Source organism: Pseudomonas sp. FEN (assembly GCF_904067045.1).
In the GTDB taxonomy this organism is placed as follows: domain Bacteria; phylum Pseudomonadota; class Gammaproteobacteria; order Pseudomonadales; family Pseudomonadaceae; genus Aquipseudomonas.
Genome location: NZ_CAJFDC010000012.1, coordinates 197,501 through 309,859, shown reverse-complemented (window position 1 = coordinate 309,859; position 112,359 = coordinate 197,501). Strand labels below are relative to the sequence as shown.

Annotated in this window: 106 protein-coding genes, 4 tRNA genes, 1 pseudogene and 1 riboswitch (2 of these 112 only partly in view); of the genes and pseudogenes, 70 read left to right on the top strand and 41 right to left on the bottom strand. The window is 61.2% G+C overall.

The genetic code is table 11. The annotated features are described in order from the left end of the window. A protein-coding gene (locus PFEN_RS13590) for a sensor histidine kinase (RefSeq protein WP_191487332.1) crosses the window boundary here: on the top strand, positions 1-729 show its final stretch. It extends 732 nt beyond the left edge of the window; only the last 729 of its 1,461 coding nucleotides appear in the window; the start codon falls outside the window, past its left edge; the stop codon is at positions 727-729. Here the strand turns inward: PFEN_RS13590 and PFEN_RS13585 are convergent. Beyond that, complete coding sequence (locus PFEN_RS13585; protein WP_191487331.1) at positions 698-1,342, bottom strand: AP2 domain-containing protein; 645 nt, start codon at positions 1,340-1,342, stop codon at positions 698-700. The two genes, PFEN_RS13590 and PFEN_RS13585, sit on opposite strands and share 32 nt — an antisense overlap. A 372-nt stretch (positions 1,343-1,714) precedes the next feature. Between PFEN_RS13585 and PFEN_RS13580 the strand changes: the two genes are divergently transcribed. The 7 genes from PFEN_RS13580 to PFEN_RS13550 all read left to right on the top strand — a co-directional run bounded on the left by PFEN_RS13580 (position 1,715) and on the right by PFEN_RS13550 (position 10,117). Continuing rightward, positions 1,715-2,986 (top strand): AGE family epimerase/isomerase, encoded by a 1,272-nt coding sequence (locus PFEN_RS13580; RefSeq protein ID WP_191487330.1) that lies wholly within the window; start codon positions 1,715-1,717, stop codon positions 2,984-2,986. 116 nt (positions 2,987-3,102) lie between these two features. Continuing rightward, positions 3,103-4,389: an ABC transporter substrate-binding protein gene (locus PFEN_RS13575; protein WP_191487329.1), complete on the top strand. Its 1,287-nt coding sequence runs from the start codon at positions 3,103-3,105 to the stop codon at positions 4,387-4,389. A 205-nt stretch (positions 4,390-4,594) separates the two neighbouring features. Continuing rightward, entirely contained in the window at positions 4,595-5,503 is a 909-nt protein-coding gene (locus PFEN_RS13570) for a carbohydrate ABC transporter permease (RefSeq protein ID WP_191487328.1), read from the top strand. Continuing rightward, positions 5,496-6,341, top strand: a complete 846-nt coding sequence (locus PFEN_RS13565; RefSeq protein ID WP_191487327.1) for a carbohydrate ABC transporter permease — start codon at positions 5,496-5,498, stop codon at positions 6,339-6,341. Before PFEN_RS13570 ends, PFEN_RS13565 begins: the two co-directional genes overlap by 8 nt. Positions 6,342-6,343: 2 nt before the next feature. Beyond that, positions 6,344-7,504, top strand: coding sequence for an ABC transporter ATP-binding protein (locus tag PFEN_RS13560; protein ID WP_191487326.1), 1,161 nt, complete (start codon positions 6,344-6,346; stop codon positions 7,502-7,504). Positions 7,505-7,650: 146 nt separating this feature from the next. Continuing rightward, positions 7,651-9,000 carry a carbohydrate porin gene (locus PFEN_RS13555; protein WP_191487325.1) on the top strand — a complete coding sequence of 450 codons (1,350 nt, stop codon included), beginning with the start codon at positions 7,651-7,653 and terminating at the stop codon, positions 8,998-9,000. A gap of 262 nt (positions 9,001-9,262) precedes the next feature. Continuing rightward, entirely contained in the window at positions 9,263-10,117 is an 855-nt protein-coding gene (locus PFEN_RS13550) for a D-hexose-6-phosphate mutarotase (protein WP_191487324.1), read from the top strand. 213 nt (positions 10,118-10,330) lie between these two features. Here PFEN_RS13550 and PFEN_RS13545 read toward each other — a convergent pair whose 3' ends face one another. Beyond that, positions 10,331-11,191, bottom strand: a complete 861-nt coding sequence (locus tag PFEN_RS13545) for a MurR/RpiR family transcriptional regulator (RefSeq protein ID WP_191487487.1) — start codon at positions 11,189-11,191, stop codon at positions 10,331-10,333. A 226-nt stretch (positions 11,192-11,417) separates the two neighbouring features. Between PFEN_RS13545 and zwf the strand changes: the two genes are divergently transcribed. From zwf to PFEN_RS13530, 3 genes are read left to right on the top strand one after another with little or no spacing between them, the layout of a single operon-like run. Continuing rightward, on the top strand, positions 11,418-12,887 hold the full coding sequence (gene zwf, locus PFEN_RS13540; RefSeq protein ID WP_191487323.1) for a glucose-6-phosphate dehydrogenase: 1,470 nt from the start codon (positions 11,418-11,420) through the stop codon (positions 12,885-12,887). Beyond that, positions 12,874-13,587, top strand: a complete 714-nt coding sequence (gene pgl, locus PFEN_RS13535; protein ID WP_191487322.1) for a 6-phosphogluconolactonase — start codon at positions 12,874-12,876, stop codon at positions 13,585-13,587. Before zwf ends, pgl begins: the two co-directional genes overlap by 14 nt. A gap of 17 nt (positions 13,588-13,604) precedes the next feature. Next, positions 13,605-14,270, top strand: coding sequence for a bifunctional 4-hydroxy-2-oxoglutarate aldolase/2-dehydro-3-deoxy-phosphogluconate aldolase (locus tag PFEN_RS13530; RefSeq protein WP_191487321.1), 666 nt, complete (start codon positions 13,605-13,607; stop codon positions 14,268-14,270). Between the two features lie 140 nt (positions 14,271-14,410). Here PFEN_RS13530 and PFEN_RS13525 read toward each other — a convergent pair whose 3' ends face one another. Then, positions 14,411-15,595 carry an aminotransferase class V-fold PLP-dependent enzyme gene (locus tag PFEN_RS13525; protein ID WP_191487320.1) on the bottom strand — a complete coding sequence of 395 codons (1,185 nt, stop codon included), beginning with the start codon at positions 15,593-15,595 and terminating at the stop codon, positions 14,411-14,413. 24 nt (positions 15,596-15,619) lie between these two features. Then, positions 15,620-15,856 carry a DUF3820 family protein gene (locus PFEN_RS13520; RefSeq protein WP_191487319.1) on the bottom strand — a complete coding sequence of 79 codons (237 nt, stop codon included), beginning with the start codon at positions 15,854-15,856 and terminating at the stop codon, positions 15,620-15,622. A gap of 208 nt (positions 15,857-16,064) precedes the next feature. Here PFEN_RS13520 and PFEN_RS13515 point away from each other — a divergent pair, with 208 nt between their 5' ends. Next, positions 16,065-16,532: a PA2169 family four-helix-bundle protein gene (locus PFEN_RS13515; protein WP_191487318.1), complete on the top strand. Its 468-nt coding sequence runs from the start codon at positions 16,065-16,067 to the stop codon at positions 16,530-16,532. A 93-nt stretch (positions 16,533-16,625) separates the two neighbouring features. Here the strand turns inward: PFEN_RS13515 and PFEN_RS13510 are convergent, their stop codons facing one another. Continuing rightward, a complete protein-coding gene (locus PFEN_RS13510; protein WP_191487317.1) occupies positions 16,626-17,096 on the bottom strand; it encodes a MaoC family dehydratase in 471 nt (156 codons plus the stop codon). A 72-nt stretch (positions 17,097-17,168) separates the two neighbouring features. Then, positions 17,169-18,113: an alpha/beta hydrolase gene (locus PFEN_RS13505; RefSeq protein WP_191487316.1), complete on the bottom strand. Its 945-nt coding sequence runs from the start codon at positions 18,111-18,113 to the stop codon at positions 17,169-17,171. A 243-nt stretch (positions 18,114-18,356) separates the two neighbouring features. Here PFEN_RS13505 and fadD2 point away from each other — a divergent pair, with 243 nt between their 5' ends. Both fadD2 and fadD1 read left to right on the top strand, forming a co-directional pair. Further along, complete coding sequence (gene fadD2, locus PFEN_RS13500; protein ID WP_191487315.1) at positions 18,357-20,045, top strand: long-chain-fatty-acid--CoA ligase FadD2; 1,689 nt, start codon at positions 18,357-18,359, stop codon at positions 20,043-20,045. A 416-nt stretch (positions 20,046-20,461) separates the two neighbouring features. After that, positions 20,462-22,159 carry a long-chain-fatty-acid--CoA ligase FadD1 gene (gene fadD1, locus PFEN_RS13495; RefSeq protein WP_191487314.1) on the top strand — a complete coding sequence of 566 codons (1,698 nt, stop codon included), beginning with the start codon at positions 20,462-20,464 and terminating at the stop codon, positions 22,157-22,159. A 258-nt stretch (positions 22,160-22,417) separates the two neighbouring features. Here the strand turns inward: fadD1 and PFEN_RS13490 are convergent, their stop codons facing one another. Then, on the bottom strand, positions 22,418-22,798 hold the full coding sequence (locus PFEN_RS13490) for a hypothetical protein (RefSeq protein WP_191487313.1): 381 nt from the start codon (positions 22,796-22,798) through the stop codon (positions 22,418-22,420). Between the two features lie 210 nt (positions 22,799-23,008). Here PFEN_RS13490 and PFEN_RS13485 point away from each other — a divergent pair, with 210 nt between their 5' ends. The 3 genes from PFEN_RS13485 to def all read left to right on the top strand — a co-directional run bounded on the left by PFEN_RS13485 (position 23,009) and on the right by def (position 24,874). Continuing rightward, positions 23,009-23,200 (top strand): CsbD family protein, encoded by a 192-nt coding sequence (locus tag PFEN_RS13485; protein WP_191487312.1) that lies wholly within the window; start codon positions 23,009-23,011, stop codon positions 23,198-23,200. A gap of 187 nt (positions 23,201-23,387) precedes the next feature. Continuing rightward, positions 23,388-24,332: a YihY/virulence factor BrkB family protein gene (locus PFEN_RS13480; RefSeq protein WP_191487311.1), complete on the top strand. Its 945-nt coding sequence runs from the start codon at positions 23,388-23,390 to the stop codon at positions 24,330-24,332. Between the two features lie 2 nt (positions 24,333-24,334). Further along, positions 24,335-24,874: a peptide deformylase gene (gene def, locus PFEN_RS13475; protein WP_191487310.1), complete on the top strand. Its 540-nt coding sequence runs from the start codon at positions 24,335-24,337 to the stop codon at positions 24,872-24,874. A 22-nt stretch (positions 24,875-24,896) separates the two neighbouring features. On the opposite strand, the gene PFEN_RS13470 is transcribed toward def, so the two are convergent. From PFEN_RS13470 to gstA, 3 genes are all read right to left on the bottom strand, one after another. Beyond that, the gene (locus PFEN_RS13470; protein ID WP_191487309.1) at positions 24,897-25,733 is read right to left on the bottom strand and encodes a class I SAM-dependent methyltransferase; all 837 of its coding nucleotides are present in this window, start codon (positions 25,731-25,733) and stop codon (positions 24,897-24,899) included. Positions 25,734-25,792: 59 nt separating this feature from the next. Continuing rightward, entirely contained in the window at positions 25,793-26,230 is a 438-nt protein-coding gene (locus PFEN_RS13465) for a GNAT family N-acetyltransferase (RefSeq protein WP_191487308.1), read from the bottom strand. A 339-nt stretch (positions 26,231-26,569) separates the two neighbouring features. Then, positions 26,570-27,175 (bottom strand): glutathione transferase GstA, encoded by a 606-nt coding sequence (gene gstA / locus PFEN_RS13460; RefSeq protein ID WP_191487307.1) that lies wholly within the window; start codon positions 27,173-27,175, stop codon positions 26,570-26,572. A gap of 128 nt (positions 27,176-27,303) precedes the next feature. Between gstA and PFEN_RS13455 the strand changes: the two genes are divergently transcribed. Next, positions 27,304-28,170 carry a LysR family transcriptional regulator gene (locus PFEN_RS13455; RefSeq protein ID WP_191487306.1) on the top strand — a complete coding sequence of 289 codons (867 nt, stop codon included), beginning with the start codon at positions 27,304-27,306 and terminating at the stop codon, positions 28,168-28,170. A gap of 252 nt (positions 28,171-28,422) precedes the next feature. Here the strand turns inward: PFEN_RS13455 and PFEN_RS13450 are convergent, their stop codons facing one another. Both PFEN_RS13450 and PFEN_RS13445 read right to left on the bottom strand, forming a co-directional pair. Beyond that, positions 28,423-28,974 (bottom strand): hypothetical protein, encoded by a 552-nt coding sequence (locus PFEN_RS13450; RefSeq protein WP_191487305.1) that lies wholly within the window; start codon positions 28,972-28,974, stop codon positions 28,423-28,425. A gap of 169 nt (positions 28,975-29,143) precedes the next feature. Continuing rightward, positions 29,144-29,878 (bottom strand): NAD-dependent epimerase/dehydratase family protein, encoded by a 735-nt coding sequence (locus PFEN_RS13445; protein ID WP_191487304.1) that lies wholly within the window; start codon positions 29,876-29,878, stop codon positions 29,144-29,146. A gap of 168 nt (positions 29,879-30,046) precedes the next feature. Here PFEN_RS13445 and PFEN_RS13440 point away from each other — a divergent pair, with 168 nt between their 5' ends. Continuing rightward, positions 30,047-30,691: a DUF998 domain-containing protein gene (locus PFEN_RS13440; RefSeq protein WP_191487303.1), complete on the top strand. Its 645-nt coding sequence runs from the start codon at positions 30,047-30,049 to the stop codon at positions 30,689-30,691. Between the two features lie 38 nt (positions 30,692-30,729). Here PFEN_RS13440 and PFEN_RS13435 read toward each other — a convergent pair whose 3' ends face one another. After that, entirely contained in the window at positions 30,730-31,761 is a 1,032-nt protein-coding gene (locus tag PFEN_RS13435; protein ID WP_191487302.1) for a LacI family DNA-binding transcriptional regulator, read from the bottom strand. A gap of 226 nt (positions 31,762-31,987) precedes the next feature. On the opposite strand from PFEN_RS13435, the gene PFEN_RS13430 reads away from it, so the two are divergent. Beyond that, positions 31,988-32,521, top strand: a complete 534-nt coding sequence (locus PFEN_RS13430) for a gluconokinase (protein WP_191487301.1) — start codon at positions 31,988-31,990, stop codon at positions 32,519-32,521. An 84-nt stretch (positions 32,522-32,605) separates the two neighbouring features. After that, positions 32,606-33,958, top strand: coding sequence for a GntP family permease (locus PFEN_RS13425; RefSeq protein WP_191487300.1), 1,353 nt, complete (start codon positions 32,606-32,608; stop codon positions 33,956-33,958). Between the two features lie 69 nt (positions 33,959-34,027). On the opposite strand, the gene alaC is transcribed toward PFEN_RS13425, so the two are convergent. After that, positions 34,028-35,248 (bottom strand): alanine transaminase, encoded by a 1,221-nt coding sequence (gene alaC / locus PFEN_RS13420; RefSeq protein WP_191487299.1) that lies wholly within the window; start codon positions 35,246-35,248, stop codon positions 34,028-34,030. Between the two features lie 215 nt (positions 35,249-35,463). On the opposite strand from alaC, the gene PFEN_RS13415 reads away from it, so the two are divergent. The 8 genes from PFEN_RS13415 to PFEN_RS13380 all read left to right on the top strand — a co-directional run bounded on the left by PFEN_RS13415 (position 35,464) and on the right by PFEN_RS13380 (position 45,549). Further along, entirely contained in the window at positions 35,464-35,961 is a 498-nt protein-coding gene (locus tag PFEN_RS13415; protein WP_191487298.1) for a GyrI-like domain-containing protein, read from the top strand. A gap of 176 nt (positions 35,962-36,137) precedes the next feature. Further along, entirely contained in the window at positions 36,138-36,236 is a 99-nt protein-coding gene (gene kdpF / locus PFEN_RS13410) for a K(+)-transporting ATPase subunit F (protein ID WP_100944121.1), read from the top strand. A gap of 167 nt (positions 36,237-36,403) precedes the next feature. Beyond that, positions 36,404-38,110, top strand: coding sequence for a potassium-transporting ATPase subunit KdpA (gene kdpA / locus PFEN_RS13405; protein WP_191487297.1), 1,707 nt, complete (start codon positions 36,404-36,406; stop codon positions 38,108-38,110). Between the two features lie 10 nt (positions 38,111-38,120). After that, a complete protein-coding gene (kdpC, locus tag PFEN_RS13400; protein ID WP_191487296.1) occupies positions 38,121-38,810 on the top strand; it encodes a potassium-transporting ATPase subunit KdpC in 690 nt (229 codons plus the stop codon). Between the two features lie 20 nt (positions 38,811-38,830). Next, on the top strand, positions 38,831-40,897 hold the full coding sequence (gene kdpB, locus PFEN_RS13395; RefSeq protein WP_191487486.1) for a potassium-transporting ATPase subunit KdpB: 2,067 nt from the start codon (positions 38,831-38,833) through the stop codon (positions 40,895-40,897). 84 nt (positions 40,898-40,981) lie between these two features. After that, the gene (locus PFEN_RS13390; RefSeq protein ID WP_191487295.1) at positions 40,982-43,675 is read left to right on the top strand and encodes a sensor histidine kinase; all 2,694 of its coding nucleotides are present in this window, start codon (positions 40,982-40,984) and stop codon (positions 43,673-43,675) included. Then, the gene (locus PFEN_RS13385) at positions 43,672-44,364 is read left to right on the top strand and encodes a response regulator (RefSeq protein WP_191487294.1); all 693 of its coding nucleotides are present in this window, start codon (positions 43,672-43,674) and stop codon (positions 44,362-44,364) included. Before PFEN_RS13390 ends, PFEN_RS13385 begins: the two co-directional genes overlap by 4 nt. Before the next feature lie 456 nt (positions 44,365-44,820). After that, positions 44,821-45,549 carry an SAM-dependent methyltransferase gene (locus PFEN_RS13380; protein WP_191487293.1) on the top strand — a complete coding sequence of 243 codons (729 nt, stop codon included), beginning with the start codon at positions 44,821-44,823 and terminating at the stop codon, positions 45,547-45,549. Between the two features lie 6 nt (positions 45,550-45,555). Here PFEN_RS13380 and PFEN_RS13375 read toward each other — a convergent pair whose 3' ends face one another. The 3 genes from PFEN_RS13375 to PFEN_RS13365 all read right to left on the bottom strand — a co-directional run bounded on the left by PFEN_RS13375 (position 45,556) and on the right by PFEN_RS13365 (position 47,938). Next, a complete protein-coding gene (locus PFEN_RS13375; RefSeq protein WP_191487292.1) occupies positions 45,556-46,776 on the bottom strand; it encodes a hemolysin in 1,221 nt (406 codons plus the stop codon). Positions 46,777-46,964: 188 nt separating this feature from the next. Next, positions 46,965-47,438: a GNAT family N-acetyltransferase gene (locus tag PFEN_RS13370; RefSeq protein ID WP_191487291.1), complete on the bottom strand. Its 474-nt coding sequence runs from the start codon at positions 47,436-47,438 to the stop codon at positions 46,965-46,967. A 14-nt stretch (positions 47,439-47,452) separates the two neighbouring features. Then, on the bottom strand, positions 47,453-47,938 hold the full coding sequence (locus tag PFEN_RS13365; protein WP_191487290.1) for a GNAT family N-acetyltransferase: 486 nt from the start codon (positions 47,936-47,938) through the stop codon (positions 47,453-47,455). Between the two features lie 200 nt (positions 47,939-48,138). On the opposite strand from PFEN_RS13365, the gene PFEN_RS13360 reads away from it, so the two are divergent. From PFEN_RS13360 to PFEN_RS13350, 3 genes are read left to right on the top strand one after another with little or no spacing between them, the layout of a single operon-like run. Beyond that, complete coding sequence (locus tag PFEN_RS13360; RefSeq protein WP_191487289.1) at positions 48,139-48,483, top strand: YciI family protein; 345 nt, start codon at positions 48,139-48,141, stop codon at positions 48,481-48,483. A gap of 50 nt (positions 48,484-48,533) precedes the next feature. Next, positions 48,534-49,025 (top strand): SRPBCC family protein, encoded by a 492-nt coding sequence (locus PFEN_RS13355; RefSeq protein ID WP_191487288.1) that lies wholly within the window; start codon positions 48,534-48,536, stop codon positions 49,023-49,025. Then, positions 49,022-50,293 (top strand): RNA polymerase sigma factor, encoded by a 1,272-nt coding sequence (locus PFEN_RS13350; protein ID WP_191487287.1) that lies wholly within the window; start codon positions 49,022-49,024, stop codon positions 50,291-50,293. Before PFEN_RS13355 ends, PFEN_RS13350 begins: the two co-directional genes overlap by 4 nt. A 46-nt stretch (positions 50,294-50,339) precedes the next feature. On the opposite strand, the gene PFEN_RS13345 is transcribed toward PFEN_RS13350, so the two are convergent. Then, positions 50,340-51,194, bottom strand: coding sequence for a LysR family transcriptional regulator (locus PFEN_RS13345; RefSeq protein WP_191487286.1), 855 nt, complete (start codon positions 51,192-51,194; stop codon positions 50,340-50,342). Between the two features lie 91 nt (positions 51,195-51,285). Between PFEN_RS13345 and PFEN_RS13340 the strand changes: the two genes are divergently transcribed. Beyond that, positions 51,286-51,717: a multidrug/biocide efflux PACE transporter gene (locus tag PFEN_RS13340; RefSeq protein ID WP_191487285.1), complete on the top strand. Its 432-nt coding sequence runs from the start codon at positions 51,286-51,288 to the stop codon at positions 51,715-51,717. 77 nt (positions 51,718-51,794) lie between these two features. Here PFEN_RS13340 and PFEN_RS13335 read toward each other — a convergent pair whose 3' ends face one another. Further along, positions 51,795-52,703 carry a LysR family transcriptional regulator gene (locus tag PFEN_RS13335; protein ID WP_191487284.1) on the bottom strand — a complete coding sequence of 303 codons (909 nt, stop codon included), beginning with the start codon at positions 52,701-52,703 and terminating at the stop codon, positions 51,795-51,797. A gap of 111 nt (positions 52,704-52,814) precedes the next feature. Here PFEN_RS13335 and PFEN_RS13330 point away from each other — a divergent pair, with 111 nt between their 5' ends. After that, complete coding sequence (locus PFEN_RS13330) at positions 52,815-53,681, top strand: NmrA family NAD(P)-binding protein (RefSeq protein WP_191487283.1); 867 nt, start codon at positions 52,815-52,817, stop codon at positions 53,679-53,681. 123 nt (positions 53,682-53,804) lie between these two features. Here the strand turns inward: PFEN_RS13330 and PFEN_RS13325 are convergent, their stop codons facing one another. Continuing rightward, the gene (locus PFEN_RS13325) at positions 53,805-54,563 is read right to left on the bottom strand and encodes an SDR family NAD(P)-dependent oxidoreductase (protein ID WP_191487282.1); all 759 of its coding nucleotides are present in this window, start codon (positions 54,561-54,563) and stop codon (positions 53,805-53,807) included. 120 nt (positions 54,564-54,683) lie between these two features. On the opposite strand from PFEN_RS13325, the gene PFEN_RS13320 reads away from it, so the two are divergent. Next, positions 54,684-55,589, top strand: a complete 906-nt coding sequence (locus tag PFEN_RS13320) for a LysR family transcriptional regulator (protein ID WP_191487281.1) — start codon at positions 54,684-54,686, stop codon at positions 55,587-55,589. A 46-nt stretch (positions 55,590-55,635) separates the two neighbouring features. Here the strand turns inward: PFEN_RS13320 and PFEN_RS13315 are convergent, their stop codons facing one another. Together PFEN_RS13315 and PFEN_RS13310 are read right to left on the bottom strand one after the other, a co-directional pair. Beyond that, positions 55,636-57,255, bottom strand: a complete 1,620-nt coding sequence (locus tag PFEN_RS13315) for an inorganic phosphate transporter (RefSeq protein ID WP_191487280.1) — start codon at positions 57,253-57,255, stop codon at positions 55,636-55,638. Positions 57,256-57,326: 71 nt separating this feature from the next. After that, positions 57,327-58,349 (bottom strand): transporter, encoded by a 1,023-nt coding sequence (locus PFEN_RS13310; protein WP_191487279.1) that lies wholly within the window; start codon positions 58,347-58,349, stop codon positions 57,327-57,329. 233 nt (positions 58,350-58,582) lie between these two features. Here PFEN_RS13310 and PFEN_RS31480 point away from each other — a divergent pair. The 3 genes and pseudogenes from PFEN_RS31480 to PFEN_RS13300 form a co-directional block, all read left to right on the top strand. Next, positions 58,583-59,362, top strand: a pseudogene (locus PFEN_RS31480) (hypothetical protein); the annotation flags it as partial. A gap of 162 nt (positions 59,363-59,524) precedes the next feature. Then, the gene (locus PFEN_RS31475) at positions 59,525-60,292 is read left to right on the top strand and encodes a methyl-accepting chemotaxis protein (RefSeq protein WP_412071441.1); all 768 of its coding nucleotides are present in this window, start codon (positions 59,525-59,527) and stop codon (positions 60,290-60,292) included. A 122-nt stretch (positions 60,293-60,414) separates the two neighbouring features. After that, a complete protein-coding gene (locus PFEN_RS13300) occupies positions 60,415-60,870 on the top strand; it encodes a hypothetical protein (RefSeq protein WP_191487277.1) in 456 nt (151 codons plus the stop codon). 1 nt (position 60,871) lies between these two features. Here PFEN_RS13300 and PFEN_RS13295 read toward each other — a convergent pair whose 3' ends face one another. Further along, entirely contained in the window at positions 60,872-61,675 is an 804-nt protein-coding gene (locus PFEN_RS13295; protein ID WP_191487276.1) for a putative hydro-lyase, read from the bottom strand. 333 nt (positions 61,676-62,008) lie between these two features. On the opposite strand from PFEN_RS13295, the gene PFEN_RS13290 reads away from it, so the two are divergent. Both PFEN_RS13290 and PFEN_RS13285 read left to right on the top strand, forming a co-directional pair. Then, positions 62,009-63,292: an MFS transporter gene (locus PFEN_RS13290; protein WP_191487275.1), complete on the top strand. Its 1,284-nt coding sequence runs from the start codon at positions 62,009-62,011 to the stop codon at positions 63,290-63,292. 120 nt (positions 63,293-63,412) lie between these two features. Beyond that, the gene (locus tag PFEN_RS13285) at positions 63,413-64,657 is read left to right on the top strand and encodes an OprD family porin (RefSeq protein WP_191487274.1); all 1,245 of its coding nucleotides are present in this window, start codon (positions 63,413-63,415) and stop codon (positions 64,655-64,657) included. A gap of 125 nt (positions 64,658-64,782) precedes the next feature. Here PFEN_RS13285 and PFEN_RS13280 read toward each other — a convergent pair whose 3' ends face one another. Further along, a complete protein-coding gene (locus tag PFEN_RS13280) occupies positions 64,783-65,901 on the bottom strand; it encodes a glycerophosphodiester phosphodiesterase (RefSeq protein ID WP_191487273.1) in 1,119 nt (372 codons plus the stop codon). A gap of 228 nt (positions 65,902-66,129) precedes the next feature. Between PFEN_RS13280 and PFEN_RS13275 the strand changes: the two genes are divergently transcribed. After that, the gene (locus PFEN_RS13275; RefSeq protein WP_191487272.1) at positions 66,130-66,459 is read left to right on the top strand and encodes a DUF2025 family protein; all 330 of its coding nucleotides are present in this window, start codon (positions 66,130-66,132) and stop codon (positions 66,457-66,459) included. Positions 66,460-66,471: 12 nt separating this feature from the next. Here PFEN_RS13275 and PFEN_RS13270 read toward each other — a convergent pair whose 3' ends face one another. Continuing rightward, a complete protein-coding gene (locus PFEN_RS13270) occupies positions 66,472-66,795 on the bottom strand; it encodes an antibiotic biosynthesis monooxygenase family protein (protein ID WP_191487271.1) in 324 nt (107 codons plus the stop codon). After that, positions 66,792-67,511, bottom strand: a complete 720-nt coding sequence (locus tag PFEN_RS13265) for a CTP synthase (RefSeq protein WP_191487270.1) — start codon at positions 67,509-67,511, stop codon at positions 66,792-66,794. Before PFEN_RS13265 ends, PFEN_RS13270 begins: the two co-directional genes overlap by 4 nt. A gap of 80 nt (positions 67,512-67,591) precedes the next feature. Here PFEN_RS13265 and PFEN_RS13260 point away from each other — a divergent pair, with 80 nt between their 5' ends. Further along, complete coding sequence (locus tag PFEN_RS13260; protein WP_191487269.1) at positions 67,592-68,497, top strand: LysR family transcriptional regulator; 906 nt, start codon at positions 67,592-67,594, stop codon at positions 68,495-68,497. A gap of 107 nt (positions 68,498-68,604) precedes the next feature. On the opposite strand, the gene PFEN_RS13255 is transcribed toward PFEN_RS13260, so the two are convergent. The 4 genes from PFEN_RS13255 to PFEN_RS13240 all read right to left on the bottom strand — a co-directional run bounded on the left by PFEN_RS13255 (position 68,605) and on the right by PFEN_RS13240 (position 72,734). Continuing rightward, on the bottom strand, positions 68,605-69,144 hold the full coding sequence (locus PFEN_RS13255) for a DUF1003 domain-containing protein (protein ID WP_191487268.1): 540 nt from the start codon (positions 69,142-69,144) through the stop codon (positions 68,605-68,607). Between the two features lie 94 nt (positions 69,145-69,238). Next, positions 69,239-70,552 (bottom strand): methyl-accepting chemotaxis protein, encoded by a 1,314-nt coding sequence (locus PFEN_RS13250; protein ID WP_191487267.1) that lies wholly within the window; start codon positions 70,550-70,552, stop codon positions 69,239-69,241. Between the two features lie 326 nt (positions 70,553-70,878). Then, positions 70,879-71,952: a diguanylate cyclase gene (locus PFEN_RS13245; protein WP_191487266.1), complete on the bottom strand. Its 1,074-nt coding sequence runs from the start codon at positions 71,950-71,952 to the stop codon at positions 70,879-70,881. A gap of 167 nt (positions 71,953-72,119) precedes the next feature. Then, on the bottom strand, positions 72,120-72,734 hold the full coding sequence (locus tag PFEN_RS13240) for a TetR/AcrR family transcriptional regulator (protein ID WP_191487265.1): 615 nt from the start codon (positions 72,732-72,734) through the stop codon (positions 72,120-72,122). Between the two features lie 198 nt (positions 72,735-72,932). On the opposite strand from PFEN_RS13240, the gene PFEN_RS13235 reads away from it, so the two are divergent. Together PFEN_RS13235 and PFEN_RS13230 are read left to right on the top strand one after the other, a co-directional pair. After that, positions 72,933-73,982 carry an MBL fold metallo-hydrolase gene (locus tag PFEN_RS13235; protein ID WP_191487264.1) on the top strand — a complete coding sequence of 350 codons (1,050 nt, stop codon included), beginning with the start codon at positions 72,933-72,935 and terminating at the stop codon, positions 73,980-73,982. 82 nt (positions 73,983-74,064) lie between these two features. After that, positions 74,065-74,625, top strand: coding sequence for an AAA family ATPase (locus PFEN_RS13230; protein ID WP_191487263.1), 561 nt, complete (start codon positions 74,065-74,067; stop codon positions 74,623-74,625). Between the two features lie 4 nt (positions 74,626-74,629). Here PFEN_RS13230 and PFEN_RS13225 read toward each other — a convergent pair whose 3' ends face one another. Beyond that, positions 74,630-74,959 (bottom strand): helix-turn-helix domain-containing protein, encoded by a 330-nt coding sequence (locus PFEN_RS13225; RefSeq protein WP_191487262.1) that lies wholly within the window; start codon positions 74,957-74,959, stop codon positions 74,630-74,632. Between the two features lie 217 nt (positions 74,960-75,176). On the opposite strand from PFEN_RS13225, the gene PFEN_RS13220 reads away from it, so the two are divergent. Further along, positions 75,177-75,485, top strand: coding sequence for a chorismate mutase (locus tag PFEN_RS13220; protein ID WP_191487261.1), 309 nt, complete (start codon positions 75,177-75,179; stop codon positions 75,483-75,485). Positions 75,486-75,604: 119 nt separating this feature from the next. Here the strand turns inward: PFEN_RS13220 and PFEN_RS13215 are convergent, their stop codons facing one another. Continuing rightward, positions 75,605-76,909: an MFS transporter gene (locus PFEN_RS13215; RefSeq protein WP_191487260.1), complete on the bottom strand. Its 1,305-nt coding sequence runs from the start codon at positions 76,907-76,909 to the stop codon at positions 75,605-75,607. A gap of 569 nt (positions 76,910-77,478) precedes the next feature. Between PFEN_RS13215 and PFEN_RS13210 the strand changes: the two genes are divergently transcribed. The 3 genes from PFEN_RS13210 to PFEN_RS13200 all read left to right on the top strand — a co-directional run bounded on the left by PFEN_RS13210 (position 77,479) and on the right by PFEN_RS13200 (position 80,656). After that, on the top strand, positions 77,479-78,732 hold the full coding sequence (locus PFEN_RS13210) for an OprD family porin (protein ID WP_191487259.1): 1,254 nt from the start codon (positions 77,479-77,481) through the stop codon (positions 78,730-78,732). 161 nt (positions 78,733-78,893) lie between these two features. Then, on the top strand, positions 78,894-79,721 hold the full coding sequence (locus PFEN_RS13205) for an NAD-dependent epimerase/dehydratase family protein (RefSeq protein WP_191487258.1): 828 nt from the start codon (positions 78,894-78,896) through the stop codon (positions 79,719-79,721). A gap of 47 nt (positions 79,722-79,768) precedes the next feature. Next, entirely contained in the window at positions 79,769-80,656 is an 888-nt protein-coding gene (locus PFEN_RS13200; protein WP_191487257.1) for an SMP-30/gluconolactonase/LRE family protein, read from the top strand. A 602-nt stretch (positions 80,657-81,258) separates the two neighbouring features. Here PFEN_RS13200 and PFEN_RS13195 read toward each other — a convergent pair. Beyond that, positions 81,259-82,506 (bottom strand): ribonucleotide-diphosphate reductase subunit beta, encoded by a 1,248-nt coding sequence (locus PFEN_RS13195; RefSeq protein ID WP_191487256.1) that lies wholly within the window; start codon positions 82,504-82,506, stop codon positions 81,259-81,261. A gap of 415 nt (positions 82,507-82,921) precedes the next feature. Further along, on the bottom strand, positions 82,922-83,185 hold the full coding sequence (locus PFEN_RS13190) for a DUF2790 domain-containing protein (protein WP_191487255.1): 264 nt from the start codon (positions 83,183-83,185) through the stop codon (positions 82,922-82,924). A gap of 413 nt (positions 83,186-83,598) precedes the next feature. Here PFEN_RS13190 and acs point away from each other — a divergent pair, with 413 nt between their 5' ends. The 14 genes from acs to astE all read left to right on the top strand — a co-directional run bounded on the left by acs (position 83,599) and on the right by astE (position 99,591). After that, a complete protein-coding gene (acs, locus tag PFEN_RS13185; RefSeq protein WP_191487254.1) occupies positions 83,599-85,554 on the top strand; it encodes an acetate--CoA ligase in 1,956 nt (651 codons plus the stop codon). Between the two features lie 608 nt (positions 85,555-86,162). Next, positions 86,163-86,939 (top strand): ABC transporter substrate-binding protein, encoded by a 777-nt coding sequence (locus PFEN_RS13180; RefSeq protein ID WP_191487253.1) that lies wholly within the window; start codon positions 86,163-86,165, stop codon positions 86,937-86,939. 91 nt (positions 86,940-87,030) lie between these two features. Next, positions 87,031-87,720, top strand: coding sequence for an ABC transporter permease (locus tag PFEN_RS13175; protein WP_191487252.1), 690 nt, complete (start codon positions 87,031-87,033; stop codon positions 87,718-87,720). Beyond that, entirely contained in the window at positions 87,717-88,415 is a 699-nt protein-coding gene (locus PFEN_RS13170; RefSeq protein ID WP_191487251.1) for an ABC transporter permease, read from the top strand. Before PFEN_RS13175 ends, PFEN_RS13170 begins: the two co-directional genes overlap by 4 nt. 2 nt (positions 88,416-88,417) lie before the next feature. Next, positions 88,418-89,530: a succinylglutamate desuccinylase/aspartoacylase family protein gene (locus PFEN_RS13165; protein ID WP_191487250.1), complete on the top strand. Its 1,113-nt coding sequence runs from the start codon at positions 88,418-88,420 to the stop codon at positions 89,528-89,530. A 28-nt stretch (positions 89,531-89,558) separates the two neighbouring features. Continuing rightward, positions 89,559-90,323, top strand: a complete 765-nt coding sequence (locus PFEN_RS13160; RefSeq protein WP_191487249.1) for an ABC transporter ATP-binding protein — start codon at positions 89,559-89,561, stop codon at positions 90,321-90,323. Between the two features lie 124 nt (positions 90,324-90,447). Next, entirely contained in the window at positions 90,448-91,440 is a 993-nt protein-coding gene (gene argR, locus PFEN_RS13155; protein WP_191487248.1) for a transcriptional regulator ArgR, read from the top strand. A gap of 277 nt (positions 91,441-91,717) precedes the next feature. Next, positions 91,718-92,938, top strand: a complete 1,221-nt coding sequence (locus PFEN_RS13150; protein ID WP_191487247.1) for an aspartate aminotransferase family protein — start codon at positions 91,718-91,720, stop codon at positions 92,936-92,938. Positions 92,939-93,181: 243 nt separating this feature from the next. Continuing rightward, positions 93,182-94,201 carry an arginine/ornithine succinyltransferase subunit alpha gene (gene aruF / locus PFEN_RS13145; RefSeq protein WP_191487246.1) on the top strand — a complete coding sequence of 340 codons (1,020 nt, stop codon included), beginning with the start codon at positions 93,182-93,184 and terminating at the stop codon, positions 94,199-94,201. A 73-nt stretch (positions 94,202-94,274) separates the two neighbouring features. Beyond that, positions 94,275-95,300: an arginine N-succinyltransferase gene (gene astA, locus PFEN_RS13140; RefSeq protein ID WP_191487245.1), complete on the top strand. Its 1,026-nt coding sequence runs from the start codon at positions 94,275-94,277 to the stop codon at positions 95,298-95,300. Continuing rightward, positions 95,297-96,766: a succinylglutamate-semialdehyde dehydrogenase gene (gene astD / locus PFEN_RS13135; RefSeq protein ID WP_191487485.1), complete on the top strand. Its 1,470-nt coding sequence runs from the start codon at positions 95,297-95,299 to the stop codon at positions 96,764-96,766. The genes astA and astD overlap by 4 nt, the downstream gene beginning before the upstream one ends. A 109-nt stretch (positions 96,767-96,875) precedes the next feature. After that, entirely contained in the window at positions 96,876-98,222 is a 1,347-nt protein-coding gene (gene astB, locus PFEN_RS13130; protein ID WP_191487244.1) for an N-succinylarginine dihydrolase, read from the top strand. A gap of 56 nt (positions 98,223-98,278) precedes the next feature. Continuing rightward, positions 98,279-98,566 carry a topoisomerase II gene (locus PFEN_RS13125; protein ID WP_191487243.1) on the top strand — a complete coding sequence of 96 codons (288 nt, stop codon included), beginning with the start codon at positions 98,279-98,281 and terminating at the stop codon, positions 98,564-98,566. Positions 98,567-98,583: 17 nt separating this feature from the next. Beyond that, a complete protein-coding gene (gene astE, locus PFEN_RS13120) occupies positions 98,584-99,591 on the top strand; it encodes a succinylglutamate desuccinylase (RefSeq protein WP_191487242.1) in 1,008 nt (335 codons plus the stop codon). A 9-nt stretch (positions 99,592-99,600) separates the two neighbouring features. Here the strand turns inward: astE and PFEN_RS13115 are convergent, their stop codons facing one another. Both PFEN_RS13115 and PFEN_RS13110 read right to left on the bottom strand, forming a co-directional pair. Further along, positions 99,601-101,073, bottom strand: a complete 1,473-nt coding sequence (locus PFEN_RS13115; protein ID WP_191487241.1) for a M91 family zinc metallopeptidase — start codon at positions 101,071-101,073, stop codon at positions 99,601-99,603. Positions 101,074-101,223: 150 nt separating this feature from the next. Next, the gene (locus PFEN_RS13110; RefSeq protein WP_191487240.1) at positions 101,224-101,715 is read right to left on the bottom strand and encodes a 6,7-dimethyl-8-ribityllumazine synthase; all 492 of its coding nucleotides are present in this window, start codon (positions 101,713-101,715) and stop codon (positions 101,224-101,226) included. A gap of 124 nt (positions 101,716-101,839) precedes the next feature. Beyond that, positions 101,840-102,011, bottom strand: a riboswitch (FMN riboswitch). A 354-nt stretch (positions 102,012-102,365) separates the two neighbouring features. On the opposite strand from PFEN_RS13110, the gene alaS reads away from it, so the two are divergent. The 6 genes from alaS to PFEN_RS13080 all read left to right on the top strand — a co-directional run bounded on the left by alaS (position 102,366) and on the right by PFEN_RS13080 (position 107,190). Continuing rightward, a complete protein-coding gene (gene alaS / locus PFEN_RS13105) occupies positions 102,366-104,990 on the top strand; it encodes an alanine--tRNA ligase (protein WP_191487239.1) in 2,625 nt (874 codons plus the stop codon). 95 nt (positions 104,991-105,085) lie between these two features. Next, complete coding sequence (locus tag PFEN_RS13100) at positions 105,086-106,327, top strand: aspartate kinase (protein WP_191487238.1); 1,242 nt, start codon at positions 105,086-105,088, stop codon at positions 106,325-106,327. A gap of 187 nt (positions 106,328-106,514) precedes the next feature. Continuing rightward, the gene (gene csrA / locus PFEN_RS13095; RefSeq protein ID WP_002554426.1) at positions 106,515-106,703 is read left to right on the top strand and encodes a carbon storage regulator CsrA; all 189 of its coding nucleotides are present in this window, start codon (positions 106,515-106,517) and stop codon (positions 106,701-106,703) included. 62 nt (positions 106,704-106,765) lie between these two features. Next, positions 106,766-106,856 (top strand) — tRNA-Ser (locus PFEN_RS13090). A 108-nt stretch (positions 106,857-106,964) separates the two neighbouring features. After that, positions 106,965-107,041 (top strand) — tRNA-Arg (locus tag PFEN_RS13085). A gap of 72 nt (positions 107,042-107,113) precedes the next feature. Further along, a tRNA-Arg gene (locus PFEN_RS13080) sits at positions 107,114-107,190 on the top strand. Positions 107,191-107,255: 65 nt separating this feature from the next. Here PFEN_RS13080 and bamE read toward each other — a convergent pair. Beyond that, a complete protein-coding gene (gene bamE, locus PFEN_RS13075) occupies positions 107,256-107,735 on the bottom strand; it encodes an outer membrane protein assembly factor BamE (protein WP_191487237.1) in 480 nt (159 codons plus the stop codon). Between the two features lie 321 nt (positions 107,736-108,056). On the opposite strand from bamE, the gene mgtE reads away from it, so the two are divergent. Further along, entirely contained in the window at positions 108,057-109,499 is a 1,443-nt protein-coding gene (mgtE, locus tag PFEN_RS13070) for a magnesium transporter (RefSeq protein WP_191487236.1), read from the top strand. A gap of 68 nt (positions 109,500-109,567) precedes the next feature. Here mgtE and PFEN_RS13065 read toward each other — a convergent pair whose 3' ends face one another. The 3 genes from PFEN_RS13065 to PFEN_RS13055 form a co-directional block, all read right to left on the bottom strand. Further along, positions 109,568-109,891 carry an Arc family DNA-binding protein gene (locus PFEN_RS13065; protein WP_191487235.1) on the bottom strand — a complete coding sequence of 108 codons (324 nt, stop codon included), beginning with the start codon at positions 109,889-109,891 and terminating at the stop codon, positions 109,568-109,570. 354 nt (positions 109,892-110,245) lie between these two features. Beyond that, positions 110,246-110,437, bottom strand: coding sequence for a PA3371 family protein (locus PFEN_RS13060; protein ID WP_191487234.1), 192 nt, complete (start codon positions 110,435-110,437; stop codon positions 110,246-110,248). A 23-nt stretch (positions 110,438-110,460) separates the two neighbouring features. Then, complete coding sequence (locus PFEN_RS13055; protein ID WP_191487233.1) at positions 110,461-110,685, bottom strand: hypothetical protein; 225 nt, start codon at positions 110,683-110,685, stop codon at positions 110,461-110,463. Between the two features lie 357 nt (positions 110,686-111,042). Between PFEN_RS13055 and PFEN_RS13050 the strand changes: the two genes are divergently transcribed. After that, positions 111,043-111,119, top strand: a tRNA-Arg gene (locus tag PFEN_RS13050). Between the two features lie 445 nt (positions 111,120-111,564). Here the strand turns inward: PFEN_RS13050 and PFEN_RS13045 are convergent. Further along, positions 111,565-112,359, bottom strand: partial view of a glycoside hydrolase family 68 protein gene (locus tag PFEN_RS13045; protein ID WP_191487232.1) — the 3' portion only. 486 nt of this gene lie beyond the right edge of the window; only the last 795 of its 1,281 coding nucleotides appear in the window; its start codon lies off the right edge, out of view — the gene reads right to left on this strand; it ends in the stop codon at positions 111,565-111,567.

Genomic DNA, 112,359 nt, shown 5'->3' with positions numbered 1-112,359 from the left:
CTGGGCGATGCACAGGTGCGGCCGGTGGCCGAGGGCGGCGGCAGCGAAGTGGTGGAGGTGGGGCGGGCGTTCAACGCCATGCGTGAGCGTATCAGTCGTTACCTGACCGAGCGCAGCCAATTGTTCAGTGCCATTTCCCACGATCTGCGCACCCCCATCACCCGCCTGCGCTTGCGGGTCGAGCTGCTGGAGGACGAGAAGCTGCAGTACAAGTTCGGCCGCGATCTCGATGAACTGGAGATGCTGGTCAAGGGCGCGTTGCAATGCGTAAAGGACACTGATATCCACGAGAACATCGAGCCGGTGGACCTCAACCACGCCCTCGATTGCCTGATCGAACCTTACCTGCCACCCAACGGCAACGGTCGGGTCACGTTGGAGGGACGCGCCCTGGCGGCGTTTTCCGGCAAGCCGCTGGCGCTGCGGCGGTGCATGGGCAACCTGATCGACAATGCCCTCAAGTACGGTGACAAGGCCCATCTGCACATCGAAGACGACGACGAGGCCTTTGTGCTGCATGTCGATGACGAAGGTCCGGGGGTGCCCGAACAGCGCCTGGAGCAGGTCTTCGAACCGCATTTTCGTTTGTCCGGCCAGCAACAGGGCTACGGCCTGGGGCTGGGCATCGCGCGCAATATCGCCCACAGCCATGGCGGCGAAGTGAGTCTGCAGAACCTGCGCGATGGCGGGCTGCGGGTTACTTTGTACTTGCCGCGAAATGCCGACTGATCGACAGGAACGCCTGCTCCGGGCTGATGCTCAGTGTCGGTTCGTGTGGGGCCGGCGCGAGGGCATCGGCTGAGGCCCGAACCTCCCGCGGTCGCGCCATGGCGGCGCGGATGCGGTGCTCGCGCGCACGGCTGTTGCTTTGGCCGAAGTAGTGTTGCAAGGCTTCCATCGCCTGTTCATAGGGTTTGCCGCACAAGGCCAGTTGGCGTTCGCGTTCATGCAGCGCCAGGCGCTTGGCCTGTTCTTCACCGTGGCGGCGCACACTGAAACTGCGGCTCAGGGAGTAGCCATGAATCCGCGTGCTGGCCCGCCAGTAGCCGGTGTTGTTCGTTTCGACCCGGATCACCCCGGGATGGCCGCTGGTGTTGTGCGGCATCAGGCGCTGGCGCTCTTCGTAGCTCAGTGACGGCGGCCTTTTCAACACCAGGGCGTTGCGGTAGGACTCGGCCATGCTCCGGGCCGCCGCCTCACCGCCGTACTCGGCGACGCTGAAGACCCCGCCGAGCCGGGTGCCGCCACGCACGACCTCGACCTTCCAGGCACACAGCCCTTGTCCGTTGAATATCGGGAAAATGCAGCATTGGCGGGGGTTGCGCAGGTGGGGGGCAACCATGGATCACACCTCCTGGTGGGCGCTCGACTGGCGCGTTTGGGATGAAGAAGTGCAGCAGATTCGCCGAAGTAAAGGAGTGCTTCAATGTGGGAAAAGACGTTAGGGATCGCTCCTACATTGGAAAGGGAAACAACTTATTCAGCAATTTTCCTACCTTGCACCGCGGGGGAGCCGAAGGGCGCTTGCTTTGCTGTTTGTCACTGAGTGGTGACATTTGCGCGGGGCTTCGTGACCAGGCAGCGCGGGATGGCTGGCTAGAATCGCCCCATGACGGATATTCGTCCCCACACCGATTTGTCACAGTCGAACTCACTCCTGCAGGGTTGGGTATTTGCCTGGTCTTTTGCTTCTAACAACAAGAAAGGTACTCGGATGGACACCCTTGAACTGCCGTTCAGCAGTTGGCTCAACGCCCCGGCTCATCGTGCCTGGTTGCAGGCCGAAGGCCGGCGGCTGCTGGCGTTTGCCAGGGCCTCGCGCCTGGACGAAGGCTTTGGCAATCTCGACGAGCGCGGGCAACTGGCGGACGGGGCCATGGCGGAAACGATGAACACCGCCCGCATGACCCACAGTTTCGCCATGGCGCATATCCAGGGGATTCCCGGGTGCCTGGCGCTGGTCGAGCATGGTATCGCCGCCCTCTGGGGGCCCCTGCGCGATGGCGCCCATGGCGGCTGGTATGCGGCCCCCGATCATCGCGATGGCAACCCTGGCAAGGCGGCTTACCTGCATGCCTTTGTCGCCCTGGCCGCGAGCTCCGCGGTGGTCGCCGGCGCGGCCGATGCCCCGCGCCTGCTGACCGAAGCGATCCGCGTGCTCGAAACGCATTTCTGGAGCGAGGAGGAGGGCGCCCTGCGCGAGTCCTTTGCCCGCGATTGGCGGCAGGAAGAAGCCTATCGCGGCGCCAACAGCAACATGCACGGCACCGAGGCGTTTCTCGCCCTGGCCGATGTCACCGGCGACAGTCGCTGGCTGGATCGTGCGCTGCGCATCGTCGAACGGGTGATCCACCAGCACGCCGCCGCCAACGACTTCATGGTCATCGAGCATTTCGACCGCCAGTGGCGGCCCTTGCGCGAGTACAACCACGACAACCCGGCGGACGGCTTTCGTCCCTATGGCACAACGCCAGGCCACGGCTTCGAATGGGCGCGCCTGGTGCTGCACCTGGAGGCCGCTCGCCAGCAGGCCGGACTGTTCACCCCCGACTGGTTGCAGGACGACGCCCGCGGGCTGTTCGACAGCGCCTGCCGTCACGGCTGGCAGGTCGATGGGGCACCGGGCATCGTCTACACGTTGGACTGGGACAACCGCCCGGTGGTCCGCCAGCGCCTGCACTGGACCCATGCCGAAGCCAGCACCACGGCCGCCGCCTTGCTCCGGCGCACGGGCCAGGCGCAGTACGAAACCTGGTATCGGCGCTTCTGGGATTTTATCGCCGTGCATTTCATCGACCCGACGCTGGGCAGCTGGCATCACGAACTGGACGAGCACAATCGACCCGATGCGCGGATCTGGGGCGGCAAGCCTGACCTCTACCACGCCTTTCAAGCGGTACTGCTGCCCGGCCTGCCATTGGCGCCAAGCCTGGCGAGCGCTCTGGCCCGGCCATCTTCGGCTGAAACAGCAAAGAAAATAATGTAACCATGCGGTGACATTTGCACGTCCCTTCGTTACCTGCGAGGGGCCTTGCCTTGACTAGAATCCCATGCAGCGCAAGCACCAGACTTGCATGCATAACAACAAGAAAGGTACTACAGATGAATTCGATTTCCCGCCTCGCCGCTGTCGTTTCCCTCGCCTCGTTGTTTCCTCTCAGTGCTATGGCCGCCGACTCGAAAGGGTCCGTGGAAGTCGTTCATTGGTGGACTTCCGGTGGTGAGAAAGCCGCGGTCGATGTGCTCAAGGCCCAAGTTGAAAAAGACGGTTTCACCTGGAAGGACGGCGCCGTAGCCGGCGGCGGCGGCGCCACCGCGATGACCGTGCTCAAGAGCCGCGCGGTCGCTGGCAACCCGCCTGCCATGGCGCAGATCAAGGGGCCGGACATCCAGGAGTGGGCGTCCACCGGGCTGCTCGACACTGAGGTCCTGACGGGCGCGGCCAAGGAAGAGAAGTGGGACAGCCTGCTCGACAAGAAAGTCTCCGATACCGTGAAGTATCAAGGTAACTACGTGGCCGTGCCGGTGAACATTCACCGCGTCAACTGGTTGTGGATCAACCCGGAAGTCTTCAAGAAAGCCGGTATCGAAAAACCGCCGACCACCCTCCAGGAATTCTACGCCGCCGGCGACAAGCTCAAGGCAGCGGGTTTCATTGCACTCGCCCACGGCGGTCAGCCTTGGCAGGACAGCACCGTTTTCGAAGCGGTGGTGTTGTCGGTCATGGGTGTCGATGGCTACAAGAAAGCCCTGGTCGATCTGGATAACGCCACCCTGACCGGTCCCGAGATGGTCAAGGCGTTGACCGAACTCAAGAAAGTCGCGACCTACATGGACGTCGACGGCAAAGGCCAGGACTGGAATCTGGAAGCGGCCAAGGTCATCAACGGCAAGGCCGGCATGCAGATCATGGGTGACTGGGCCAAGAGCGAGTGGACGGCGGCCAAGAAAGTCGCGGGCAAGGACTACGAATGCGTAGCCTTCCCGGGCACTGAAAAAGCCTTCACCTACAACATCGACTCCCTGGCGGTGTTCAAGCAGAAAGACAAGGGTACCGCGGCGGGCCAGCAGGACATCGCCAAGGTCGTCCTGGGTGAGAACTTCCAGAAAGTCTTCAGCATCAACAAGGGTTCGATCCCGGTTCGTAACGACATGCTGAGCGACATGGGCAAGTACGGTTTCGATTCCTGTGCCCAGACCGCGGCCAAGGATTTCCTGGCGGATGCCAAGACCGGCGGCTTGCAGCCGAGCATGGCGCACAACATGGCGACCACGCTGGCGGTACAGGGCGCGTTCTTTGACGTAGTGACCAACTACATCAACGACCCGAAAGCCGATCCTGCCGACGCCGCCAAGAAACTCGGCGCCGCGGTCAAGTCCGCCAAGTAGTTTCAGCACCGCAGGCCCCTGTAGGCGCTGGCTTGCCGGCGATAGTGGAATGTGTAGGCGCCAGCTTGCTGGCGATAGCGGAATGTCAATCACTGGATTGCCAACTGATACACCGCCGCACCGCTATCGCCAGCAATCGAGCATCGACCGGCCACTCCTGCAAAGGGTCTGCCTGTAGTCTTTTTTCCCTGTAGTGGATTTTCCCATGAGTTCTGTTGCTGTGTTCAGCAAGGCCTCGCCGTTCGATACATTGCAGCGCTGGCTACCTAAACTGGTGCTGGCGCCGAGCATGTTCATCGTCCTGGTGGGCTTCTATGGCTACATCCTGTGGACGTTTGTTCTCTCGTTCACCAACTCGACGTTCCTGCCGACCTACAAATGGGTCGGCCTGGCGCAATACGCCCGGTTGTTCGATAACGACCGCTGGTGGGTGGCGAGCAAGAACCTGGCGCTGTTCGGTGGCTTGTTCATCGGCATCACCCTGGTGATCGGCGTGCTGCTGGCGGTGTTCCTCGACCAACGCATCCGCCGCGAAGGTTTCATCCGCACGATTTACCTGTACCCGATGGCGCTCTCGATGATCGTCACCGGTACCGCCTGGAAATGGCTGCTCAACCCGGGCATGGGGCTGGACAAGCTGCTGCGCGACTGGGGCTGGGAAGGCTTTCGCCTGGACTGGCTGATCGACCCGGATCGTGTGGTGTATTGCCTGGTGATTGCTGCGGTATGGCAGGCCTCGGGGTTCATCATGGCGATGTTCCTGGCCGGTCTGCGCGGGGTCGATCAGTCGATCATCCGTGCCGCCCAGATCGATGGCGCGAGCATGCCCAGGATCTACTGGAAAGTGGTGCTGCCCAGCCTGCGTCCGGTGTTCTTCAGTGCGGTGATGATTCTGGCGCATATCGCGATCAAGAGCTTCGACCTGGTGGCGGCAATGACCGCCGGAGGCCCGGGTTACTCGTCCGACCTGCCCGCCATGTTCATGTATTCGTTCACCTTCAGTCGCGGCCAGATGGGCATGGGCTCGGCCAGTGCGATCCTGATGCTCGGTGCGATTCTCGCGATTATCGTGCCTTACCTGTACTCCGAGCTGAGGACCAAGCGCAATGACTAGTCTCGCCTACAAGCCGTCCATCAGCCTGAGTCGCATCGCCATCTACGCGGTGCTGATCCTCGCCGTGCTGCTCTATCTGGTACCGCTGGTGGTCATGCTGTTGACCAGCTTCAAGTCGCCGGAAGATATCAGCACCGGCAACCTGCTGAGTTGGCCGACGGTGGTCACCGACATCGGCTGGATCAAGGCCTGGGCCACGGTCAACGGTTACTTCTGGAACTCGATCAAGATCACCATTCCGGCGGTACTGGTCTCCACCGCGATCGGTGCGTTGAACGGCTATGTGTTGTCGATGTGGCGCTTTCGCGGTTCGCAGTTGTTCTTCGGCCTGTTGCTGTTCGGTTGCTTCCTGCCGTTCCAGACCGTGCTGCTGCCGGCCTCGTTCACCCTCGGCAAGATGGGCCTGGCCAGTACCACCACGGGCCTGGTGTTCGTGCATATCGTCTACGGCCTGGCGTTCACCACGCTGTTCTTCCGTAACTACTACGTGAGCATTCCCGATGCGCTGGTCAAGGCGGCGCGCCTGGATGGGGCGGGGTTCTTCACCATCTTCCGGCTGATCATCCTGCCGATGTCGACCCCGATCATCATGGTCTGCCTGATCTGGCAGTTCACGCAGATCTGGAACGACTTCCTGTTCGGCGTGGTGTTCTCCAGTGGCGATTCGCAACCGATCACGGTGGCGCTGAACAACCTGGTCAACACCAGTACCGGGGTCAAGGAATACAACGTTGATATGGCAGCGGCGATGATCGCCGGGCTGCCGACCCTGCTGGTCTATGTGGTCGCAGGCAAGTATTTCGTGCGCGGGCTGACGGCCGGCGCGGTCAAGGGGTAATCATGGCAACGCTCGAACTTCGCAATGTAAACAAGACCTACGGCGCCGGCTTGCCGGACACCCTGAAGAACATTGAACTGTCGATCGCCGAGGGTGAGTTCCTGATCCTGGTAGGACCTTCGGGCTGTGGCAAGTCAACGTTGATGAACTGCATCGCCGGCCTGGAGAACATCACCGGTGGCGCGATCATGATCGGTGATCAGGACGTCAGCGGCATGAGTCCGAAGGATCGCGACATCGCCATGGTGTTCCAGTCCTATGCGCTGTACCCGACCATGAGTGTGCGCGAGAACATCGAGTTCGGTCTGAAAATTCGCAAGATGAACCAGTCGGCCATCGACGAGGAAGTCGCGCGGGTCGCCAAGCTGCTACAGATCGAGCACTTGCTCAATCGCAAGCCCGGCCAACTGTCCGGCGGCCAGCAGCAACGCGTGGCCATGGGCCGGGCCCTGGCGCGGCGGCCGAAGATCTATCTGTTCGATGAACCGCTGTCCAACCTCGACGCCAAGCTGCGGGTCGAGATGCGCACTGAAATGAAACTGATGCACCAGCGCCTGAAAACCACCACGGTCTACGTGACCCACGACCAGATCGAAGCCATGACCCTGGGCGACAAGGTGGCGGTGATGAAGGACGGCATCATCCAGCAATTTGGCACGCCGAAGCAGATCTACAACGACCCGGCGAACCTGTTCGTTGCCAGCTTCATCGGTTCGCCGCCGATGAACTTCATTCCCCTGCGCCTGCAACGCAAGGACGGCCGTCTGCTGGCTTTGCTCGACAGCGGCCAGGCCCGTTGCGAGTTGCCATTGGGCATGACCGACGCGGGTCTTGAAGACCGCGAAGTAATCCTCGGCATGCGTCCTGAGCAGATCAGCCTGATGCGGGGCGAACCCAATGGGCTGCCAAGCATCCGCGCCGAGGTGCAGGTCACCGAACCGACCGGTCCCGACACCCTGGTGTTCGTCAACCTCAACGACACCAAGGTCTGCTGCCGGTTGGCGCCGGACGTGGCGCCGCAGGTGGGCGAAACCCTGACCCTGCAATTCGATCCGGCCAAGGTGTTGCTGTTCGATGCCAAGACCGGTGAGCGCCTGGGGGTAGTGGGCAAGCCGCAGGCCCAGGTGCATGCCGACAATGTGGCGCAGTTCAAGGGCCGCTGAAGGTGGCGAGGGGGGGCGGAACGCCGTCCGCCCCGTCGAAACATTAGCGTCAGGAAAACCGTCTGCCAAAGAGATTTGATGCATTACAGACGATGTAAACCACGTTTGATAAAAACCGTTAATAACAATAAAACGAGGATGTAGGGATGAAAAAGCAGCACACCAATACTCGGCTGATCTGCCAATTGTCAGCGGTAGCGGCACTGGTCCTGGCCGGTAATGCAATGGCGGCCGATGCGTTCAGCGCTGACTCCAAATGGATGACCGGTGACTGGGGTGGAGAGCGAACCAAGCTGATCGAAGAAGGTATCGACATCAAGGCCGACTATGTCGGTGAGGTCGGTAGCAACCTGCATGGTGGCTACAACGACAACAAGACCTCACGTTACTCCGACCAGTTTGGCCTGGGCGTGGCGCTGGACCTGCAAAAGCTGTGGGGCTGGGATAACACCCAGGCCAAGATCCAGCTCACCAACCGTAACGGTCAGAACATCTCCAATGACCGTGTCGGCGACCCGCGTGCCGGCACCTTGAGCTCCTCCCAGGAAGTCTACGGTCGTGGCCACATGGTCCGTCTGACCCAGTTGTGGATCCAGCACCAGTTCCTCGACAATAAACTGGACGTCAAGGCCGGTTACTTCGGCGAGGGCGAAGATTTCAACACCTTCCCTTGCGAGTTCCAGAACCTGACGTTCTGCGGTTCCCAGGCGGGTAACTGGGCCACCGGTATCTGGTACAACTGGCCAGTCATGCAGGCGGCGATCCGCGTGAAGTACAACATCACGCCTGAGCTGTATGCGCAGATCGGTGCCTATAACCAGAACCCATCGCAACTGGAGCACGGTAACGGCTTCAAGCTCAGTGGTAGCGGCACCAAGGGTACCGTCCTGCCGGTCGAACTGGTCTGGTCGCCGAAGGTCAACGACCTGCCGGGCGAATACCGTGTCGGTTACTACAAAAGCACGGCCCCGGCCAATGACGTGCTCAAGGATGACAATGGTGGAAATGCCGCAGCGACGGGTGCGCCTTATCGTGTCCACGATAGCAAGCACGGTTACTGGTTCGTGGCACAGCAGCAACTCACCAGCCACAACGGCGACGCTTCGCGCGGTCTGAACATCGCCGCCAACGCGACCTTCCACGACAAGGCCACCAACGTCGTCGACAACTACCAGTCGGTGATGTTTGTGTACAAGGGGCCGTTCGATGCGCGTCCGAAGGATGACGTCGGGATCGGTTTCGGCCGTATCCATGTCAATCAGGACGTGAGGAAAAACGCCGAGTTGGAAAACGATGCCATTGGCGTCAACGACTACAACAACCCGCTGTACACGCCGCTGCGCGACACCGAGTACAACACCGAGATCAACTACGGCTTCCACGTCACCAACTGGCTGACCGTACGTCCCAACCTGCAATACATCACCCATCCAGGTGGTGTGGATCAAGTCGACAACGCGCTGGTGGCTGGTCTGAAAATTCAGTCGGTCTTCTAAGGCTTCGGCTGATAAGCTCTCTCTCTATGTGCGCATCTTGCGGATGGTCCACCAGACCGTCCGCTTTTTTTTGGGTGCGGGGGGCAAGGGCGAAGCGCCAGAGCAATACGCTTTCGCAGACGCTACGTAACCTGTAGGAGCAGGACTGTCGGATCGCCGCACCGCCGCGAAGGGGCCCTTGAGGCTGCCAAAAGCTTCGCGGGCAAGCACCGCTCCCACAGTCACATGGATACGGCAAAACGATTTTCAGGATTCGCGGCACATGCACGAGCAACCGCTACAACGTTTTTTCAAATCCCGGCGCGAACAGCCGACTTTCCAGTGGGAGCGCTTTCAACAGCGCGAAGTACTGGTGATCGACCATCCACTGTGCCAGGCGGTGTTCAGTCGACAGGGTGCGCAATTGCTGCATTTTCAGCCGCGGGGACAGAAGCCCTGGTTGTGGTGCGCGGCCAAGTGGCCGCAGGTCGGCGCGATTCGCGGCGGGGTACCGGTGTGCTGGCCCTGGTATGGTCGGCATCCGAGCGAAAACGCCTGGCCGTCCCATGGTTGGGCGCGGCTGATCGACTGGAAACTGCTGGAAAGCAGCAGCGATGAGAAAGGGGTCAGCTTGCACTGGCGCTTGCAGCTGTGTGACTGGCAGGTTGACCTGCATGCACGCCTGGGCGAGAGCATGGACTTGCGCCTGAGCACCGAGCATCAGGACAGCGAACCGTGCCAGTTGAGTCATGCGCTGCACGCCTATTGGCGTATTGGCGATGTCGGTGAGATAGCGCTGTCTGGGCTGGACGGGGTACAGGGCTATGACCAGTTGAATCGCCAGGCGTGCCGACAGGAAGGCGAGCTGCGGGTCGACGGAGGTTGTCAGCGGGTGTTCCAGCATGAGGGCGAGTTGCAGCTCAAGGACCACGCCTGGCAGCGCGAGCTGTGCATCGACACCGGTGACAGCGCCGACACCGTGGTCTGGCATCCGGGGCCCCGGCCGTTGCTGGGGGTGAGCTGGAGCGAAGTGATGGGCTTTGTCTGTGTCGAGGCCGCCTGTGGCGGCACCGACAGCCTGTGCCTGGCGCCCGGGGAGCGGGCGCATCTGAGTTTGCAGGCGCGGGCCAGGGTCTGAGGCCGGTGTCACGGCGAATGCGGACACTGTGGCGAGCGGGCTTGCCCGCGTTCGGCTGCGAAGCAGTCGTAAAACCTGTGATCGCGTTCTGCCTGACACAATGACGTCGCTGATTTTAGGGCCGCTTCGCAGCCCAGCGCGGGCAAGCCCGCTCGCCACAGTGTCAGCCTCAGTCTCCTCGCCGCTTAGGCTCAGTCTCCTCGCCGCATAGGCTCAGTTGAACTCGTCGCCCACCGGATAGCGGCTGGCGTTGAGGCTTTCCTTGATCTTGCGCAGGTGCGGCTGGAAGTCCACGCCTCGGCGCAGGGTCATGCCGGTGGCCAGCACGTCCAGCACCGTCAACTGGATGATCCGCGAGGTCATCGGCATGTAGATGTCGGTGTCTTCCGGCAATGGAATGTTCAGGCTCAAGGTGCTCGCCTTGGCCAGGGGCGAGCCCGCCGCCGTCAGGCCCAGCACCGAGGCGCCGTTCTCCCGGGCGATGCGCGCCACTTCCACCAGTTCCCGGGTACGCCCGGTGTAGGAAATGATCACGAACAGCTCGCCAGTGTGAGCCACCGAGGCGAGCATCCGCTGCATCAGTACATCGGCATGGGCGGTGACCGCCAGGTTGAAGCGAAAGAACTTGTGCTGGGCATCCAGGGCCACCGGCGCCGAAGCGCCCAGGCCGAAAAAGTGGATCTGCCGGGCCTGGATCAGCAGGTCGACGGCGCGGCTGATCAGGTTCGGGTCCAGGGCCTGGCAGGCGCTGTCCAGGGAGGCAATGGCGCTGCCGAAAATCTTTTGCGTATAGGCCTCGGGATTATCGTCGGCCTCCACCGCGCGGCTGACATAGGCCGCGCCGCTGGCCAGGCTCTGGGCCAACTGCAGTTTGAGTTCGGGGTAGCCACTGACACCGAACGAGCGGCAGAAGCGGTTGACCGTCGGCTCGCTGACCGAGGCCGCCTGCGCAAGGGCGGCGATGCTGAAACGGGTCGCCTGCTGCGGGTTGAGCAGGATGACTTCGGCGACTTTGCGCTCGGCCTTGTTCAGGTCTTCGAGGCGGCCCTGGATCTGCTCCAGGAGATTTCGCACGCGGTCCATTTGGTGATTCCTTGATTCGAGGCAACTTGGATTCTGCAAGGCCCGGAACAATGCCCTTGGGCAGTGCCTGGCGGTGGCCTATCCTACTGATGGCGTGTGATGACCACCACTCGGAATGATTATATTGATAAAATGTTGTGGTTATTACTACATTTTTCCTTGAGTGATGCCTCGAAAAAAGGTATTTATCGTTTAACTTGATAAAAGAACAAACATCATGCCTTCGATAACGGTTGAACCGTGCACCTTTGCCTTGTTTGGCGCTTTGGGCGACCTGGCGCTTCGCAAGCTGTTTCCTGCCTTGTATCACCTCGATGGCGCGGGCCTGTTGCATGAGGACACGCGCATCCTGGCGTTGGCGCGTGAGCCCGGCAGCAACGTCGAGCACCTGGCGACCATCGAAGAAGAATTGCGGGTCTTTGTCGAGGACCGGGAAATCGACGAAGTGGTGCTCGAGCGCTTTCTCGCGCGCCTGAGCTATCTGCACGTGGACTTCCTCAGGCCCGACGACTATGTCGCCCTGGCCGAGCAGGCCGGCACCCGTCAGTGCCTGATCGCCTACTTCGCCACGCCGGCTTCGGTTTATGGCGCGATTTGCGAGAACCTGGCCAAGGTCGGCCTGGCGGACAACACCCGGGTGGTGCTGGAAAAACCCATCGGTTCGGACCTCGAGTCGTCACGCAAGGTCAACGATGCCGTGGCGCGGTTCTTCCCGGAGAACCGCACCTATCGCATCGACCACTACCTGGGCAAGGAGACGGTACAGAACCTGATCGCCCTGCGTTTCGCCAACAGCCTGTTCGAAACCCAGTGGAACCAGAACTACATCTCCCACGTGGAAATCACCGTGGCCGAGAAGGTCGGTATCGAAGGGCGCTGGGGTTACTTCGACAAGGCCGGCCAGTTGCGCGACATGATCCAGAATCACCTGCTGCAGCTGCTCTGCCTGATCGCCATGGACCCGCCGGCGGACCTCTCGGCCGACAGCATCCGGGATGAGAAGGTCAAGGTGCTCAAGGCCCTGGCGCCGATCAGCCCGGAAGGCTTGACCACCCAGGTGGTGCGCGGCCAGTACATTGCCGGGCACAGCGAAGGCCATGCGGTGCCGGGTTACCTGGAGGAAGAAAACTCCAACACCCAGAGCGACACCGAGACCTTCGTCGCCCTGCGCGCCGATATCCGCAACTGGCGCTGGGCCGGCGTGCCGTTCTACCTGCGCACCGGCAAACGCATGCCGCAGAAGCTGTCGCAGATCGTCATCCACTTCAAGGAGCCGTCGCACTACATTTTCGCCCCCGAGCAGCGCCTGCAGATCAGCAACAAGCTGATTATCCGCCTGCAACCGGACGAAGGTATTTCGTTGCGCGTGATGACCAAGGAGCAGGGCCTGGACAAGGGCATGCAACTGCGCAGCGGGCCGCTGCAACTGAATTTCTCCGACACTTATCGCAGTGCGCGGATCCCGGACGCCTACGAGCGTCTGTTGCTGGAAGTGATGCACGGCAACCAGAACCTGTTTGTCCGCAAGGATGAGATCGAAGCCGCGTGGAAGTGGTGCGACCAGTTGATCGCCGGCTGGAAGAAGTCCGGTGATGCGCCCAAGCCGTACGCGGCGGGGTCCTGGGGACCGATGAGTTCCATTGCACTGATCACGCGGGATGGGAGGTCGTGGTATGGCGATATCTGAATTGAAACTGCCGCAAGGCGTACAGGCCCACGAGTTCCGCAGCCCGTTGCTGTTGGCCGAGGGCCAGGCACGGGCGGTTGCCGAGCAATTGCGCAATGCCATTGCCGCGCGTGGCGTGGCGACCCTGGTGGTGTCCGGTGGGCGTAGCCCGGTGGCGTTCTTCCAGAGCCTGGTGAAACAGGAGCTGGACTGGTCCCGTGTGGTCGTCAGCCTTGCCGACGAGCGTTGGGTGCCGGTGGAACACGCTGACAGTAACGCCGGCCTGCTCAAGCGCTACCTGCTCCAAGGCCCGGCGGCCAAGGCACGGTTTATCGGCTTGTACAACGCGGCGGCGAACCTGGAGGCGGCGGCGGAGCAAGCCGACCGGTTGCTCGCCGAGCTGCCGGCTATCGACGTGCTGGTGCTGGGCATGGGCGATGACGGTCACACCGCGTCGCTGTTCCCTGGCAGCCCCAACCTGGCCGCGGCCCTGCAAGTGGATGGCCACCGTCGGGTCTGGCCGATGCTGGCGCCGAGCGTGCCGCGCCAGCGCCTGAGCATGAGCCGGGCCCTGTTGGCTTCGGCGGGCTTCACCGTGCTGGCGATTTCCGGCCAGTCGAAACTCACTACCCTGAATGCCGCATTGGCCGGCGATGACCTCGCCGCCATGCCGATTCGCGCCTTCCTGCAACCTACCCTGAATATCTACTGGTGCCCATGAGTCAAGGATCCGCTGCTATGACAAAAAATGTCCCGACCGTCTCCATGGCAGACAAGGTCGTCCTGATCGATGAGCTCTGCGCCCGTGCACGGATTCTTCCGGTGATCACCATTGCCCGCGAGCAGGACGTGCTGCCGCTGGCTGACGCCCTGGCCGCCGGCGGCCTGACGGCGCTGGAGGTGACCCTGCGTTCGCAATTCGGCCTCAAGGCGATCCAGATCCTGCGCGAACAACGTCCGGAGCTGGTGACCGGTGCCGGTACCGTGCTCGATCGGCAGATGCTGGCGGCGGCGGAGGCGGCGGGCTCGCAGTTCATCGTCACCCCGGGCATCACCCGTGACCTGCTGGAAGCCAGCGTCGACAGTCCGATTCCGTTGTTGCCCGGCATCAGCAATGCCTCGGGGATCATGGAGGGTTATGCCCTGGGCTATCGTCGCTTCAAGCTGTTCCCGGCGGAAGTCAGCGGCGGCGTGGCGGCGCTCAAGGCCTTGGGCGGTCCGTTCGGCGAAGTGAAATTCTGCCCGACCGGCGGTGTCGGCCCGGCCAATATCAAGAGCTATATGGCGTTGAAGAATGTGATGTGCGTGGGTGGCAGCTGGATGCTCGATCCCGAGTGGATCAAGAATGGCGACTGGGCGCGGATCCAGGAGTGCACCGCCGAGGCGCTGGCCCTGCTGGACTGATGGCGCGTTACTGAATTCGTTGTGTGTTCTACGGCTTTACGGTGCGCTTGGTCGGCGCACCGTTTTTTTTGCCCGATGAAAAGTCTTCCGGTCCGAAGGTTGGGGTGTTTGTGCCGGCTCCTTCGCGGGCAGCGGGCCATTCAACCGCTTAATTCGCCCAGTGCCCGTACCAGCAATTTCATGTCCTGCGCCGTATTGGCCAACCCCGGGGTGACCCGGATGCAATTGCCATGGGCCGTACCGTCGCGGGTCACGGTAAACAGGTTGTACTCCGTCAGCAGCCGCTCGACCATCCGCTGCTGTTCCGGCTCATGCCGAAAGCGCAGCGAGGTGATGCCGCAATACAGCCGCGGATCGTCCGGTGTCAGCACCTCGATGCCCGGCATCCGCCGCGCTTCGCTCACCCACAGGTCGCGCAGGTAATTGAGTCGTGCGCCCTTGGCCGCCGAACCGCCCAGTGCCCGATGCTCCTCGAAGACCAGGGGCAAGGTCATCCAGGCCGGAATATTCGGTGTGCCATAAGGCGCGCGGGCGCGGATATCGCTGACGGGGTAGCGTTCCTCGCCCATGTCCGGGTCGATATCCGCCAGGCGCTTGGGATCGATATAGAGAAAGCCCAGGCTCAGGGGCGCGCCCATCCATTTCTGCAGGTTGAAACCGGCAAACGGGATGCCGAGTGCTGCAAGGTCGAAGTCGATCTGACCGAGGGCATGGGCGCCGTCCAGGATCACATCGACCCCATGTTCCCGGGCCGCGGCCGCGATGGCCTGGACCGGCATCACCAGTCCGCTGCGATGGGTGACATAGGTCAGGGCCATCAGCTTCAGTCGCGGATAACGCTCGAAAGCTTGCTGATAGGTGGCCACCAGGCTGTCGAAGCTTACCGGGCAGGGATGGCTGATCTCGATCAGCTCGACGCCGCGATTGCGCGCCAGCCAACGCATGGCGCCGAGGACGCTGGGGTATTCCTGGTCGCTGACCAGCAACTGATCGCCGGGCCGCAGGGCGTTGTAGTTGCGGATCAGCGCATGCAGGCCATCGCTGGCGCAGCGGGTCAGGGCCACGGCATCGGCCGAGGTGCCCAGCAGATCGGCCAACTGCGCGCGGATCTCCAGGCTCTCGATCATTTCGAAGCGTTGGCGCACATGCACCGAGTTGCTGCGGTTGATGAACTCGATATGGCGTTCGTATTGCGCCACGACGCTGCGGGTCATGCGGCCGAAGTAACCGTTTTCCAGGTTGATCGGGCCGGGCTCCAGGTCATAACGCGCGGCCACGGCGTGCCAGAAGTGTTCGTCGCGGGCGTGCTCTGCATTGCTTGGCATGCGTTGGTTCTCTCGACAACGAAGTCAATGGCGGGGTTTGGGCTTGCCGTGCTTGGCGCGTAGTGGGTCGAGCAGATCGGCCAGTCCGTTGTGGTCGATCTCCTGCATCAAGGCGAGCAGGCCACCGAGCTCGCCGTGGGGGAAACCCTCGCGGGCGAACCAGTTCAGGTACGGGCCGGGCAGGTCGGCGATGATCCGCCCCTTGTATTTGCCGAACGGCATCTCGCGGGTGATCAGCAGTTCGAGTTTCTCGGGATTCATGGGCGACCTTGTCTTGCGCTGTTCAAGCATCTCGGAAAATACAGGCATTCTGCATGCAGGCCAATTGACAGATCATGCAAATAACCACCATACAGATACTTGGTTTATTTTTAACTATATGAAATATAAGTAAAAAATAAACGGTCAGGGTTTGGCACGACGACTGCAGCAGTCTTCGGTGACTTTCACCACCAGAAGGAATTGAGCCATGACCAACATCAATAAAGAAGCGATATCGATTCTCAACCGTCTGATCGAAGTCAGCAAGGATGGTCAGAAAGGTTTTCAGAGCTGTGCTGATGATGTCAAGAATCCCCAGCTCAAGGCATTGTTCGTGCAACGTGCCGGCGACTGTTCGACCTCGGCGGTGGAACTGCAGGCCGAAGTGCGCAAACTGGGCGGCGATCCGGAGACTTCCACCAGCGTGGTCGGTGACTTGCACCGTCGCTGGGTGGATGTGAAGGCGCTGTTCACCGGCAAGGGTGAAGAGGCGGTACTCAACGAAGCCGAGCGCGGTGAAGACCACGCCAAGAAAGCCTACAGCGAAGCGCTGGTGAAATTGGCCAAGTACAGCAATCTGGTAGAGCTTACCGACCTGGTAAACCGCCAGTACCAGGGGGTGCTGCGCAACCACGACCAGATCAAGGCGCTGCGTAATATCGCCCGCGCCAGCTAAGTTTCGCGCGGTCACAAAAAACGCCGGTTGATCCGGCGTTTTTTCTGTTCAAGAAAATTTGCAACCAGGTCCGCTCGCGACAAGAGACCGTGATCAGCCAATGGTGATCGGCGGCGGGCTGGTCAGGGTTACCGTCTGTTGCTTGCGCGGGGCGAGGATCTCGGCCTCGCCATCGACCACCAGCTCATCGCGCTGGTTGAACACGCGGGTGGCGATGCGCACGCGGAATTTCGGCAGTTTTTCGAGGATTTCCAGGCGCACGGTCAGGGTGTCGCCGATCTTCACCGGCTTCTGGAATGTCATCTGCTGGCCCAGGTAGATGGTGCCCGGCCCAGGCAGCTCGCAGGCCACCGCCGCACTGATCAGCGCCCCGCTGAACATACCGTGGGCGATGCGCTCCTTGAACATGCTCGCCGCCGCGAACTCGGGGTCCAGGTGCACCGGGTTGTGATCGCCGGACATGGCGGCGAACAACTGGATATCCCGCTCTTCGACGGTCTTGCTGTAGCTGGCGGTCTGGCCGACTTCAAGGGTTTCGTAAGGCGTGTTGGTAACCTGGGTCATCGCAAGGGTGTCCTGTTAGGGTGTTATTTAAAATCAACTAGTTGATTTTAAAGCAAATAATTGAGCTGGCGATCATTCCGAACGCGAGGGTCGACGATGCGCCAGGGCCTGTTCCAGCCACTGGATGACATCGCGGGTGACCTCCTCGCGGTTGCTCTCGTTGAACACTTCATGCCGTGCCTGTGGGTAGACGTTCAATTGCAGGTTCTGGCTACCGGCGGCGCGCAAAGCGTTGGCCAGATCCTTGAGACGCTTGCCCTCACTGACCGGATCACATTCGCCACCGATCACCAGCAGCGGCAGGCCCGGGTCGATCTGCGTGAGGTTCTTGGCCTTGCTGATCTGCCGCAGACCGCCGAGCAGATCAATCCACAATTGATTGGTGCAACGGAAGCCGCACAGCGGGTCGTTGACGTACTTGTCCACTTCCTCCGGGTCACGGCTCAGCCAGTCGAAGGCCGTGCGGTTGGGCTTGAAGGCTTTGTTGAAGGAGCCGAACGACAGCCAGTCGATCAGCGCGCTGCGCCCCGTGGCACCCTGGCGCCAGCGTTCGAAGCGGGCAATTGCGCCGGCCGCGCGGTACAGCGCCACCGGTTGGAAATTCGAGCCGCTGAGGATCGCGCCCTGCAAGCTGGCGCTATGGTGCAGCAGGTAGGCCTGGGCGATGTAGCTGCCCATGCTGTGGCCCAGCAGGATGACGGGCACGCCGGGGTGCTGTTCGCCGATGCGCTGGTTGAGGCTGGCCAGGTCACTGACCACCGCACACCAGCCGTCCTGGTCGGCATAGTGCCCGAGCACGCCGTGTTCGGCGCTCTTGCCGTGGCCGCGCTGATCGATGGCGTATAACCCATAGCCGGCACGGCACAGGGCCTCGGCCAGGCGCGCATAGCGGCCGCTGTGCTCGGCCATGCCGTGGGACAGCATGACCAGGGCTTTTGGTGGGCCGTCCGGCAACCAGCAATTGACGTACAGGCGGCTGTGGTCGCTCACGGTCAGCCAGAAGGTGTCATGGATCATGGCGGTTCCTTTGCACGGGGACGAAACGGACATCGGGCGGGGCACGCTGTCGTTCCATTGTATAGCGCATCCTCGCGCGGGAAGCAGACCCTGCCGCGCATTGGCAGCAAGATTCATGATGTTAATGACTGTGTCCGGCATATTTGCCTGATCTCCGTTAACTGCTAACGTCCGCTAAGCACCGCTTTTTTCGCCTTGGCGCACAGGCGGCCCCGCAGAGGCTCAGGTAAGAGGACAAAAACAATGCAACCTGATTTCTGGAATGACAAACGCCCAGCCGGCGTACCCCTGGACATCGACCAGGGCGCCTACAAGTCGGTGATCGAGGTGTTCGAGCGTTCCTGCAAGAAGTTCGCCGATCGTCCGGCCTTCAGCAACATGGGGGTGACCCTGACCTACGCCGAGCTTGAGCGCTACAGCGCGGCGTTCGCCGGTTACCTGCAAAGCAACACCGACTTGCAGCCGGGGGACCGCATCGCGGTGCAATTGCCCAACGTCCTGCATTATCCGATTGCCGTGTTCGGCGCGTTGCGCGCCGGGCTGATCGTGGTCAACACCAATCCGCTGTACACCGTTCGCGAGATGCGTCACCAGTTCAAGGACTCCGGTGCCCGCGCGTTGGTGTACTTGAATCTGTTCGGCCAGCGGGTCCAGGAAGTGCTGCCCGATACGAAGATCGAGTACCTGATCGAAGCGAAGATGGGCGACCTGATGCCCGCCGCCAAGGGTTGGCTGACCAACCTGGTGGTGGACAAGCTGAAGAAACTGGTGCCCGCCTACGACCTGCCCCAGGCGACCTCGTTCAAGAGTGCCTTGCGCCTGGGCCGGGGGCATGCGATCCGCCCATTGACCGCCAGCCTCGAGGATATCGCGGTGTTGCAATACACCGGTGGCACCACCGGGCTGGCCAAGGGCGCGATGCTGACCCATGGCAACCTGGTGGCGAACATGCAGCAGGCCCGCGCCTGCCTGTCCCAGCCGGGCCCCGACGGCCAGCCGTTGCTCAAGGAAGGCCAGGAAGTAATGATCGCGCCGTTGCCGCTGTACCACATCTATGCCTTCACCGCGAACTGCATGTGCATGATGGTGACCGGCAACCACAACGTGTTGATCAGCAACCCACGGGACATTGGCGGCTTTATCAAGGAGCTGAAGAACTGGCGCTTTTCCGCGTTGCTGGGGCTCAATACCCTGTTCGTGGCGTTGATGGAGCATCCTGATTTCAAGACCCTGGATTTTTCCAACCTGAAGCTCACCAACTCCGGCGGTACCGCGTTGGTCAAGGCCACCGCCGAGCGCTGGCAGAAGCTCACCGGCTGTCGCATCACCGAAGGTTACGGGTTGACCGAGACCTCGCCGATCGCCTGCACCAATCCCTATGGCGACAAGGGCCGGCTTGGCACGGTCGGCCTTCCGGTGCCTGGTACCACCTTGAAAGTCATTGACGATAACGGTGTCGAGCAGGCGCTGGGGGAGCGCGGCGAGCTGTGCATCAAGGGGCCGCAGGTCATGAAGGGGTACTGGCAGCAGACCGAGGCCACGGAGCAGGTGCTGGACGCCGAGGGTTGGTTCAAGACTGGCGATATCGCGGTGATCGACCCGGACGGCTTCGTGCACATCGTCGATCGCAAGAAGGACATGATCATCGTCTCCGGTTTCAATGTGTATCCCAATGAAATCGAAGACGTGGTGATGGCCCATCCGAAGGTCGCCAATTGCGCGGTGATCGGTGTGCCGGACGAGCGTTCCGGCGAGGCGGTGAAGCTGTTCGTGGTGGCGCGGGACTCGGGGGTCAGCCTCGAAGAGCTGAAGGCCTACTGCAAGGAAAACTTTACCGGCTACAAGGTACCCAAGCACATCGTGCTGCGTGATTCGCTGCCGATGACGGCGGTGGGCAAGATCCTGCGGCGGGAGTTGCGCGATATCGCCTAGGCGGCAACAGGTGCGGCGTCACTGACCGAAGGCCTCTTCGCGGGCAAGCTCCGCTCCCACATTGGAATGTTGTCGTACCGTTATTTCGAGTACGACCCCCCATCTAATGTGGGAGCGGAGCTTGGTCCTGGCGGCGTTCCGACGAAGCTTTTTTGCCTTGAGACCCTTGATCTAGAGCGAAAACAAAACAAATAGAATTTTTGCTCTAAAAGTGACCGCTGGTATTTCTTGAGTCATCTTTATGACCATAAGGGCCGCGTTTGGCTCTAGGCGACCCTCGGCAAAGCTGCTACTCTCGGCGCGCTTTGTGACTTCTCGGCGTAAATTGAAGCCGGACTCACCCAATAAAAAACACAGATAAATAATAATCGCATCAAATGCGGTGCTGAATTCGCGTTGCTGAGGAGTAGGCTTCCATGATCGAAGACTTTTGGAAGGATAAGTACCCGGCTGGGATTGCTGCCGAGATCAATCCTGACGAGTACCCGAATGTTCAGACGGTATTGAAGCAGTCTTGCCAACGATTCGCCAGCAAGCCGGCCTTCAGCAACCTCGGCAAGACACTCACCTATGGTGAGCTGTATGAACTGTCGGGTGCCTTTGCCGCTTACCTGCAACAGCACACCGACCTGCAACCGGGCGATCGTATCGCCGTGCAGTTGCCGAACGTGCTGCAATACCCGGTCGCGGTCTTCGGGGCTATTCGCGCCGGGCTGATCGTGGTCAACACCAACCCGCTGTACACCGCGCGGGAAATGGAGCACCAGTTCAACGACTCTGGCGCCAAGGCCCTGGTCTGCCTGGCGAACATGGCGCACCTGGCCGAAACCGTGCTGCCCAAGACTGGGGTCAAGCACGTGATCGTCACCGAAGTCGCCGACCTGTTGCCGCCGCTCAAGCGCCTGCTGATCAACAGTGTCATCAAGTACGTGAAGAAGATGGTCCCGGCCTATCACCTGCCCAAGGCCGTCAAGTTCAACGACGTGCTGAGCAAGGGCCGTGGCCAGTCGGTCAAGGAAGCCAACCCGTCCAGCGGCGATGTCGCCGTGTTGCAATACACCGGCGGCACCACGGGCGTGGCCAAGGGCGCGATGCTGACCCACCGCAACCTGGTGGCGAACATGCTGCAGTGCAAGGCGCTGATGGGCTCGAACCTCAATGAGGGGTGCGAGATCGTCATTACCCCGCTGCCGCTTTACCATATCTATGCCTTCACCTTTCATTGCATGGCGATGATGTTGATCGGCAACCACAATATCCTGATCAGCAACCCGCGGGACTTGCCGGCGATGGTCAAGGAACTGTCGAAGTGGAAGTTCAGCGGCTTTGTCGGCCTGAACACCCTGTTCGTCGCGCTGTGCAACAACGAGGGGTTCCGCAAGCTGGACTTCTCCGCGCTCAAGGTCACCCTGTCCGGCGGCATGGCCCTGCAACTGGCTGCGGCCGAACGTTGGAAGGCGGTCACCGGCTGTGCCATCTGCGAAGGTTATGGCATGACCGAAACCAGTCCGGTGGCGACGGTGAATCCGAGCCAGAGCATCCAGATCGGCACCATCGGTATTCCGGTGCCTTCGACCCTGTGCAAGGTGGTCAACGATGCCGGGGAAGAACAGGCCCTGGGCGAGATCGGCGAGTTGTGCATCAAGGGCCCGCAGGTGATGAAGGGCTACTGGCAGCGCCAGGACGCCACCGACGAGATCCTCGACAGCGAAGGCTGGTTGAAGACCGGCGATATCGCGATCATCCAGCCGGATGGCTACATGCGGATTGTCGACCGCAAGAAGGACATGATCCTGGTGTCGGGTTTCAACGTCTACCCGAACGAACTGGAGGACGTGCTGGCGACCTTGCCGGGCGTGCTGCAATGCGCGGCCATCGGTGTGCCGGACGAGAGGTCCGGGGAAGTGATCAAGATCTTCATCGTCGCCAAGCCGGGCGTGACCCTGACCAAGGAACAGGTGATGGAACACATGCGCGCCAATGTCACCGGCTACAAGGTGCCCAAGTTCGTCGAATTCCGCGATGCGTTGCCGACCACCAACGTCGGCAAGATCCTGCGCCGCGAGCTGCGCGATGCGGAGCTGCAGAAGCTGGGCCTGAAGAAAATCGCCTGAGCCGCTGAAACGACAAAGCCCCGCCATGCGGGGCTTTGTCGTTTATAAAGGTCTGATTTTCGCAAAATCCGTGGTGAGTTCGAATGTCACTCAGTTACTGACAATCTCAAGTCTGACCGAGATTTGTGGCGAGCGGGCTTGCCCGCGCTGGGGCGCGAAGCGCCCCTGAAATCAGTGACCTCATGGTGGCGGGTAGAACGCGCTCAAAGGTTTTACGACGGCTTCGCAGTCAAACGCGGGCAAGCCCGCTCGCCACATTCAGGGCTGCTGGAACTGTGCGAAGTCCACGCCGGTGCCGGCCGGGCGCACGTCCTTGAGGAACGAGTCCTTGTCGGCGCTCAGTTCCAGGCTCAGGGTCGGTCGGCGTTTGCCGGCGTTGCGCACTACCAGGCCTTCCATTTTTTCGCGCAGGAACGCCGTCGTTACCTTCAGGTGCAGCAACTGGTCGGTGCTCGGCGTGTGCAGCAATAGATGCACCCATTCGTACTGGCCGATCGCCAGGCGAGCCACCGGGATATCGAACCACCAGATGTTCTTGTTGCGGTTCAGTTCGGTGAAATGACAGTTGTTGATGCCCAGCACCGCGCCGCCCAGTTCCTGGTTGCGGCGGGCGATGGCCTGCTTTTTATCGAGTTTCATGACTTTCCTACCGTTATCGATCTTCAGCGCCACAGCCTGAATCTGGCGCGCATTCTCAGGGGTTGGCGGGCAAACATAAAGCCCAACCTGAGTTCTTCGATAAAAAGCCGCACGTAAACGCGATCTGAAAAAAAATGAAACTCCGCGCGCAGGCCCCGGGTCCACCATATGTCGAGACATGACACCGGCATTTCTTATTGGAGAAATATCATGAGCAGCACCAGCGATAAAATCAAAGGCACGGCGAACGAAGCGGTGGGTAACGTCAAGCAAGCCGTCGGCAAGGCCACCGGCAACAACCAGTTGCGCGCCGAAGGCAAGGCCCAGGAACTCAAGGGGGAAGTACAGAAGGCGGTAGGCAAAACCAAGGATGCGATCAAGAAAGGCGTCGACCGAGCCTGACCCTGGGGGAATGGATACAGCGGCCATCCTCCGGATGGCCGTTTTCGCGTGGCGGCTACACTGGTCAAGATCGAGAAATGCTTTGAGGGTCGCCAACGGCGCTGCTTTGCGATAGAAAGACCGTTGTTGGACAACCCTTTTGAGTCGCCTTGACTCGCTACCTTTATTTGCGGCGAAAGGAGACGCTATGATTTTCCCCGAGTTGCGCGACCTGCCCCTGCACCGCGTGATGATGCGCACGATCACTGAATTCGTCGCCGACGAAATGTCGACCTATGCCTCGGCATTGGCCTACCAGATGCTGTTTTCGCTGTTTCCCTTCCTGTTGTTCCTGATCGCCCTGATCGGTTTCCTGCACCTGCCGGATTTTTTCACCTGGCTGCGCATGCAATCGGAGCTGGTGTTGCCGCCCCAGGCACTGGACCAGGTCAACCCGGTGATCGACCAGTTGCAGCAATCCAAGGGCGGCCTGCTTTCGGTGGGTATCGTCATTGCCCTGTGGACCGCCTCGGCCGGCGTGCGGCTGATGATGAGCGCGATGAACGCCGCCTACGACGTGGTCGAGGAGCGACCGATCTGGAAGCGCTTCCCGCTGTCGATCTTCTATACCGTTGGCATCGCCGTCATGCTGCTGGCCGCCGCCGCGCTGATGGTGCTCGGGCCGCAGGTGATGAGCTGGCTGGCGGGGCAGATCGGCATGGAGGAGTACGTCGTCACCCTCTGGACCTGGCTGCGTTGGCCGGTGGTGGTCCTGCTGCTGATGTTCGCCGTGGCCTTGATGTACTACGTGATGCCGGACGTGAAGCAGAAATTCCGCTTTATCACCCCGGGCTCCGTGCTGGCGGTGGTGGTCTGGATCGTCGCCTCCCTGGGTTTTGGCTATTACGTGAAAACCTTCGCCGATTACAATGCGATGTATGGCAGTATCGGCGCGATCATTGTGCTGCTGCTGTACTTCTATATCTCCGCGGCGGTGCTGTTGCTGGGGGCGGAAATGAATGCGGTGATCGATCACATGTCGTCCGAAGGCAAGCATCCTGGCGAAAAGGGCTTCCACGAGCACGACAACACCATGCCTGTTTCCGGGCTGGGGCGGGACCATTCCCTCAAACCGACTACTGATGAAGCCTGATCATGATTCGTGAAATCCTGAAAATGGGCGATGAGCGCCTGCTGCGCATTGCCCCGCCGGTACCGGCGGAACTGTTCAATAGCCAGGAGTTGTGGGACCTGATCGACGATATGTTCCAGACCATGGAGCACGTCGGTGGCGTCGGTTTGGCCGCGCCGCAGATCGGCGTCGACCTGCAACTGGTGATCTTCGGTTTCGAGCACAGCGAGCGCTACCCGGACGCCGAGGCGGTGCCGCAGACCATCCTCATCAACCCGCTGATCACGCCCCTGGGGCCGGAATTGGAAGAAGGCTGGGAAGGCTGCCTCTCGGTGCCGGGCCTGCGTGGCGCGGTGCAGCGCTATTCGCGGATCCGCTACGAAGGCTTCACGCCCAATGGCGAACCGCTGGTGCGGTTCGCCGAGGGCTTCCACGCCCGCGTGGTGCAGCATGAATGCGACCACCTGATCGGGCGCCTGTACCCGTCGCGGATCAGCGACTTCAGTAAATTCGGTTTCACCGAGGTGCTGTTCCCCGACCTGGATCCGGCGACGGACGACTGAGCGCCGAGGCGCCCCGCCGTTGTTATTCGGCCGCCACCTTGCCGGGTTTGACGAAACGCAGGGTCAGGCGGTCTGATTCACCGATGGCGACATACTTGGCTCGGTCCTGGTCACCCAGTTTCAGCGATGGCGGCAGGGTCCAGACGCCACCAGGGTAGTCTTTGGTGTCCTTGGGATTGGCGTTGATTTCGCTTTGCCCTTCCAGGGTAAACCCAGCATCGGTGGCCAGTTTCACCACATAGGCGGTGGGCAGATAGCCGCTTTGCTTGATGCTGGTCAGGTCGGCGCCGTCCTTGGCCCGGTGATCCACCACACCGAGCACGCCGCCTGGTTTCAGTACCTTGAAGAAGGCGCTGAACATCGCCGGGGCGTCATCGGCCATGACCCAGTTGTGCACATTGCGGAAGGTCAGTACCCGATCGGCCGAACCGGGCTTGCCGAACACGGGTGCCTGGGGATCGAACTCGACCACGCCGGCCTTGGCGTAGTGGCTCGGGTCCTTGGCGAATTTCTGCTTCAGGTTGTGGGCCGAGCGCTTGGCGAACTCACTGGTCGTGGGTGCTTGCACGGCGGCGATGTAGTGCCCGTGGTCCTTGAGCAGCGGTGCGAGTACCTCGCTGTACCAGCCAGCGCCGGGGGTGATCTCGATCACCGTCTGGTTGGCCTGCAAGCCGAAGAACTGCAAGGTCTGCCGGGGATGGCGGTAGCCGTCGCGGACACTGTTTTCCGGCGCCCGCCACGGTCCTGCCAGGACCTTGGCGTATTGCGCATCGGTGATGGCGCTGCTGGCGGTGGCGGCCTGGCCGGCGAGGGGGGCGAGAAGGGCGGTCAAGGATAAAGCCACGAGCGTGCGTTTCATGATCATCCTGGTAAAAACGGGTGTGGGTTCGAGGCTAGCACGGGCAAATGCACCGCCCATCACACATTTTGCGCAGTCGACCTCACCAACGGTTCTATACCCAGGGCGATCATCGGTTTGCTGCGCGAGTAGCGGGCCAGGCGCTCTGCCAGTGGCTGCGGCAGGGCCGGGTCGTTGTGGAAGCCCTGGCGTTCATAGAAGCCGCGCAGGTCGGGATGGCAGAACAGCCAGACCGGGCCATTGCAGTCGCCGAGGGCCTGTTGCAACAACTGCGCGGCAATGCCCTGGCCGCGCCGTGGCGGGGCGACGAACAGTCCGGTGAGCCAATGTCCCTGGGCAACGGGTGTCAGCGAGAGGCCACCGATGATCTCCCCTTGCCGGACCACCCACAGTTGTCCGTCGCTGGCTGCACGCATCGGCGAATTGTGCGCGCGGTAGAACTTGTTCAGCAGCGGTCGCAGTGTTTCCGGCAATCGTGCGTAGTCGGGAGAGGGCATGGAATTCATCACTGGAGGGGGCTGGCGCGGGATTATAAGAGAGCCGAAGTGGCCGGATGGGTGTATACCTGAGTCTACATCCACTTGGAGTACGTATCATGAGCAAGGGCATGGATTCAAAGAAAGCCGCCAAGAAGAAACCCGCCAAGAGCGCCGACGAAAAGCGTGCGGCCAAGAAAGCCAAGAAGGTGGATGTGTTCGGTCATTGAGGATTTTGCCGCACGCGCTGCCGCCTGCTCTTACGCGATGGCCGCTCGCCCCTCGACGCGTCGTTGGCGCGCCGCTCTGGTGAAGGAAAGGGCAGCGGTGCCTGCAAGGTGCTGCGTGAAGGTCAGGACCTCAGGCCACTCGTTCCGCCGCCAACGCGGCAATCACTGCCGGACGCTGATCGATGCGCGCCATGAAACGTTCCAGTGCTGGCCACGGCCCCAGGTCCAGGTCAAGGAAGGCGGTCCAGCGCAGCACGCTGAACAGGTAGGCGTCGGCCACGCTGAAGTATTCGCCCAGCAAGTAGTCCTGCTGTTCCAGGGTGTTGCTCAGCAGGGCGAATCGTTTGTACAACTTGTCCCGGAAAATCGCTTTCACCTCATCCGGTATTGCACGGTTGAACAACGGTCCCATCCCGCCGTGCACCTCGCCGGAGATGAAATTCAGCATTTCCTGCAGACGCGAGCGTTCCCAACTGCCATTGGCTGGCGCCAGCCCGACCTCGGGCTTGAGGTCGGCGAGAAACTGCACGATGGCCGCGCCTTCGCTGAGCACCCGGCCATCGTCCAACTGCAGCGCCGCCACATAACCCTTGGGATTGATCTTGAGAAAGTCCTCACCGTGTTCGGTGATTTTGCTCTGGTTGTCGACCCGTACCAGTTCGAAGGGCAGGCCCAGTTCACGCAGGACGATATGCGGGGACAGCGAGCAGGTGTTTGGGACGTAGTACAGCTTCATGACAATGAGACTCCCTGGGTAAGAACTGTGTTCGGCCTTGACGGCCTTGGCCAGTGGCAGTGTCGTATTCAACCCTGACCTGGGTAAAATTAATCATTCAGAAAGTATCCATAAGGTCAGCTACTCCCATGATGAATCTGCTGCATTGGCGCCTGCTGGTGGCGGTGCTGGATACCGGCACCCTGACCCGCGCCGCCGAACGGGTTGGAATGACGCAATCGGCAGCCAGCCAGGCGCTGGCGGCGATGGAGCAGACGCTAGGCGTCCAGTTGTTCACTCGCCACGCCCGCCAGTCATTACCCACCGCCATCGGCATACGGGTACTCGAACAGGCGCGAGTGATGCTCGCCGCCCTGGAAACCATCCGTGAGCAGGTCGACAGCGACAAGGGATTGGTGGGGGGCAGTATTCGCCTGGCGAGTTTCCCCATGGTCCTGAGCACCTTGCTGCCACCGTTGCTGCGTCAATTCCGCCAGCGTCATCCCGGTATCGAGGTGGTGGCGCTGGAAGTCAGCGACCATGAGGTGCAAAGCATGCTCGCCAATGACACCGTGGATGTCGGCGTGGTACTCAACCCCGATGTGAAGTGCGGTGCCCTGGAGCTGGGGCGTGATACCTGGGTGGCGGTGGTCCCCATCGGTCACCGCCTGGCCGCCAGGGGGGTCGATGGCCACGTGAGCCTGGCCGAGCTGGTCGCCGAACCCTTTGTGCTGGCGACCGGCGGTTGCACGGTCAATGCCCGCAGCATCGCCGCGGAAATCGGTCTGTCGCTTCAGGACATACGGGTCGAGGTCCGCGAGTGGAACAGCGCCTATGCCCTGGTGCGGGAAAACCTCGGCGTGACACTGGTCCCCGAACTGGCCCTGCCCGGCGAGCGCAAAGGCTTGCGGGTACTGCGCCTGGAGGTGACGATCGAGCGGCGTTTCGGCTTGCTCGCGTCAGCGGCGGGGGCTCGTTCGGCGGCGGTGCGGGCCTTGTTCGAGATGTTGCGCTGAGCCAACGCTTGTTGTCAGCTGCCGGCGGGTCGGTGATGGGCGTCAATGCTGACGCGGCAAGCCGGCCCACAATTCCCGCGTCAAACAGATAGCCGGCATACGACGGAGTACCTGTGGGAGCGGTGCTTGTCGGATCGCCGCACCGCCGCGAAGCTTTTGCCGCTGTTGAGGGCCTCTTCGCGGCGGTCCGGCGTTCCGGTAAATCCGGCTGCCACAGGGTTGCGCGGTTTGTCGGGGCCCCTACCGATCGGTTTACTTCGTGGCCAGAAAGGCCCCGGCAACCTGCTGGTCGACAGGGTTGGCCTTGTTGTCCGCGGTCTGCGCATTGAACTCTTGCTTGATGCGTTCGGCGATCTGGTCTTCGATGCCTTTCTGTTTTTCCGGCGACAGGCTTTTCAGGCTGTCCTCGGTCAGTCCCTGTTCCTTGAGCAGTTGCTCACGGATGCGCTGGGCCACCGGCTTGCTCATGTAGTCCTTGAATTCCTTCGTCGCACCGCTGTCGTTGCTCGCCACGGCGGCGGGGGCGGTGCGGGTCGTCGGTGCCGTGGCGGTCAGGGTCGCCGGGAGCGCGACCGTCGGTACCGCGGCCTGCAGATGCACGCGGGTCTTGGCAAAGGCCGCATTGACGTTGTCGGCGATCTGGTCGGCGGCGTTCTGCGTGCCGGGTGCGGTAGTGGCGGTGGCGGCCGCCTGGGCATTCTGGATAAAGCCGCTGGACAGCGCGTTGGCGGCGGCGGTAGTCGGATCCAGGTCCGCGCGATGGCTGGGCTGGATCACTGGGGTCTGACGGGCATTGACCAACATGGGATAAACACCTGAGTGTGAGTACAAGGCCAATGCGAGCAATTTGTATGCCTGTTGGTACAAGTCCAGGTTTATCAAGGCCTGGTGGATACAAACCGGGCAAAAACGCCGCGGCAAGCGGAGGGGCCTTGCCGCATTGATTGCCGCTCCCGGCAGTGCGCTTCCGGCTTCAGTGAAGCGGCAGCCCGAACTCCCGGGAGGCATCGTCCATGGGGTGATAACCCAGTACCCGGATGGTCTCGCTCAGGTCCAGGCGCTTGTAGCGGTTGTTGGAGATCCCGTAGGCCACCAGGTGCTGCACGCCTTCGACCTCGATCGCCCGTTGCAACAACTGCACGGCGTCGCGCGGGCTGAGCCAGGTGCTCAGGTCCGGCGTGCCGCGCAGGTCGTGATCGTCGGGGAACTTGAAGGCGCCGATGCGCAAGACAATGCAGGATAGCCCGCGCTGGGCCGAGTAAAACGCACAGAGCGCTTCGCCGTAGCATTTGCTCACGCCGAATAAATTGACCGGCATTACCGGCATGCCCGGGGTGATCTGCCGGTCCACCGGATAACCCTCGATGGCCTGGGCGCTGCTGGCGAACACCACGCGCTTGCATCGTGCGTTCGCGGCCGCCTCCAGCAGGTAAGTGGTGGCGAGGATATTGTTCGGCAGCAGTTCTTCGAAGGATGAATCGGCAAAAGGAATACCCGCCAGGTGCACCACCACCTCGATACCATCGACCAGGGCCGTCAACTCTTCCTTGTCGGCCATGTCCAGGCGGATGAAGCGGTGCTCGCCAATGGCAAAGTCCGGTTGATGGCGATCGGCGAGGACAAAATCGTAGCGGTGTTGCATGGCCTGGAAAAACGTCTTGCCGATGCGACCGCAGGCACCGGTCAGCAATACCTTGAGTGGGTTCATTCCGACTTCCGTATAATTTTTATGACTATCAAATGAATTGCCCGTGACACTTCAAGGTAGACCATGGCCATCAGTCTGTCTGGCTGACAAAAGGCTGGCCCGAGGTTCACGTGACGTTTTACGATAGTGGCCTGTTGCTTTTATCTACCGCTCAGAGGTCCCCGCTAGATGCAAAAGGCATTGCTTAAATTCGGCTGCGTGGCCGGGTTGTTGACGCCATTCTGGTTGCTCATCGGGGTGGCCCTGGTCGGGGCCCTGTATCCGGGCTACAGCCATCTCAACCAGGCCATGAGTGAACTGGGCGCGCTGGGCGCACCGACCCACGAATTGTCGCCGCTGATCAACAACCTGCCGCTGGGACTGTTGTTCTTTGCCTTCGGCGTGACGGTCTTCGCTTGTTTCGAAGGCCGCGGCCTGGCCCAGATCAGTGGCGTGCTGATTGCGCTGCACGGCATTGCCAGCCTGTTTACCGGTTACTTTTCCTGCGACGTGGGCTGTGGACCGCAGAACCCCTCCTTCAGTCAGACCGTGCATAACAGCGCGGGCCTGGTGATGTTCCTGACCCTGGTGATCGCCAATGCGTTGTGGGTCTACCTCGCGGGCTGGTTGCTGGGTTCGAAAGCCTTTGCCTGGTTTTCCCTGGCGTGCACGCTGGTGGCCCTGGCGGCGCTGCCGTTGATGGGGCTGGCAGTGGCGGAAGGGGAGGGCTTCGGCCTGTACCAGCGCTTGAACTACGGGGCTTCGGTGATCTGGATCGGGGTGTTTGCCGGATTGTTGCTGGCCCGGGAAAAGCGCCGGCCCCATCAGGACTGAGGTTGATCATGCCCCCGCGGGCAGGGGCCTGCCACGATTCAACTGCTGTCGCGCACCATCAGTTCAAAGCCCATGTCCTGCACCGGCTGGGCAACCGGGTTACCGGCCATCAAGTTCAGCAGCTGCTCCGCCGCCCGCCGGCCGATGGCCTCCCGGGGCGTGCGGATGCTGCTCAGGCGCGGCACCATGAAGGCCGAACCGGGCAGGTCGTTGAAGCCCACCACCGCGACCTGTTCCGGTACCTTGATGCCGCAACGCATGGCCTCCAGCAAGGCGCCCTGGGCCAGGTCGTCGTTGCCGAAGAAGATCCCGTCGACCTGCGGATGGCTGTGCATCAGTTGCAGGAACAGCTCGCCGCCCAGGCCCACCGACGAGGGGCGCGGGGTCAGCAGTTCCAGGTCCGGGTCGTAGCGTCCCGCCACCTGCAGCGCCTGACGAAAGCCTTCGCCGCGCAGCAGCGTGCGCTGGTCCAACTGCGCACCGACATAGGCCAGGTGCTTGTACCCTCGCGAGATCAGGTGCTTGGCGGCCGTGGCGCCGGCGCTCTGTTGCGAGAAGCCGACGCAGTTCACCCCGGCACCGGGGTCCAGGTCCATCATGTAGACGCAGGGCACGTTGCTCGCCTCGATCATTCGTCGCGCGCTTTCCGAACGGTCGAAGCCGGTCAGCAACAGACCCCGTGGCTGATAGGCCAGGTAGTTGCGCAGGAGGTTTTCTTCTTCGTCGCGAGAATAGTGATAGTTGCCGATCAGCACTTCGAAGCCACGGGGCCGCAGTACCGAGTGAATGGCTTCGAGGGTGTCGATGAACAGCAGGTTGGACAGCGACGGTACCAATACCACCACCGAATGGCTCTGGGCCGAGGCCAGGGCGCGGGCGGCCGGATTGACCACGTAGTTCAGTTCTTCCGCCGCCCGTTGGACCTTTTCCACCAGTTCCGTGGCCACGCTGCTGATGCCGCGCAGGGCCCGCGACGCGGTGATGGGACTGACGCCGGCCAGGCGCGCGACTTCGCTGAGGGTGGGACGTCCCGTGGTACGGGTATTCTTGTCGTTCTTGGTGGGGTTCATCGGATGGCTTGCCAAACAATATTCAAGGCACTAAGGTAGCGCTGTCTCGACGAGCCTGCAATTGTCTGAGCGTGGTCGGTCTGATCGCGCCGGATGCTGTCGTGAATGTTTAGCGCGCCACCCCATAAAAATGACAAGAACGCGTCGGCAGTTTGCGTTTTGTGCTTTGCTTTCCTGACCCTGAAAGCTCTGACAAAGACAGCGCTGTCTTCGTGCGAGGTGTTACATGAGTCAACCCATCACTGCCCTGGTCATCATGGGCGTCTCCGGTTGCGGCAAGTCCAGTGTGGGCGAGGCCCTGTGCCGGCTCAACGGCGCGACCCAGATCGAAGGCGACAGTTTTCATCCCGCCGCCAATATCGCCAAGATGAGTGCCGGCATTCCCCTGACCGATGACGACCGTGCCGGCTGGCTTGACAGCCTGTGCGACGAGTTGCGTCGGGTCCTTGCCACAGGCCAGCATCCGGTGCTGACCTGTTCGGCGCTCAAGCACAGCTACCGCGAACGCCTGCGCCGCGCCGCTCCGGGGCTGGGTTTCGTATTTCTTGAACTGAGCCGTGAAGTCGCCGCCGAGCGGGTGGCTCATCGTCCCGGGCACTTCATGCCCTCGACCCTGATCGACAGCCAGTTCGCCACCCTTGAATCGCCGGTTGGCGAGCCCCTGACCCTGGCCCTGGATGCCTCCAGCCAGAGCGTCGAACGCTTGGCGCAGGCGGCCCATCACTGGTGGCAGGCACACGGACTGGAACGCTCGGCCTGATTTCCACCCCGAAGAGATAGCGCTGTCCCAATCGGCTATCGTCAAACAACGCAGCGTATAACAACAACAAGCAGGAGACACCTTATGTTCGGACTGTCCCACGAGACCTATCTGTTGCTCGATGCAGTGGTCACGATTATCGGGCTGATCGTATTGATCACCCGCTTCAAGATTCACCCTTTTGTCGGGCTGATCATTGCCTCGGCATTTCTCGGCCTGACCTCGGGCATGCCCGCGGACAAGATCATCAAGGCGTTCCAGGATGGTTTCGGCGGCGTACTGGGCTTTGTCGGGATCATCCTGGCGCTGGGGACCATGCTCGGCAAGATGATGTCCGATTCCGGCGGTGCCGATCAGATCGCCCAGACCCTGATTCGCGCCTTTGGCAAGGAACGGGTGCAGTGGGCGATGATGTGCTCGGCGTTCCTGGTGGGCATTCCGCTGTTCTTCGAGATCGGCTTCGTGCTGCTGATTCCGCTGGTGTTCATTGTCGCGCGGCGTACCGGCGTGCCGTTGATCAAGATCGGCATTCCGCTGCTGGCCGGGCTCTCGGCGGTGCACGGCCTGGTGCCGCCGCATCCGGGGCCGCTGTTGGCCATCGGCGTGTTCAACGCCGATATCGGCAAAACCATTTTCTACGGCCTGATCGTCGCGCTGCCGACCGCCATCATCGCCGGGCCGATCTATGGCACCTTCATTGCCAAGTACATCCCGGGCAATCCGTCGCAGGAACTGGTGGATCAGTTGGCCCGTGAGCCGCAAGTGGCGGCCCTGCCGAGTTTCGGCGTGACGCTGGTCACCGTGCTGCTGCCGGTGTTCCTGATGCTGCTCAAGACCTTCGCCGACATTGCCTTGCCGGACGGGCACTTCTTCCGTATCTGGATGGACATGATCGGTCACCCGATCAGCGCCTTGCTGCTGGCCCTGTTATTGGCGCTGTACACCTTCGGCAAGCGCCAGGGCATGGATTCCAAGCGTATTCTCAAGCTGCTGGATGCCAGCCTGGCGCCGACCGCGGCGATCATCCTGATCATCGGTGCCGGCGGTGGCTTCAAGCAGATGCTGGTGACCAGCGGCGTGGGCGACGTAATCGGGCATATTGCCGTGAATGCACAGATTTCGCCGATCCTGCTGGCGTGGCTGGTGGCGGCGGTGATCCGCGTGGCCACGGGCTCGGCGACGGTGGCGACCATTACTGGAGCGGGCATCGTGATGCCGGTGGTGGACCTGATTCCGGGCGTGAATCGCGAGTTGCTGGTGTTGGCGACGGGGGCGGGCTCGTTGATCCTGTCGCACGTCAACGATGCCGGGTTCTGGCTGGTCAAGCAGTACTTCAATATGACCGTGGCCGAGACGTTCAAGACCTGGACGGCCATGGAGACCATTCTGTCGGTGGTGGGGCTGGTGTTTATCTTGTTGTTGTCGCTGGTGGTCTAAAGCACGCGGGGCCGACACCCGTGGCAGGTGTCGACCCCGATCATGTGGCAAGCCTGCTTGCCACGCAGGTTACTCCGCAGTGGCTTTCTTCAGCAGGCCATCAGCGCGGAACATCCCACGAATCCCACGTACGGCCTGGCGAATACGGTCCTGGTTTTCAATCAGGGCGAAACGCACATGGTCGTCACCGTACTCGCCAAAGCCGACCCCCGGCGAGACACAGACCTTGGCTTCGGCCAGCAGTTTCTTGGCGAACTCCAACGAGCCCATGTGCGCATAGACCTCGGGAATCTTCGCCCAGACGTACATCGATGCCTTGGGGTTTTCGACCATCCAGCCCAGCTCGTGCAAGCCCTTGACCAGCACGTTGCGCCGTTGGCGATACTGTTCGGCGATGTCCTTGACACACTGCTGGTCGCCTTCCAGCGCGGCGATGGCCGCTACCTGCAACGGGGTAAAGGTGCCGTAGTCGTGGTAGCTCTTGATCCGCGCCAGGGCGTTGACCAGTTCCGCGTTGCCGACCATGAAGCCGATACGCCAACCAGCCATGTTGTAGCTCTTGGACAGGGTGAAAAACTCCACCGCGATGTCCTTGGCTCCCGGCACTTGCATGATCGACGGGGCTTTCCAGCCGTCGTAGACGATGTCGGCGTAGGCCAGGTCGTGGATCACCAGCACGTCGTACTGCTTGGCCAGGGCGATCACCCGTTCGAAGAAATCCAGTTCCACGCATTGCGCGGTGGGGTTCGAGGGGAAACCGAGAATCATCATCTTCGGCTTGGGGATCGAGCCGCGGATGGCCCGTTCCAATTCGGCGAAGAAGTCCACGCCCGGTACCAGTGGCACCGAACGGACCTGGGCGCCGGCGATCACCGCGCCGTAGATGTGGATCGGGTAACTGGGGTTGGGCACCAGCACCGTGTCACCCTGGTCGAGGGTGGCGAGCATCAGGTGGGCCAGGCCCTCTTTCGAACCGATGGTGACAATGGCTTCGGTTTCCGGGTCGATATCGACCTGATAGCGATCCTTGTACCAACGGGAAATGGCCCGACGCAGCCGTGGGATGCCCTTGGACGTGGAATAACCGTGGGTGTCTTCGCGCTGGGCGACGGTGACCAGTTTTTCGACGATATGCGGCGGAGTGGCGCCGTCGGGGTTACCCATGCTCAAGTCGATGATGTCTTCGCCACGACGACGGGCGGCCATCTTCAGTTCGGCAGTGATATTGAATACGTAAGGGGGGAGTCGATCGATGCGCGCAAAGCGGCGCGGCGAACCTTGGTCGGCCATGTAAACCTCTGACACGTAAGCGCCCGGAACCGTCCGAGCGACGTTGGCCACTGCGGTGGCCTGCGGGGCAGACAATAAGGGTGATGCTGGCCATCTGTCCAGATGCGGCGCGGAAAATATTTCTGACGGCGGCAGTGGCCAGGTAGCTCAAACGACACGATTATTTGCTTCTATACTGCTTTCTGGAGTCGTTCCCCATATGGAGTTTTGCACCCATGGACGCAGCACCTAACCTTGGCTACACGCCTACCTTGCCGACGCCACGCTTCGAGCATGGCCATTTTCAATTGATCGCCGGCCTGGGCGCGCGTTTTACCGCCGAGACATCGAGTGCCATTCCTGATCTGTGGGACGCCTTTGTGCCGCACATCGGAAATGTCCCCGGCCAAGTGGGTGAAGTGACGTACGGTATCTGCTGCAATCCGGATGGCCGGGGCGGCTTCGAGTACATCGCCGGGGTGCAGATCAGCAAGCTGGACGACCTGCCCGAGCTGTACCGCTGGGTGGAGTTGCAGGACCAGCACTATGCGGTCTTTGAACACCAGGGCTCCCTCAAGACCCTCAAACAGACCTTCGAGGCCATCTGGAACAACTGGCTGCCGCAATCCGGCTACCAGGCGGCCGATGCGCCTGAATTCGAGCGCTACAGCGCCGATTTCAATCCAGGGAAAGGCACCGGTACGGTGGAGATCTGGTTGCCGATCAAGGTCTGATCCTTCACCTGAGTACTTTTCCCTTCGGTGGGAGGGGCGGTGTTCTATACGCCATCTTAATGTCCCTCCCACCAATCAGTGTCCGACCTTAATACCCCCATCCGTACCCTTGCCTCTGGCTTGCGGCGCTGCTGTGTGCGCTTGAGCGAGCCGGCCGACTTCGCAAGGGGACACCTGTGTTGACACTCAAACTCATCTACCTGATCAGCGGGCTGGGCGCGGCCGGCCTGTTCGTCTACCTGGGCTACGCGCTGATCCGGGCAGAAGATTTCTGATCCCTCCGCATGCCTGGATGCAGGCATTTTGTGCGGTCCGCCAGGACCGTATCGAACAAGGAAACCGAGCATGTACGACCTGATTTTCCTGGGCGCGAGCCTGGTGTTTTTTGGCGCGACAGCCTTGTTCATTGTCGCCTTGAACAAGATTTGAACGGAGCTTCCACATGTTGACCGTACTGTTGGAATATGCGCTGATCCTGGGGCTGATGACCGGGCTCGCCGTCTTGATGGGCCGTTGGCTGAGCCGGGTGTTTTCCCAGCCCGGTCATGCGCTGCCGGAACGCCTGACCTATCGCCTGCTGGGCGTCGACCCGCGGGAAACCATGGGCTGGGCCCGTTACGGCTCGGCGCTGCTGTTGTCCAACGGCGCGATGATGTTGCTCGGCTACCTGCTGCTGCGCTGGCAGGGAGCGATGCCGCTCAATCCACTGGGCCTGGCCGCCCAGACTCCGGACCTGGCGTTCAACACCGCTGCCTCGTTTATCAGCAACACCAACTGGCAGGCCTATTCGGGTGAAACCAGCCTGTCGAATTTCAGCCAGATGGCGGTGATCACTTTTCTGATGTTCGTTGGCGCCAGCACCGGCGTGGCCGCCGCCGGCGGTTTCATCCGTGGCTTGAGCCGGGCCAGTGCGACGGACATCGGTAACTACTGGGTGGACTTCACCCGCATCCTCTACCGGGTGATGTTGCCATTGTGCTTCGCCATGGCGCTGGTCTATGTCTGGCAGGGCATGCCGCAGACCTTCGAATCCCAGGCCCTGGCGACCACGCTGGAAGGCACTCGCCAGCAACTGATCGTCGGCGCGGTGGCCAGCTTCGAATCGATCAAGCACATCGGCACCAACGGTGGCGGCTTTTTCAGCATGAACGCCGCCCATCCGTTCGAGAACCCCACGCCACTGACCAATGCCCTGCATATCCTCGGCATGTTGCTGATTCCCTCGGCGCTGACCTATGCCTTCGGCAGCCAGCTGGCGCGGCGGCGCCAGGGCTGGGTGTTCTTCGGCACGTTCCTGGTGATGTTCATCGGCTTTCTCGCCGTGGTCTTCTTTGCCGAGCAGGGCGGTAACCCGCTGCTGACCCAACTGGGCGTGGACCAGTTGCTCTCGGCGACCCAGAGTGGCGGCAACATGGAAGGCAAGGAACTGCGTTTCGGGATCGCCGACACCAGCCTGTTCATCGCCACCACCACCGGCGCCACCACCGGCTCGGTGAATGCCATGCATGACTCGCTGATGCCCATGGGCGGTTTCGTGCCGATGGCGCAGATGATGCTCAATTGTGTGTTCGGCGGCGACGGCGTGGGTTTTATCAACCTGATCCAGTACGCCCTGCTGACGGTGTTCCTGGTGGGCATGATGATCGGTCGCACCCCTGAGTTCCTCGGCAAGCGTATCGAAGCCCGGGAGATGAAGCTGGTGATGTTGTCGGTGCTCGCGCATCCGCTCTGCATCCTCGGTTTCACCGCCCTGGCCGCGCTCTGGCCTTCGACCCTGGACAGCCTGAACAACTTCGGTCCGCACGGTTTCAGCGAAGTGCTCTATGCCTACACCTCCGGCACCGCCAACAACGGTTCGGCCTTCGCCGGGCTGAACGCCAACACGTCGTTCTTCAACACCACCATCGGCCTGGCGATGTTACTGGGACGCTTCTTCACCCTGCTGCCGATGCTGGCGGTCGCCGGTTCCCTGGCGTTGAAAAAGACCACCCCGGCCGGTGCCGGGACCATTCCCACCGCCACGCCGTTGTTCATGTTCCTGGTGGTGTTCGTGGTGCTGGTGGTCGGCGGCTTGACCTTCCTGCCGGCGCTCGCGCTGGGGCCGCTGGTCGAGCAACTGCAACTGCTGTCCGGCCAGACCTACAAGTGAGGATGATTGTATGACTACGCGTATTCCCCTGCCGCCGCTGGCGGTGGCTCAAGTGCTGTTCCGTGGCCTGCTACGTCCGGTCCTGGTGTCCTCGGTATTGTTCATGCTGTTGACCGGCCTGGCCTACCCGGCGCTCACCACCCTGGTGGCCAATCTGCTGTTTCCGTTCCAGGCCCAGGGCAGCCTGCTGGAACGCAACGGCCAAGTGGTCGGTTCGGCGCTGATCGGCCAGGCGTTCAACCGCCCGGAGTATTTCCAGGCCCGCCCCAGCATGACCCAGGGCGTCGATCCGAACGACGCCAGCAAGAGCCTCACCACACCCTACAACGCCGGCCTCAGCGGAGCCAGCAACCTGGGTCCGACCAGTCAGCGTCAGCTCGACGCGGTCAAGGCGCGAGCCGAGGGCTATCGCTTGTTGAACGGCCTGGACCCGCAAGCCGTGGTGCCGGTCGACGCGGTGACGGCTTCGGCGTCCGGGTTGGACCCGCATATTTCCGTGGCCAACGCACTGATCCAGACGCGGCGGGTCGCGGGCCAGCGGCAGCTGTCCGAAGACACCCTGCTGGCGCTGGTCCGTGCCTCGATCGAGGCGCGCACGTTCGGCCTGCTGGGCGAGCCGCGGGTCAATGTACTGCAACTGAACCTGGCGCTGGATGCCCTGGTGGCGCCACACCAGCCCCCTCTCGCCGTCACTGAGTAAGAGAATCGATCATGAGTGACATGAAAGCCCGTTTGCCTTTGTTCGACCGCGAGCTGTTGCTGGCGGCTGGCCTGGATGCCTTCAGGAAACTGCTGCCGCAGGCCCAGTGGAAAAATCCGGTGATGTTCGTGGTGTACCTGGGCAGCCTGCTCACCACCTTGTTGTGGCTGCAGTCCTGGGGAGGGCAGGGCGAAGCGCCAAGTGGCTTTATCTTGAGCATCTGCCTGTGGCTGTGGTTCACCGTGTTGTTCGCCAACTTCGCCGAAGCCCTGGCCGAAGGCCGCAGCCGGGCACAGGCCGCCAGCCTGCGCGGGATGAAGCGCCAGACGTTGGCCAAGGTCCTGCACAAGCCGCGATACGGCGCGCAATGGTTGCCAATGGCCGCCAGCGAGTTGCGCAAGGATGCCGTGGTGCTGATCGAGGCCGGCGACCTGGTGCCGCTCGATGGCATCGTCATCGAAGGCGTGGCGTCGGTGGATGAAAGCGCGATCACCGGTGAATCGGCGCCGGTGATCCGTGAGGCCGGTGGTGATTTCTCCTCGGTGACCGGTGGCACCCGCGTCCTCTCGGACTGGCTGGTGGTGCGTATCAGCGTCAACCCCGGTGAATCCTTTCTCGACCGGATGATTTCCATGGTCGAGTCGGCCAAGCGCCAGAAGACTCCCAACGAAGTGGCCCTGACCATTTTGCTGGTGGGGCTGACGGTATTGTTCCTGCTGGTGATCGTCACCCTCAGCCCGTATTCGATCTTCGCCGTGCTCATGAGTGGTAGCGGCAGTGTGGTCAGCGCGACGGTGCTGGTGGCCTTGCTGGTGTGCCTGATTCCCACCACCATCGGCGGCCTGCTCTCGGCCATTGGCGTGGCGGGCATGAGTCGGATGATGGCGGCCAATGTGATCGCGACCTCCGGGCGCGCAGTGGAAGCGGCGGGTGATGTCGATGTGTTGCTGTTGGACAAGACCGGCACCATCACCCTCGGCAATCGCCAGGCCAGCGCATTCCTGCCGGCCCCCGGCATGACCGAGCGTGAGTTGGCCGAGGCCGCGCAACTGGCTTCCTTGACCGACGAAACGCCGGAAGGGCGCAGCGTCGTGCTGTTGGCGCGACACAAGTTCGACTTCCCTGAAGCGGATCTGCAAAGCTTGGATGCCAGCTTCGTCCCGTTCACCGCACAGACCCGTATGAGTGGCGTCGACCTGGTCGATGGCCGGATGATCCGCAAGGGCGCCGCCGATGCGATTCGCCGGCATGTCGAGGCACTGGGCGGCGGTTTTCCCACCGCCCTGCAAGCGCGGGTGGATGAAGTCGCGCGGCGCGGCAGCACGCCGCTGGTGGTGGCCGTGGGCGGTCGCGCGCTGGGGGTGATCGAACTCAAGGACGTGGTCAAGGCCGGCATCAAGGAACGCTTCGGCGAGTTGCGGCGGATGGGCATCAAGACGGTGATGATCACTGGCGACAACCCGCTGACCGCTGCCGCCATTGCCGTGGAAGCCGGGGTCGATGATTACCTGGCCGAGGCCCGCCCCGAAGACAAGCTGCAACTGATCCGCGACTACCAGGCCCAGGGCAAACTGGTGGCAATGACCGGCGACGGTACCAACGACGCCCCGGCGCTGGCCCAGGCCGATGTCGCGGTGGCAATGAACAGCGGGACCCAGGCGGCCAAGGAAGCGGGGAACATGGTCGATCTGGACAGCAATCCGACCAAGCTGATTGAAGTGGTCGAGGTCGGCAAACAAATGCTGATGACCCGTGGCGCGCTGACCACCTTCAGCGTGGCCAACGATGTGGCGAAGTATTTTGCTATTGTGCCGGCGGCGTTCGTGGCCACATACCCACAGCTCGCGGCCTTGAACGTGATGCACCTGGGCAGCCCGAACTCGGCGATCCTCAGTGCCGTGATCTTCAATGCCCTGATCATCGTGTTTCTGATCCCGCTGGCACTCAAGGGCGTGACCTACCGGGCCATCGGCGCGGCGGCGTTGCTCAATCGCAACCTGCTGATCTATGGACTGGGCGGGGTACTGGTGCCGTTTGCCGGGATCAAGTTGATCGATATGCTGCTGGTCGGCTTGGGTGTGGTCTAGATAGACAGTGGCGCTCGAACACGCCGGCTTCCACATGGATATCCACGATCCCGGCCCGCATAAGTGCGCTTCACAAGGAATGACATGGATCTGAATGATGCCTCCCGCCACATCCGCGACGGCCGGCCCGATCCGGATGTGCTGCTGGAGCAACTGCAAGCCGACGAGAAGGCCGCCCAGCGCGGCCGTTTGCGTATCTATTTCGGCTCGAACGCCGGGGTCGGGAAAACCTGCGCGATGCTCCAGGCGGCACACCGTGAACGGGCCCTGGGCCGTGACCTGGTGGCCGGCCTGATCGAAACCCACGGTCGCGGCGACACCGCCGCCTTGCTCGAAGGCCTGGAGCAACTGCCGCGTTATTGCCTGAGCCATCGCGACAGCACGCTGCTGGAGTTCGATCTCGATGCGGCGCTGGCCCGCCACCCGGCGGTCCTGCTGGTGGACGAGCTGGCTCACAGCAATGCTCCCGGCTCACGCCACCCCAAGCGCTGGCAGGATATCGAGGAGCTGCTGCGGGCCGGGATCGAGGTCTGGACCAGCCTGAACGTCCAACACCTGGAAAGCCTCAACGACCTGGTCAGCGGCATTATCGGTACCCGCGTGCGGGAAACCGTCCCCGACCATGTGTTTGACGGGGCCCATGAGGTGGTGCTGATCGACCTCGCCCCCGACGAGCTGTTGCAGCGCCTCAGGGACGGCAAGGTCTACCAGGGGCCGCAGGCCGAGCGGGCGTCCCGACACTTCTTTCGCAAAGGCAACCTGCTGGCGCTACGCGAGCTGGCCCTGCGCCGCACGGCCGATCGGGTCGATGCACAAATGCGCGTCTATCGTCGTGAGCGTTCCATCGATACCGTATGGGCAGCCCGCGAGCGCTTGTTGGTGGGGATCGCTGGCGAGCCCTCGGATGAGCGCCTGGTGCGCGAAGCCGCGCGCCTGGCGCAGAAGCTTGAAGCTGACTGGATCGTGGTGCATGTCGAGTCGGCCTCGACCCGGGGTATGGCACTCAGGCGACGGGCGGCGGCGGTAAAGACCCTGGCCCTGGCGGCTGAGTTTGGCGCCGATACCGCGATCCTGGCGGGTATCGATGTTGCCGAGGCCCTGGTGGCCTGTGCCCGCGAACGCAATGCCAACCGTCTGTTACTCGGCCATCGGCCACGTCGGGTCTGGCAGTTCTGGCACCAGACGGTCAGCGATCGGATCAGCCGCCACTACCCGCAGATCGACCAGATCGTTATTGCCCATGGCGAACTGCCGCGTAGTCGCGCGACCCGCTCGGAAGTAGAACCGGGACTGGCGCCTGGCAGGGGCCTGGCCTACCTCTGGGCGACCCTGGCCTGTTTCGCCGCCACGGCAGTGGCGGCGCTATTGCTGCAAGTCTTCGATCCGGCCAACGTGGTCATGCTGTTCCTGCTGACGGTGGTGCTGGTGGCGCTGCGCCTGGGACGCGGTCCGGGCGTCTGGGCGGCGATGCTGGCGGTGCTGTGTTTCGATTTTTTCTTCGTCCAGCCGGTGTTGTCGTTCACCGTCAACGACACCCAGTATTTTTTCACCTTCGCCCTGATGCTGGGCATTGCCCTGATCACCGGGCAACTGACCGCGCGCCTGCGCCATGAGGCGCGCACGGCGGCGGCTCGGGAACGGCGGGCGACCTCGCTGGCGCTATTGGCCCGCGATCTGTCCGCGGCCTTGACCGTCGAACAGATCGGCGCGGTGGCCCTGCGCACCTTCAGCGGTGTATTCGAGGCCCGGGTCGGCCTGGCGCTACCCGATGCCGGCGAGCGGGTGAGCGCGATGATCGGCAGTGTCTTCCCGGTGGATGAAAGCATTGCCCAGTGGAGTTACGAACAGGGCCGTCCGGCCGGGCAGGGCAGTGACACCCTGGCTGCCGCTCCCGGGTGCTATTTTGCGCTCAAGGCGCCGATGCGTGTGCGTGGAGTGCTGGTCCTTGACCTGAGCGATTCCGAGCGCCTGAAGGACCCCGATGAGCAGTGTCTGCTGCAAGCTTGCATGAGCCAGTTGGCGATCGCGCTGGAGCGGGTGCATTTTGTCGAAGTGGCGCAAAGCACCCTGGTGCAGATGGAGGGCGAGCGGATGCGCAATACCTTGCTCGCGGCCATTTCCCATGATTTGCGTACACCCTTGACCAGCATTATCGGTGCCGCCGATGCGGCAGCACCCCACGTGCGGGATGAGTTGGTCGGCGGTTTGTTGAGCGGGATTCACGATCAGGCCCGTGCCATGCAACGTCTGATCGAGAACCTGTTGGATATGGCACGCCTGCAGGAACACGGCGTGCACCTCAATCGACAGTGGCATTCGCTGGAAGAGGTGGTCGGCAGCGCCTTGCGCCAATTGCGCGACCCCCTTGCCCGGCACTCGGTGCGGGCGCTCTTGCCGGTCGATTTGCCCCTGGTGGAGATCGATGCGCTGCTGATCGAGCGGGTGTTGGTCAATCTGTTGGACAACGCGGCGAAATACACCCCGGCGGATACGCCGATCGAGATCACGGCGCGCCAGGTCGAGCGGCAGATTGTCCTGGAGGTCGTCGACGGCGGTCCGGGCTGTCCGTCTGGTATCGCCCCCGAGCAACTTTTTGAAGCCTTCAGCCGTGGTCGACAGGAATCGGCGGTGTCCGGCATCGGTCTTGGACTGGCGCTGGTTCGGCGAATCGTCGAAGCCCATGGCGGACGGGTGGCGGCCCAACCCCGGGCGCCGAGCGGCCTTTGTTTCATCATCACTTTACCGGCGGGTCAACCGCCGTCCATGGAAACCTTATGACCAGCCCCCGTATCCTGATTGTCGAGGATGAAGCCAACATTCGCCGTTTCATCGGTATCGCCCTGCGGGATGAAGGCTTCCAGGTCTTCGAGGCCGACAGCAGCAAGCGCGCCCTGATCGATGCGGCGAGCCGCCAGCCGGATCTGGTGATCGTCGACCTGGGCCTGCCCGACGGCGACGGCAAGGACCTGATCAGTGAGCTGCGTGGCTGGATGAGCGTGCCGATCCTGGTATTGTCGGCCCGTGATCGTGAATCCGAGAAAGTCGCGGCGCTGGATGCCGGTGCCGACGATTACCTGGTCAAGCCGTTCGGCGTACCCGAGTTGCTCGCGCGAATTCGCGCGCAATTGCGTCGACAGGTGCAAAGTGGCACGGCGGCGGTGAGCAGCAAGGTGCGTTTCGGTGAGGTCGAGGTTGATCTGGCGAGCCACGAGGTGCGGCGTGGCAGCGAGGGTGTGCACCTGACTCCGATCGAGTTCCGCCTGTTGAGCGCGTTGATCCGTGGCCAGGGCCGGGTGCTGACGCACCGGCAACTGCTGCTGGATGTCTGGGGGTTGGACTATGTCGACCGCGCTCATTATCTGCGGGTACACATGGCGCATCTGCGGCAAAAACTCGAAACCGACCCGGCGCAGCCACAGTACCTGATCACGGAGCTGCAGGTGGGCTATCGCCTGGTCGGCCTGTGACGGCTTATTTGTGATCCTTTGGCGTCCTGGTTGCACGCCAGAAGTCGAGGTAGAGGGTGATCATACCGAACACGCTGATGCCCGACAGCATGAGCAGGCCGATCTGGATATGGGTCATGACAAGTCTCCGGAAAACGCCGCATCAGGCGGCGACATGCAGAGAAATAGTCGAAAATCCGGGCAAATGACATCGACTATATAAAAGCTTTACGGGGTATTCGCGCAACAATATGGGGCGGATACGAAGTGAGCTTGAGTCGTCGTCCCGGTGCCGTTCACGGCGGCTTCAAGCCGTCGTCGGCTTGGATCGGGTGTTGCGCTCGGGGCCGCAACACCTCGCCGGCAGCCGATCTTTTGTATTCCAGTAAGGAATGCATTGCATTAAAAACATGAATTTTCTTTATTTTCCAAGGGCGACTACCTTGGGGTGAAGTCCCCGTCCAAGAGAAAACGTCCATGCCCTCCGAACACCCGGATTCTGCTCGAAAGTTCGATGTTTCCCGTGCCGGCGAATACGCCGAGCAAAGCCGCATCGCCCTGGCCGGTTATGACGCCTGTCACGAGTTGGTCGCCTGCATGCTGGCGGCCAGCCTGGGCAGTGGCCGCGAGGCGAGGATTCTGGTGGTGGGCGCCGGCGGTACCGCCCAGGAAATCCTCACGGCGGCGGCGCTTGAGCCGCTTTGGCGGTTTACCGCGGTCGACCCCTCGGCACCGATGCTCGAGCTGGCCCAGGCCAGCCTCCAGGCCCACGGGTTGCTTTCACGCACACGGGTGTTCCTCGGCCCGCTGGAGGAACTGACGGACGAGCCGCCCTACGATGCCGCAACCCTGGTCGGTGTGTTGCACCACCTGCCCGGCGACCAGGCCAAGCATGACATCCTCCGGGCAATTGCCGCCCGGCTCAAACCCGGGGCTCCGCTGATTGTGGCGGGCAACCATCAGGCCTATGCCAGTCAGCCGTTGCTGTTGGCGGCCTGGGGCGAGCGCTGGCGTCAGCAGGGCGCGAGCGCGGATGCGGTGCGCGCCAAGCTCGGCAAGATTCTCCAGGGCGCTGATCCGCCGCACTCGGAGGCGGCGGTTCAGCGCTTGCTGGAAGAGGCCGGGTTCGGCACCGCGACGCGGTTCTTCTCCAGTCTGTTCTGGGGGGCCTGGGTGGCATCGAAGGACGTCACCCAGGGCGCCTGAAAGGGCTCAGTTGCCGTGACAGCGAACCACCGCCGAATGGGTGGCGTAGCGTCCGGAGATGAGGATCTTGCCGTCCGGCTGCAACTCGAGGTGGGAGAGGTAGCTGGTGGTGTTGACGATGTTGATCACACGGCTGATCCCGTTGTCGCCAAAATCAGGGTCCAGCTCGCCGTTGCTCAGGTGGCGCATCAACCAGCAGCGGCTGCCGTTGTTGATGTGACCGGCGCTGACGATTTTCCCGTCCTCCTGCACCGCGAGCGCAAAAGAAACATCCAGTTCGGGAAGCTCCCAGGGCACTCCGGCGTTGAAGCCTGGGTCTAGCTGGCCGCCGGCGGTGACGCGGGTGAGCAGGGCAATGTTTTGGGAGAGATCCGCAGAGCCGGTGACGACGATTTTCTGATCGGGCTGCACGGCGATATCAAAAAACGCGGCATTGCCGTCGCGGGCCGGCTCCAGCTCCAGATAACCGGCACCACCGAAGGTCTTGTCTGGCAGGCCGGTGGTCCCGTAGCGCATCAGCATGGCCTTGCGACCGCGTCGACCGGCGACGATCAGCTTGCCATCGGCCTGGACGTGAACCGCCTCGAAGGCGATGTTCGGTTCCGGCGCCGTGACCACGCCGCAGGTGCCGAAGCGCGGGTCGAAACTGCCGCTGCGGTCGAGGCGTACGATGACATCGCGTTGCGGCTCGCCCACGGCGCTGTTCCTGAGGGCCAGGACGATAAAGCCGTCCTCGGGTTGCAGGGCGAGCCTGCGGCCGTAGCCGATCCAGGGCGCAGTGTAAGGCAGGGCGACCTGGCCGTTATCGCCGAAGTCGGGGTCCGGGGCGCCGGTTTCGGTGAGGCGGGCGCAGAAGGCCTGTTCGCCGGAGCGGAAGTGACCGAGCACGAGGAACTTGTCGTCTTCGTCGACGACAGCCTTGATCAGTCTTCGGCTGGAACTTCCGAGCGGTTGGGCGTCGTCCCGATCATAAAAACCGTCTTCGCTGAAGTTGGCCAGGGTGATACTTTGCTGTTGGTCTTCATGCACACCGATAAACCGATGACGACCATCGGGCCATAATACCGAGGGGCCGACAAAGCCAGGACCCCGTTCTGAAAAAATAACCAGGCCATCGCGGTATTCACCAAAGTCCAGATCCGGTCTTCCGGCACTGCCGGACAGCTCGATAGCCGCGGAAGGCAAGGTTTTTGGGGCGCTGTTTGAAATTCGGCTTTGTGTATCCATGGGGATTGAGTCCTTTCAGTTAGTTCAATGGCTACCTGGATTAAATAACGGCTTATCAAGTAGCGGTACGTCGGCTTTCTGATGAAGTAGCGACGTGATCGATTTAATAACTGGAAGGCGAGTTTGCCCAGCGCTCAAGTTTTACTGTAAGTGACCAACTGATCTCATACTTATGGCCACCCGGAACTTTAAAGTGTCAGGGTCAATCGTCGTTCGCCGCGATAGGCTTCACCGGTATCGACCCAACCCTGCTTCAGGTAAAGATTCATCGCTGCCTTGTTATCGGTTCCCACCGACAGCAGTAACTGCCGGACCTGCGGCCAAGCCTGACGTGCCGCCGCGGGCAGGGCTTGCAGGCAGGCCGCGCCGAACCCCCGGCCTTGCGCCCTTTTGTCGACCTGCAGGGCATGCAGGGTGGCGCTGCCTTCGTCGGCCCAATGGGGAACGAAAGGATGGCGCTTGAGCAACAGGAAGGCCACCGGGGTGTCATTGTCGAGCAGGGCGAAACCGAGTACGCCGTCCTGGCGCTCGCGTGGCAGGAAGTGCAGGGCCGCCAGGATATCGCCGCAAAATCGCAGCTGTTCGGGATGGACTTCGAGGCCCGCGAGTTGCTCGTGTTGAAGGACGCTCAGGTCGTCGTAGCGGGCCAGTCGGGCATTCATGACAATCTCCGGTTTCAGAGTGGCAAGGTCAGCCTGCGTTCTTCACCGACCCGGCCGTGAAAGGTCTCGCCGCTGTCGACAAATCCCTGTTTCAGGTAAAGCCCACGGGCGGCGTCATTGTCCGCGTCGACCATCAGCATCAGATGGCTGGTGCCCGGCCAGGTAGCGCGGACAGCGGCCGGCACGGCCTGCATGCAGGCGCGCCCGAGGCCTTGGCCCTGGTAGCTTTTGTCCACTTGCAGGCCATGCAGCGTGCACACGCTGCCACTGGCCCAGGCCGGTGACGCCGGTGGCCGCTTGAGCAACAGGAAACCCACCGGGTGCTCATCGGCCAGCAGTACAAAACCTTTCACGTCATTGCCCTTGTGGGCATGCAGTACCGACAGCCCGTGGGTGATATCGCTGGAAAACTCCTTCTGCGCCGCGTCGACCTGGATCAAGAGCAACTGCTCGCGTTGGGCGGGAGCCAACGTGAGGTAGTCGACAAGGGAGGTTCTCACAGCGGTGTGTCCTATTTCCGACGGTAGGGAAGCAGATTCTATCGGCTTTGGCGGCCGCGATATTATTTTTCCTGCGAGTTTTTTCGCCTGTCGATTTCCCTCGACTCCAGACGACTATTCGTACCTCTGCTGATCGTCAGCGACCTTCGCCAAAGTACGAAACAGCAGCCATAGTTGTTCGACCGTCCCGGAGCCATTCCATGAAATACCTGTGCCTGATCTACAGTAATGAAGCGCTGCTGCATTCCCATCCCGACAGCCCCCGGGACTCTGAGTGCCTGGCCTACGGCGAGTCGATCCGGGCCAGTGGCCGAATGCTCGCCGCCGAGCCGCTGGAGTCGGTGAGCACCGCCACCACGGTACGCATGCGTGGCGGCAAGCTGTCCATCGTCGACGGACCGTTTGCCGAAACCAAGGAGCAATTGGCCGGGTTCTACCTGGTGGAGGCCCGTGACCTGAACGAGGCCTTGCAGATTGCCGGGCATATCCCAGCCGCGCGAGTGGGTAGCGTGGAAGTACGACCGGTGCGGGAACTGAATCTCTGAGGGCGCGAGCGCTTTCACGCGGCCACCATAAGAATAATAGGAGCCTGAACATGAACCGCCAACCGCTACCCTTTGCGGGAGCCGAACACGAGTTGTCCATCAGTCGCCTGATCGAGGCGCCGCGCAACCAGGTTTTTCGCGCCTGGACCGAGCCCCGCCTGCTGAGCCGATGGTGGGGGCCTCACGGCATGACCATGCTGGTCTGCGAAATGCAGTTGTGGGTCGGCGGCTTGTTTCGGACGCTGATGCGCACGGCGGAGGGTGTCGAGTATCCCTATCAAGGGGTGTTCCTGGAGATCGCCGCACCGGAGCGGATTGTCTTCACCGACGCCTTTACCCCCGACTGGACGCCGACGGGAAAACCTTTCATGACGGCACGCATCACCCTCGAAGAGGCCGAGGGTCATACCCTGTATACCGCTCGGGCCATGCACTGGTCGGCGGCGGAAAAGGCGGCGCACGAGCAGATGGGGTTTTATCAGGGCTGGGGTGAGAGTCTCGAACGGCTGGCCTTGCTGGTCAGCCAGGGGTTGCTGGATTGACCGTTGAGTCCGACAGCGTCAAACAGCAGGTCGAGGCGGTTTATCGTCAGGAATCGCGGCGGATCCTGGCCACCCTGATCCGTTTGCTGGGGGATTTCGACCTGGCCGAGGAGGCTTTGCACGACGCTTTTTTTATCGCCGTCGAGCGCTGGCAGCGTGATGGCGTGCCGGCCAATCCCCGGGCCTGGCTGGTCTCCACCGGGCGTTTCAAGGCCATTGATGTGTTGCGCCGCCGGGCACGTTTTGCCGCGTCCCATGGGCAGTTGATTGCCCATGCCGAAGCTTTGGAGCAAGGCGAATGGAACGACGAGGATGTCGAGGATGACCGATTGCGGTTGATCTTTACCTGCTGTCACCCGGCGTTGTCGGCGGATGCCCAGGTGCCGTTGACGTTGCGCGAAGTCTGCGACCTGACCACCGAAGAAATTGCCCGGGCCTTTCTCGCGAGCCCCTCGACCATCGCCCAGCGCATCGTGCGGGCCAAGACCAAGATTCGTGACGCGAAGATCCCTTATCAGGTGCCTTCCCTGGCGGAGTTACCCGAGCGCTTGGACACTGTGTTGCGGGTCATTTACCTGGTGTTCAACGAGGGCTACTCAGCGTCCCTCGGCGCCAGCCTGACCCGCGACGACCTGACGGCGGAAGCCATCCGCCTTGGCCGGCTGTTGCTGGAGTTGCTGCCGGACTCCGAGGTCATGGGCTTGCTGGCGTTGATGTTATTGCATGAGTCGCGACGCCAGGCGCGGGTGTCCGAAAGTGGCGAACTGGTGCTGCTCGATGTCCAGGATCGCTCACGTTGGGACCCGGCGCTGATTGCCGAAGGCTGTGGGTTGGTGGAGCGGGCACTGGGTACCGGACGTTTCGGGCCTTACGGCTTGCAGGCCGCGATCGCCGCTGTGCATGCCGAGTCGGCGACGGCCGCGGACACCGACTGGCGGCAGATCGTCGGTCTTTATGACCTGCTGCTGCGCGCCGTGCCCTCGGCGGTGATAGAGCTCAATCGGGCGGTGGCGGTGGCGATGTGTGACGGGCCGTTGGCGGGACTTGAGCTGGTGGAGGGCATCCTCGCGCGCGGCGAGTTGCTGGACTATCACCTGGCGCATTCGGCGCGGGCGGACTTCTACCGGCGATTGGGCCGAGTGGAGCAGGCGCGCGAGGCTTACCAGCGGGCTCTGGCGTTGACGCAGCAGGCGCCGGAGCGGCGTTTTATCGAGCGCCGGTTGGAGGCGTTGAAAGACCTCGAGTGTGGGCCAGGAAGATTGCGGTGAGTGTGGTAGCGCCCTCGCTGGCAAGCCAGCACCCACAAAAGCGCTGTTATTCCAGCATCCGGGCCAGCAACCAACTGCCCGCCGGCCCTGGCGGACGCAGGCGCGACCAGAGCGCATCCACCGCCACCGGCCTTGGCCAGTCACGGACCGCCAGCGCCACCAACGAAGCGTTGTCGAAGCGCTCCACCAACCAGCGCGGCAGCGCCGCCCAGCCGAACCCACGCTGGGCCATTTCCAGTAGCATCAGGTAACTCGACGCTGACCAGAAGCGGCCTTGGGCACGACTCTCGTAAGGATTGACGATGCTCGCCAGGCGCAGTTCGCGGTGCTGCTGCAGGCTGGCCTGATCGACCCTGGCCTGTTGCGCCAGGGGATGCCCGCAGTGGACGAACAGGGCAAATTCGGTGCGTTCATCCACGGTGGCGCTGCCCAGGTCCGGCGGGTAGCTGTCCTGCCGTTCGGCAAACGCCACCTGGGCTCGGCCCTGGCGGACCAACTCCACCAGGTCGTCGCACTCGGCGATCAGGCACTCCAGCTCGAGGTCCGGGTAGCGGGCTTCGAAGTCGCTCAGGGTGGCCTCGAAACGGTTGGACTGGTAGGTGTCGGATATCACCACGGTCAGCTTCGCTTCCAGGCCCCCGGCCAATTGGCGGGCACTCATTTCCAGGCGGTTGTTGGCCGCGAGGATGTCCTCGGCCTTTTGCAGCATGACATGGCCGGCCGCGGTCAGGCCGGGCTTGCGGGTGCTGCGGTCGAACAGCTCCAGGCCCAGGTCGATTTCCAGGCTCGCGACGGCCGCGCTGATGGTCGACTGGCTTTTGCCCAGCTTGCGCGCCGCAGCGGAAAAGGAACCCAGGGTCGCGGCCTGGACAAAGGCTTGGAGCATTTCATTGGAAGCCATGAACTATCGCTTTTGTCGATGGTAATCGACTTTTAGTATCTGTCCGGGTGGCGATAATGACAACCCTCAGATATCAATGGAGGCGTCCATCATGACCCCCGGCAAGTCTTTTACCGAACGTGTTTTGCAAGCCATCGGCTTCGAGGTATTCGCGGTGCTGCTGTGTACGCCGCTGTTTGCCTGGGTGATGAGCAAACCGCTGTTGGAGATGGGCGTGGTGACGGTCGCCAACTGTTTTATCGCCCTGGGTTGGAACGTTCTGTTCAACGGGATGTTCGACCGGATGCGTGAGCGCTTTGCCCTGGTGCAGAACGTCTGGACGCGCCTGCTCCATGCCTTGCTGTTCGAAGGCGGCCTGGTGGCGGTGAGCGTGCCGCTGGTGGCCTGGTGGCTGGATCTCAGCCTGTTGACGGCGCTGCTGCTGGATATTGGCGTGCTGCTGTTTTTCCTGCCCTATACCTACCTGTATCACTGGGCCTACGACGCAATACGCGAACGTCTATTGCTGCGCATCCCCCTGTAGGAGCAGCCGGTCGACGCTCGATTGCTCGCGAACCGCCGAAGGCCGCCATGCACATTGTCTCGAGACCCCCAACCGCATCAAGCAGCACTCAACCCAATAATAAAATCCAGAAACGCCCTGACCTTGGCCGGCGGCAGATGCCGGGACGGATAAAGGGCATACAACGGAAAGCGCTCATCCGGCCAATCGGGAAACAGCTCCACCAGCCGACCCGCGTCCAAGGCCGGACGTACCCCCAGGTCAAGCACCTGGGCGATGGCATGGCCGCTTTCACACAGGCTGTGCAGGGTGCCGACATCGTTGAGCACCAGCCGCGCGTTATTGCGCACATCCACCCGCCGGCCGGCACGGTGAAACTCCCAGGGGAAGGGCCGCCCGGTTTCCGGGTCGCGGAAGGACACGCAGACATGCCGTTCATCCTCCATGTCCAGCGGTGTCAGAGGTCGCCCGTGGCGTTTCAGGTAGGCCGGCGCCGCGCAGGTCAGCACCCGCACGTCCAGCAGCTTGCGCGCCACCAGGGAAGAATTGGCCGGGTGGCCGAAGCGTACGGCCAGGTCGAAACCGTCGGCCACCACGTCGCCCAGTTGGTCGCGGGTATAGAGCTCCAGGTGCAACAGCGGATGGCGGCTCATGAACTCGCCCAGGGCGGGGCCGAGGATCAGGCGGGAAAAGTACGGATCGATATTGACCCGCAACCGCCCGCGTACCTGGCTGGCGCTACCGCTGGCGGCATAGGCCGCTTCTTCGAGACCGGCCAGCAACGGGGTGACTTCCTCGTACAAGCGACGGCCTTCGTCGGTCAGCTTGACCGAACGGGTGGTGCGGTCGAACAGCCGGATGCCCAGGCGTTTCTCCAGCCGGGCGATGGCCCGGCTGACGCCGGAGGCGGTCATGTCGAGGGCTTCGGCGGCCTTGACGAAGCTGCCGCCGTCCACCACCGCGTTGAGTACGCCAAGGCCGCTGGCGAGGTTGGAGTCGAAGCTCATTACTGATTACCAGTCAGTTATTCAATGACATCCATGCTATCGGAGAATCTCGATACGCGGCGGAGAATTCCTCCATCGCGACAGAGGTCGCCGCTTCCTGGAGGAATTTGCATGTACGCAGTCATGGGTATTACCGGACAAGTGGGCGGTGCCGTCGCCCGTACGCTGCTCAGCGCCGGGCAATCGGTACGCGCCGTGGTGCGCAGCGCCGAGAAAGGTGCGCCGTGGGCCGGACAAGGCTGCCAGTTGGCCCTGGCCGATGTGGATGACGGGCAGGCACTGGCGCAGGCGTTCAGCGGTGTTGAGGGGGTGTTTATCATGATGCCGTCGAACTTCGATCCGACGCCGGGCTTTCCTGAAGCCCGCCAAGTGGTGGAAACCCTGCGCGCGGCGCTGGAACAGGCGCGGCCGGCGAAGGTGGTGTGTTTGTCGACCATCGGTGCCCAGGCGACCCAGCCGAATCTGTTGAACCAGTTGCAGTTGTTGGAACAGGGTCTGAGCACGCTGGATCTGCCGGTCACCTTCCTGCGTCCGGGCTGGTTTATGGAGAATGCCCTGTGGGATGTGGCGGCGGCGGTGGAGACGGGAGTGATCCCGAGCTTTCTGCAACCGCTGGACAAGCCGGTGCCGATGATCGCCACGGCGGATGTCGGACGCTTGGCCGCGCAGTTGCTGCAGGAATCCTGGAGTGGCAAGCGGGTGGTTGAACTGGAAGGACCGGAGCGAGTGACGCCCGAGCAGATTGCCGCCGGTTTTGCCGAGTGGCTGGGCAAGCCGGTGCGTATGGAAGTGGTGGCACGTGATACCTGGGAGGATCTGTTCACGTCCCAGGGGATGAATAACCCGCTGCCACGCATGCAGATGATCGACGGTTTCAACGAAGGCTGGATCGAGTTCGCCGGAACGCCGCGCAAGGGCGAGGTGCCGTTGCGCAGCGTGCTGAAGGATTTGTTGATCCGCAGTGGCGTGTCCGGCTGACGGGCCCCATCGCTGGCAAGCCGGCTCCCACAGGTTTTTGCGCACGACGATAGTGTTGTGGCGGAACCGGGATTTGTGGGAGCCGGCTTGCTGGCGATGGCGTCAGACCAGGCACCGCCGCATTTACAGGAACATCCCGCCCGAAGCCTCGATCCGCTGCCCGGTGATCCACTGGCCACCATCACTCAGCAACAATGCAATGGCGCCACCGATATCGTCCGGCAAGCCGGCACGGCCCAGCGCGGTGTTGGCCGCGACATAGGCATTCAGGTCTTTGTTGTCGCGCACGCTACCGCCGCCGAAATCGGTCTCGATGGCGCCCGGGGCCAGGCAGTTGACGCTGATTCCACGGGCACCCAACTCCTTGGCCTGGTAACGGGTCAAGGTCTCCATCGCACCCTTCATCGCCGCATAAGTGGCATAACCCGGCAGGCTGAAGCGTGCCAGGCCGCTGGAAATATTGACGATGCGCCCACCGTCGGCGAGCAGTGGCAAGAGTTTCTGGGTCAGGAAGAACGGCCCTTTGAAGTGCACGTTGAGCAACTGGTCGAACTGCTCTTCAGTGGTCTCGGCGAACAGCGCGTGCACGCCGACCCCGGCATTGTTCACCAGGAAATCAAACTGCTCACGACCGAAGACCCTGGCCAATACCTTGGCAACGCCCTCGCTGAAGGCCTTGAAGCTGTCGATCAGGCTGACATCCAGTTGCAGCATGGCGGCGCGACCACCGAGTTTTTCGATCTCCGCCGCCACTGCCCGGGCGTCGTCGGCGCGGCTGTTGTAGGTGCCGATGATGTCGATGCCTTGGGCGGCCAGGTGCAGCGCGGCGCTTTTGCCAAGGCCGCGACTGGCACCGGTGATCAGGGCGATTTTACGAGTCATGTCGTGTTCCTCAAGGAATGGATAACGCTGAGGAAAGTGTATTTGTCCGTCAGTGAATGGATAAACACCGATAAATCGGAAACACTGATCGTCTATTCCGAACAATGGAGGGACGCTGTCATGAACAAGCTGGACTTGCTGCGGACCTTTATCCGGGTCACCGAACTGTCGAGTTTTACCCTCGCGGGAGAAAGTCTCGGGCTGCCCAAGTCCAGCGTGTCCGGGCATGTCCAGGCGCTGGAGGAACTGTTGGGCACGCGCCTGTTGCAACGTACCACGCGCAAGGTCCAGGCGACCCAGGACGGGCTGGTGCTGTATGAACGCAGCAAGGACCTGCTGGCGCAGATGGATGAATTACAGGGCTTGTTCCGCCAGGATGCGGCCTTGCTGGCCGGGCGTATTCGTTTCGATATGCCCAGCGTCATGGCCCGTCGCGTGATCATGCCGCGCCTGCCGGAATTCATGGCGCTGCATCCGCGCATCGAACTGGAAATCAGCAGTACCGACCGCCGCGTCGACCTGGTGGGCGAGGGGTTCGACTGTGTGCTGCGGGTCGGTGCGCAGCCCGATCAGTCGGTGGTGGCGCGGCACATGTGCGAGCTGCCGATGGCCAACTGTGCCAGTCCCGCCTACCTGCGGCGTTTTGGTCGGCCGGAGTCCGTCGCCGACCTGGCCGGGCATCGGCTGATCCACTATGTCGGGATGCTGGGGGCGCGCTCCCCAGGGTTCGAGTACCTGCAAAACGGCAAGTTGCAGCAGGTGCCGATGGCCGGCAGTGTCACGGTGAACAGCACCGATTGCTACGAGTCGGCGTGCCTGGGCGGGTTCGGTTTGATCCAGGCGCCGTACCATGGCGTACGCAAGCATCTGGACAGTGGTGCGCTGGTGGCGGTATTGCCCGACGCTCTGCCGGCGCCGCTGGAGGTGTCGTTGCTGTATGCCCTGCAACGCCATCTGCCCCGGCGGGTGCGGGTGTTCATGGACTGGTTGGGGCAGGTACTGCAGGAGGAGTTGGGCGAGTCTTGAAGATGAGCGCATACCCGGGGGCATGCGCTCATCGAGGGGGCGGGAGTTAGAAAATCTGCGTGAACAACCAGTACAGGCTGCCCGACAACAGGATCGCCGCCGGCAGGGTCAGGACCCAGGCCATGACCAGGTTGCGGATGGTGCGCAGCTGCAAGCCGCCGCCATTGGCGACCATGGCCCCGGCCACGCCCGAGGACAGGACATGGGTGGTGGAGACTGGCAAACCGTACATGTCTGCCGCGGCGATGGTCAGCATGGCCACCGTTTCCGCCGAGGCGCCCTGGGCGTAGGTCAGGTGGGTCTTGCCGATTTTCTCGCCGACGGTGACCACGATGCGCTTCCAGCCGACCATGGTGCCCAGGCCCAGGGCGATGGCCACGGCAATCTTCACCCACAGCGGAATGAAGCGCGTGGCGCCGTCGATCTGTTGCTTGAACAACTGCAGCTTGCCCTGGGTATCGGCGTCGAAGTTGCCGATCTTGTCCTTGTCCATCAGGCGAATGGTTTCACTGCTCAGGTACATGTCGTTGCGCACGTTACCCATGGCTTCGGCCGGGACCTTGGCCAACGAGCCGTAACTCTTGACCTCAGTGCCGATGCTGCCGGCCAGGGCGGCCAGTGACGGGATTAACTCCGGTGTCGCCTGTTTGCTGCGCACATACTCCGAGAGCGTCGGGCGCGGGTCGGCTGGGGCCGGTTGCGGCGCACTGCGTATCAGTGCCTGTTGGGTGGCTTCGGCGACTACGGCGAACTGCAGCGCCTGGTCGGCCGGCATGGTGCGGTTCAACGCGTAGGCCATTGGCAAGGTGCCGACCAGGATCAGCATGATCAGGCCCATGCCCTTTTGCCCGTCGTTGGAGCCGTGGGCGAAGGACACACCCGTGCAGGTCAGGATCAGCAGGCCGCGAATCCACCACGGTGGCGGTGTATTGCCTTTGGGCGCCTTGTACAGCGCGCGGTTCTTGACCAGCAGGCGCAAGGCCAGCAACAGCAGCGCGGCGCAGAAGAAGCCCACCAGCGGCGACACCAACAGGGCGTAACCGATCTTGGTCGCCTGGCTCCAGTCCACGCCGCTGGTACCATCGCGCCCGTGCATCAGCGCGTTGGCCACGCCCACGCCGATGATCGAGCCGATCAGGGTGTGCGAGGACGAGGCCGGCAGGCCCAGCCACCAGGTGCCGAGGTTCCACAGGATGGCGGCGATCAACAGGGCGAAGATCATCGCGAAGCCGGCCGAGGAGCCCACCTGCAGGATCAGTTCCACCGGCAGCAGGGCAATGATGCCGAAGGCCACCGCGCCGCTGGAGAGCAGTACGCCGAGGAAGTTGAAACAGCCGGACCAGATCACCGCGAAATGCGGCGGCAGGGAATGGGTGTAGATCACCGTTGCCACGGCGTTGGCGGTGTCGTGGAAACCATTGACGAACTCGAAACCCAGGGCGATGAACAAGGCCACGCCGAGCAGCAGGAACGGCGTCCAGGTGGTCACCACGGTGCCGAAGTCGTGCATGTCGTGCATCAGGCTGTAGGCGGTGAACAGCAGCGCCATCGGCAGCACCGCGAAAAAGATCAGGGTGTTGACGAAGCGCGAGCGGGGGGTGCTATCGAACTGGGGTTTACCTGCGTCCTGGGCGGGCGAGGCAGTGGTCAGTGACGGGGTAGCCATGCCGGGAATCCTTTTTGAGAACGGATACCAGACATGATCGTTTCCAAATGTTACAGGTTGACTGCGCCAGATCAGTAATCCTGACGTTTGCGAAATGCCCAGCGTCCAGCCAGGACGGTGAAGCTCGCCACCAGCGCCACCAGAATCCAGAAGCCCTCCGGGTCGCCCGACAGCGGAATGCCACCGACGTTCATGCCGAAGAAGCCGGCAATGATATTGATCGGCAGCGCCAGTACGGTGACCACGGTCAGGGTGAACAGGGTGCGGTTGCTCTGTTCGTTGAGGCTGGCGGCGATCTCTTCCTGCAACAGCTTGATCCGCTCGCCCAGGGCTTCCAGGTCGCTGAGGATCAGCGAGAACTCTTCGGTGGATTTGCGCAGTTCCTTGACGTCTTCTTTCTGCAGCCATTGTGGCGGGCGGTTGAGCAGCCGTAACAACGAGCCCGGCTCCAGGGCCAGTAACCGTTGCAGGCGTACCAGTACCCGGCGCATGGCCCCCAGTTCGGCGCGGTTGTTGCTCAGGCGCAGGGCCAGCAACTGGTCTTCGATCTGGTCGACGCTGATGCTGGTCTTGCGCACGATCTGGGTCAGCACTTCACCCTGATCGCGCAGCAGATGCACCAGCAACTCCAGTGGTGAGCGAAAGCGTTCGCCCGCCTTGACCGAGGAACGCAGCTTGTCCACCGAGTGCAGGGGTTGCAGGCGCGCGCTGATCAACAGCTTGCTATGGACGCAGACCCAGAGCGTGGAGATGTCCGAGGAAACCATGCTGCTGAGGTTGAACACCACATCGTTGACCACCGCCAGCAAGGCGTTGTCCACGTGTTCGATACGGGTCGAGCGCGAACCTTCGTGCAAGGCCTCGAAAAACTCTTCGGGCAAGGACAGGTGCGTCTTCATCCAGCGCTCGCAGGCCGCGTGCGCCAGGTTCAGGTGCAACCAGACAAACTCATCGGGATTTTCCGGTAATTGCAGGTGTTGCAGGGCGGTGGCCGAGTCGATTTCCTCACCGCGTTCGCCGGGGCGAAAGCGAAAGCCGTAGAGCAGGCCGAACAGATCCGGGTCACGATGGCTTTGGTCAAGGCTGTGGTTCATGGAGGCTCGCTGAGATGAAACGCCTGAAATATTTTTTTACAGGTTCGCTGGTCGCATCATCGCAAGGCTTTTTGACATTTTTGTGACGGTTTGAGTGTCGCGATAGTGGGAGGCGTTGACCTTTTTTCCACTGGCGGGCAGGCATCATGGTGCCATTGACCGATGGTCGGCTCGATTCAAGCGCCGTATGGCAGCGCCGATGGTAGTGATGTCATCCGCAGCACTATTTGGCCATGTGCCCGGTTGTCACTGACAAGGATGTTTCGATTCCTTGCGTTTCCCACAGGGAACGCTCAATCCTTGTTCAGAGATTCCCCCCGATGTTGCAGAAATCCTTGAGAACCCAAATTCTCACACTCCTGAGCGGCGCCCTGATCGCGATGTTGCTGATCGCGCTGACCTGTTTTCACTTCTTGTCCAATGGCGTCCGGGATTATCGGAATTTGATTGAAGGCTCCTTGCACACCTCGCACTTGATCGATGAGGCCAACGTGCAATTCAAGGCCCAGGTGCAGGAGTGGAAAGATGTCCTGCTGCGTGGCAAGCAACCCCAGGACCTGAATCGCTACTGGTCGCAGTTCGAAGCGCGTCAGCGCGATGTGCAAGATATTCTCGGCGGCCTGGCTACTCAGTCGGGCATGGATGCGCGACTCAAGTCGCAGATCGAGCAACTGCGTGAAGAACACCGTTTGCTGGGGGGCGCCTACCTGAAAGGGCGCGATGCCTACCTGGCCGCCGGGGCCGACCCGAGCGCCGGTGATCAGGCGGTCAAGGGCATGGACCGCGCGACCAGCGAGCAGATGAGCGCACTGGTTGCCCAACTGCGCCAGCAGGGCGATGAACAGTCGACGACCATCAGTGCCCAGGCTGAACGGACCATCTGGATCGGCATCCTGGTGATGCTGGCGTCGGGGCTGTTGATCGGCCTGTTGAGCCTGTGGCTGGTCGACCGCAATCTGGTGGCACCGATCCGCCGCCTGATCGACTACGTGGCGCAATTGAGCCATGGCAAGTTCGACGACCGTGTGAGTGCCGACCGCCAGGACGAACTGGGGCGACTGGCGGTGGCTGCCAACACCCTGCGCGATTTCCTGGCGGAGACCTTCAGCCATCTCAAGCGCAGCACCTCGGACCTGGATGGCGCCAGCGGTGAGTTGAGGTCGATTGCCGGCCTGATGGCCCATGGTACCCACGAGCAGTTTGAGCGTACCGACCAGGTGGCCACCGCCATGACCGAAATGTCCGCGACCGCCCAGGAGGTTGCCCGCCATGCCGGGGATGCCGCGACTGCGGCGGATGACGCCGATCACTCGGCCCAGCAGGGTGAATTGGTGATGCGGTCCACCATCGAGACCATTACCCGCATGCGAACCGAGATCGCTACTACCGCCACGGTCATTCGACGCCTGGAAACCGACAGTGGACGAATCGGCAAGGTGTTGGAAGTGATTCGCGGGATTGCCGAACAGACCAACCTGCTGGCGCTCAACGCGGCCATTGAGGCCGCCCGTGCCGGTGAAGCCGGGCGCGGTTTTGCCGTGGTCGCCGATGAGGTGCGCAGCCTGGCCCAGCGCACTGCGGCGTCCATTGCCGAGATCAACCAGATCATCCAGTCGGTCCAGACCGGTGCGGTGGATGCGGCCCTGGCCATCGAGGGCGGACAGGCCCGCAGTGAAGAGAGCGTCGAGCAGGTGACCGAGGCCGGTGCCATGCTCGAACGCATCACCACCGCCGTGGAAGCGATTCGCGACATGAATCGCCAGATCGCCACCGCCGCCGAAGAGCAGACCTCGGTGGCCGAGGACATTTCGCGCAACCTGACCGAGATCACGGCCATCGCCAGCACCAACCTGGACAACGTCAAGCGTACCGAAGCCGCCAGTCAGAACCTGCACGGGTTGTCCGGGCAGTTGAGCGACGTGACGGCCCGCCTCGGGGCCTGAGCCGGAGCCACAGGGATGTGGTCTTGTATCGAGACGCTGACACACGTGATACAGAATCAATCTCAATTATGGTGAAAGTGCGTCGATGACAAGATTGCCTATAACTGAATCGGGAGATCCCCATGGTCAGCATTACTTCAGTCACCATTGCGCCAAGTCTTTCCACCACCAGCAGCACCAACAAGACCACCGGCACCACCAGCAGTGACACCAGCAGCACCGGTACCACGGCAACTGCCAGTGGCACCACCAAAGTGGACGGCAGCCAACTGAGCGGTGCTGGCGGTGCGTCCGGTAGCAGCGACAGCTCCAGTTCCAGCTCCGAATCCGATACGGTCAAGTCGCTGCGCAAACAACTGGCCGAGCTGCAGAAGGAGTTGCAGCAAGTGCAGCAACAACTGCAGAGGGCTCAGGCGAGCAAGGACAGCCCGGACGCCAAGGCCACCGCCGTGGCGGCCGCGCAGTCACAGGTATCGGCTATTTCCGGTTCCATCGCGACGGTCAGCGCCGCGCTGAGCAATGCCTTGCAGCAGTCGGGTAGCAGCACCTCCGGTGGTACGGTGAACACCACGGCCTGAGTCAAAGGCTGTGATTGTGCAGATCGCTCACCAACATGCAGCCCGGCGCGTGTGTGATGCACAACGGTGGGCGTGACGCTTGCACCACCGCTTGCGGGGTCACGCCGCAGGCCCAGAACACCGGCAGCTCATCCTCGGCCAGTGGCACGGCGTCACCGTAGTCCGGTGCGCCGAGATCGTGGATGCCGATCAGCCGCGGGTCGCCGATATGCACCGGTGCGCCATGCACGCTGGGCATGCGCCCGGTGATCTGGATCGCGCGGATCGCATCGGCGGCCTTCAGCGGTCGCATGCTCACCACCAGCTTGCCCTGCAGGCGTTCGGTGGGGCGGGTGTCGATATTGGTCTGGAACATCGCCACGTTGCGGCCCAATTTGACATGGCGCAGGTCGATGCCCGCATCCAGCAAGGGTTGTTCGAAAGAGAATGAGCAACCGATGGCGAAGGCCACCATATCGTCGCGCCAGAGGTGCTTGATGTTCTGCGGCTCCTCGGTCAGTTCGCCGTGGCGATAGACCCGGTAACGGGGCACGTCGTGGCGGATGTCGACGCTCTCGCCCAGGTGCTGGAAGAGCGGATCCCCGGGGCGGGTGATGTCCAGTAGCGGGCAGGCCTGGCGATTGAGGGTGCAAAAACGCAGGAATTCGTCGGCCCAGTCCCCTGGTAGGATCACGATATTGGCTTGTACCCGGCCCAGGCCCAGGCCGCTGGTGTGGCCTTGATACTGGTCGGTGGCGATGTGTCGGCGCAAGGCGCGCGGCGCCAGATGGCGCAACTGATCGAAGGACAGCGCAGGCAGATTCATCGAACTTCTCTCTGGGTGGTGGATCGGGACCTTTTTAGGGCGCCGCGACAGCCTCGTCCAACGAGAAAATCTGTTATTGCAAACAAGAAAAACTGATCTTCGATCCCGGGTCGCACTCCTGGGTTTCGCCACGTGTCCCTGAGGGGGCATCAACTTTTCTTATGCATTGACCGGCTTTTTTCCCGTTTGACGCTACACCGCAACGGCGCGAAGAATCCATTCCACGATGCAGCTCGCTGCACCGGTTCTCCACGACAACGCCTTCACAAAAAAACAACGAGGCGTGTCCGTCATCTTCCCTTGCTGCCGCAGGAACCTTCCATGGAACACACCATGACTGACCACGTGCCTTCAGGGACGCGCCGTGCCGGCCCGTTCAGTTGGTACGGCCCGCTGACAAAAAATGAGAAGCGCACGTTCTGGAGCTGCAAGATTGGCTATGGCCTGGACGGCATGGACACTCAGATGCTGAGTTTCGTGATCCCCACCCTGATCGCCACCTGGGGTATTTCCAAGGGCGAGGCCGGCTTGATCGGCACTTCGACCCTGCTGGCCTCGGCGGCGGGCGGCTGGATCGCCGGGATTCTGTCCGACCGCATCGGCCGGGTGCGTACCCTGCAACTGACGGTGCTCTGGTTCGCCTTCTTCACCTTCATGTGCGGGCTGGCGCAGAACTACGATCAATTGCTGGTGGCGCGCACGCTGATGGGCTTCGGTTTTGGGGGCGAGTGGACGGCCGGTGCGGTGTTGATCGGCGAGGTGATCCGCTCCCAGGATCGCGGCAAGGCGGTGGGCATGGTGCAGGCCGGCTGGGCGTTGGGCTGGGGGCTGACGGCGCTGCTTTACGCCGGGTTGTTCAGCTTTCTGCCGCCCGAGCAGGCTTGGCGGGCGCTGTTCATGATCGGCCTGGTGCCGGCGCTGTTCGTGCTGGTGATCCGCCGGCTGGTCAAGGAGTCCGATACCTTCGCGCAGTCTCGGGACGCACGTCTGAGCCAGGCTGAAAAGCCGTCGCCCTGGGCTTTCTTCGAGATCTTCGCGCCGCGGATGCTCAGCACCACCTTGCGTGCGTCGTTGCTGACCACTGGCGCGCTGGGCGGTTACTACGCAATCACCACCTGGTTGCCGACCTACCTGAAAACCGAGCGTGGCTTGAGCGTGCTGGGTACCGGCGGTTACCTGGCGATGGTGATCGTCGGTTCCTATGTCGGTTACGTCACCAGCGCGTGGCTGACCGATGCCATCGGCCGCAAGAAGAACTTCGTGCTCTTCGCCGTTGGCTCCATGAGCATCGTCCTGGCCTATACCCAACTGCCCATCGATAACACCTGGATGCTCTGGTTGGGGTTTCCCCTGGGGTTCTTCGCTTCGGGCATCTTCGCCGGCATGGGCGCGTTCCTGACCGAGTTGTTTCCCACCCGCATGCGCGGTTCGGGCCAGGGCTTCTGCTACAACGCCGGACGTTCCATCGCCGCGCTGTTCCCACTGTTTATCGGCGCGCTGAGTGAAACCCTGCCGATTGGCGTCGGCATCGGCGTGTTTGCCGCCGGTGCCTATGCGGTGGTGATCCTGGCGGCCCTGAGTCTGCCGGAAACCCGCGGTCGCCAGCTCGAGAACTGAGGCCGGAGGCACCCGGGCCATCGGGCCCGGGCACTACTGATCCTGATATTTCAACCACATCGGTCGCGATCCCAACGCCCCCGAGAGGGTCGGCTCGCGTCCGCAATAAAGGAGCACACCATGAAGCCGTTCGATTATTTATCCCGTTTGTCCGTGCCGGCGAGCGCGTTGGTGGGGGTGGGGCTGCTCTGGGCGCCGGGCGCCCAGGCGGATTTCCTCGCCGACAGCAAGGGGACCCTGGAGGCCCGCAACTTTTACTTCAACCGGGATTTTCGCCAGTCGGGCTCGCGGGAAAAAGCCGATGAATGGGCCCAGGGATTCTTGCTGCGCATGGAGTCCGGCTACACCGAAGGCACGCTGGGCTTTGGTCTCGATGCTTTGGGCATGGTCGGTTACAAACTCGACTCGGGCCCTGGCACGGCGGGCACCGGCCTGCTGCCGGCGGACACCCGGCACGGCGGTTCCCAGGACAGCTACGGCAAGCTGGCGGTGGCCGCCAAGGTGCGTTTTTCCAAGAGCACCCTGAAGGTGGGGAGCATGCAGGTCAAGGATCCGCTGATCATTTCCAACGACACCCGCCTGTTGCCCGGGACCTTCCAGGGCGGGCTGCTGAACGTGCAGGAAATCGAGCACTTGAAGCTGACAGGCGGCTCGTTCAACCAGATCCGCTACGTCGATTCCACCGACGATCAGAAAATGACGGCCAACCGCATCGGCGGTTCGAGCGACAAGTTCCAGTTCGCCGGCGCGGACTATCAGTGGTTGCCCAGCCTGCTGACCCAATACCGCTATGGCAAGTTGGAGAATATCTACCAGCAGAATTTTCTCGGCCTGGTGCATAACTGGGACCTGGGCCAGGGCCGGATGTTGAAGAGCGACCTGCGTTATGCCCGCAGCAGCGAAGACGGCAACTTCCGTCCGCTGGATAACCGCGCGTTGGGCGGGATGTTCACCTACAGCGTCAAGGGGCACGCCCTGGGGCTTGGTTATCAGCGCATGAGCGGCAAGGATCCATACCCTTACATCGGGCACAGTGATCCGTACCTGGTGAACTTTGTACAGATCGGTGACTTTGCCAATATCGACGAGCGTTCCTGGCAGGTGCGTTATGACTATGACTTTGCGCAGTTGGGCTTGCCGGGTTTGACCTTCATGACCCGCTACGTGTCTGGCGACAACGTGCAACGTACCGTTCCGGGCGAAGGCAAGGAGTGGGAACGCAACACCGATATCGGTTATGTGTTCCAGGACGGGACGCTCAAGGGGCTGGGCGTGAAGTGGCGCAATGCGACGGTGCGTTCGAACTTCGGCAATGACCTGGACGAGAACCGGCTGATTCTCAGCTATACCGTGGCGCTCTGGTAAGCGCAGGCGGCAGATAAATCCACCAGCCGCCGCGGAACCTGTAGGCGCCTGGCTTGCCAGCGAAAGGGGCCTTGAGGTCGCCAAAAGCTTCGCGTGCAAGCAGCGCTCCTACAGGTTTGCTGCTCTCAGTACCCGTTGGCCTCAAGAATCTGCGGTATGGTTTTCGGTGATGGGCGCTTGAAGTACTTCAGCAACTCGGCCGAGCGATTGGTGAAGATGCCATCGACCCCCGCATCCATGACTTTCTTGTAGTCCTGCGGCGTGTCGACGGTATAGACATGTACCAGCATGCCCTTGTCGTGGGTGTACTGGTTCATCCAGGGCTTGACCAGGTCCGAGTAGCTCTGGTCGCCACCGTCGCTCAGTTCCGCCGACGGACCGGTACCGATGGCGCCCTGGGCCTTGGCATAGTCGACCCACTTCTCGAATTCGGCCTTGTCCTTGGGTTCCTGCTTGGCGTAGTAGGCGGCCTTGGTCTTCTCGCCGGAGTCGGCGAAGCTGACGTTCGACCTGGGCTCGATGCTGCCTTCACCGACCCACAGCAACAGGATCTTCGGTGTGTCCGGCATTTCCTTGTGCAACAGTTCCAGGCTGCTCTTCTCGAAGGTCTGCAGGATCACCCGGCCTTTGCCCTGGCCGACTTGAGGTTGTTCCTTGGACACCACCGGGTTTTCGCTCAGCAGGCCGCGCTCCTGCAGCTTGTTCTTCAGCTCATGCTCGATACCGGGGAACTGCTTGGGTTCCTTGGTCTCGATGTACAGGCCCGGCTGATGTTTCGGATTGGCCTGGGCGATGTCGATGATCTGGTCCAGGCTGAGGATCTTCAGGCCGACGTAGGAGGGGCGTGCCCGCTCGGGGTAAGCCTTGTTGAACCAACTGCCGGCGTCCAGGGTTTGCAGCTCGGCCCAGGTGAACGCGTTGGCCGGGCTGTCCTTGCGCTCGGGGAACTTGCTGGCGACGTCGGTGGTGCGCGACAGGTTGTTGTCGTGCAGGGCGAAGATCACCCCGTCCTTGCTGCGTTGCAGATCCATTTCCAGGTAGTCGGCACCCAGGTCGCGGGCCAGCGTGTAGGAGGCGGCGGTGGATTCCGGGGCATCGAAGGAGGCGCCACGGTGGGCGATCACGGCAGGGTGGGGAATGCCGGCCAAGGCGGCGATCTCGCTGGAGGTGCTGTTGGCCTCGGCGCTGCCCAGGCCCAGCAACAGGCTCAGGACCAGGGCGCTTTTGGTGAAGTTGACGGGCATGCTCGAATTCCTTTCGCGGAGAGTGGAGGTGAGGGCTTCCTTTTAACAACTGATTGCTACAGCTGCTATCGTGAAACCGACGCAAACGTGCGCCAGATCCGGTTTTCGGTTTTTTCATCGGGTATTGTGCTTCAAGATTTGTCGCCGATTTCCCCGCCAGAGGGACAGGCCCGCCCTGCGTGTAAACCAGCCATTCATGAGCCTTGTGGCTCTTCAGCGAGGTTTACCATGCCTATCACGTCCGAGCTTATTTGCCAGGCCGCCGACCAACTCAAGGGCTTTGTCGGCTTCAATCGCAAGACCGCTCAGTACATTGTCCGCTTCAGTGAGGATTCCTTCGGCATGGATGTGGCCGATGACGCCATCTATCCGGCCTGCGAGTTCGTCTGGCGGCCAACCGTGCACGAGACCATGTGCCTCAGTCGCGAGCGGATTCAGTTGTTGCTGGAGCAGAACATCGATGACCGGATCAACATCACCGAACCGTTGCGGGTCTACCAGCGTCGTGTGGACATTCCCGAGATCGTGGCGCTGCGCAGGGTACTCAGCGCCTCTTGAGGCAAGCGGCCGTCAACGCTGGAAAGGGTAGTCCCGTTCGACCTTGCACACCCGGGTATGAAAGGCCTGGTACCAGGTTGAACGACCGCGCTCGCGGATTTCGCTGTGCTCGGCGTGTTGTTTCCAGGCTAGGATCGCCGCTTCGCTGCTCCAGTAGGACACGGTGATGCCCAGGCCATCCTCGCCCCGGGCCGACTCCACGCCGAGAAAGCCCGGTTGTTCCCGGGCCAGTTCGAGCATGCGCCGTGCCGCCTCGCCGTAGCCGTGATCTCCCTCGGTGCGCAGGGAGGTGAAGATCACGGCGTAGTAAGGTGGCGGTGGTGTCTGGGCGATCATACTGGTGGCCTCGCGCAGGCTCTCAGGAATGCACTGGCCAATGCTGGGGTATGGCCTTCCAGCGCCGCTCGCTCGGGTTGGAACAGGGTCGCGACGAAGAAGGGATGCCCCTTGAGTTCGACCGCTCGCAGATCGCCCTGAGTGTCATAACCGCTGGCCCGTAGGTCGCCGTCGAGCAAGGTGCTTTCGAACTCGGGATTGATGCCGTAGCGGCAGTGATAGCTTTCATGAGTCTCCAGGGTCCCGTAGGCCTTGGCGATCAGAGTGTTTTCGACAAGCTGGATACGGTCGTGGGCATCGACCAGCGAGCAGCTCAGCGGCGAAATCACCGCGCGCGCCGAGTCGGGCGCGGTTTCACCATGCTCGGCGTCCGTCCAACCCAGTACGTGGCGGGCATATTCCAGGACGGCGTGCTGGAAACCGGCACAGGTGCCCAGGTACGGGCGCCGTTGTTCGCGGGCATGGGTAATCGCCAGCAATGCGCCTTCCAGGCTGCGGTAGGGGCTGCCCGGCGTGCACCAGAAACCGTCGAAAAGGCTCAGGTTGGTCTGGGATGTGAGACTGTCGGTGGCCAGCCATTGGGTTTGCACGCTCAGCCCGGTAGCCTCGGCCGCTCGTTGCAGGGCCATGGAAATGGCGCGGTGAGCGGTGATCCGCGGGTCGTGATCGCCGATCAGGGCGATGTTCAGGACGGTGTGTGGCGAGCGCTGCTCCATGGATATTTTCCCCAGGCTTGTTGATTCCTGGAGCGAACTATAAGGTGGCGATGACGCATTCAATATAGGCACTTGCCCAAGTGATCAATGCATCGCTGCACTATCGACTGGAACAGACCGACTTGTCGTTGATTCTCGCGTTGGTCCGTGGGCGCTCCCTGGCGCGGGCGGCGGGATTGCTCAGGGTCGATGTCTCGACGGTGTTTCGTTCGGTGCGTCGCTTGGAAGCGGCGCTGGGCCGGCAATTGTTTGAAAAAAGTCGCGCCGGCTATCTGCCCACCAGCCTGGCGCAATCCCTGGCCGAACAAGCGGAGCGTGCCGAACAGGCGCTGGAGGCGGCATGTATCAGCATCGAGCAGGGTGGCGAGGTGATCAGCGGCACGGTGCGTCTGACCTGCACCGACTCGGTCCTGCACGCGCTGTTGCTACCCGCGTTGGCGCGGTTCATGCCGGGTTATCCAGCGCTGGCGCTGGAGCTCAGCAGCTCCAACGATTTTGCCAATCTGAGCCGGCGCGATGCCGATATCGCGTTGCGCTTGACCACCTCGCCGCCGGAACACCTGGTGGGGCGCTGCCTGGGCGCGGTGTCTTACCGGGTGTGTGCCAGTCCCGCTTATTGGTCGAGCGCCGTTCTCGAAGACCTGGAACCACTGGCCTGGATCGCCCCGGACGATTTCCTTCCGGATCATCCCAGCGTGAGCTGGCGCCGCCAGCGCTTTCCCGGGGTGTTGCCGAGTTACCGTTGCAACAGCATGCTGTCGGTGGCGGAGCTGGCGCGGGCCGGGTTGGGGATCGCCGTGCTGCCGGACTTCATGGTGGGCGAGCGGCAGGGCTTGCAGCCGCTGGCGCAGGTGCCGTCGAGCTACGACACGGCGTTGTGGTTGCTGACCCGTCCCGATTGCCGGGCATTGCGCTCGGTGGTGACCCTGTTCGATGAACTGGCGCGGGCCATTTGTCTTGGGCCGGGTGCTGGAACACCTTCTTGAAAACACGCCGCTCACCCGCAGACGCCTAGCTTGCCAGCGAAGCTTTTGGCGCCCTCAACGGTCCCTACAAATACCCGGCGCTTTTCAAATACTGTTTCGTCAATGGTTCAGGTTTTACGCACGAAATGCTCATGCATCTCCAGGGTCAGGCTCTCGATGCGTTCGGTCAGTTGCTTGGTCATTTCGGTCAGATGAGTGTTCTGTTCAAGCAGCGTCAGCAGTTGCTCGGTATTTTTTGCCGCCGCTGCCTGCCGCTCGGTATTGGCCATGGCCAGGGCTTCGCGGTGCTGGGCGTCCGCGTCGGCATGGGCTTTGTCACGGGCGGCCTGACGGGTTTGGGCCAGTAGAATCAACGGGGCGGCATAAGCTGCTTGCAGGCTGAACGCCAGGTTGAGGAGGATGAACGGGTAAACGTCGAACTGGGTTACCCCTGTGATGTTGAGGATAATCCAGACCGCGACGATGACCGTCTGTGCCCCGAGGAACATCGGCGTACCAAAAAACCGTGCAAAGGCTTCGGCCTTCAGGGCGAAAGTGTCGTTGCCGAAGGTGGTGGACAAGTGCGCGTGGGGGCGATGGAAACGTAGAGGGTCGACGGTTTTCGAGGGGGCTTCAGGGCTTTTGGTCGCGGGATCTTTTGACGTCATGGCGAACTCTGCAAGGCATGGGAATCAAGGCTCACTATAGCCCCATCCGATGCAGCCCGGTGCCGTCCCTGGCACCCTGGTAGCTGGCCGTGTGTCAGTTGCGCTCGCTGGCGAACATGCTCACCGCCTGCACCGCATGACTGGCCCCGTCGCGGATCTGCAGAATCACCGTACCGGCTTGGTCCGCCAGGTCTACCCCTTTGGCGGCCCGGTCCCGGGTACCGTTCATGCTTTCGATGGCCAACTGGGTTTCGTTCTGGATCATGCCGATCATCCCGGAAATCTCCGCGGTCGAGCCGCTCGTGCGCGCCGCCAGCAGCCGTACCTCATCGGCGACCACCGCGAAGCCGCGTCCCTGCTCACCGGCCCGGGCCGCTTCAATGGCCGCGTTGAGTGCCAGCAGGTTGGTCTGGTCGGCGATCCCGCGAATGGTGTTGACGATGGCGGTGATCTGTTCGGAGCGCTCGCCCAGCTTGGCGATCAGTGCCGAAGAGCCTTCGATGTTCGAAGCGATTTCGCGCATTTCGCTGGCCGCCTGCTGGATGACACCGGTGCCATGCTCGGCGACTTTTTTGGTCTCGACCGAAATGTGGTACGCCTCGCTGGCACTCTTGGCGTCCTGCTCGTGTTTCTCGACACGGCTGGTAACGTCCGAGGCAAACTTGACCACCTTGTACAGCTTGCCGCCAGCGTCGTACACCGGGTTGTAGCTGGCCTCGAGCCACAAGGTCTGGCCACGCTTGCCGACGCGCTCGAACTGACCGCTGAAGAACTCGCCCTGGTTCAGCCGCCGCCAGAAATCCTGGTACTCGCTGCTGTTGGACATGGCCGGCTTGCAGAACATCTTGTGGTGCTTGCCCTGGATTTCCGCCTGGGTGTAGCCCATCAGGCCGAGGAAGTTCTGGTTCGCGGCAATCACGCTGCCGTCGAGATTGAACTCGATCATCGCCATGGCCCGGTCGATGGCCTGCAGCTTGCCGTTGGCCTCGCTCTCGCGTTGCACATTGGCGGTGACGTCCAGCGCGTATTTGACCACCTTGAGGACGTTACCCTTGTCATCCTTGATCGGGTTGTAGCTGGCTTCCAGCCAGACCGACCGACCATCGGCTGCAAGGCGCTCGAACGTCCCGGATTCGAACTGGCCGGATTTCAGCCGCGCCCAGAGCTGCGGGTATTCGGCGCTGCGGGCGTAGGCGGGGGTGCAGAACATCCGGTGCGGTTGGCCCACTACCTGTTCCTGGCGGTAGCCGGTGGCCCTGAGAAAGTTATCGTTGGCGCGCAGGACCGTGCCATTGAGGTCGAATTCGATCACCAGCATGGACCGCTCAATGGCACTGAGCTGGTTGGCTTGTTCGGTCAGGGAGTGTTGCAGGGCACTGATGGTTTTCTTATCGGAGGTGAATAGCATGGCGTCGGCTCGGAGAGGGATACAGCGTGAGAGTCAGTCCATGGTCATGCGGCTTGCGGCTTGTCCAGGGGACAAGGGAAGCGACAGCCCGATGCCAGCGCTCCATGCCTGGCAATTCACTACGGCGTATACGGCCGCACACCATTTTCGATCCAGGGCACGCACTGCCGCGCCCATGAAAATCCGTGAGCTGTGCGAATGCCTGCATTCAGGTCATCGTTCAGGAAAACGCTGGCTGAATGATGGCGTTATGATATTTTAATCTTATACAAATAGCCGTGAAGCTGTACAACTTTATGCGGTGTCTTTCAGACCGATGGAACCGCTCAGGCGGAGTTGGCCAAGCTGCAACATGCATTGCCCGCGTCCGCGCTGTTGACCTTGTTGCGTCCAGTGTTCTTGGCGACATAGAGTGCCTTGTCGGCCTCGTTCAGCCAGGCGCCGGCATCGTTGAAGTCCGCGCGGCAGGTAGCCAGGCCGATACTCAGGCTGACCCGCAGCTCCGGTACCTCGTCGTTGCGGTAGTTGCCGAAGGCCTCGCGCAGCCGCTCCATGACTTCACAGGCCCGCTGCACTGACATCTCCGGCAGGATCACACAGAACTCGTCGCCGCCATAGCGTCCGGCCAGGTCATCTTCGCGCAGGTTATCGCGCAGGTTCTTGCTCAATTGGCGTAGAACGCTGTCGCCGACCAGGTGGCCATAGGTGTCGTTGATGGCCTTGAAGTGGTCGATGTCGATCAGGGCAATAACCGCTTGGCACTGGCTGTGTCGACATTTGTGGAACTTGAGGTGCAACAGGTCTTTCCAGGACCCGTGATTGAGCAGTCCGGTGAGGCTGTCGGTACGGCTCAGGGCACTGAGGGTGCGTTTGTGCTCGGTCAGCTTGATCGCCAGTTGGTAGCAGCCCATGCCGATCACCAGAGGGTAGAGGATCAACACCGGCAGAATGCTGTAGATCTGCGCCGTCGTGGTCAGCGGATTGAAGGCCGGGGTGAAAATCAGCCAGGACACCAGGATACCGATGGCCTGGGCAACCAACCCCTGGGCCATCAGTCGCGGTCCGCCGGCAGCGATATTGTGCATGGCCATCAACGACAACATGTTGACCGTGGTCAGTGGCGTGAACTGGATGGTGGCGGCCCAGAATCCACCCATCAGCGAGTCGATCAGGATATTGCGGCGTTCGGCCCGATAGGGGAAGGGCGAGCGCTTGGCGACCTGGTAGGCCAGGTGCGGCCAGGCCACGGCATTGATCGCCATCAGTACCCAGATCCACATTGGCATGGCTAACGGGTAAAGCGCGGTGATTATGCTGAAACAGCCGATACCAACGCCTACCGTGCGAGGCAGGTAGATGCGCTTGGCAAACGACTGCCCTTTGCCACGTTGGATTTGCATAGGTTCTTTGCGCCACTTTTTAATCTGAACACCTGGGCGGTGCTCTGCACGGAACGGCCGTTCATCGGATAAGGAGGATGAATATTGTCGAGCATTCCGTAAAGAATAATCAGTGTCCTTCCAAGCCATTTCAAAGGACTTGCGTCGGTTTTGGCGGCCTGCGCCGGCTATTTGACGATTTCGTAGCCGGCGAGAAACAGATCCAGCGACGATTCTATGACACGAGCCTGTGTCGGCGGGTCCAGGGGCGGCTGGCCAAGGCTGATCTGCGGCCAGAAGGCGAAGGTCTTGAGCAGGCCGTGCAGTTGTGCCGTCGCGAAAGCCGGCTCCACGGGTTTGAAGGTACCGTCGGCCTGGGCATCGCGAATCCATTGATTGAAGGCCTCTTCCTGCTCGGCCAGGCGCGCGACCATGCCTTGGGCGCGTTCGGGGGCATGGATGGTGGCGGCAATCGCGACCCGGGCGAGATCCAGGAAGCTGCTTTCACTGAGCAGTTGCAGTTTCAGGACCAGCAATTCGCGCAACTGCTCGCGTAAGCTGCGATCCGAGTGGTAGGCCATATCCATTTGTGCCGCGCTGCAGGCCCACAGGTGGTGCAGGATTTCGGCGAACAATTCTTCCTTGCTGGGGAAGTGATTGTAGACCGTGCGTTTGGACACCCCAGCCTTGGCGGCGATTTTGTCCATGCTGGTGACCTCGAAACCGTCGGCGCGAAACGCCTCGATGGCCGCCTGGATAATGGCTTCGCGCTTGCGATCGGTGAGGCGTAGGGGAGCGGTCATGGGGCGGCTTCGGCAGGAGAGGAAAAGTTACACTCGGTAGTTTACTTATCGACAGCGTTGTTGCAAGCTTGAAACTACACTGTGTAGTGTAGTTGCATCAGTCCGGTATTTCATCGATCAAGGCTTGCGTGCAGCGGCTCTCGATCATCCAGCAGAAGAACGTGGGAACCCTTGGCGGTTTCCGGGAGTCACCCTGTTATGACCACTCGTTCGCTTACCCGCGCCAAACCGTCGTCCTTGCAGGAGCAGGGGCAGTACCGTAACCATGCCCCGACCCCCCAAGGCGGGTTCGGCAAGATGCTCGGTATTTTCTGGAAAATGCTCTTTCACAAGCCCCACAATACCCGCCCGGCCGGCAGTGTTCCGGTGTTGGCGCTGACCCGCGAGCAACTGCTGGCGGCGCCGGACTTCAGCGTGTTTCGTCTCGGCCACTCGACCTTGTTGCTCAAGCTGCAGGGCCTGTTCTGGTTGACCGACCCGGTGTTCGCCGAACGTGCGTCACCGGTGCAATGGACCGGTCCCAAGCGTTTTCATCAACCGCCCATCAGCCTCGAGGCGTTGCCACCCATCGAGGGCGTGATTCTTTCCCACAACCATTACGACCATCTTGACTACAAGACAGTCCTGCAACTTGCCGCCAAGACCCGTTACTTCCTCGCCCCCATGGGCGTAGGCGATCTGCTGGTCAAGTGGGGCATTCCCGCGGACAAGGTTCGGCAGTTGGACTGGTGGGAAGAAACCCAGGTCGGCGACATTCGCTTCGCCGCCACCCCGGCGCAGCATTTTTCCGGTCGCACACTCTTCGACAACAACCAGACGCTGTGGGCGTCCTGGGTGATGATGGTCGGCGAGCAGCGGATTTTCTTCAGTGGCGACAGTGGCTACTTCGAGGGATTCAAGCAGATCGGTGAACATTACGGCCCCTTCGATCTGACCCTGATGGAAACCGGTGCCTATAACGTCGATTGGCCGCATGTGCACATGCAACCGGAGCAGAGCCTGCAGGCTCACGTGGATCTCAAGGGCCGTTGGTTGCTGCCGATTCACAATGGCACGTTCGACCTGTCCTTCCATGCCTGGCATGAACCCTTCGACCGTATCCTGACGCTGGCCTGGGAAAGCAATGTGTCTATCGCCACGCCGCGGATGGGCGAAGCTTTCAACCTGCTGCAACCGCATCGCGGGTATGCCTGGTGGCTGGAAGTGGAGCAGTTGGAAGAGGTACAAACGCCGATTACGGTACGTTAGCCTGCTTCACGGCTTACAGACCCGGGCTGGGGACAGGTTTATCATGGCGTTCGAGACAGCACACTGAGCGTCAGGAACGACCATGGCCCATCGAATTCATCTCTTCGGCGCGTCGGGCTCCGGTACCACGACCTTGGGTGTTGCGCTGGCCGAGCGTTTGGCTATTGCCCATTTCGATTCGGACAATTTTTATTGGCAACCCAGCGACAAGCCTTTCAGTTGCAAGCGCCCCCGTGACCAGCGGGTGCAGTTGCTGCGTGAGCAACTGGCCCACCAGGACAGTTGGGTGCTTTCCGGTTCGCTTTGTGGCTGGGGCGATCCCCTGATTCCGGCGTTCACCCTGGCGATTTTCATGCGCCTCGATCCCGAGCTGCGTTTACAGCGTTTGCGCCTTCGTGAATTCCAGCGCTACGGCGCGCAGATTCATGATGGGGGAGAACGCTTTGTCGCGACCCGCACCTTTCTGGAGTGGGCTGCCGGCTATGACACCGGCGACCATGGCACCCGCAGCCTCAAGCGACATGAAACCTGGATCAGGACCCTGCCATGTCCGGTGTTGCGGTTGGACTCCACCGAGCATGGGGTGGGGGCGCTGGTCGAGCAGGTGGTGCGAGCACTGGAGCAGCCGACAGCGGCGCGGTGAGCGGTTACTCGATCAGTTCGTAGTCCTTGCGCTCGATCGGATCGGGTGTGGTTCCGCGGATATTCATGCCGCGCCCGGGGGCAAAACCGGGAAAGAACACCAGACCTTCGGCCTCGAAGCGAAAGGCCAGGGCCAGCCGGGTGACATCCCGCAGTGGCGCCCCGGCTTCGAAGCGCTGGATGGCGCCGACCGAGACGCCGGACTCCCGGCTCAACTGCTCATGGCTCCAGCCCAACATGGCGCGAGCCTGCACACAGTGCAGGGGCGTGAATTGATGCAAAACGATGCGTTCAACGGTGGTCCTCATCACATGACTGGCGGCTTGGCTGGACATGGCGCTCTCCGGGCTTGATCGGGTGACTTGAATATACTGTGTTTTTGTACAGTTGTTTTGAGGTCTGATCAAACGATTTTTCAGCATTCCGATTATCGGTATCGGGTCGTTGCGCGCGCGGAGATCGGATCAACCCAGTAGGCGCAGCCTGGGCAAGGCTTGCAAAGGGGGAGAGGAATCAGCCAGAGTCATCGGTTTCAAAAGGAGATAGAACGATATGGCCGTCCGTTGTACATCACTCGAAGAAGTCCGTGAAAACATCGATCGCCTGGATCGGCAGATCGTAACGCTGCTGGCGGAGCGGGGGGCCTATGTCACTGAGGCGGCGCGCTTCAAGAAAGACACCGATGCGGTCAGGGCGCCGCAGCGCGTGGAGCAGGTGATTGCCAAGGTGCGGGGATTATCCGCGGAGCATGCCGCCAATCCTGATGTGGTCGAGCAGGTCTACCGGGCCATGATCGCGGCGTTTATCGCGCAGGAGCTGCAAGAGCATGGCAAGGCCCGCCACTCATCATCGCTAGCCTAGCCAGCCCCTCATGGCGGAGGGGCTGTTACCGATAAAGCCGTCGCCGGTCAGGATCGACGGCAATCGACCTGGCCAGTCCATACAGCCCGTTCCGACTCAATTGAAAATACAACGACCTCTCAGGCTACCGGCATGGATGGACGGTGATTCGCCTCATGTGGCTGCGGCTCGGGTTCCTGCGCAATCGCACGAGCGACATTCCAGACCACGATGGCGGCCACGATGTCCAGAACCGCCAGTACAACGAACAGCGGGCTGTAGCCGATTTTTGTCACCAGAACGCCGAACACCAAGGTGAAGGCTGCGGCCCCCAGGTAACCGAACATACCGCCCATGCCCGTGGCCGTGGCCACTTCGTTTTTGCCGAACGAGTCAGACGTGATGGCATACAGCGCACCCGACAGGGTCTGGTGGGCGAAACCACCGACACACAACAGGGCAATTGCCATGTAAGGGCTGTCTACCAAGCCAATACAGGCCGGGCCGATCATGCAGGAGCAGCCGAACAACATCACCAGCTTGCGTGAGGTGAACAGCGACACGTTGCAGTAGCGATGAAACAACGGACTCAGGTAACCGCCCAGAACACAGCCGATATCCGCCGCCAGGAAGGGTAGCCAGGCGAACATGGCGATTTCCTTGATGTTCATGTGCCGTTCGGTCATCAAGTACAACGGGATCCAGGCGTTGAAGGTCTGCCAGGCGGGTTCCGAGAGAATTCGGGCCGAGGCAATCGCGTAGAAATTGCGACTGGTGATGATCTTCTTCCAATTGCCTTTCTGTGGAGCGGCATCTTTGAAGTGAGCCTCCTGACCGGCCAGAATGTAATCACGCTCGGTGTCGTTCATATGAAGCTGATCACGCGGGTGTTTGTACAACAGAAGCCAGAGCCCGCTCCAGACAATACCCAGCCCGCCGACGATCAGAAACGCCAATTGCCAACCGCTTTGCAAAATCGCCCAAACCACCAGCGGCGGTGCGAGCAGCGCGCCCACGGACGAACCGATATTGAACCAACCAATGGCGACCGAGCGCTCTTTGGCCGGAAACCATTCGGTCGTGGCCTTGACGCCGGCGGGTAGCCCCGCGGCCTCGGTCAGCCCGAGCAGCCCACGCATGAATGCCAGGCTTTGCCAGCCGGTGGCCAGCGCCGCCGCCGCACAGGCCGCCGACCAGGCGATGGCGAAAATGGCAAAACCCATTTTGGTGCCGATGGCATCGATGATGTATCCAGCCACTGGTTGCATGAATGCATAGCAGAGTTGCCATGCCACCACGATCTGCGAGTACTGCTCGGTCGAAATACTCAATTCGCTCATCAGCGTTGGCGCAGCGACCGACAAGGTGTTGCGGGCTAGATAGTTGACGATCAGGCCGGCCGTCACCAGCCCGACCATCCACCAACGGATGCCTTTGATTTTCATCGTTTCACCTTAATTATTTTTAGATTGGAGGTGTACGTTCTCCACGCCTTGAGGGCAGGAGGTGTCCTTTATTTTTTAGAAGCGCTGGCTTGTTATACGTCATCGTACAACAAATCGTTTTATAGCCAGTTCGATTGCGCGCTGTCAATCGGAAAAAACACCGCTACCCACCGTAAACACTGCCTGAACGCTCTCAATCCGCCGCGCATCAGGCTTGATGTGCAATTGCCATTTTTTGATTTTCAGGTTGTTGACAATGAAGCAAGGATATTTTAATAATCAAATGCGTTGTACGACAACGTATATCTAGAACAACAATAAAAACAGGAGATTCTGATGACGCTTCCCTCCGCTACATCCCGTCCTCTCACAGGCGTCCAGAAGGACGGTCCGCCCGCTATCGCGCGCGCACCGTCGCACGCGATTTCGTGAACCTCTTCGCACGCTGATCAGACACGACTCAACTCCCGTTCAAGTCGCTGTCGGTGGCTATACATCGTTTTCCGCTCAACAGAAGGCCATCCATGGCCCCGGCGGAGTGCGTTTGCTTAACAAGGAGCACAACAATAATGACAATCCGCCCTACTCGACTCACCACTTCGCTTGCGGCGACAGGCTTGATCTTCGCCTTCCCGCAGATGTGTAGCGCCGCCGGTTTTCTCGACGATGCCCAAGCCAACCTGAATCTGCGCAACGCCTACTTCAACCGTAATTTCACCGACCCGGCCCATGCGCAAAGCACCGCCGCGGAGTGGACGCAGAGCTTCATCCTGGATGCGCGCTCAGGCTTCACTCCCGGAACAGTCGGTTTTGGGATGGACGTTCTGGGCTTGTATTCGGTCAAGCTGGACGGGGGGCGAGGCACTGGCGGGACACAGTTGTTGCCCTTGGACCACGACGGTGAGCCGGCCAGCAACTTCGGTCGACTGGGCGTGGCCGGGAAGGCGAAGTTTTCCAACACTGAACTGAAGGTCGGCGAATGGATGCCGGTGCTGCCGATCCTGCGTTCGGACGATGGTCGCTCGCTGCCGCAAACCTTTCGTGGTGGCCAGATCACCTCGAAGGAAATCGACGGCCTGACGCTTTACGGTGGCCAGTTCCAGCAGAACAGCCCGCGCAACGATTCGAGCATGACCGACATGTTCATGAACGGTAAGCCAGGCGCTACCTCCGACCGTTTCAACTTCCAGGGCGGCGAATACACCTTCAACGACAAGCGCACCCTGATCGGGTTATGGAATGCCCAACTCAAGGACATCTACAGCCAGCAGTACGTCAACCTGGTGCACAGCCAACCGCTGGGCGACTGGACCCTGGGCGCCAACCTCGGTTTCTTCTACGGCAAGGACGACGGCAGCGCCAAGGCTGGCGAACTGGAGAACAAGACCTGGTCCGGGCTGTTCTCGGCCAAGTACGGCGGCAACACCTTCTATGTCGGTTTGCAGAAGCTCACCGGTAACAGCGCCTGGATGCGGGTCAACGGCACCAGCGGTGGCACCCTGGCCAACGACAGCTACAACTCCAGCTATGACAATCCGCAGGAACATTCCTGGCAGCTACGTCATGACTACAACTTCGCCGCCCTCGGGGTACCGGGGCTGACCCTGATGAACCGCTATATCAGCGGCGACAATGTACACATCGGGGCCCTCACCGACGGCAAGGAACGGGGGCGCGAGTCCGAGTTGGCGTACACCGTACAGAGTGGAACATTCAAGAATCTCAACGTGAGATGGCGTAACTCGACCATTCGCAGCAACTTCACCATCAACGGGTTCAATGAAAACCGGGTCTTCATCAGCTATCCGATATCCCTGCTCTAAGCCGCGGGCGACAAGAGCATGACGCCTCGACTGCGAGCCATCGGCAGCCGAGGCGGGCTCGTCGCTGACGTGCGTTGACAGCGGTGAAAACGGCTGATGATAATCGAGTATGTTGTACGACAACCCATAATGCAGACAGCAACACCTGAGAGCGATCCTTAATGACTACCGCAACGACGGCGCATCAACCCTTCAACCGCCTTCTGCTGACGGGGGCCGCCGGAGGACTGGGCAAGGTACTTCGCCAGCGCCTGCGTCCTTTCTCCCGGATATTGCGTCTCTCCGACATTGTTGAAGTGGCGCCAGCGCTGGACGAGTGTGAAGAGGTTCAGCTCTGTGATCTTGCCGACAAGCAAGCCGTTGACCAACTTGTCGCTGGCGTTGATGCCATCCTGCATTTTGGCGGCGTTTCGGTGGAGCGTCCCTTCGAGGAAATACTGGGGGCCAACATCTGTGGGGTATTCCATATCTATGAGGCAGCCCGTCGGCACAATGTAAAGCGAGTGATATTTGCCAGTTCCAATCATGTGATCGGCTTCCACAAACAGGGCCATCGACTGGATGCCCATTCCCCGCGTCGCCCTGACAGCTACTACGGCTTGTCCAAGTGTTACGGCGAAGACATGGCCAGCTTCTATTTCGATCGCTACGGCATTGAGACCGTCAGCATCCGCATCGGCTCTTCGTTCAGCGAACCGCAAAACCGCCGGATGATGAGCACCTGGTTGAGTTACGGTGATCTGACGCAATTGATCGAGTGCGCGTTGTACGCCCCGAATGTCGGTCATACGGTGGTCTATGGGGTTTCGGACAACCGGAACGTCTGGTGGGACAACAGCTATGCCGCGCATCTTGATTTCAAGGCCCGGGACAGCTCCGAGCCGTTCCGTGGCCAGGTCGAGGCCCTGCCCATGCCGGCGGCAGATGATCCGATCCTGGTCTACCAGGGGGGGGCGTTCGTGACGTTGGGTCCTTTTGGCGATGACTGAGGCCCTTGCAAAAGAGCGTTTGCAAAGACCACCTGACTGGAATGGCCATGGATGTTGAACTGATTCTCGACGTGGCCAATACCACCGGCGAAAGCCCGGTCTGGAATTGTCGGGAACAAGCGCTGTACTGGGTCGATATTCCTGCCGGGCGCTTGTATCGCTGGGACCCGGCAAGCCGCCGCAGTCAAAGCTGGGCGGCGCCCGAAATGCTCGCCTGCATCGCCGCGCGCGCCGATGGCGGCTGGATTGCCGGCATGGAAAGTGGATTGTTTCGACTCACCGCCAACCTGGAGGGTGATCTGCGGTGCAGCCGTCTGAGCGGTGTCAACCACGCCTTGCCGGGCATGCGTTTCAACGACGGTCGGTGTGACCGCCAGGGCCGTTTCTGGGCCGGCACCATGCAGATCGACATAACGGCAGGTGTCGCGGCAGGTGGGCTATATCGTTATGACGCTGGACAAAACACCCCATTGGAGTCCCGGCTTGACGGTTTCGTGGTGCCCAACGGCCTGGCGTTCAGCCCCGACGGCAAGGTGATGTATCTATCCGACTCGCATGCGTCGGTACAACTCATCTGGGCGTTCGATTACGACATCGATAGCGGCACCCCGTACAACCGGCGCGTTTTTGTCGACATGAACCAGTATCCGGGGCGACCGGACGGCGCGGCCATCGACGTCGACGGTTGTTATTGGATATGTGCCAACGATGCCGGGATGATTCATCGCTTTACCCCTCAGGGCCAACTGGAACGTTCCATCAGCCTGCCAGTGAAGAAGCCGACCATGTGCGCCTTCGGTGGTCGCAACATGGACACCTTGTTCGTCACCTCGATCCGTCCGGGTGGCGATTTGAGTGACCAGCCGCTGGCCGGCGGTGTTTTTGCTGTTCGGCCAGGTGTTCGCGGGCTGGCAGAGACGTTGTTTGCTGGATAACCCCGCGCTATCAATCACCACGCGCCGATCATTCGCTGATGCAAATCGGGGGAACAGAAACTGTACAAATCAGATTGGTAAGCCGGGATGCAAGTCGCGAGCTTTTTGCTGAAAAATACGCCTCGTTCAGGTCTGTGAGGGCGAGCCGGTCAAAAACAAGGCGAAAAAAACCGAGCAACAGCTCGGTTTCTGAGAATATGCGCAGGTACGGAGTTTAACCATGCATACCGAGCATGCCCCCAGGCGCTTTATCCCGATGGACAGCGTATCCACTGAATTCCCCGTTCTCTACATCGACCAATGCCCCGCTGGTTGATCTGCACGCCCGCGTCAGCGAACGCATGCGGGCGGTCAACAAGTTGATGACCTTGTTCACCTGTAGCCGACTGAGCGATAGCGATCCACGAGACCTGGGCAATATCGCCGCGATTTCGCGGCTGTTGTTACAGGATGCCAGTGACATGTTCGATGTGATCGAAACGCGTGGGCTGGAAGCAAAACACATGGCTTCATAACGCAGTGATCAAAGGCAAACAAAAAAGCCCTGAACAGGTTCAGGGCTTTTCGGTATTCCAGTCTATTCACTCAAAGTGAATGCCCGATCAATCCCAGCTCAACGCACCGCCAGTCTGATACTCGATCACGCGGGTCTCGAAGAAGTTCTTCTCCTTCTTCAAGTCCATGATCTCGCTCATCCATGGGAACGGGTTGGTGGTGCCTGGGTACTCTTCCTTCAGGCCAATCTGGCTCAGGCGACGGTTGGCGATGAACTTGAGGTAATCCTCCATCATCGCCGCGTTCATGCCCAGCACGCCGCGCGGCATGGTGTCACGCGCGTATTCGATTTCCAGCTGGGTGCCCTGGAGGATCATCTGCGTGGCTTCTTCCTTCATCTCGGTATCCCACAGGTGCGGGTTCTCGATCTTGATCTGGTTGATCACATCGATGCCAAAGTTCAGGTGCATGGATTCATCCCGCAGGATGTACTGGAACTGCTCGGCCACGCCGGTCATCTTGTTGCGCCGACCCATGGACAGGATCTGGGTGAAGCCGCAGTAGAAGAAGATCCCTTCCAGCACGCAGTAGTAGGCGATCAGGTTGCGCAGCAGTTCCTTGTCGGTCTCGACGGTGCCGGTCTTGAATTCCGGGTCGGAGATCGAACGGGTGTACTTCAGGCCCCAAGTGGCCTTTTTCGCCACCGAAGGAATCTCGTGGTACATGTTGAAGATCTCGCCTTCATCCATGGCCAGCGATTCGATGCAGTACTGGTAGGCGTGGGTGTGGATCGCCTCTTCGAAGGCCTGGCGCAGGATGTACTGGCGGCACTCGGGGTTGGTGATCAGGCGGTACACGGCCAGCACCAGGTTGTTCGCCACCAGGGAGTCGGCGGTGGAGAAGAAGCCGAGGTTGCGCATGACAATGCGGCGCTCGTCGTCGGTCAGGCCCTCCGGGTCTTTCCAGAGGGCGATGTCGGCGGTCATGTTGACTTCTTGCGGCATCCAGTGGTTCGCGCAGCCATCGAGGTACTTCTGCCAGGCCCAGTCGTACTTGAACGGCACCAGCTGGTTGAGGTCGGCGCGGCAGTTGATCATGCGCTTTTCGTCGACCGCGACACGGGCCGAGGCGCCTTCGAGTTCGGCCAGGCCTTCGGCGACGTCGAGGGCATCGAGTGCCGCCTTGGCGCGGGCGATGGCGGCCGAGTCGGAAGCGGTCACGGCACGGGCTTCCTGGGCCGCGGCGCCACCGGCGCTGTCGAGGCGGTCCATGTTGGCTTCGGTGGCGTGCCCGGCGTTGGCGCCCTTGACGGCAACCTCGCCTTCTTCTTTGTCGAATTCGTCCCAGCTCAGCATGACGTGTCGTCTCCTGCGTGAGGGCCGGATGCCCGTGTGAAAAACACTGATGGTTTGCTTGTCACACGGCCACTGGCCGCTTTGGATCTAAAGGATGTGTTGCTTGCAGCAGCGGTTAGCGCACGCAAAAAACATTGAATAGGTACGGGATGGCCCCGTGTCGTCGCTGGGAGAGGGCGCCAGGCCTTCCCCTGTGGCCTGCAAGAGGCTGAATCGACGAGGGTTTTCAGCTCGATTCGACGCTTTTTCAGGCGCGAATGGAGACCGACAGTATAAGGTTTTTGTCTGGGTGTTTCAGCCAGTTTTTGCCGAAATGATTTGAGCGCAGGCGGGGCGGTGGTGCGGGGGAACACCTTTGCCGCAAGAATCGCTTCTTGCGGCGGGTGCTTTTACAGCGCGGGGTCAAGCCGGGGTTTTAACCATGGGAGCAGCCGTTCCCCATTACGCGGTATTCCATGATATGCCGGGTACCTTGTGAATCTTCATAGACCATGCGTGCCGGGACAACTTCGCAAACATCCGGGACTTCACTCATGGAGATAACTTTGTGAACATCTGGGTGAGAACTGTAAGTGTATTGTTCCACCGGAACGTTCTGGCTGGCAGCGTCGGTTGGAATCTCATCGGCCATGGCGGTTGCACACAGGCTGCTGAGGGCCAGAACGACTAGAGCTTTCATCTCGATTTACCTTCTTTGTGTCGTAAGGGGTCACGTAGCCTTTGTCAGGCTACGTGTGTAACGGTCTTGATTTGAATTCGAATTAACGGCCTTCGTGGGGGCTGTCGCTAAGTTAATTCGTTGCCTTAGTTGGCGAAACGAATGTTAAGAGTCTGCCAAACATTCATATAGAGGGGGTTTTGATAAAGACTATTGACAAAACCTGTAACAATCGTCGAAAAACGTCTCCCGGGACGGCTTTTCGAGTTATTTTCAGTACCCCGGAAATCGCTACAGGCGGCAGGCTTGAAGCCTCGCTGCGGTTGGTACGAGCGTTTGCCGGGTTTTGTTACTACCATCGTCGAATGGCTTCATGGCGCAGGCCCGGCTACAACGGGGCCATAAAACAACAACTATCCACCGAGGTAAGAAAGATGAGTGCGGCTTCCCTGTACCCCGTTCGTCCTGAGGTTCTGGCGACTACGCTGACCGACGAGGCGACCTACAAGGCGATGTACCAGCAGTCAGTCGTCAACCCAGACGGCTTCTGGCGCGAACAAGCCAAGCGCCTCGATTGGATCAAGCCTTTCACCACGGTGAAGCAGACCTCCTTCGACGATCACCATGTCGATATCAAGTGGTTTGCCGACGGTACCCTGAACGTTTCCTATAACTGCCTGGACCGCCACCTGGCCGAGCGTGGCGATCAGGTCGCGATCATCTGGGAAGGCGACGATCCCGCCGAATCCCGCAACATCACTTACCGCGAGCTGCACGAGCAGGTCTGCAAATTCGCCAACGCCCTGCGTGGCCAGGATGTACATCGCGGCGACGTGGTGACCATCTATATGCCGATGATCCCCGAAGCCGCGGTCGCCATGCTCGCCTGTGCCCGCATCGGTGCGATTCACTCGGTGGTGTTCGGTGGTTTCTCGCCGGAAGCCCTGGCCGGTCGCATCATCGACTGCCGTTCCAAAGTGGTGATCACTGCCGATGAGGGTGTGCGTGCCGGCAAGAAGATCCCGCTCAAGGCCAATGTCGACGACGCCCTGACCAATCCGGAAACCAGCAGTGTCCAGAAAGTCATCGTGTGCAAGCGCACGGGTGGCGATATCAAGTGGAACCAGCATCGCGATATCTGGTTCGAGGACCTGATGAAGGTCGCTGGCAGCGTCTGTGCGCCGAAAGAGATGGGCGCCGAAGAAGCACTGTTCATCCTCTACACCTCCGGCTCCACCGGCAAGCCCAAGGGTGTGCAGCACACCACCGGCGGTTACCTGCTGTATGCGGCGCTGACCCACGAGCGGGTGTTCGACTACCGTCCGGGCGAGGTCTACTGGTGCACCGCCGACGTCGGTTGGGTCACCGGCCACACCTATATCGTTTACGGCCCGCTGGCCAACGGCGCGACTACCCTGATGTTCGAAGGCGTACCGAACTATCCGGACATCACCCGGGTGGCGAAGATCGTCGACAAGCACAAGGTCAATATCCTCTACACCGCCCCGACCGCGATCCGCGCCATGATGGCCCAGGGTACGGCGGCGGTTGAAGGCGCCGATGGCAGCAGCCTGCGCCTGCTCGGTTCGGTGGGCGAGCCGATCAACCCGGAAGCCTGGGAGTGGTACTACAAGAACGTCGGCAAGTCGCGCTGCCCGATCGTCGATACCTGGTGGCAGACCGAGACCGGCGGCAACATGATGAGCCCGCTGCCGGGCGCTCACGCGCTCAAACCGGGCTCGGCGACACGGCCGTTCTTCGGCGTGGTGCCGGCGCTGGTGGACAACCTGGGCAACATCATCGAGGGGCCCGCCGAGGGCAACCTGGTGATCCTCGATTCGTGGCCGGGCCAGGCGCGGACCCTGTACGGCGATCACGACCGTTTCGTCGATACCTACTTCAAGACCTTCAGTGGCATGTACTTCACCGGTGACGGTGCGCGCCGTGACGAGGATGGTTACTACTGGATCACCGGGCGCGTGGATGACGTGCTCAACGTGTCCGGTCACCGCATGGGGACCGCCGAGATCGAGAGCGCCATGGTTGCCCATCCAAAAGTCGCCGAGGCGGCGGTGGTGGGGGTGCCGCACGATATCAAGGGGCAGGGTATCTATGTCTATGTCACCCTCAACGGTGGCGAAGAGCCTAGCGAGGCGCTGCGCCTGGAGTTGAAGAACTGGGTGCGCAAGGAGATCGGGCCGATTGCCACGCCGGATGTCATCCAGTGGGCGCCGGGGTTGCCGAAGACCCGTTCGGGGAAAATCATGCGGCGTATCCTGCGCAAGATTGCCACGGGCGAGTACGACGGCCTGGGGGATATTTCCACCCTGGCGGATCCGGGTGTGGTGCAGCATCTGATCGATACCCACAAGGCCATGAACGCCGCGTAACACGCGTTCAAGGTTGACCGAGCCCCGTCTGGCCTAGTGCCAGGCGGGGCTTTTGTTTTTTGGGGGTGTTTGCCTTGTAGGAGCAACCGGCCGCCGCTCCTACAGGGGCGGAGGCAGTGTCCGTGAGTGAAGTGAGATAAATATCGGTTTTTGCTGCGAATTTCTCCCTCTGTTACCCATTGTTCAGTGGGTAACTAAATGTGTCACCTGCTGCGCTTATGCGAGGCAAAGGGAAACGCCCGTGCTCGTTTCTGGCCCGAATCCTGAGGCTTTGAAATCTCATCGAACGTCGTGCTTGCCGGAATAGAAGGCTTTGCCAATAATAGGCCCGCTATTTGCAGGATAGATCGGTTAACCCCTTCTTTTGCCTTTGCATAAAACTCAAGGGCTGTCAATGTGTCCGAGGTGCTTTCTCGGTGCTTCTGTAATTAGTTGTCGCATTGAGGAACTATCGGCTTCGGACCTGTCGTTAGAATGCCGATCACTCGCTTGGCGTGGCTCATGCCGAATTCGTTCACTGCCGACCGCTACGCGAAGACTGCTTTCCCATCCGCATATTGGGCTGTTGCTCACTCTGCCGTTTTGCCCTTGACCGATGGAGTCCTAAGATGAAGAAACTCGTGCTGCTTGGCGCCCTGGCACTGTCCGTGCTGTCGCTGCCGACCTTCGCCGATGAAAAACCACTGAAAATTGGTATCGAAGCCGCCTACCCTCCGTTTGCGTCCAAGGCGCCGGACGGTAGCATCGTCGGTTTCGACTACGACATCGGCAATGCCTTGTGCGCGGAAATGAAGGTCAAGTGCGTCTGGGTCGAGCAAGAGTTCGACGGTCTGATCCCGGCCCTCAAGGTCCGCAAGATCGACGCCATCCTGTCGTCGATGTCGATCACCGAAGATCGCAAGAAGTCGGTCGACTTCACCAACAAGTACTACAACACCCCGGCTCGCCTGGTGATGAAGGAAGGCAGTGTTGTCAGTGACAACCTGGCCGAGCTCAAGGGCAAGAAAATCGGCGTGCAGCGCGGTTCGATCCACAACCGCTTCGCGGAAGAAGTCCTCAAGCCGCTGGGGGCCGAGATCAAGCCTTACGGTTCGCAGAACGAGATCTACCTGGACGTGGCCGCCGGCCGCCTCGACGGTACCGTGGCCGACGCCACCCTGCTGCAGGACGGTTTCCTGAAGACCGACGCCGGCAAGGGCTTCGCCTTCGTCGGCCCGCAATTCACCGACGAGAAGTACTTCGGTGATGGCATCGGTATCGCCGTGCGCAAGGGCGACAAGGCCGATCTGGACAAGATCAACGGCGCCATTGCGGCGATCCGCGCCAACGGCACGTACAAGAAGATTCAGGACAAGTACTTCGACTTCGATATCTACGGCAAGTAAGCCGTCGCAGCGACAAGTCGGAAATGGCGCAAGCAGCAGGAGCTCTGAGGTTTGCGCCATTTTTTCATCCCTAATTTCGAGGACCTGAATCATGTTGAAAGGCTACGGGGCTGTCATCCTCGATGGCGTTTGGCTGACGCTTCAGCTCGCCTTGTCCTCCATGGCCCTGGCCATTGTTCTGGGGCTGATCGGGGTGGCCTTGCGTCTGTCGCCGGTGCGCTGGCTGGCCTGGCTGGGCGACCTGTATGCCACGGTCATCCGCGGGATTCCCGACCTGGTGCTGATCCTGTTGATCTTCTACGGTGGCCAGGACCTGCTCAACCGCGTCGCACCGTTGCTCGGCTATGACGACTACATCGACCTCAATCCCCTGGCCGCCGGTATCGGCACCCTGGGGTTCATTTTCGGCGCCTACCTATCGGAAACCTTCCGCGGCGCCTTCATGGCGATCCCCAAGGGACAGGCCGAGGCCGGCATGGCCTACGGCATGAGCGGCCTGCAAGTGTTTTTCCGGGTGCTGGTGCCGCAGATGATTCGCCTGGCGATTCCCGGTTTCACCAACAACTGGCTGGTCCTGACCAAGGCCACCGCGCTGATTTCCGTGGTCGGCCTGCAAGACATGATGTTCAAGGCCAAGCAGGCGGCGGATGCCACCCGTGAGCCGTTCACCTTCTTCCTCGCAGTGGCGGCGATGTACCTGGTGATCACCAGTGTCTCGTTGCTGGGGCTGCGTCACCTTGAGAAGCGCTACTCGGTAGGCGTAAGGGCGGCTGATCTATGATCTTCGACTACAACGTCATCTGGGCAGCCATGCCGCTGTACCTCGGCGGCTTGCTGACCACCCTGAAACTGTTGGCCTTGTCGTTGCTGTTCGGTCTGCTCGCGGCGTTGCCGCTGGGGCTGATGCGGGTCTCCAAGCAACCGCTGGTGAACATGGGCGCCTGGCTCTACACCTATGTGATTCGCGGTACGCCGATGCTGGTGCAGTTGTTCCTGATCTACTACGGCCTGGCCCAGTTCGAAGCGGTGCGCGAAAGTTTCCTCTGGCCCTGGCTGTCGAGCGCGACCTTCTGTGCCTGCCTGGCCTTTGCCATCAACACCAGCGCCTACACCGCCGAAATCATCGCCGGCAGCCTGCGGGCCACGCCCAATGGCGAAATCGAGGCGGCCAAGGCCATGGGCATGTCGCGCTACAAGTTGTACCGCCGCATCCTCCTGCCGTCGGCCCTGCGCCGGGCGTTGCCGCAGTACAGCAATGAAGTGATCATGATGCTGCAGACCACCAGTCTGGCCTCCATCGTGACCCTGATCGATATCACCGGCGCCGCCCGCACCGTCAACGCCCAGTATTACCTGCCGTTCGAAGCCTACATCACCGCCGGTGCCTTCTACCTGGGTCTGACCTTTATCCTGGTACGCCTGTTCAAGCTGGCCGAGCGCCGCTGGTTGGGTTACCTGGCGCCGAGGAAACACTGACTATGCAACGTATTGATCATCCCTTGCCCTGGGGCAGCCTGGGTACCGAACGCCAGGTGTCGGTGTTTCGTTTTGGCGCTGGCGAGCGCAAGGCCTATATCCAGGCCAGCCTGCATGCCGACGAGTTGCCGGGCATGCGTACCGCCTGGGAACTGAAAAAACGCCTGCTCGAGCTGGAAGCCCGCGGCGCCCTCAAGGGCGTGATCGAACTGGTGCCGGTGGCCAATCCGATTGGCCTCGGCCAGTTATTGCAAGGCAATCACCAGGGGCGTTTCGAGTACGGCAGCGGTAAGAACTTCAACCGTGATTTCGTCCAGTTGAGCGAGCCGGTCAGCGCCTTGCTGAAAGATCGCCTGGGCGATGACCCGCACGCCAATGTGCAACTGATTCGCCAGGCCATGCTCGAGGTGCTGGCCGCGTTGCCGGCGGCGACCAGTCAGTTGCAGGGCATGCAGCGGGTGTTGCTGCGTCACGCCTGCGATGCCGATCTGGTGCTCGACCTGCATTGCGATTGCGAAGCCGCGTTGCATATGTATGCCTTGCCCCAGCACTGGCCGCAGTGGCGTTCCCTGGCGGCGCGGCTCAAGGTTCGCGTCGGCTTGCTGGCGGAAGAGTCGGGTGGCACTTCGTTCGACGAGGCTTGCTCGTTACCCTGGTTGCGTCTGTCGCGGGAGTTCCCGGGCGCACCGATTCCCCTGGCGTGCATGGCCACCACCATTGAGTTGGGCGGCCAGGCCGATACCGCTCGAGAGCAGGCCGAGGCCCAGGCCGAAGGGATTCTGGCGTTTCTCGCCGAGCAGGGCCTGATCGCCGGCGAATGGCCGGCCCCGCAGCAGGAACCTTGCGAGGGCATGCCGTTCGAAGGCACCGAATTGCTCTATGCGCCGCACCCGGGCGTGTTGAGTTTCCTGCAGCCGGTGGGCAGTTGGGTGGAAGCCGGCGACCCCCTGTTCGAAGTGATCGATCCATTATCCGACCGGGTCAGCACCGTATGTGCCGGCACGAGCGGTGTGTTGTATGCCGTGGAGCGGCTGCGTTACGCCCAACCCTCGATCTGGCTGGCCAAGGTGGCGGGGCGCGTACCGCTTCGCCACGGACGCCTGCTCAGCGACTGACCTGACTGTTTTTGTGAGAACCGACCGCATGTACAAGCTTGAAGTCCAAGACCTGCATAAACGCTATGGCAGTCACGAGGTGCTCAAGGGGGTGTCCCTGGCCGCCGCCGCTGGCGATGTGATCAGCATCATCGGCTCCAGTGGCTCCGGCAAAAGTACGTTCCTGCGCTGCATCAATCTGTTGGAACAGCCCTATGCCGGGCGCATCCTGCTCAACAATGAAGAGTTGAAGCTGGTGGCCGGCAAGGACGGTGCGCTGAAGGCCGCCGATCCAAAACAGTTGCAGCGCATGCGTTCGCGGCTGTCGATGGTGTTCCAGCATTTCAACCTGTGGTCGCACATGACCGCGCTGGAAAATATCATCGAGGCGCCGATTCATGTCCTCGGCATGTCGAAGAAAGAGGCGCTGGAAAAGGCTGAGTACTACCTGGCGAAAGTCGGCGTGGCACATCGCAAGGATGCCTACCCGGGTCATATGTCCGGCGGCGAGCAGCAACGCGTGGCGATTGCCCGGGCGCTGGCGGTGGAGCCGGAAGTGATGCTGTTCGACGAGCCGACCTCGGCCCTCGACCCCGAACTGGTGGGCGACGTGCTGAAGGTGATGCAGGCCCTGGCCCTGGAAGGTCGGACCATGGTGGTGGTCACCCATGAGATGGGGTTTGCCCGTGAAGTCTCCAATCAACTGGTGTTCCTGCACCAGGGCGTGGTGGAAGAACGCGGTAATCCGCGCGAAGTGCTGGCCAATCCACAATCCGAGCGCCTGCAGCAATTCCTTTCGGGCAGTTTGAAATAGCCGCCGCTTTTTATGCTGCCGTTGCGCACCCGAATAGGTCATGCTCCGCGCCGAGCGCGGCGTGGTCTATTTTGAGTTGGCCGCCCTCGGCTTTTCACTCTGTTCTGTTTTCGGATTGCCTGCCATGACTGCCCATCGAATTGGTTTCCTGATTTGGCCCGGCACCCAAGCCTTGACGCTGGCGCTGGCCGAGGAGGCTTTGCGTGTCGCTCAGCGGGTGCATCCGGAAGTCGTCTACGAATTGTCGTTCCTGCAGGCTGAAGTGCCCGCCGAGAGCTTGTCCGGTGGTGGCTGGCAACTACCGGGCGAGTCCTGGGTTGGCAAGCTGGAAGGTTTCCAGAAGCTCTTCCTGCTGGCGGACGAGCCACCCACCAGCCTGACTCCGGCCTTGAGCGGCGCGCTCAAACAATTGGTTCGCGCCGGCTGCGTGGTCGGCGGTTTGTCCGCCGGGGTGTACCCATTGGCCCAGCTCGGCTTGCTCGACGGCTATCGCGCGGCGGTGCACTGGCGTTGGCAGGATGATTTCGCCGAACGGTTTCCCAAGGTGATCGCCACCAGTCATCTGTTCGATTGGGACCGTGACCGCCTGACCGCCTGCGGTGGCATGTCGGTGCTGGACCTGCTGTTGGCGGTCCTGGCCCGCGATCATGGCGCCGAGTTGGCCGGCGCGGTCTCCGAGGAGTTGGTGGTCGAGCGCATTCGCGAAGGTGGCGAGCGCCAGCGTATTCCGTTGCAGAACCGCCTGGGCTCCAGTCATCCGAAGCTGACCCAGGCGGTGCTGTTGATGGAGGCCAATATCGAGGAACCACTGACCACCGACGAGATCGCCCAGCATGTCTGTGTGTCGCGACGCCAGTTGGAGCGGATCTTCAAGCAGTACCTCAACCGCGTACCGAGCCAGTATTATCTGGAGCTGCGCCTGAACAAGGCCCGGCAGATGCTGATGCAGACCAGCAAGTCGATCATCCAGATCGGCCTGTCTTGCGGTTTCTCTTCGGGGCCACATTTCTCCAGCGCCTACCGCAACTTCTTTGGCGCCACGCCGCGCGAGGATCGCAATCAGCGGCGCAGCAGCAGTCCGTTCGAGTTGTCGTCGGTGCCTTCGGAACGCGGCTGAGGGTGACTCTTCGCGGGCGGCATGGGACGGTTTCTCGTCAGCATCGAGGCTGTCCGGCGTCCGTTGCCACACGTGCCTAAATAGATACCAAAACAGTGGCCAACGTTTAAACTGCGCCTTTGTGACGCAAATTGTCGCATTGCCGACAACCCCGGCTAAACCCGGTTTGGCGCTATAAGAAGTTGTCGCTTGGCGGCAAGGGCCGACCGAAAACTGTCCTTACAATCCCCCCATCGCTCGCCAGTTCCAGGCAAGCGTTCCTCTTCAGGAGACTCCGATGTCCGTTGAGCAAGCTCCGGTGCAACGCGCCGATTTCGATCAGGTCATGGTTCCCAACTACGCACCTGCGGCTTTTATTCCTGTGCGTGGCGCGGGTTCCCGAGTATGGGACCAGGCCGGCCGGGAGCTGATCGATTTCGCCGGCGGTATCGCGGTTAACGTATTGGGCCACGCGCATCCGGCACTGGTTGGCGCACTGACTGAACAGGCAAACAAGCTGTGGCACGTGTCCAACGTCTTCACCAACGAGCCAGCCCTGCGCCTGGCCAAGAAACTGGTGGACGCGACCTTCGCCGAGCGGGTGTTCTTCTGCAACTCCGGCGCTGAGGCCAACGAGGCTGCGTTCAAGCTGGCCCGGCGTGTCGCGTTCGACCGCTTTGGTACGGAAAAGTACGAAATCATCGCCGCGCTCAACAGCTTCCACGGGCGCACCCTGTTCACCGTGAACGTCGGTGGCCAGTCGAAGTATTCCGATGGCTTCGGGCCGAAGATCACTGGTATCACCCATGTGCCGTTCAATGACCTGGACGCACTGAAAGCCGCGATCTCGGACAAGACCTGCGCCGTGGTGCTGGAACCGATCCAGGGCGAGGGCGGCGTACTGCCGGCCGAGCAGTCCTATCTGCAAGGTGCCCGCGAGCTGTGTGACCAGCACAACGCATTGCTGGTGTTCGACGAAGTACAGACCGGCATGGGGCGCAGTGGCGCGCTGTTCGCCTACATGCAATACGGCGTGATCCCGGACATCCTCACCAGCGCCAAGAGCCTGGGCGGCGGCTTCCCGATTGCCGCGATGCTCACCACCGAGGTGTTGGCCAAGCACCTGGTGGTCGGCACCCACGGCACCACCTACGGTGGTAACCCGCTGGCGTGTGCGGTCGGCAACGCGGTGATCGATGTGGTCAACACCCCTGAAGTGCTGAGCGGCGTCAATGCCAAGCACGCTGCATTCAAGACCCGCCTGGAGCAGATCGGGGCCAAATACGGCCTGTTCACCCAGGTCCGTGGCATGGGCCTGTTGCTCGGTTGCGTACTCGCCGATGCCTGGAAGGGCAAGGCCAAGGACGTGTTCAACGCCGCGGAAAAAGAAAACCTGATGATCCTGCAAGCTGGTCCGGACGTGATTCGCTTTGCGCCGAGCCTGGTGGTTGAGGACGCGGACATCAAGGAAGGCCTGGATCGCTTCGAGCGCGCCGTGGCCAAGTTGACGCAAGCCTGATGGACCGCCTGGCGTTGGCCCAGGATGGCCGCCGCCGGGCCTATATTTCCTGTACCGGGCACGCACGCCCCTGCTTGTAGGAGCGAGCTGGCTCGCGATGGCATCACTGCGGTTTGTCTGAAAAAACCCGGCGCCTGCATCGCGAGCCAGCTTGCTCCTACAGAAAAGCTCGGCGTACCCCACCCGGTATTTTTTTCTGTCGGCGCCAAGCGCCGACCTGTTCTGGATTGAAGGAGTGACACCATGCTGGTGATGCGCCCCGCGCAAATGGCTGACCTGGACGAGGTACGGCGCCTGGCCGCGGACAGCCCGATCGGTGTCACTTCCCTGCCGGATGACGAAGGCCGCCTGCGCGACAAGATCGCGGCCAGCGAAGCCTCGTTCGCCGCCGAAGTCAGCTTCAATGGCGAAGAAAGCTATTTCTTCGTGCTCGAAGACACCGCCACCGGCAAGCTGGCGGGCTGCTCGGCCATCGTTGCCTCGGCGGGTTACTCGGAGCCGTTCTACAGCTTCCGCAACGAGACCTTCGTGCATGCGTCCCGCGAGCTGAAGATCCACAACAAGATCCATGTGCTTTCCCAGTGCCACGACCTGACCGGCAACAGCTTGCTGACCAGCTTCTACGTGGTCCCGGAACTGGTGGGTTCGGCCTGGTCGGAACTCAATTCCCGCGGGCGCCTGCTGTTCGTCGCCAGTCATCCGGAACGCTTCGCCGATTCGGTGGTGACCGAGATCGTCGGCTACAGCGACGAGCATGGCGACTCACCGTTCTGGGACGCCATCGGTCGCAACTTCTTCGACTTGAACTACGCCGAGGCCGAGCGCCTGTGCGGCCTGAAAAGCCGAACATTCCTCGCCGAGCTGATGCCGCATTACCCGATCTACGTGCCGCTGCTGCCGGACGCGGCCCAGGAGGCGATGGGCCAGGTGCACCCGCGTGCGCAGATCACCTTCGACATCCTGATGCGCGAAGGCTTCGAAACCGATCACTACATCGACATCTTCGACGGTGGCCCGACCCTGCATGCGCGGGTCAGTGGGATTCGTTCCATCGCCCAGAGCCGCGTGGTACCGGTGAAGATCGGTGATGTCGGCAAGGGTGGCGGCCGCCAATACCTGGTGTCCAATGCGCTGCTTCAGGACTACCGCGCGGTGCTGCTGGAGCTCGATTATGCACCGGGTAAACCGGTCACCCTGGACCTGCAAGCCGCCGAGGCCCTGGGGGTCGGCGAAGGTGCCAGCGTGCGCCTGGTAGCGGTTTAAGGCCGGTATCGAAAGCAGCCTTACAGCGAGTTTCGCGGGCACCCGTCAGCCGGTGCCCGTTTGAGGAGATAGCATGATCGTTCGTCCCGTACGCAGCAGCGATTTACCCGCTCTGATCGACCTGGCCCGCAGCACCGGCACCGGCCTGACCACCTTGCCGGCCAATGAAGAGCGCCTGGCCCATCGGGTCGGCTGGGCGGAAAAAACCTTCACTGGCGAAGCCGGTCGCGCCGATGCGGATTATCTGTTCGTACTCGAAAACGACGATGGCCGCGTGGTCGGCATCAGTGCCATTGCCGGCGCCGTGGGCCTGCGTGAGCCGTGGTACAACTTCCGGGTCGGCCTGACGGTCAGCGCCTCCCAGGAACTGAAGATCTACCGCGAGATTCCGACGCTGTTCCTGGCCAACGACCTGACCGGCAACTCGGAGCTGTGCTCGCTGTTCCTGCATGCCGACTATCGCAGTGGCCTCAATGGCCGCATGCTGGCCAAGGCGCGGATGCTGTTTATCGCTGAGTTTCCGGAGCTGTTCGGCAACAAGATCATTGCCGAAATGCGCGGCATGTCCGACGCCGCCGGGCGTTCGCCGTTCTGGGAAAGCCTGGGCCGGCACTTCTTCAAGATGGAGTTCAGCCAGGCCGATTACCTGACCGGGGTGGGCAACAAGGCCTTTATCGCTGAACTGATGCCCAAGTTTCCGTTGTACACCTGCTTCCTCTCCGAAGAGGCGCGCGCGGTGATCGGCAAGGTGCACAGCGACACCGAGCCGGCACTGGCCATGCTCAAGAGCGAAGGTTTCAGTTACCAGGGCTATGTCGACATCTTCGACGCGGGCCCGGCGGTGGAGTGTGAGACCAGCAAGATCCGCGCGGTGCGCGACAGCCAGGCGCTGGTGTTGGCCATCGGCACTCCGGGGGAGGATGCCACGCCGTACCTGATCCACAATCGCAAGCGCGAGGACTGCCGCATCACGGCGGCCCCGGCGCGTCTGGCGGCGGGTACCCTGGTGGTCGATCCGCTGACCGCCAAACGTCTTCAACTGAGTGCGGGCGATCAGGTTCGCGCGGTTCCGCTGTCTGCTTCCCGGGAGTCGAAATAATGAGCACGCTTTACATCGCGGGTGCCTGGCAGGCAGGCCAGGGCGAAGCCTTCGAATCGTTGAACCCGGTTACCCAGCAGGTGCTGTGGTCCGGCAAGGGCGCCAGCGCCGCACAGGTCGACGCCGCCGTGCAGGCCGCGCGCCAGGCGTTCCCGGCCTGGGCCAGGCGTTCCCTCGACGAGCGTATTACAGTGCTTGAGAGCTTTGCCGCCGAGTTGAAAAAGCGTGCCGACGAGTTGGCCCGCTGCATCGGTGAAGAAACGGGCAAGCCCCTGTGGGAAGCGGCGACCGAGGTGACCAGCATGGTCAACAAGATCGCCATCTCGGTGCAGAGCTACCGCGAGCGTACCGGTGAGAAGAGCGGCCCGCTGGGCGACGCCACCGCGGTGTTGCGCCACAAGCCCCATGGCGTGGTGGCGGTGTTCGGTCCTTACAACTTCCCGGGCCACCTGCCCAATGGGCATATCGTGCCGGCGTTGCTGGCCGGTAACAGCGTGCTGTTCAAACCCAGCGAGCTGACTCCCAAGGTCGCCGAGCTGACCGTGCGCTGCTGGATCGAGGCTGGCCTGCCGGCGGGTGTGTTGAACCTGTTGCAAGGCGCGCGGGAAACCGGGATCGCGCTGGCGGCGAATCCGGGTATCGACGGTCTGTTCTTCACTGGCTCGAGTCGCACCGGCAACCATCTGCATCAGCAATTCGCCGGGCGTCCGGACAAGATCCTGGCCCTGGAAATGGGCGGCAACAACCCGCTGGTGGTCGATCAGGTCCAGGATCTGGACGCGGCGGTGTACACCATCATTCAGTCGGCCTTTATCTCCGCCGGCCAGCGTTGCACCTGTGCCCGTCGTCTGCTGGTGCCCGCGGGGGCCTGGGGCGACAAGCTGCTGGAGCGCCTGGTGGCGGTCAGCGCGACCATAGAGGTCGGTGCGTTCGACCAACAGCCGGCACCGTTCATGGGCTCGGTGGTATCCCTGGGGGCCGCGCGTGCGTTGATGGAAGCCCAGGCGCAGCTGTTGGGGCATGGCGCAGTGGCGTTGTTGGCCATGACTCAGCCGCAAGCCACTGCGGCATTGCTGACCCCGGGTATTGTTGATGTGACGGCCGTGGCCGAGCGTCCGGATGAGGAGTTGTTCGGCCCGTTGCTGCAAGTGATCCGCTACGCCGATTTCGATGCGGCGATTGCTGAAGCCAACAATACGCAGTACGGCCTGGCGGCAGGCCTGCTGTCGGATTCCGCGGCACGTTACCAGCAGTTCTGGTTGGAAAGCCGGGCCGGGATCGTTAACTGGAACAAACAACTGACCGGCGCGGCCAGCAGCGCACCGTTCGGTGGGGTCGGGGCATCGGGCAACCATCGCGCCAGCGCCTATTACGCGGCGGATTATTGCGCGTACCCGGTGGCGTCGCTGGAAACGCCGAGCTTGACGGTGCCCGCGACCTTGGCTCCGGGTATCCGGCTGTCCTGAGCCGGCGGGCCTGCGAGCCCTATCGCCAGCAAGCTGGCGATGACCGCGAAGCGGTCGCCATACACTGATGTTTTGATGCCTATAAAAACAGATTCATGGAGCCTCGCCGATGAAATCCTTTGAAGTCAATTTTGACGGTCTTGTAGGCCCAACCCATAACTACGGCGGCCTGTCCTACGGCAACGTCGCCTCCCAGAGCAACAGCCAGCAGGCTTCCAATCCCAAGGAAGCGGCGCTGCAAGGCCTGGCGAAAATGAAGGCGCTGATGGACATGGGCTATGTCCAGGGTGTGCTGGCTCCGCAGGAACGCCCGGATGTGGCGGCCCTGCGCAGCCTCGGTTTCACCGGCAGCGATGCGCAAGTGATCGAGCGGGTCGCCAAACAGGCGATGCCACTGCTGGTTGCCAGTTGTTCGGCGTCGAGCATGTGGGTGGCCAACGCCTGCACCGTCAGCCCGAGCGCCGACACCGCCGACGGCCGCGTGCACTTCACCGCCGCCAACCTCAATTGCAAATACCACCGCAGTATCGAACACCCGACCACCAGCCGCGTGCTGGGCGCCATGTTCGCCGACTCGACGCATTTCGCCCATCACGCGGCGCTGCCCGCCGTGGTCCAGTTCGGCGACGAAGGCGCGGCCAACCACACGCGTTTCTGCCGTGAGTACGGTGACGCCGGCGTCGAGTTCTTCGTGTTCGGCCGCAGCGCCTTCGATACCCGCTACCCGGCCCCGCAGAAATATCCGGCGCGCCAGACCCTCGAAGCCTCGCAGGCGGTCGCCCGCTTGCATGGCCTGAGCGACGATGGCGTGGTCTATGCTCAACAGAACCCGGCAGTGATCGATCAGGGGGTGTTCCACAACGACGTGATCTCGGTGGGTAACGGCGAGGTGTTGTTCTACCACGAAGACGCCTTTCTCGAGACCGAACAGATGCTCGCCGAATTGCGGGGCAAGCTGGCCAAGCGTGGTGGCAACTTCCAGGCGATCTGCGTGCCGCGCTCGAAAGTGGCGGTGGAGGACGCCGTGCGTTCCTACCTGTTCAACAGTCAGCTGTTGAACCGTGCCGACGGCGGCATGCTGCTGATCGTGCCGGAAGAGTGCCGTGCAAACCCAAGGGTCTGGGCATACTTGCAGGAACTGACCAGCGCCACTGGCCCGGTTCGTGAGGTCAAGGTCTTCGACCTCAAGCAGAGCATGCAGAACGGCGGTGGCCCGGCGTGCCTGCGCTTGCGCGTGGCCTTGAAGGAAAACGAACTGGCGGCGGTCAATCCGGGGGTTATCATGACGGCGCCGTTGTATGGCACGCTGACCCAATGGGTCGACAAGCACTACCGCGACAGCCTGCGTGAAAGCGACCTGGCCGACCCGCAGTTGCTGCTTGAATGTCGCACGGCATTGGATGAACTGACGCAAATCCTTAAACTGGGCTCGGTTTACCCATTCCAGATCAATTGAAGGCCGCCGCTCTGTCTTGGAGCGCGGCGTTTTACTTCCAGACGAGAGCCTAAAACATGAGCGATACCCTGCAACTGATCCTTGAAGATACCGACGGCACTCAACTGGAAACCTCCTGCACCCGCGTCGCGGTGATCTGGCAGGGCAAGGAATTGTGGATTCAGCACGACGGCCGTGGCCAACTGCTGATCGGTGTCGATGTCGAGGAAGGCGACGCCGAATACGCCAACCTGCTGCTGCGCCCACTGGCGACCAACCTGGTCAGCCTGCAACTGGAGATGGAGCCGGCCGAGATCGGCGACGACGATCATGTCCACGGCCCTGACTGCGATCACCATCACTGATTGAGGAATACCGCGCCATGCTCGCCCTCGGCAAACTGCTTGAACTGACCCTCGCCGGTCGTGAACCGGCAGAGAAGACGCAACTGACGGTCGATGGCGTGCGCATGCGCTGGCTGAGCGAGGGCGCACTCGAAGTGCGGCCCGCCGCAGCCCGCGACAACGGGTTGGACCTGCTGTTGTCCGCCGGTATCCACGGTAACGAAACAGCGCCGATCGAGTTGCTCGATCGCCTGTTGCACGACATTGCCCGGGGCGACCTGAAGCCCCGCGCGCGTATTCTGTTCCTGTTCGGCAATCCCGAGGCCATGCGTCGCGGCGAGCGTTTTGTCGAGCAGGACGTCAACCGGCTGTTCAATGGCCGGCATGAACTGAGCAGTGGCAGCGAGGCCTTGCGGGCTTGCGAGCTGGAGCGGCTGGCGGCGACGTTCTTCAGCCTGCCGGGGCGCGAGCGCCTGCACTATGACCTGCACACCGCGATTCGCGGTTCGAAGATCGAGCAGTTTGCGTTGTATCCCTACCAGCAGGGGCGCGGCCATTCACGCCGCGAGCTGGCCCGCCTGCGCGCGGCCGGGATGTCGGCGGTGCTGCTGCAGAACAAACCCTCCATCGTTTTCAGCAGCTACACCTACGACAAGCTGGGCGCCGAGTCCTTTACCCTGGAACTGGGCAAGGCCCGGCCATTCGGGCAGAACCAGGGGGTGGATGTTTCGCGCCTGGAACTGCGCCTCAAGCAGATCATCGAGGGCCGCGAGCCGGTCACCGATGAAACGCTCGAGGGCTTGCAGCTGTTCAGCGTGGCGCGGGAAGTCATCAAGCACAGTGATAGCTTCCTGATGCACTTGCCGGTGGATATCGAGAACTTCTCGGAACTGCCCAAGGGCTACTTGCTGGCCGAGGACCTGGCGAGCAGTCGCTGGGTCGTGGAAGAAGAGGGCGCACGGATCATTTTCCCCAACCCGAAGGTGAAAAACGGCCTGCGGGCGGGAATCCTGGTGGTGCCATCCAGCGACGCGAGCCTGGTTTAGCCCCGGCGATCAGTCTCCGCGGTATTGCTTGCGCGGCGGGATACCGAACTCCTGGCGCAGGCCGTTTTCGCTGAACGCCTCGGGATTGCTGTCCAGGGGCGGTGTCGCCGGGTCCCTGTCGAAATCGAAGGGCGGCGAGCTCACCCTTAGACCGACGGCCTGGAGTTCGGCGTTGGGAACCCGTTGGCGAACGTTGTCCGCGTCCACACCGTCCGGACCATAGCCCGGAAAAATCGTCCCGGTCACGAAGTTATAGGCATGGCACAGCTCGTGGTAGAGATGCACGATGCTGGTGATTTCGCCTTTGAGGAACGAGGGATCGTAGTACACCGTGCAACCCTTGATCGGAATGCCTTCCCGGCCGTTTTCGATAAAGGGGTATTCGTCCTCGAACGGATTGTCGGGCTGCGGGCGATTCGGGAAGCACATGCCGTTTTCCTCCGCGGTCAGCTCCTTGACCACCACCGGAACAGCACTTTTCTTCCTGGCCTCGCCCAGGGCCTCGAGCAATTGCCGGCCGTTGCCGGAGCCCAACAGCAGCCTGAGATCGTCATTGACCCGTTCCTGGAATTCCGCCGTACCGTCGACGATCACGCCGCAGTTGTCCAACTCCTTGGCGGCGATAATGGTGCCGGGCGCGGTCTGGAGGCTTGACGGAACGGGCCCGGCGGCGGCATACGCATTGAACAACTGGGTCTTGGGACCGAGGTGTTCGATGAAGTCCACGCCGGTCCCGGTGTAGACCGTGTTGCGATCAGGCCCGGCGGTGATCTGGTCGTTGCCTTCGGCCCCGCTGAGCACGTTATGGCCCTTGCCGCCCAGCAGCAAATCGTCGCCCTGGCCGCCATCCATGAAGCAGGCGCCTTCTCCCCCGATCAGCGTGTCATGCCCCTTGCCGCCATAGACGGTCATGGGGCCGCTGCCCTGGGCGCTGACGATATCGTCGCCGTCTCCGGCTTCGATATAGCTGGCGCCGGAGCGGGTGAAGACCTGGTCGTTGCCGGCCCCGGCGTTGATTTTTGTGAATCCTGCACCGCAGAGTATCCGGTCATCTCCAGTACCGGAGTCGATGAAGACCGTGATCTTCACGTTATCGTCGACCCTGATGTTGTCATTGCCGCCCGCTGTGCGCAGCACGATGACTTGCCCGGTCGAGGCCATTTTCAGGTGATAGCGTTGCTCATTGATATCGAGGATCGGATGATCGGTGAGGTACAGGTGCACCTGATCGGAGCGGTCGCGGGTGGTGAAGTGCAGATGGTCGGTCGGCCCTCGGTAGTCGGGGGGCGCCTCGAGTTTCTTGCGTTCGACCATGGCCGTGTCGTCCGCGTGGAGAATATGGCTGTGCATGAGCCTCTGGTCGTCCGGGTACTGGTCCAGGGCAGCCGTGGAGGGCAGGGCGTTTTCGGCGTTGCCGTCGATCCAGTGTTCATTGCCGGGCAGCACGGGCCTGTCCGGGCCAAGTCTGGAAAAGTCGTTCATAGCGAGGTGTCTCCGCAAGCGGTGGGTTTCGAAAGCCCCGGGAGGGCAACGTGTCGAGTCCACTTAAGCGCATTGGCAGCGCAGGGAGAGGGTAGATAGTTATGCGTCAGGCAATACCTGCCGACCCGGGTCGGCAGGTGCGGCAGACTGTCAGACCGCCAGTTTCTGTGGCGTGGAGCGGGGCAGGGCACGCAGTTTGTTCAGGGTGTCGGCGCAGGTTTTCGCCGCTTCCTGGCCCTTGTGCACGAAGTGCTCGAAGAAAAATTTCTGGTGTTCTTCACCGGCGTGGAAGTGGTGCGGGGTCAGTACTACCGAGAATACCGGCACTTCGGTGTCCAATTGGACCTGCATCAGACCGTCGATCACCGCGGTGGCAACGAAATCGTGGCGATAGATCCCGCCGTCGACCACCAGGCCCGCGGCGACCACGCCGGCATACCGACCGGACTTGGCCAGCAGCTTGGCATGCAGGGGAATTTCGAAGGCGCCGCCGACCTCGAAGAAGTCGATATCGCTTTCCTGATAGCCCAGCTTGGCGATTTCCGAGACAAAACCGTGGCGAGCCTGATCGACGATATCCTTGTGCCAGCAAGCCTGGATGAAGGCGATACGTTGATTGTGATGAATAGGGGTGGGTTGCATCTGTTCTGACTCCTGTTTGTGTGAAAACAGGGCGATATGAATCGAATGGGATTCAAGGGTGCGTTCAGCTTCGCCGTGGTGCTCGCAGGCACACACGGAGCGGCGGACGGCCCTTGGGTGTCAATCCCGTTCTCTCTTCATCCGGACTATGACCGTCGGCCCCGGGATCACACCGGGTCTGCTGACCTTGGCAACCCTGACCGGCAAAGCCGTCCGAATCGTCAAGCGCTCGCGGGCTAGGCACGTTGCGCACCATTACCGCCGGTGGGGAATTGCACCCCGCCCTGAGAACGTTGCCGCCAGACTTTCTGGCGGCGCTCAGTTTTTAACATATATTTTCAGGGGGCGCATGTCGTCGTTTCGATAATTTTCATCGAATTTTCGCCGTAAACGCCGTTGCTGCCTACCGTCGATCATGCTGAAACCTCGGTGGAGAAGGGGACGCCAGGCGTACGCAAATTGAACAAGTTGTTGCGGTATTGGCCGAATTTGGCCGTGAATGAGACTGCAGGCCGTCCAATTGACGGCTTCTATCGTATAAACACACTGTACCCAGGGCGCAGGGCCGATATAATGCGGCCCTTTGCAAGTCGCAAACCCTTTTGGATGTGATGCACTTGCGTTTGGCCGCAGACTCCGTGGAAGAACCTATGAAAAGCGCAGAAATCCGTGAAGCCTTCCTTCGCTTCTTCGAACAGCAAGGCCACACCCGTGTCGCCTCCAGCTCTTTGATCCCGGGCAATGACCCGACCCTGCTGTTCACCAACGCGGGGATGAACCAGTTCAAGGACTGCTTCCTGGGCCAGGAAAAGCGCGCCTATACCCGCGCGGTCAGCAGTCAGAAATGCGTGCGCGCCGGCGGCAAGCACAACGACCTGGAAAACGTCGGCTATACCGCTCGTCACCACACCTTTTTCGAAATGCTCGGCAACTTCAGCTTTGGTGACTACTTCAAGCGTGACGCGATCACCTTCGCCTGGACTTTCCTGACCTCCGAGCAGTGGCTGAACCTGCCGAAGGAGAAGCTCTGGGTCACGGTCTACGCCAGTGATGACGAAGCCTATGACATCTGGACCAAGGAAGTCGGGGTGCCGGCCGAGCGCATGGTCCGTATCGGTGACAACAAGGGCGCGCCTTACGCTTCCGACAACTTCTGGACCATGGGGGATACCGGTCCGTGCGGTCCGTGCACCGAGATTTTCTATGATCACGGCGCCGATATCTGGGGTGGCCCGCCTGGCTCGCCGGAGGAAGATGGCGACCGCTATATCGAGATCTGGAACAACGTGTTCATGCAGTTCAACCGCACCGCCGACGGCGTGTTGCATCCGCTGCCGGCACCGTCGGTGGACACCGGCATGGGCCTGGAGCGGATCAGTGCGGTGTTGCAGCACGTTCATTCCAACTATGAGATCGACCTGTTCCAGAGCCTGCTGAGCGCTTCGGCCCAGGCTATCGGTTGCACCAACGACAACCAGGCATCGCTGAAAGTCGTCGCCGACCATATTCGTTCCTGTGGTTTCCTGATTGCCGACGGCGTGCTGCCGTCCAACGAAGGTCGTGGCTATGTGCTGCGTCGGATCATTCGCCGTGCCTGCCGGCACGGCAACAAGCTGGGTGCCAAGGGCAGCTTCTTTTATCAGATCGTCGCCGCCCTGGTTGCCGAGATGGGCGCAGCCTTCCCTGAGCTGAAATCCCAGCAGGCGCATATCGAGCGCGTACTGAAAGCCGAGGAAGAGCAGTTTGCCAAGACTCTGGAGCAAGGCCTGAAGATCCTCGAGCAGGACCTGGCCGAACTCAAGGGCTCGGTCGTGCCGGGCGACGTGGTGTTCAAGCTGTACGACACTTACGGTTTTCCGATGGACCTGACCGGGGACATCGCCCGCGAACGCAACCTGACCCTGGACGAGGCCGGTTTCGAGCGCGAGATGGAAGCCCAGCGGGTGCGCGCGCGTTCCGCCAGCTCCTTCGGCATGGACTACAACAGCCTGGTCAAGGTCGACGTCGCTACCGAGTTCACCGGCTACACTGCCACCAGCGGTTCGGCGAAGGTCGTGGCGCTCTATAAAGAAGGGCAGTCGGTCGACGTCTTGAGCGAAGGTGAAGAGGGCGTCGTGGTTCTGGACCGTACGCCGTTCTACGCGGAGTCGGGCGGCCAGGTGGGTGATTGCGGTTATCTCAAGGCGGCTGGCGGTCGCTTCGAGGTGCGCGATACCACCAAGACCGGTGGCGCGTTCCTGCACCACGGTGTCCTGGCACAAGGCAGCTTGTTGATCGGCGCCCAGGTTGACGCCCAGGTTGCCGCGGACGTGCGCCACGCCACCTCGTTGAACCACTCGGCCACGCACCTGCTGCACGCCGCGCTGCGCCAGGTGTTGGGCGAGCACGTTCAGCAGAAGGGCTCGTTGGTCGACAGTCAGCGCCTGCGCTTCGACTTCAGCCACTTCGAAGCCATCAAGCCGGCGCAGATCAAGGCTCTGGAAGACATCGTCAACGCCGAGATCCGCAAGAACTCGGCGGTGGAAACCGAAGAAACCGATATCGACACCGCCAAGAAAAAAGGCGCCATGGCGCTGTTCGGCGAGAAGTACGGTGACAACGTGCGCGTACTGAGCATGGGCGGCGATTTCTCCGTCGAGCTGTGCGGTGGTATCCACGCCAACCGGACCGGCGATATCGGCCTGCTGAAAATTGTCAGCGAAGGCGGCGTGGCCTCGGGCGTGCGGCGTATCGAAGCGGTCACCGGGGCGGCGGCACTGGCCTACCTGAACGCCGCGGAAGAACAACTCAAGGAAGCCGCGAACCTGATCAAGGGCAGTCGCGAGAACCTGATCGACAAGCTGTCGGCGGTACTGGAACGCAACCGCCTGTTGGAAAAACAGCTGGAGCAATTGCAGGCCAAGGCCGCGAGCGCCGCGGGCGATGACCTGTCGGCGTCGGCCCTGGACGTCAAGGGCGTCAAGGTCCTGGCCGCGCGCCTGGACGGGCAGGATGGCAAGGCGCTGCTGGCGCTGGTCGATCAACTGAAAAACAAACTCGGTCGCGCAGTGATCCTGCTCGGCAGTGTCCATGAGGAAAAGGTCGTTCTGGTAGCAGGCGTGACCAAGGACCTGACTGGCCAACTCAAAGCCGGTGATCTGATGAAACAAGCCGCTGCGGCAGTGGGCGGGAAGGGTGGTGGTCGTCCAGACATGGCGCAAGGCGGCGGTATCGACGCCGCGCAACTGGATGCCGCGCTGGCCCTGACCGTACCGTTTGTCGAACAGGGCGTTTAAGGCCGCGAAAGCTGCCTGCTGTCTAGTGGCAGGCACCACGGCTGTGAAGTTGAATGATTAATGGGCGCCCCTTTACGGGCTGAGGCGGCTTAGAAATGGCTTTGATCGTACAGAAGTTTGGAGGTACCTCGGTCGGCTCCGTCGAGAGAATCGAGCAGGTAGCCGACAAGGTTAAGAAGTTCCGCGAGGCCGGTGATGACCTGGTGGTTGTACTGTCTGCGATGAGCGGCGAAACCAACCGCCTGATCGATCTGGCCAAGCAAATCAGCGGCGAGCAGCAGCCGGTTCCGCGGGAACTGGATGTGATCGTGTCCACTGGCGAGCAGGTGACCATCGCCTTGCTGGCCATGGCGCTGATCAAGCGCGGCGTGCCGGCGGTCTCGTACACTGGTAACCAGGTGCGGATCCTGACCGACAGCGCGCACAATAAGGCGCGCATCCTGCAAATCGACGATCAGAAGATTCGTGCCGATCTGAAGGCTGGTCGCGTAGTGGTGGTCGCCGGTTTCCAGGGCGTCGACGAGCACGGCAATATCACCACCCTTGGGCGTGGTGGTTCCGACACCACCGGTGTGGCGCTGGCGGCGGCCTTGAAGGCTGACGAATGCCAGATCTACACCGACGTCGATGGCGTCTACACCACCGATCCGCGTGTTGTGGCCCAGGCCCAGCGCCTGGACAAGATCACCTTCGAAGAGATGCTGGAAATGGCCAGCCTCGGTTCCAAGGTGTTGCAGATCCGCGCGGTCGAGTTCGCCGGCAAGTACAACGTTCCGCTGCGCGTCCTGCACAGCTTCAAAGAGGGTCCGGGTACCCTCATTACTATTGATGAAGAGGAATCCATGGAACAGCCGATCATTTCCGGCATCGCCTTCAACCGCGATGAAGCCAAGCTGACCATCCGTGGCGTGCCAGACACCCCCGGCGTGGCCTTCAAGATTCTTGGCCCGATCAGTGCCGCGAACATCGAAGTCGACATGATCGTGCAGAACGTTGCGCACGATAACACCACCGACTTCACCTTCACCGTGCACCGCAACGACTACCAGTCCGCGCAAACCGTCCTGGAAAATACCGCGCGTGAGATCGGGGCCCGTGAAGTGGTCGGCGATACCAAGATTGCCAAGGTATCGATCGTGGGCGTGGGCATGCGTTCCCATGCCGGCGTGGCCAGCCGCATGTTCGAGGCCCTGGCCAAGGAAAGCATCAATATCCAGATGATCTCAACCTCGGAAATCAAGGTCTCCGTGGTGATCGAAGAGAAGTATCTGGAGTTGGCCGTGCGTGCGCTGCACACGGCTTTCGAGCTGGACGCACCGGCCCGACAGGGTGAGTGACGCGTAGTCCCCAAGGGCGCGGTTGAACCGCGCCCTTTGTTTTTTTTGATGGGCGTGGGTGGATGCTGTTCTTTTGCCAGCGCTGGTCAATACTTGGGGGTGTAGGGTGATGGCTATATAGCCTGTAAGCCGAAGCCCTTTTTTGCAGACTGTTGTCCCTGAACTGAAGTGCGTGTAGGAGAAAGGTATGCTGATTCTGACTCGTCGGTGCGCAGAAAGCCTGATCATCGGTGACGGTGAAATCACTGTGACCGTGCTTGGCGTCAAAGGAAATCAAGTACGAATTGGTGTCAATGCCCCCAAAGAAGTGGCGGTGCACCGTGAGGAAATTTACCTGCGGATCAAGAAAGAGAAGGACGAAGAACCAAGCCATTAATTTTATTTGATTTTTTGCTTTGCAAACGGGGAAAAGGTTGGTTATTATACGCCCCGTGTTGCGGAGAGGTGGCCGAGTGGCCGAAGGCGCTCCCCTGCTAAGGGAGTACACCTCAAAAGGGTGTCGGGGGTTCGAATCCCCCCTTCTCCGCCATTATTCGAGTAGTACGTGTAGATCTGGCTTCTTCGGTAAGTTGTTGAAATTACTAGAAAAAAGCGCTTTACAAAAAGATTTCACGGCCTATAATGCGCGGCATCAAATGCACTCGTAGCTCAGCTGGATAGAGTACTCGGCTACGAACCGAGCGGTCACAGGTTCGAATCCTGTCGAGTGCACCATTTAAGCGTTGTTGGTAGTAATACGAATGACGTGGCTTCAACCAGTGGTGGTCTGGTCTAAAAACACGCAATGCACTCGTAGCTCAGCTGGATAGAGTACTCGGCTACGAACCGAGCGGTCACAGGTTCGAATCCTGTCGAGTGCACCATACACCAAAAAGCCCGCACTGGTTGCGGGCTTTTTGCCGTCTGGCGTTTGGGTTTTTGTCATGGGCTAGCGTTTGACGCATCCCTTCTCATCCAGCACCACCAGGCTGCTACGGCCTCTCTTCAAGTGGTAGTGATAGCGCGTCGCGGTATTGGTCGTGCTGATCCGGTCCGGCCTGCCCAGGGCGCTCTCCACCTCCAGACGACTCATGCCGGGACGAACCTGCTGATTGATGATTGCCTGGCGTTTCTCCTGTGCGCTCAACAGATTGGCGCAGCCGTCGTCATGCTCGCCGACCACCGTCAGCTCTCGTGGCGCTGGCGTGGTGGCTGAGCTTGCCGTTCGCGGCGGCTTGGCGGGAGCGGGCCGGCTTGCGGAGGCAGGGTTGTGCGCTCGCTGGGCGCGTAGTGTTTCGTCTGGCGCACATCCCAGCGTGGTGAAGGTGATATGGCCGTTGCCGCTTTCGCAGCGATGCACGATGGCGGCAAGGGCCGGGAAAGGCAGGCAGAGCGCGAGCAACAGTGGTAGATGGCGTGGGAACAGCATTGGACGTCCTCCCTGACGATCATTCATCAAGCCTAGTTGTGAGCTTGCGAGTAGTGCGTGTGTTTTCTTTTCAGAATGAGTCGTCGTAGAGGAAAGGCCGCTGCAAAGCGCCCGGTCGGGTGTTGCAAGCACTTGTTCTTGCCAAGATTTTTGCTCGTGAGGGGGGTGGGGCGGTGTATGATTGCGCCCGTCAGCCCCGCCGGGGTTTTTGGAATATTTCCATGGACTTACCCAGTAGTTACTTAGCCTCTCGCTTTGCCAATCATGAATTGACTGATTGATCCTTCCGGCGTGCCCCGCTGCTGGGAGTGGAATTCGCCTATGACCGAAGTTGAAGTAAAGAAAAGCCAGGACAGCCTGCAGGACCGTCTCGCCCAGGTCGTTGATCTATTGCAGCGCCAGCGGGTGGTCGAAGACCTGACGCATCGTCAGGAAGGCCCTCATCACGACCGGGTGGAAAACCTGGTTCACCGGCAGAATCTCGTCGAATTGCAGCGCAAGCTCGATGACCTGCACTCCGCCGACGTCGCCTATATCCTCGAAGCCTTGCCGCTGAATGATCGCTTGACGGTCTGGCAGTTGGTCAAGGCTGAGCGTGACGGCGATATCCTGCTCGAGGTTTCCGACTCCGTACGTGAAACCCTGATTGCCGACATGGACGATCAGGAGCTCTTGGCCGCGGCCAAGGAGATGGACGCCGACGAACTCGCTGACTTGGCCCCTGAGCTGCCACGTGACGTTGTGCATGAGTTGATGGAGACCCTCGACAGCCAGCAACGTGAGCGCGTTCGCTCTGCGTTGTCCTATGACGAGGAGCAGGTCGGCGCCCTGATGGACTTCGAGATGGTCACCATCCGCGAAGATGTCAGCCTGGAAGTGGTGCTGCGCTACCTGCGTCGGCTCAAGGAATTGCCGGGTCATACCGACAAGTTGTTCGTGGTCGACTATGGCGGTGTGCTCAAGGGGGTGCTGCCGATCAAGCGTCTGCTGGTCAACGATCCCGAGAAGCAGGTGGCCGAAGTCATGGCCAGCGACCCGGTGAGCTTTCACCCGGACGAGGATGCCTACGACGCGGCCCAGGCTTTCGAACGTTATGACTTGATTTCCGCTCCGGTAGTGGACAAGAACGGCAAGCTGATCGGTCGTTTGACCATCGACGAAATGGTCGACCTGATTCGCGAGGAGAGCGAGAGCGAAGTCCTCAACATGGCGGGTCTGCGCGAAGAAGAGGACATCTTTGCCTCGGTCTGGAAATCCTTGCGTAACCGTTGGGCGTGGTTGGCGATCAACCTGATTACCGCCTTTGTCGCTTCGCGGGTAATCGGCTTGTTCGAGGGTTCCATCGAGAAGCTGGTGGCCCTGGCGGCCCTGATGCCGATCGTCGCGGGTATTGGCGGCAACTCGGGCAACCAGACCATTACCATGATCGTGCGTGCGATGGCGCTGGACCAGGTCAGTACCGGCAACACCTCGCGGTTGATGCGCAAGGAGCTGGCGGTGGGGCTGATCAATGGCCTGGTGTGGGGTGGGGTGATCGGTGTGGTCGCCTACCTGCTATACGGCAGTTGGTCGCTGGGCGTAGTGATGACGGCGGCGATGACCCTCAACCTGTTGTTGGCGGCGTTGATGGGGGTGCTCATCCCCATGACCCTGGCACGCCTGGGGCGCGACCCGGCGATGGGTGCCAGCGTAATGATCACTGCCATGACCGACAGTGGTGGTTTCTTCATCTTCCTTGGTTTGGCGACCATCTTCCTGCTTTAAGCGCTTTCCAGCCAAATCCCAGGCAAAAAAAAGCCAGCACACCGCTGGCTTGAGCTTTCAGGGATGAGTCAGCTGGCGTCCGTCATTTCGGCGTCGTGGGCGATCAGCGATACAAGTGCATTCTGTTGGCGGTGGGAGAGTTGGCGGAAACGCTGGAGCAATTCACGCTCATGCAGAGAGAGTTCCGGGCTGTCCAGCCGCATGCTCAATTCGTCGCCCAGCGCACCTTCCTGAATAAGGCTTTGCTCCAAGCGTGCAATGATCTCGGAATTCATGCTGCGGTGATGGTTGCGAGCCACCTCGGCGATGCGTTCACGCATTCCATCGGGCAGACGCACGACGAACTTGTCAGCCGTACGGCTGGAATAAATTGCCTGTTTCAATGGGCGCATAGTTTTAAACCGGTTAGTTCAGGGGAGCGGTTCTCGGAATTGGCCGCAGGATGTCAGTAGGACAGCATGTTTGGCCAAATGTTCAACCTGAATTGAAATGAGGCCCGCATCATGCCTCAAATTTGCCAGATCCTTGGCGTCAATTCTGTGACAAATATTGAACTGGGCAAAGGCAATATGCCAGCACCAATTATCAGAAATGCGTACTGGTTTGAAAGTTCGCCTCAGTAACCGCCCTCTGATCGGCCATCCTGGGCCTGTCTGGAAGCCTTTGGCCAGCGCTGCGCGGATTTTACCCGGTTAGACTGGCCTTTTGCTTCTAATGATAGAGCGTAGTGGCAATTTGCTGGTTTTCTAGTCTTCGGAGGGGCGCAATACGGGATCGAAGCGGATTTTCCGACCAGCGAACAAGGCCAGGACGAAAAAACCGCCAAACAGGCTGGTTGCGACGATCAGCGGCGGGGTGAACGCGTCGGCCGGTGCCATCCACAGGGCGAGGCTGGTGAGCAAGGTCAGGATCAGGAAGGTGAGGGCATATCTGGACATGGGGTTTCCTTGGTGGCGTGGGCTCAGAATGTCAGTCGCTCTGCTTCGTCGGTGGATGCGGCGGTTGCTTGGCGCTGCTCGTCCAGGGAAATGCGGTTGGCGAAGTGATCGGTCATGATGGCCCGCTGTGCTGCTTGTCGCGGAACGGCATATGCGTAAGACAGGGGCGCTGGCTCCGGTTGAAAATGGAAAGCGGTCAATGCGATCAATGCCAGTACATTCAATGTCAGAAGAATGGGGGTATTCATCGAAAGGCTCTCCATAGTGAGTGATGGACCAGGCGGTTTTTCATGGAGAGAACCAGAGCAGGCTGCATGCCAAGCTTTTTATCAGAAAAAATGCTTTTAAAACAATAGGTTGTGTGTTGTTTTTGGCGAAGGCGCCTTGCATTTTGCAATGATCGCCTTTTTGCAGTAATGCAAAATGCCCGACGAAATGTCTGACAGTCCTTGTCATGGGTTGGATGGCGGTTGCTCAACGCGGGTCGGCTGTGTTCGTGAGCGACAGCCCACTGTTAAAAAGCCCAGGGACGACATGACAAACGACGGCATGCCCGTTAACATGCACGCCGTCCTTCGCGCCGCCAGTTCTGGTGGCCGACCGTTGTCTCAGTAGCTCAATTGGATAGAGCATCCCCCTCCTAAGGGGAAGGTTGGCAGTTCGAACCTGCCCTGGGACACCATAATAATCAAAGAGTTAGCGCTTTTTTTGCCTAGGTTTGGTTTGTTTTTTTCCTGCCTGGTCCCCACTTCTCAATGCGTTCAGAATTGAGCTATCAGCTTTCCAATGAGATTGAGCTCTTTAGCCAATTTCCGAAGCTGATACCTTGCTCTTTCTCTTGTAGCTGTGAAATCGCATCCCGATTGCATCGGATTTGGCCAGCACGCTTCGTAAGTATGATCAATGCAGCCTGTGAGGGGCGACAGGCTAGAGCGTTGCGCTCAAGAGGAGGGGCCCGTTACTGGCTGCATCCGTGCAGCCAGTGCCGAAGGGTCATGTTACGCATTGTTCAAGGCGGCTCCCGATCAAGTCGCAGTGAGTCAGGCGTGCGGATATCTCGATCATATCCACAACGAGTCTGTTATCGAGTCAAACCCGGTGCCTGAAAACCCTATGTGTTTCCGGTGTTACTTCAGTGTGACATCGATCATCGGGGGGATGTAACCGTAGTCATACTCGGCCACCACGAAAGTCTGCAGCCCTTTTACCTTGATGCCTACTGTCGGCGCTTCAGTGCCGCCAACACGGAACTGCATCCCGGTTTCGCCTTCTTCGGTCGGTATGCTGTCGATGAATGATGTCACCAGGCCGTTGGGCATCACATAGTGCGAGTAGGTCTGGAATGGCTGGGAAGAAGGGTTGCCCAGCACCAGGCCAGAACCGTTCAACGGCACATAAGGGCCGAACAACTCGTCTGCGACGAAACCGTACACACCGTCCGGGCCGGTTACACCATCGGCATATGTGAACTTATGGCTGATGGTGAACAGATAGTATTTACCGTCCTGAAACAGGAAGTGCGGACGTTCGGTCTGGTCATTGACGCCTACTGCGGTCAGCAGGGGTGGAAGCATTTCCCAGTCATCACCATCTTCGTCGTGCGCCAACGCGATACCGACACAGGCAGTCTGGTAGCGCGAATTACCAACATCTTCATAGCCAGGCGGCACGTCGCCGATTTCAGCCTGGCCGACAGTGTGCGAACCGCGCTCGCCGGCCACGTTGCCCTCGAACAACATGTACAGCTTGCCGCTTTTTGGATCGCGGAACGGCCAGGGGTCACGGAAGCCCCAGTATGGGTTCTGTGCCTCGGTCTGGTAAATCTTGCCGTCTGCCTCGAACAGCGGCTTGACCTTTTCGAAGCCCACCAAGCTGACACCATGTTCCGTCACGACCACGCGACCACGCACCTTGACGATCGT

Coding starts and splice junctions, on each gene's coding strand:
- csrA (WP_002554426.1), top strand. CDS start 106,515: ATGCTGATTCTGACTCGTCGGTGCGCAGAAAGCCTGATCATCGGTGAC.
- PFEN_RS13250 (WP_191487267.1), bottom strand. CDS start 70,552: ATGCTATTCACCTCCGATAAGAAAACCATCAGTGCCCTGCAACACTCC.
- PFEN_RS13275 (WP_191487272.1), top strand. CDS start 66,130: ATGCCTATCACGTCCGAGCTTATTTGCCAGGCCGCCGACCAACTCAAG.
- PFEN_RS13230 (WP_191487263.1), top strand. CDS start 74,065: ATGGCCCATCGAATTCATCTCTTCGGCGCGTCGGGCTCCGGTACCACG.
- PFEN_RS13375 (WP_191487292.1), bottom strand. CDS start 46,776: ATGGATACACAAAGCCGAATTTCAAACAGCGCCCCAAAAACCTTGCCT.
- PFEN_RS13470 (WP_191487309.1), bottom strand. CDS start 25,733: ATGAAACGCACGCTCGTGGCTTTATCCTTGACCGCCCTTCTCGCCCCC.
- PFEN_RS13580 (WP_191487330.1), top strand. CDS start 1,715: ATGGACACCCTTGAACTGCCGTTCAGCAGTTGGCTCAACGCCCCGGCT.
- PFEN_RS13115 (WP_191487241.1), bottom strand. CDS start 101,073: ATGAACGACTTTTCCAGACTTGGCCCGGACAGGCCCGTGCTGCCCGGC.
- PFEN_RS13280 (WP_191487273.1), bottom strand. CDS start 65,901: ATGCCCGTCAACTTCACCAAAAGCGCCCTGGTCCTGAGCCTGTTGCTG.
- PFEN_RS13055 (WP_191487233.1), bottom strand. CDS start 110,685: ATGAATACCCCCATTCTTCTGACATTGAATGTACTGGCATTGATCGCA.
- alaC (WP_191487299.1), bottom strand. CDS start 35,248: ATGGCCGACCAAGGTTCGCCGCGCCGCTTTGCGCGCATCGATCGACTC.
- PFEN_RS13220 (WP_191487261.1), top strand. CDS start 75,177: ATGGCCGTCCGTTGTACATCACTCGAAGAAGTCCGTGAAAACATCGAT.
- PFEN_RS13270 (WP_191487271.1), bottom strand. CDS start 66,795: ATGATCGCCCAGACACCACCGCCACCTTACTACGCCGTGATCTTCACC.
- zwf (WP_191487323.1), top strand. CDS start 11,418: ATGCCTTCGATAACGGTTGAACCGTGCACCTTTGCCTTGTTTGGCGCT.
- PFEN_RS13310 (WP_191487279.1), bottom strand. CDS start 58,349: ATGAACCACAGCCTTGACCAAAGCCATCGTGACCCGGATCTGTTCGGC.
- PFEN_RS13465 (WP_191487308.1), bottom strand. CDS start 26,230: ATGCCCTCTCCCGACTACGCACGATTGCCGGAAACACTGCGACCGCTG.
- PFEN_RS13550 (WP_191487324.1), top strand. CDS start 9,263: ATGCACGAGCAACCGCTACAACGTTTTTTCAAATCCCGGCGCGAACAG.
- PFEN_RS13450 (WP_191487305.1), bottom strand. CDS start 28,974: ATGTTGGTCAATGCCCGTCAGACCCCAGTGATCCAGCCCAGCCATCGC.
- PFEN_RS13585 (WP_191487331.1), bottom strand. CDS start 1,342: ATGGTTGCCCCCCACCTGCGCAACCCCCGCCAATGCTGCATTTTCCCG.
- PFEN_RS13555 (WP_191487325.1), top strand. CDS start 7,651: ATGAAAAAGCAGCACACCAATACTCGGCTGATCTGCCAATTGTCAGCG.
- PFEN_RS13430 (WP_191487301.1), top strand. CDS start 31,988: ATGAGTCAACCCATCACTGCCCTGGTCATCATGGGCGTCTCCGGTTGC.
- PFEN_RS13340 (WP_191487285.1), top strand. CDS start 51,286: ATGACCCCCGGCAAGTCTTTTACCGAACGTGTTTTGCAAGCCATCGGC.
- alaS (WP_191487239.1), top strand. CDS start 102,366: ATGAAAAGCGCAGAAATCCGTGAAGCCTTCCTTCGCTTCTTCGAACAG.
- PFEN_RS13290 (WP_191487275.1), top strand. CDS start 62,009: ATGACTGACCACGTGCCTTCAGGGACGCGCCGTGCCGGCCCGTTCAGT.
- PFEN_RS13325 (WP_191487282.1), bottom strand. CDS start 54,563: ATGACTCGTAAAATCGCCCTGATCACCGGTGCCAGTCGCGGCCTTGGC.
- PFEN_RS13205 (WP_191487258.1), top strand. CDS start 78,894: ATGACTACCGCAACGACGGCGCATCAACCCTTCAACCGCCTTCTGCTG.
- PFEN_RS13525 (WP_191487320.1), bottom strand. CDS start 15,595: ATGCCAAGCAATGCAGAGCACGCCCGCGACGAACACTTCTGGCACGCC.
- PFEN_RS13330 (WP_191487283.1), top strand. CDS start 52,815: ATGTACGCAGTCATGGGTATTACCGGACAAGTGGGCGGTGCCGTCGCC.
- PFEN_RS13300 (WP_191487277.1), top strand. CDS start 60,415: ATGGTCAGCATTACTTCAGTCACCATTGCGCCAAGTCTTTCCACCACC.
- PFEN_RS13170 (WP_191487251.1), top strand. CDS start 87,717: ATGATCTTCGACTACAACGTCATCTGGGCAGCCATGCCGCTGTACCTC.
- aruF (WP_191487246.1), top strand. CDS start 93,182: ATGCTGGTGATGCGCCCCGCGCAAATGGCTGACCTGGACGAGGTACGG.
- PFEN_RS13265 (WP_191487270.1), bottom strand. CDS start 67,511: ATGGAGCAGCGCTCGCCACACACCGTCCTGAACATCGCCCTGATCGGC.
- PFEN_RS13125 (WP_191487243.1), top strand. CDS start 98,279: ATGAGCGATACCCTGCAACTGATCCTTGAAGATACCGACGGCACTCAA.
- acs (WP_191487254.1), top strand. CDS start 83,599: ATGAGTGCGGCTTCCCTGTACCCCGTTCGTCCTGAGGTTCTGGCGACT.
- fadD1 (WP_191487314.1), top strand. CDS start 20,462: ATGATCGAAGACTTTTGGAAGGATAAGTACCCGGCTGGGATTGCTGCC.
- mgtE (WP_191487236.1), top strand. CDS start 108,057: ATGACCGAAGTTGAAGTAAAGAAAAGCCAGGACAGCCTGCAGGACCGT.
- PFEN_RS13210 (WP_191487259.1), top strand. CDS start 77,479: ATGACAATCCGCCCTACTCGACTCACCACTTCGCTTGCGGCGACAGGC.
- PFEN_RS13165 (WP_191487250.1), top strand. CDS start 88,418: ATGCAACGTATTGATCATCCCTTGCCCTGGGGCAGCCTGGGTACCGAA.
- PFEN_RS13285 (WP_191487274.1), top strand. CDS start 63,413: ATGAAGCCGTTCGATTATTTATCCCGTTTGTCCGTGCCGGCGAGCGCG.
- kdpB (WP_191487486.1), top strand. CDS start 38,831: ATGAAAGCCCGTTTGCCTTTGTTCGACCGCGAGCTGTTGCTGGCGGCT.
- PFEN_RS13150 (WP_191487247.1), top strand. CDS start 91,718: ATGTCCGTTGAGCAAGCTCCGGTGCAACGCGCCGATTTCGATCAGGTC.
- fadD2 (WP_191487315.1), top strand. CDS start 18,357: ATGCAACCTGATTTCTGGAATGACAAACGCCCAGCCGGCGTACCCCTG.
- PFEN_RS13455 (WP_191487306.1), top strand. CDS start 27,304: ATGATGAATCTGCTGCATTGGCGCCTGCTGGTGGCGGTGCTGGATACC.
- gstA (WP_191487307.1), bottom strand. CDS start 27,175: ATGAAGCTGTACTACGTCCCAAACACCTGCTCGCTGTCCCCGCATATC.
- bamE (WP_191487237.1), bottom strand. CDS start 107,735: ATGCTGTTCCCACGCCATCTACCACTGTTGCTCGCGCTCTGCCTGCCT.
- PFEN_RS13180 (WP_191487253.1), top strand. CDS start 86,163: ATGAAGAAACTCGTGCTGCTTGGCGCCCTGGCACTGTCCGTGCTGTCG.
- PFEN_RS13065 (WP_191487235.1), bottom strand. CDS start 109,891: ATGCGCCCATTGAAACAGGCAATTTATTCCAGCCGTACGGCTGACAAG.
- PFEN_RS13315 (WP_191487280.1), bottom strand. CDS start 57,255: ATGGCTACCCCGTCACTGACCACTGCCTCGCCCGCCCAGGACGCAGGT.
- pgl (WP_191487322.1), top strand. CDS start 12,874: ATGGCGATATCTGAATTGAAACTGCCGCAAGGCGTACAGGCCCACGAG.
- PFEN_RS13490 (WP_191487313.1), bottom strand. CDS start 22,798: ATGAAACTCGATAAAAAGCAGGCCATCGCCCGCCGCAACCAGGAACTG.
- PFEN_RS13255 (WP_191487268.1), bottom strand. CDS start 69,144: ATGACGTCAAAAGATCCCGCGACCAAAAGCCCTGAAGCCCCCTCGAAA.
- PFEN_RS13110 (WP_191487240.1), bottom strand. CDS start 101,715: ATGCAACCCACCCCTATTCATCACAATCAACGTATCGCCTTCATCCAG.
- PFEN_RS13480 (WP_191487311.1), top strand. CDS start 23,388: ATGATTTTCCCCGAGTTGCGCGACCTGCCCCTGCACCGCGTGATGATG.
- PFEN_RS13520 (WP_191487319.1), bottom strand. CDS start 15,856: ATGAATCCCGAGAAACTCGAACTGCTGATCACCCGCGAGATGCCGTTC.
- PFEN_RS13195 (WP_191487256.1), bottom strand. CDS start 82,506: ATGCTGAGCTGGGACGAATTCGACAAAGAAGAAGGCGAGGTTGCCGTC.
- PFEN_RS13345 (WP_191487286.1), bottom strand. CDS start 51,194: ATGGCTTCCAATGAAATGCTCCAAGCCTTTGTCCAGGCCGCGACCCTG.
- PFEN_RS13295 (WP_191487276.1), bottom strand. CDS start 61,675: ATGAATCTGCCTGCGCTGTCCTTCGATCAGTTGCGCCATCTGGCGCCG.
- PFEN_RS13360 (WP_191487289.1), top strand. CDS start 48,139: ATGAAATACCTGTGCCTGATCTACAGTAATGAAGCGCTGCTGCATTCC.
- PFEN_RS13425 (WP_191487300.1), top strand. CDS start 32,606: ATGTTCGGACTGTCCCACGAGACCTATCTGTTGCTCGATGCAGTGGTC.
- PFEN_RS13390 (WP_191487295.1), top strand. CDS start 40,982: ATGGATCTGAATGATGCCTCCCGCCACATCCGCGACGGCCGGCCCGAT.
- PFEN_RS13215 (WP_191487260.1), bottom strand. CDS start 76,909: ATGAAAATCAAAGGCATCCGTTGGTGGATGGTCGGGCTGGTGACGGCC.
- PFEN_RS13235 (WP_191487264.1), top strand. CDS start 72,933: ATGACCACTCGTTCGCTTACCCGCGCCAAACCGTCGTCCTTGCAGGAG.
- astE (WP_191487242.1), top strand. CDS start 98,584: ATGCTCGCCCTCGGCAAACTGCTTGAACTGACCCTCGCCGGTCGTGAA.
- PFEN_RS13160 (WP_191487249.1), top strand. CDS start 89,559: ATGTACAAGCTTGAAGTCCAAGACCTGCATAAACGCTATGGCAGTCAC.
- PFEN_RS13510 (WP_191487317.1), bottom strand. CDS start 17,096: ATGACCCAGGTTACCAACACGCCTTACGAAACCCTTGAAGTCGGCCAG.
- PFEN_RS13335 (WP_191487284.1), bottom strand. CDS start 52,703: ATGAGCTTCGACTCCAACCTCGCCAGCGGCCTTGGCGTACTCAACGCG.
- PFEN_RS13200 (WP_191487257.1), top strand. CDS start 79,769: ATGGATGTTGAACTGATTCTCGACGTGGCCAATACCACCGGCGAAAGC.
- PFEN_RS13575 (WP_191487329.1), top strand. CDS start 3,103: ATGAATTCGATTTCCCGCCTCGCCGCTGTCGTTTCCCTCGCCTCGTTG.
- PFEN_RS13355 (WP_191487288.1), top strand. CDS start 48,534: ATGAACCGCCAACCGCTACCCTTTGCGGGAGCCGAACACGAGTTGTCC.
- PFEN_RS13240 (WP_191487265.1), bottom strand. CDS start 72,734: ATGACCGCTCCCCTACGCCTCACCGATCGCAAGCGCGAAGCCATTATC.
- PFEN_RS13565 (WP_191487327.1), top strand. CDS start 5,496: ATGACTAGTCTCGCCTACAAGCCGTCCATCAGCCTGAGTCGCATCGCC.
- PFEN_RS13380 (WP_191487293.1), top strand. CDS start 44,821: ATGCCCTCCGAACACCCGGATTCTGCTCGAAAGTTCGATGTTTCCCGT.
- PFEN_RS13485 (WP_191487312.1), top strand. CDS start 23,009: ATGAGCAGCACCAGCGATAAAATCAAAGGCACGGCGAACGAAGCGGTG.
- PFEN_RS13435 (WP_191487302.1), bottom strand. CDS start 31,761: ATGAACCCCACCAAGAACGACAAGAATACCCGTACCACGGGACGTCCC.
- PFEN_RS13175 (WP_191487252.1), top strand. CDS start 87,031: ATGTTGAAAGGCTACGGGGCTGTCATCCTCGATGGCGTTTGGCTGACG.
- PFEN_RS13415 (WP_191487298.1), top strand. CDS start 35,464: ATGGACGCAGCACCTAACCTTGGCTACACGCCTACCTTGCCGACGCCA.
- kdpA (WP_191487297.1), top strand. CDS start 36,404: ATGTTGACCGTACTGTTGGAATATGCGCTGATCCTGGGGCTGATGACC.
- PFEN_RS13245 (WP_191487266.1), bottom strand. CDS start 71,952: ATGCAAATCCAACGTGGCAAAGGGCAGTCGTTTGCCAAGCGCATCTAC.
- argR (WP_191487248.1), top strand. CDS start 90,448: ATGACTGCCCATCGAATTGGTTTCCTGATTTGGCCCGGCACCCAAGCC.
- PFEN_RS13385 (WP_191487294.1), top strand. CDS start 43,672: ATGACCAGCCCCCGTATCCTGATTGTCGAGGATGAAGCCAACATTCGC.
- PFEN_RS13530 (WP_191487321.1), top strand. CDS start 13,605: ATGACAAAAAATGTCCCGACCGTCTCCATGGCAGACAAGGTCGTCCTG.
- PFEN_RS13515 (WP_191487318.1), top strand. CDS start 16,065: ATGACCAACATCAATAAAGAAGCGATATCGATTCTCAACCGTCTGATC.
- PFEN_RS13445 (WP_191487304.1), bottom strand. CDS start 29,878: ATGAACCCACTCAAGGTATTGCTGACCGGTGCCTGCGGTCGCATCGGC.
- PFEN_RS13370 (WP_191487291.1), bottom strand. CDS start 47,438: ATGAATGCCCGACTGGCCCGCTACGACGACCTGAGCGTCCTTCAACAC.
- PFEN_RS13440 (WP_191487303.1), top strand. CDS start 30,047: ATGCAAAAGGCATTGCTTAAATTCGGCTGCGTGGCCGGGTTGTTGACG.
- def (WP_191487310.1), top strand. CDS start 24,335: ATGATTCGTGAAATCCTGAAAATGGGCGATGAGCGCCTGCTGCGCATT.
- astB (WP_191487244.1), top strand. CDS start 96,876: ATGAAATCCTTTGAAGTCAATTTTGACGGTCTTGTAGGCCCAACCCAT.
- kdpC (WP_191487296.1), top strand. CDS start 38,121: ATGACTACGCGTATTCCCCTGCCGCCGCTGGCGGTGGCTCAAGTGCTG.
- PFEN_RS13100 (WP_191487238.1), top strand. CDS start 105,086: ATGGCTTTGATCGTACAGAAGTTTGGAGGTACCTCGGTCGGCTCCGTC.
- astA (WP_191487245.1), top strand. CDS start 94,275: ATGATCGTTCGTCCCGTACGCAGCAGCGATTTACCCGCTCTGATCGAC.
- PFEN_RS13560 (WP_191487326.1), top strand. CDS start 6,344: ATGGCAACGCTCGAACTTCGCAATGTAAACAAGACCTACGGCGCCGGC.
- PFEN_RS13320 (WP_191487281.1), top strand. CDS start 54,684: ATGAACAAGCTGGACTTGCTGCGGACCTTTATCCGGGTCACCGAACTG.
- PFEN_RS13060 (WP_191487234.1), bottom strand. CDS start 110,437: ATGTCCAGATATGCCCTCACCTTCCTGATCCTGACCTTGCTCACCAGC.
- PFEN_RS13225 (WP_191487262.1), bottom strand. CDS start 74,959: ATGTCCAGCCAAGCCGCCAGTCATGTGATGAGGACCACCGTTGAACGC.
- PFEN_RS13570 (WP_191487328.1), top strand. CDS start 4,595: ATGAGTTCTGTTGCTGTGTTCAGCAAGGCCTCGCCGTTCGATACATTG.
- PFEN_RS13505 (WP_191487316.1), bottom strand. CDS start 18,113: ATGATCCATGACACCTTCTGGCTGACCGTGAGCGACCACAGCCGCCTG.
- PFEN_RS31475 (WP_412071441.1), top strand. CDS start 59,525: ATGGCCCATGGTACCCACGAGCAGTTTGAGCGTACCGACCAGGTGGCC.
- PFEN_RS13190 (WP_191487255.1), bottom strand. CDS start 83,185: ATGAAAGCTCTAGTCGTTCTGGCCCTCAGCAGCCTGTGTGCAACCGCC.